Raw genomic sequence first — 97,032 nt, forward strand, 5'->3', positions numbered from 1 at the left:
CTGCGGGAATGCGGATGGTCAGTTCCGTCTGTGTCGGATGCACGAAGGTCACGAGCGCCAGCATTCCCGCATAGACGAGCCCGGCGAGAACCGCGAGGGTGATGATCAATCGGGTCAGTGTGGGCATCAAATCGACTTTGCAAGCTGGCTTTGCGTGTTCCATAATCCTGCAACGGAAACTCTTATGAATTGATGAAGGCCAGACATAAGGACAACCCCACACTTTGCTTGACGAAAGCCCGGTTTTCCTGTCGAAACGCATTTATGAACAGCATTGACGATATTCTTGGCACAGCCCAGGTTCCGGAGTTGGCCCGATCCATCCGGGAGCGCCTGGGGCACCGGTCTATTGTGCTCGTCGGTTTGATGGGCGCAGGCAAATCCACCGTGGGTAAAAAACTGGCTTCGCTGGTCGAACTGCCGTTTTTTGACGCCGACAATGAGATTGAAAAAGTCTCGACCATGACCATTCCCGAACTGTTCGAGGCCTATGGCGAAGCGGAATTCCGCGATCTGGAGCGCCGGGTTATCGCGCGCATGCTCGAAGACGGCCCCATCGTTCTGGCGACCGGCGGCGGCGCCTATATGAACGAGCAGACGCGCGGTGCCATCGCATCCGAAGGCATATCGATCTGGCTGAATGCGGAACTCGACGTGCTGATGAACCGCGTGGTGCGCAAGCAGAACCGGCCGCTCCTGAAAAGCGACAATCCGCGCGCCGTCATGGAACGGCTGATGAGCGAGCGCTATCCGGTCTACGCGCAGGCGGATCTGACCATTCTCTCACGCGAGGAAAAGAAAGAAATCATCGCGCTTGAAGCGATGCAGGCGGTATCGCAGCATCTGGACAACAAGGAATCCCCGCGATGAGCGCCCTGACGACAGTTCCGGTCAAACTTGGAGACCGTTCCTACGACATTCTCATCGGCGCTGGCCTGATCGAGCGTGCCGGGCAGGAGATTGCCGGGCGCACCGGCGCAGGGCGGGTGGCCATCGTCACGGACGAGAACGTTGCCGCGCTGCATCTGCAGCGCCTGGTGGACAGCCTGAAGGCCGCCGGCATCGAATCGACGCCGGTTCTTGTCGCGCCCGGTGAAAAGTCGAAAGGTTTTGCCACGCTCGAAACCGTCACCAACGCCATCCTGGCCGCCCGGCTGGAGCGGGGCGATATCGTCATCGCCTTCGGCGGCGGCGTGATCGGCGATCTCGCCGGCTTTGCCGCGAGCATCGCCCGGCGCGGCATGGGCTTCGTGCAGATACCGACTTCGCTGCTGGCCCAGGTGGATTCATCCGTTGGCGGCAAGACCGGTATCAACACCGCGCATGGCAAGAACCTCGTCGGTGCGTTCTACCAGCCGCAACTGGTGCTGGCCGACACGGATGTGCTCGACACGTTGAGCCCGCGCGAATTTCGCGCCGGCTATGCGGAAGTCGCCAAATACGGGCTGATCGACCGGCCGGATTTCTTCGCATGGCTGGAGACGAACTGGCAGGGCATTTTTGCCGGCGGGCCGGAGCGGACCCATGCCATCGCCGTGTCCTGCCAGTCAAAGGCCGATGTCGTGGCACGCGACGAGCGCGAAACCGGCGACCGGGCGCTGCTCAATCTCGGCCACACATTCGGCCACGCGCTGGAGACAGCCACGCAATACGATTCCGCCCGTCTCGTGCATGGCGAAGGCGTTGCCATCGGCATGGTCCTCGCGCACCAGTTTTCGGTTAAGATGAATCTGGCGAGCGCCGACGATGCCCGGCGGGTCGAAGCGCATTTGCGGCAGGTCGGGCTGCCGGTTTCCATCGGCGACATTCCCGGTGCCTTGCCGCCAGCGGAGAGGCTGATGGAGTATATTGCCCAGGATAAGAAGGTGACGCGAGGCACGCTGACCTTCATTCTCACCCGCGGTATCGGCCAGTCCTTCATCGCCCGGGATGTACCGCCATCCGCCGTTCTCAGCTTTTTGCAGGAGAAACACCCAAAATGAACCTGGAACTCTGGATCTTTTGCGGAATCATTTTCCTTCTGATCCTGATGTCTGGTCTTTTTTCAGGATCCGAAACCGCGCTGACCGCCGTGTCGCGCGCCCGGATGCACCGGCTCTCGAAGCGCGGCGATGACCGTGCAACGGTTGTCGAAGGTCTCATCGAAAAGCGCGACCGGCTGATCGGTGTCATGCTGATCGGCAACAATCTCATCAATATTCTTGCGTCATCCCTAACCACGAGCATGCTGCTCAACCTGTTCGGACAGGCGGGCGTTGCCTATGCCACCGCGATCATGACCGTGCTTCTGGTGATCTTCGCCGAGGTGCTGCCGAAATCCTGGGCGATCTCCAGCCCCGACCGCAATGCGCTGGCGCTGGTGCGGTTCGCACAGGTTGCCGTGTTCATCTTCGGCCCGCTGTCGGACCTCATCAACTGGATCGTGCGCCGTATCCTCGGCCTGTTCGGCATCGATCTCGGTTCGGTGAAATCGATGCTGTCGGCGCAGGAGGAACTGCGCGGCGCCGTCGATCTCCTGCACCGGGAGGGTTCGGTAGTGAAGCGCGACCGCGACCAGATCGGCGGTCTGCTCGATCTGCGCGAGCTCGAAGTCTATGACGTCATGATCCACAGGACGGATATGGATTCGATCAATGCCGATGATCCGATCGAGGAGATCATCGGCCAGATTCTGGCGAGCCACCATACCCGCATTCCGGTCTGGCGCGGCGACAACGACAATATTGTCGGTGTCGTGCATGCCAAGGACCTGGTGCGCGCCATCCGCGATTCCAACCGGGATTTCTCCAAGATCAACATCATGAAGGTGGCGACCAAGCCCTGGTTCGTGCCCGATACGACAACCCTGCAGGACCAGCTCAATGCCTTCCTGCGCCGCAAGGCGCATATCGCCATCGTTGTGGATGAATATGGCGACGTGCAGGGCCTGATCACGCTCGAAGACATTCTCGAGGAGATTGTCGGCGATATCGCCGACGAGCATGACATCGACGTTCAGGGCTGCCGCCCCCAGCCGGATGGTTCGGTGTTGGTTGATGGCTCGGTTCCGATCCGCGACCTCAACCGGGCGCTCGACTGGAACCTGCCGGATGCGGAGGCCACGACCATTGCCGGTCTCGTCATCCACGAAACCCAGAGCATCCCCACGGAAAAACAGGCATTCACCTTCCACGGCAAGCGCTTCACCGTGCTGAAGCGGGAAAAAAACCGCATTACCCGGCTTCGTATTCGACCTTTGGAGGATGACGAAAAGGGCAAAACCAGTTAAGCTGCCGCCACTGGTTCGATTATTTTAAGATATTGTTTTTTCAGACGCTTTCCTGCGCATAAGCTAGGGGCTGCATGCATATTGTTATTGCCATTTTAAGTGGAATTGCCGCGATTTTTTACTGGATGTTCCGGCTGCAATGGGCCGCTCGTTCCATTCGGGATCTGGACAGAAATACGCCTCGTCTGAGAAACAGGAGCAAGCGGGCATTCGACCGTCTCGTTGGCTCACGCCATAGCCGGATTCGTGATCCGCGGCTGGCGGCAACCGTGCTGATGATCCAGCTCGTGCGCACCGGTGCGCCGCTGACCCATGCTGAAAGACGGCAGATCATCGCGCTGTTGGCCGGTCCGCTGGGGATCGGCGATCCGGATGCGATGTTTCGCAAAGCCTGGCGCTATACCAGGCGCCGGGGTTCGTTCCCCTCGATGGCTGACGATATGGTGCCGATGCTGCGGGTGCGCCTGAGCGTGGACGAGCGTTTTCAGCTGATCGGCATGCTGCGGCAGACTGCCGCCGCCTATGGCGGGGAGAGCGAGTTGCAGGCGCAGATGATCGCCCGCCTGCAACGGCAACTGATGCAAAGCGGGGATGTTTAGGCAGGAAAGCCTCTAGCGGCGTGTCGCTTCGCCGGGAGCCGCCGGTTCCAGTGCGAGCGCGTGGAGGTTGCCGGCCAATTCGTCCTTCAGCACCTCGTTGATCGCCCTGTGCCGCGCGACGCGTGACAGGCCCGCAAAAGCTTCTGCGACAATGCGCACGCGAAAATGCGTTTCACCCGAACCGTCGAATGTGGCATGATGCCCGCTGTCTTCATGATGGTGGCCGGCATGAAGGTGGCTCTCGTTGATAACGGTCAATGAAACAGGATGAAAAGCCTGCGTCAGTTTGTTTTCGATCGCTGACTGAGTGGACATTTCGTTCTCCTGCGCCCATATGGTAGTTTCATTTGGCAAACCCGTACATGATCACAAATTTACCGCCATTTCAGGCGTTAGGTTGATCCATGGGCAATTGTCAATTCTTGTCTTGTAAACCAATCCGTTGATAATCGTACGCAATGACCTCAAATTCGAAATATTTTGACAGCATCCGCATCCGCCCGAAAAAGGTGGAAGAGGAGAAATCGCGCATTCCCGTGTGCCAGTGGGATGGCTGCGACAAGCCGGGTCCGCACCGTGCACCGGTTGGGCGCATGAAGGAAGGCGAGTTCTTTCATTTCTGCATCGATCATGTCCGTGAATACAACAAAGGCTACAACTATTTTTCCGGTCTCTCCGACGCGGAAGTCGCGCGTTATCAAAAGGAAGCCCTGACCGGCGACCGGCCGACCTGGACCGTCGCGGGCCTGCCGGGCAGCGGCGCTGGCGCCAGCGCGGCGGCTGCAGCGTCCGGCGGTGCCAAGACGTCGCCGGACTTTTCCAAGCTGCGCTCGGGCCGGGCCGCCTATCAGAACCGTTTCCGTGATCCGAACAGCGTGTTCGGTGATGCACGGCCGAGTGCGCGCCTGCGCAAGGCCAAGCCTTTGGAGGCAAAAGCGCTGGATACTCTCGGTCTTGATGTAAAAGCCACTGGCGAAGACATCAAGTCGCGCTATAAAGAACTGGTGAAGCGCCATCATCCCGATGCAAACGGCGGTGATCGGGCTTCCGAGGATCGTTTCCGCGACGTTATCCAGGCTTATCAATTGCTCAAACAGGCTGGTTTTTGCTAAGGACCATGTTTGGCTGAATTCGAAGCCTCCCGTCGAGGCTTCATGGGTGTGACTATCTTATTGCGTCTGCGCGTGCAGTCGCGCTGGAGGCATGATGAATAAGGTTGATCGCGATATTGCGAATTTGCCGGATACTACGGTTTCTGCCGCAAAGCTTTTCGGATTTGATACCGACATGATGGTCCCTGCCTACAAGGCAGGCGATGCTTACGTGCCGGAGACCGATCCGGATTATCTGTTCGACAAGCAGACCACGCTGGCCATTCTGGCCGGGTTTGCCTTCAACCGGCGCGTCATGGTGTCCGGCTACCACGGAACAGGCAAGTCGACCCACATCGAACAGGTCGCCGCCCGCCTCAACTGGCCGTGCGTGCGCGTCAATCTCGACAGCCATGTCAGCCGTATCGATCTCGTCGGCAAAGATGCCATCGTCGTCAAGGACGGCATGCAGATCACCGAATTCCGCGACGGTATCCTGCCATGGGCCTATCAGCACAATGTGGCGCTGGTGTTCGACGAGTATGATGCCGGCCGTCCGGACGTGATGTTCGTGATCCAGCGCGTGCTGGAATCGTCCGGCCGCCTGACCCTGCTCGACCAGAGCCGCGTGATCCGTCCGCATCCGGCCTTCCGCCTGTTCGCGACAGCCAACACCGTCGGTCTCGGCGATACAACTGGCCTCTACCACGGCACACAGCAGATCAACCAGGCGCAGATGGACCGCTGGTCCATCGTGACGACGCTCAACTACCTGCCGCATGACAACGAAGCCGCCATCGTTCTGGCCAAGGCCAAGCACTACCAGAACAAGGAAGGCAAGGAGATCGTCTCGAAGATGGTCCGCGTTGCCGACATGACCCGTGCCGCCTTCATCAATGGCGATCTCTCCACGGTGATGAGCCCGCGTACGGTCATCACCTGGGCTGAAAATGCCGATATCTTCAAGGATGTCGGCTTCGCCTTCCGCCTGACCTTCCTCAACAAGTGCGATGAACTGGAACGTCCGATCGTTGCCGAGTTCTATCAGCGTGCGTTCGGCAAGGAACTGCCGGAGTCGACGGCCAATGTGGTCATAGGCTGAGCGTCATCAGAGCATGGCGGGCCCGGGAGACAATTCACGCACAAATCCGAAAGGCCCGGTTGATTCCGAGCCCTTCAAGCGCGCGGTTACGGCCTGCATGCGGGCCATTGCCGGTGATCATGAAATGGAAGTCGGGTTTGGCAATGATCGCCCGGCCCTGACGGGGCATCGGGCGCGTCTGCCCGACCTGCCCAAGCGTCCGACGGCGAACGATATCGCGGTTACCCGCGGCATCGGCGATTCCATGGCGTTGCGCAAGGCATGCCACAACGACCGCATTCATGCGACGCTGGCGCCGGAAGGCAAGCAGGCGCGTGCCATTTTCGATGCGGTCGAACAGGCGCGCGTCGAGGCAATCGGTGCCCTGCGCATGGACGGCATGGCCGAGAATCTCAGTTCGATGCTGTCGGACAAATATTCCCGCGCCAATTTTCCGGCCATCACCGACAAGGCCGAAGCGCCGCTGGAAGAAGCGATTGCGCTTGTGGTGCGCGAGAAGCTGACGGGCCGCAAGGCGCCCGAGTCCGCCGGCAATGTCGTCGACCTCTGGCGTGACTGGATCGAGGAAAAGGCGGCGGCCGACCTCGAGCATCTCGGCGACAAGATCAACGACCAGAACGCCTTCGCCCGCGTCGTCCGCGAAATGCTGGCCTCCATGGAGATGGCCGAAGAGCTGTCGCAGGAAAGCGAGCAGGACGAGGACCAGGAAAACAACGAAGACACACCGGAGCCCGAAGAGAACAACGAGGGCGGTTCCGACGAAGACCAGGGCAGTGACGCATCCGAGGACGATGATTCGGAAAGCTCCAGCGACGACAGCCAGTCGGGCGAGACCGAGGCCGCTGATGCTTCCTCCGACGAGATTGACGACGATGCGGATACGGATGCGGAAATGCCCGGCGAGGCACGCCGTCCGAACCAGCCGTTTTCCAATCTCGGCAGCGAAAGCGGCTACAAGGTCTTCACCCAGGAATTCGACGAAACCACCGATGCGGAAGAACTGTGCGACGATGCGGAGCTGGAGCGCCTCCGGGCTTTCCTCGACAAGCAGCTCGCCAATCTTTCCGGTGTCGTGGGTCGTCTCGCCAACCGCCTGCAGCGGCGCCTGATGGCGCAGCAGAACCGTTCCTGGGATTTCGATCTGGAGGAGGGCTATCTCGATTCGGCGCGTCTCGTGCGCGTGGTCATCGATCCGACGCAGCCCCTGTCCTACAAGCAGGAACGCGATACGGATTTCCGCGATACGATCGTCACCCTGCTGATCGACAATTCCGGTTCCATGCGCGGCCGTCCTATTACGGTCGCGGCGACCTGCGCCGACATTCTGGCGCGCACGCTCGAGCGCTGCGGTGTGAAAGTCGAGATTCTCGGCTTCACCACCAAGGCATGGAAGGGCGGGCAGGCGCGCGAGGCCTGGCTGGAGCGCGGCAAGCCTGCCAATCCCGGCCGTCTCAACGATCTGCGCCATATCGTCTACAAGCGCGCCGATGCCCCGTGGCGCCGTTCCAGGCGCAATCTCGGGCTGATGATGCGCGAAGGGCTGCTGAAGGAAAACATCGATGGCGAAGCCCTGATCTGGGCACATCAGCGTCTGCTGGGCCGGCCGGAGCAGCGCAAGATCCTGATGATGATTTCCGACGGTGCGCCGGTCGACGATTCCACCCTGTCGGTCAACCCCGGCAATTATCTCGAACGGCACCTGCGCGCCGTGATCGAGGAGATCGAGACGCGCTCGCCGGTGGAACTGATCGCCATCGGCATCGGCCATGACGTGACACGCTATTACCGGCGCGCGGTGACCATCGTCGATGCGGAAGAGCTGGCGGGCGCGATGACCGAGCAGTTGGCATCGCTGTTTGAAGAGCAGGAACAGCGCCGCGCCGCGGGCAAATCTGCCGCCCGCAAACATTGAGATGAACCGTATGACGCTGCTTGGTCGGCGCATACGGTTCATTCTTCTTCCGATTCTGCCGCCTGCGGTCGTCGCGGCGGCCGTTCGATCCCGCAGAGAAATCTTTATCTGGAGTCCCGGTTGGCCGAATAGATCGCAGGCGCGAAGACGGCAAGAATGGCGCCGTAGGGCACCAGCATCACCACGGCCATGACAATCTTTACCAACATGTCGCCGAAGCCGAGCGACATCCACAGCGGGATATCCTTGCCGAGGAAAGGCACCAGCATGGCGAGCGATGAGTCGGCGCGTCCCGTCGCCAGGTCGATCCAGGCGAACTGGGCGGCAAAGGCGATGGAGAAAAACAGCAGCGTATCGAGCAGCGAACCGAACACGGCGGACGCGAACGGCGCTTTCCACCAGGTCAGCTGGCGCAGCTTGCTGAAAACGGTGACATCCAGCAGCTGGGCGCAGAGAAACGCCGAGCCCGAGGCGATGGCGATGCGCGGCGTTGCCAGCCAGACCGACAGAATCACCGCGATGACGAAACCGGCATAGACGACCTTGCGGGCGAATTGCGGTCCGAAACGGCGATTCGACAGGTCATTGACGAGGAAGGCAACGGGATAGGTAAAGGCGCCGTAGGTCAGGATTTCGCTCAATCCAAGATGATTGAACGGGTACTGCACCAGAATATTGGAGGCAGCCACGACCAGGCACATGGCGAGGACGGGGAAAATGAAATCCGACAGGGAATAGGCGCGCGAAAGCGGCATTTTTTTATCCTGGGTAATGGAACCAGCAACAATAAGGCCAGCATGCGCTGGCCTCAAGCGATTAGGATGTCAGAGCCGTGTTGGCCGATCAGGCAGCAACAGGCGCTTCAGCCGACTTCTTGGCAATCTGGCGCTTCAGGAGGCGGGCACGCTGTGACAGCTCCTTCTCGTCAGCCTTGTTCAAGAATGCATCCAGACCACCGCGATGTTCAACGGTGCGCAGGGCATGGGCCGAAACACGCAGACGGAAGCTCTGACCGAGAGCTTCGGAGATCAGCGTAACGTGGCAAAGGTTCGGCAGGAAGCGGCGGCGCGTTCTGTTGTTCGCGTGGCTCACATTGTTGCCGTACTGTACCGATTTAGCGGTCAATTCACATGTGCGGGACATTGGGTCTCACCTTCAAAATTCATTACCTATAGCCCGAATGTTCTTGTTACCATCACACGTCGCCGTGCAGCGGCGCGCATATCGGACAGGCGGCCTATTGGGAAGTCGCGTTTCTATAGTGATATGAGCCGCGCGCGTCAAGTGTGCTTCTGCTCCGGTTTTGTGTATTTAACGGACTTGTCGCAATGTTTAACACAACTTTGCCTGCTTTGTACGGTCTCACCACAGGCAATTCACACGTGCGTGATGCAATTTGAAGGAGCGGGACATGACTGGTCTCATTCGGCGGCCCGGCTGCGGATATGCTGCGATTGCCGCAGGGATACTGCTCGTTGCGGGGGCGCTCCCGGCGCGCGCCGAGGAAGTCTACAAATCCGATTACCGGGTTTCACTGCTCGGCCTGACGATTGCCAAGGCAAATTTCTCAACCAGTGTCTCGGGCGGCGCCTATACGGTATCGGGTGGCCTGAGAAGCTCGGGCCTCGTGACCGTCTTCGACGACACCAAGGGCAATATCGATGTCAAAGGCCAGTTTGGCAAAACCGGCCCGCTGCCGAACTCCTATCTGGTCAAGTACCGGCACGGCAAGAAGGACAAGAGCACGTCGATTGCCTTCGCCAATGGCAATGTGACGGAAACCACCAATGTCCCGCCGGTCAGGAAGAAGGACAAATGGGTGGAGCTTGAGCCCGCGGCGCTGCAGGGCGTGACCGATCCGATCTCCGGCGTCATGGTTGCTGCGGACAGCATCGGCCAGGTCTGCACCCAGACCCTGCATCTCTATGACGGACAGACGCGGGTGGATCTCCAGCTCTCGCCATCCGGGAGCCCGCAGCCGTTCTCCACCAAGGGTTTCAAGGGCGATACGGTCACCTGCTCGGTCAAGTTCATTCCGGTCGGCGGCTACCAGGCGGGGCGCGATGCGATCGAATATCTGAAAAACAAAAGCAAGATCAGTCTCACCTTTGCATCCCTCGGCAACTCCGGTATCTATTCGCCGGTGCAGGCGAAGATCGGCACGCAGATTGGAACGGTGACGGTTTACGCGACCCGTTTTGAAAAGATGCAATAGAAGCGGCAGGGGCGCCGCTCTTTTTAAATGGGGGCGGCGCGTGGCTACATCTGTCGGGTTTCTTGCGGTTATCATGTGGGCGATGCTCGCGCTGTTTACCGATGTCTCCGGCAAGGTGCCGCCGTTTCAGCTGACGGCCATGACCTTCGCCATCGGCGCCTGTCTTGGTCTGCTGTCCTGGCTCTGGCGGCCGGGCGCGGCACAGCACCTGCGCCAGCCGGCAAAGGTCTGGCTTCTCGGCGTTGTCGGCCTGTTCGGCTATCACTTCCTGTATTTCACCGCCCTGCGCAACGCGCCGGCGGTTGATGCCAGTCTCATCGCCTATCTCTGGCCGCTGTTCATCGTGGTCGGCTCGGCGCTGATGCCGGGCGAGCGCCTGCGCTGGTTCCATGTGCTGGGAACCCTTTTGGGACTGGCCGGCACGGTGCTGATCGTCACCAAGGGCGGCAGTGTCGGCTTCGAGGCGCAATATGCCTTCGGTTACGCCATGGCCGGGCTTTGCGCCCTGACCTGGTCCGCCTATTCGCTGCTGTCGCGGCGTTTTGCCAGCGTGCCGACCGATGCGGTGACCGGCTTTTGCGTCGCGACATCGGCTCTGTCGCTGATTTCGCATCTGGCGCTGGAGCAGACCGTCTGGCCCGAATCGCTGATGCAGTGGCTGGCCGTGCTGGGGCTCGGGCTTTTCCCGGTGGGCGCAGCCTTCTATGCCTGGGATTTCGGTGTCAAGCGCGGCAATATCCAGGTGCTGGGTGCATCGAGCTATGCGGCGCCGCTGCTGTCGACACTTGTCCTGATCGCGGCGGGGGCAGCCGAACCAACGGTGCGCGTCCTGCTCGCCTGCCTGCTGATCACCCTTGGCGCCGTGCTGGCCGCCAAGGAGATGATTTTCCGGAAACGGGTTTAGGTCCTGACCCTAGGGCTCCCAACCCGGCTCGGCCAGCTCGAACTGGGCGAAGTCGAAGCCCGGTGCAACCGTGCAGCCAACCAGCGTCCAGTCGCCAAGCGATTTGGCTGTCTGCCAGTGTCCGGCGGGGACAATGCCCTGCGGCCGCTCGCCTGCCATGATATCCATGCCGAGCCGGTGGACCTCATGCGGCGCGCCTTCGGTTGCAATGGTCAGTTGCAGCGGTGCCCCGCCATACCAGTGCCAGACCTCGGCCGCGTCTTTCACCCGGTGCCAGGCGGAAACCTCGCCCTTCTCGAGCAGGAAATAGATGGCGGTGGAATGGCCGCGCCCGCCCACCGGCCAGCCGTTCTGGTTGTCGCGAAACATCTGGATATAGGCGCCGCCCTCGGGGTGCGGCTGCAGCCCCAGCGCGGCGCGGATCTGTTCAGCGGTCAACGTCATCAGAAATTGTCCTTGCGCTTGCGGATTTCGGTGAAAACGGCCTCGTCGCTGGCGTTCTCCAGCTTCAGGTTGCGGCGGATCGCCGGGTCATGCCAGCGCAGGAACGGGTTGGTTGCCATTTCGCGCAGCAAAGTGGTGGGCAATGTCGGCAGGCCGGCCTCGCGCAGGGCAAAGATTTCCCTGGCGCGTTCCTTTAGCGCCGAATTGTCCGGATCGATCGACAGGGCAAACCGCGCATTGCTTTCGGTATATTCGTGCCCGCAATAGATCTGCGTGTCGACCGGCAGCTTGATGAGATGGTTGAGCGACCGGAACATGGTTGCCGGGGTTCCCTCGAACAGGCGCCCGCATCCGAGCGAGAACAGCGTGTCGCCGGTGAAAACAACCTTGGCTTCGGGGATATGATAGGAAATCTCGCCGGCGGTATGGCCGGGCGTGGAAATGACGAACACGTCGAAATTGCCGAAGCGGAAGCGGTCGCCATGTTTCAGCGTGCGGTCGATGCCGGGTATATTGGCCTTTTCCGCGTCCGGGCCGAGGATTTCGAGCTTGAACCGCTTTTTCAGCGCAAGGTTGGCGCCGACATGATCATTGTGGTGATGGGTCGAGAAGATATGGGTCAGCGTCCAGCCGCGGCGCTTGAGCGCGTCGAGCACGGGCTTTTCCTCCGGGGCATCGATGGAAGCGGTGAGATTGGCATCGGGGTCGTGGATCAGCACGCCGAAATTGTCGCTGAGCGCGGTGAACTGTTCTATCTGCAGATTTGACATGGGGCCTGTCCGGTTTGTGCGTTGCGATCAGGATAGCCAGCTGTCCGGCGGGCGCAACCCGTCTCCAAGCCATTTTCTTGATGTTATGATTTGCCGTGTTAGGTTGAATGTATGCATCTCGATATCATCGACCTCCGCGCCTTCTATGCTTCCACCCTCGGCCACCTGACCGAGCGGGCGATTACCATGGCCCTCGCGCCGATCTGGCCGAAACTGCCGGGCGAACGGCTTGTCGGTCTTGGCTATGTCGTGCCCTATCTCGACCGGTTTCGCGGCGATACGGAGCGGACATTCGCCTTCATGCCTGCCGGGCAGGGCGCGGCGAGCTGGCCGCCGGCGGAAGCGTCGTCGACAGCGCTGGTGTTCGAGGAAGACCTGCCGCTGCCGGATTCGGCGGTGGACCGTATTTTGATGGTGCATGCGCTGGAACATGCGGAAGACCCGCGCGAGACGCTCAAGGAAATGTGGCGGGCGTTGGCCCCGAACGGGCGGCTCGTCATCGTCGTTCCCAACCGGCGCGGCCTGTGGGCCCGCTTCGAGCACACACCCTTCGGCAGCGGACGGCCCTACAGCCGGGGGCAGTTGATCCGCCTTCTGCGGGAAACCAATTTCACGCCAGGTCCGTGGGCCGAAGCGCTGTTCTTCCCGCCATCGTCGCGGCGCTGGATCATGCGCCCGTCCAGCCTGTTCGAGCGCGTGGGACGGCGTTTCTGGCCGGTTTTCTCCGGCGTGCTCATCGTGGAGGCGCAAAAGCGCATCTATCAGGGCCTGCCGGTTGCCCAGCGGTCATCGCGGCGTGTCTTCGTGCCGGTGCTCTCGCCGCAAGGCACGGCCATGCGGCGGGACGGCCCGGACGAGAATTGAGCCGCCGGCGGATTGGTGCGTGGTTCGACAAGCTCACCATGAGGGACGTTGTTGATGACGAAGCCAGTCGGATATGTCGCAGAATATGACTCCCTGCAATCCACTCCCTCCCTCATGGTGAGCTTGTCGAACCACGCACTGTCTAACCATCTGCAATGAGAGGGTTCAGCGCCGCAGCAGGAACACCGCCTGCTGGCCGAAGAGGTTCCAGAAACCCCAGGGCATGTTGAAGCCGATTCTCTGGCCGAAGGCATTGAGCGCCACTGCCGTTTCCACCTGCGCGCCGATTTCCCTGGTCATGTCGACGAAGTCGTTGATGGTGCAGAAATGGATGTTGGGCGTATCGTACCAGCTGTAGGGCAGCTCTTCCGTCACCGGCATGCGGCCGTTGACGAGCAGCGAGGCGCGCATGCGCCAATGGCCGAAATTCGGGAAGGAGACGATGGCCTTCTCGCCGATGCGCAGCAGTTCGGTCAGGACATTCTTCGGGTTGCGCGTCGCCTGCAATGTCTGCGACAGGATCACATAGTCAAAACCCGCATCGGGATAGTATTTCAGGTCGCTGTCCGCATCGCCCTGGATGACCGAGAGACCGCGCGCCACGGATTCGTTGACGCCCTTCTGCGACAGCTCGACGCCGCGTCCGTCGACATTCTTGGTGTTCTGCAGGAGTTCCAGCAGTTCGCCGTCGCCGCAGCCGACGTCGAGCACCCGCGCACCGGGGTTGACCAGCGAGGCGATGACGTCGAAGTCGACGCGCGAAGTGGTGTTCACGCTCATGGCTGCAGGAGCCCCCTGGCACGCGCGGCGGAGCGGATGAAACCGTTGATGGCCGAGAACATTTCCGGCTCGTCGAGCAGGAAGGCGTCATGGCCGCGGTCCGTTTCGATCTCGACGAAGGAGACGGAAGCGCCGGCGGCATTCAGCGCATGGGCAACGGTGCGGCTTTCACTGGTTGGAAACAGCCAGTCGCTGGTGAAGGAGACGATGCAGAACCGTGTCTTCGATCCGGCGAAGGCATCGGCCAGCCGCCCCTCATGCTCCGCCGCCAGATCGAAATAATCCATGGCGCGGGTCATGTAGAGATAGGAGTTGGGGTCGAAGCGCTCGACGAACGACATGCCCTGATGGCGCAGGTAGCTTTCGATCTGGAAATCCGCGTCGAAGCCGAAGGTCACGTTCTGCCGGTCCTGCAGGTTGCGTCCGAATTTGCGGTGCAGGGCGGTTTCCGAGAGATAGGTGATATGCGCCGCCATGCGGGCCACGGACAGGCCCTTGCGCGGAATGGTACCTTCTTCCAGATAACGACCTTCCCGCCACTCCGGGTCCGCCATGACGGCCTGACGGCCCACTTCATGGAAGGCGATGTTCTGCGAGGAGTGGCGCGCGCCCGTGGCAATGGCGACGGCGGCAAAAACCCGGTCGGAATGGCTCGATGCCCATTCCAGAACCTGCATGCCGCCCATGGAGCCGCCGACCACGGCAAAAAGCTGTTTGATGCCGAAATGATCGACCAGCATGGCCTGCGCCCGCACCATGTCGGCGATGGTGATGATCGACAGGTCGAGCGCGTAGGGTTTGCCGGTTTCGGGATTGATCGAAGCCGGGCCGGTCGAACCGAGGCAGCCGCCGAGCACATTGGAGCACAGAACGAAGAAGCGGTCCGTATCGATGGGCTTGCCCGGGCCAACGAGGGTTTCCCACCAGCCGTTCTTGCCGGTCACGGGATGGACGTTGGCAACGTGCTGGTCGCCGGTCAGCGCATGGCAGATCAGGATGGCGTTGGACTTGTCGGCATTGAGCGTGCCGTAGCTCTGATAGGCGATGCGGAACGGGGAAAGCACGACGCCGCTGTCGAGATGCAACGGCTTGTCGGCGCCAAACTCCACCACGGGGCTGTGGGGATTTGTCGCTTCCTGGCTTCTCTGATCGGGACTGGCGGACGGGCTGCTGAATTTCGTCATTTTCGCGCGATTTTAGCTTTGTGGGCGGTAGCTATGGTCGCGCAACCGGCAAAGTCAATGGTTTCTTTGATTTTCCGGACTTGGCGCCGCAAGTTTGGCTCGACATCGCGCCTGTTGGCGGCTATGCCCCGTGGCTTGAGCCATTGCCTGCGATGACCATCGATTTCAACGATGTTACGGATCTTGTGAATCATGACAACGACATTGAAAGACACGCGCCCCACACCCAAACCCGGTGTTCTCGACATTGCCGCCTACGTCCCCGGCAAGGAATCGGCCCCCGGCGTTGCCAAGGTCTACAAGCTCTCTTCGAATGAAACCCCTCTGGGCGCGAGCAAGCACGCGACCGAGGCCTATCACGCCGCATCCGCGCGCCTCGAAATCTATCCCGACGGCCAGGCCACCCAGCTCAAGCAGGCGATTGCCGACGTGCATGGGCTGAATGCCGACAACCTGCTGTGCGGCAACGGCTCAGATGAACTGCTCGGCCTGTTGTGCCAGACTTACCTCTCGCCCGGCGATGAGGCTGTTTACACCGAGCACGGTTTCATGGTGTACAAGATCTACATCATGGCAGCCGGTGCGACGCCTGTCGTGGCCAGGGAAAAGAATGAGCAGGCGCACGTCGATGCCATTCTCGCCGTTGTCACGCCGCAGACCAAGATCGTGTTCCTGGCCAACCCGAACAATCCGACCGGCACCTACATTCCCTTCGAGGAAGTGCGCCGCCTGCATGCGGGTCTGCCGAAGAACGTCCTGCTTGTTCTCGATGCGGCCTATGCGGAATATGTGCGCCGCAACGATTACGAAGCGGGTATCGAGCTCGTCTCGTCGTTCGAGAACGTCGTGATGACCCGTACCTTCTCGAAAATCCATGGCCTTGCCGCCCTGCGGATCGGCTGGATGTTCGCGCCGGCGCATGTCATCGACGCGGTCAACCGCATCCGCGGGCCGTTCAACCTGAATTCCGCCGCCATTGCGGCCGGTGCTGCCGCTGTCCGCGACCGTGCGCATGTCGACAAGGCTGTCGCCTTCAACGATACATGGCTGCCATGGCTGACCGAACAGCTGTCGGGGCTGGGCCTGCGCGTCACGCCGTCGGTCGGCAATTTCCTGCTCGTGCATTTCCCGGATGATGCGGCGAAATCGGCCGACAAGGCAGACGCCTATCTGACCAGCAGGGGCTATATTTTGCGCCGTGTTGCGGGCTACGGATTCCCCAACGCGTTGCGCCTTACCATTGGATCCGAGGAAGCCAATCGCGGCGTAGTCGCTGCACTCTCCGAATTCTTGAAGTAAACAATGTCCAAAATCCATTTCGAAACCATTGCGCTGATCGGCATTGGCCTGATCGGTTCGTCGCTGGCGCGCGTCATCAAACGCGAGGGCCTGGCAGATCACATCGTCATCTCGACCCGCAGCGAAAGCACGCTGCAGCGCGCCGAAGCGCTGGGTCTGGGCGACAGCTATGTCCTCGACAGTGCGCAAGCGGTCAAAAACGCCGATCTGGTCATCATTTCCGTGCCCGTCGGCTCGTCCGGCGATGTTGCCCGGCACATTGCCGGATCGCTGAAGGCCGGCGCCATCGTCACCGATGTCGGCTCGACCAAGGGATCGGTCATCGCGCAGATGCAGCCGGAACTGCCGGCCCATGTGCATTTCATCCCCGGCCATCCGCTCGCCGGTACGGAATATTCCGGGCCCGATGCGGGGTTCGCCGAGCTCTTTGCCAACCGCTGGTGCATCCTGACGCCGCTGGAAGGCACCGATCCGGTTGCCCTCGACCGGCTGACAAAATTCTGGGAAGCCTGCGGCTCGCGGCTCGATACGATGGACCCGGTGCATCATGACCGGGTGCTGGCCATCGTCTCGCACCTGCCGCACATCATCGCCTACAACATCGTCGGCACGGCGAGCGACCTGGAAGAAGTGACCAATTCGGAAGTGATCAAATACTCCGCCTCCGGTTTTCGCGATTTCACCCGTCTTGCCGCGTCGGATCCGACCATGTGGCGTGACGTGTGCCTGCACAACAAGGATGCGATCCTTGAAATGCTGGCGCGGTTTTCCGAGGATCTCGCCTCGCTGCAGCGGTCAATCCGCTGGGGCGATGGCGATGCGCTGTTCGATCTCTTCACCCGCACCCGTGCCGTCCGGCGCGGCATCATCGATGCGGGTCAGGAAGTGGACGCCCCCGATTTCGGACGCCAGAAGGCGGGTGCCAAGAGCGCCTGACCGCACTGTACTGGCTATACTTGCCCTCACAGCGAGGGCAGGCGGCCGATGCTGATGAAGCCGACCGACATCTTGCCGTTCTTGACCGAGACGGGAAGTGTCGGCGCGCCGCTGGCATCCTTCGGCACGAAGGCCATGGCCTGCAGCACGGATGAAATGATCTTGTCCTGACCGGGGAAGATGCTCTTTGCCGTATTGGCAACGCTTTCCGGGTTGCGCAGGGTGATCTTGAAGTCGCCGCTGATGCGTCCGTCGTCCGCCACGGAGAAGGGCCCGGATATGGCGATGCCGCTGCCGTCGGGCAGGGCCAGGTCCACGCTGCGCAACAGGCCGGACTGTCCGCGCAGGATGCTCAGATCACGTTCCGTCTTGCCGATCAGGGCAAAGCCGTTTGCCATCTGGATATCGGCGGCGCCGGTCAGTTCGGGCAGCGGCTTGTCGTAGACCGTGTTGTCGGCAACCTTCAGGCTGCTGAAGGACAGGGCGATATCCATGACCGGCTCCATGGCGCGGAAATGCAGCTGGCCGTCCTTCAGGGTGGCAAACGGCGTGCCGGCACCCGACGGGTTGTGCTGGGTGACGACGATATTGCGGCCCTGCACCGACAGGCGTTGCGGAATGGGCTTGTCCAGCCGCACGCTGGATTTCAAATTGTCCCAGTTCAGGTCCAGCGGTGGCATGCCGGGAGCGCTGACGGCAGCCGGGCCGTCGATCTCGCTGACGATGTGGAAGGGTGCATAGACCTGCGCGGCGGAGCGGAAGGCACCGGCACTGACGGAAACATTTTTCGCCTGGTCGACCCATGACACCTTGGAGCAGTTGAGGCCGAGGCGGAACGGATAGCCGCTGGCCGCCGCATTGTCGCAGGCGGCGTTGATGCCCTTGGCCTGCAGCCCGGCGATATTGGCGGCAACCCGTGTTTCCAGCATGTTGGCCACGTAGTACCACCCGCCCGTATAGAGCAGGCCGACGAGGACGATACCTGCGGCCAGGAAGCGGATACGCCGTCCGGCATTGTAGGGTTTGTCGGCAGTGCTTGACGTCATGGTCCGGGTCTCGCTATCGGTCAGGGAAGAAGCTTCGCAATGAAGTACAGCTATCAGGACGGATATGGGCGATTTTTGGGTCTTTGGCTACGGTTCTCTGATGTGGAAGCCAGGCTTTGCACATGTTGAAACCATGCATGCGCGCCTGCACGGCTACCGGCGGGCGCTGTGCGTGCATTCCTACGTGCACCGCGGCACGCCGGAACGGCCGGGGCTTGTGCTCGGTCTCGATCATGGCGGTTCCTGCCTCGGCCTGGCCTTCCGGGTTCCCGGCGAGCTCGAAGACGAGGTCGTCGCCTATCTGCGCGAGCGGGAACTGGTCACCAATGTCTATCTGGAAAAACGGTTGGCCGTCCGTCTGAGGGATGGCCGCAGGGTCGAGGCGCTGACCTATGTGGTCGACCGCAGGCATGTGCAGTATGCGGGGGCGCTGACGGTTGAACAGGCCGCCGCCACGGTGCGCGGCTCGGTCGGCCAGTCCGGCCGCAACGAGGATTACGTGCACAATACGCTGGAGCACATGCGCAAGATGAATATCCGCGACCACTGGTTTGAAACCCTGGTCGCCGCCATCGACCGCAACTCCGGCTAGGGATCAGGTTGTAATTTTACCAGTTGCAGCAGCTGCCGTGCGTGGTTCGACAAGCTCACCATGAGGGAGGTGGTTTAGCTGCATTGCTATAATCACAAGCGTTGCAGAATGCAGCTCTCTGCAACCCTCACCCTCCCTCATGGTGAGCTTGTCGAACCACGCACCATGGGTGTTGCGGACCCCGGAAATCTCAGACCGTTACCCCGAGCTCCTTCAGCCGCTGCACTGCCGTCGGCGGCAGGGGCGGCGGGTTTTCGGAGCGCGCCGCCTCGATCAGCAGTTCATCACACGCGGCTTCCGTCACTTCCTGCAATTTTTTCAGGAAACTCTCGGCGTCGAGGCCCGGCTGGATCGGCGGCAGGATGCGGCAGCGGATCGTGCCGGGAAAGCGGCGGAACTTGCGGCGCGGCCAGTACAGACCGGCGACATGGGCGATCGGCAGGACCGGCACGCCAAGCTCGGTATAGATATGCGCCACGCCGTATTTGTAGGCGGGCGGTGCACCCGGTGCGGTGCGGGTGCCTTCCGGATAGATCATCAGCTGGCGGCCCTGGGAAACGGCGTCCCGCGCCCCCCGGATCGCCGTCTTCATGGCGACCGAGCGTTTGCCCCGGTCGATCGGCACCATCTTCATCTTGAGGATGTACCAGCCGAACAGGGGAATCCACATCAGCTCGCGTTTGAGAATATAGACGGGATCGGCGATCTGCGGCAGGAAGGCATAGGCATCCCAGAAGGATTGATGTTTGGGCGCGCAGATGTAGGGACCATCGGGTATGTTCTCGATACCCTCGATCACGTGATCCGTGCCGGCCAGAACCTTCTGCAACCAATGGTTGGACCTTGCCCAGTTCTTCGGCACACTCCAGGCATTCCTGCGGGAGCTGAGGAAGTAATAGGGCGTGAAGATGATCATCTGGATGATCAGGTTGAGATAGAAGGCGATATTGAAGACAATTGATCGGATGATCGTCATCGGGGTCCCGGTCATGGCGGTTGGTCAGGCCTTCGTTATACCAACTTGCCCGCGCCGTGAACTCCCAATCAGCCGCCCCTGATCCATCGAACGAAGGTTTGTGTCCCCGCCGACAGGCTGTCGGGCAGCGCTGAGCGTATGACAGCGCCGAGATATTTCACATATTCGACGACAAGCACGCGCACCACCTGACCGCGGGCCAGCCAGTCGCCATTGCGCAGATCACTGTTGACGATGGGGTAGGGGATGAACTCGATCTCCTGCGAGGCGCGCCGCAGCTCCACCAGTGTCCGGGGCATGTGGTAATTGTTGGTGACGACGATGATGCGCGTGTAATGGTTGGCCTTGGCCCACTTGATGCTTTCGGAGGCATTGCCGATGGTGTCGAGCGCCGAGCGGTCGATGTCGACACAGCATTCAAACAGCGTGGCATCGCCGCGCGTTACCCGCTGCAGCTCGCCGCGCTTGGTCGAAGGATGGACCCCGCTGATGAAAAGCCGCTTGCCACGCTTGTTCTTGAGCAGGTCAAGCGCGCCTTCAATGCGCGAATAGCCGCCCGTCAGGACAACGATGCCATCAGCCGGTTCAACCAGTTCAGGCGTCTGCATGGTGCTGACATGGTCGCTGAAGACAATGAACCCGCCAAGGAACAGGCCGAGCGCCAGAACGCCGAGCAGGAAAAACGGGCGGGCAACACGCTTGCGCAATGCAGACGCAAGTCCGCGCGGGCGGGCTTCGGCGCCTGCCGGCGGTTGGTTGCTGCTGTCGTCCGTGCCGTCCATTTTCTGATCACGCGTTGCCTTGTTCGAGAGTCGTGCCACCGGGAGTGTATAAGCCTTGCCGGCAAACCTCCCATGAATTTTATGTCGTCAAATTGAATCGAAATCGCTCAGGTATCGTGACTGTCGCCTGCGCGCCCGTCGACCTGGCGTAAATGCGCTATGACTGTCATTCGTGTTGTAATCATGGTCAAAACACTGACTGCGAGAATGATCAGCACGACGCCGGTATAGCCGCCTGACCCGATGGAAAAATTGCCGAACAGGGCTGTGGCCTGATCGGCTTCCGGCGTTGCCAGATTGCGGGACGACCACCAGCCGATGAGCAGAAAGATCAGGATGGCCAGCGCGCCGCCGCATAATGCGCCTTTCAGGGCGGTCCAGAAAAAGTGCCGCTCGAACTGCCGGGCGACGAATTTCTGTTCCGCGCCGATAAAATGCAGCACTTCGATGATGTGACCATTACCGGCCATGGCGCCGCGCGTGGCAAAAATCACCGTGAGAACCGTGGCGGCGATGACCAGCCCGAGCACCGTCATGCCGATCAGCACGGTGGAACGGGCCATGGACACGAGCCGGTCGACCCAGGTGCGGTGATCGTCGAAACTGGCACCCGGGATGTTCTTTACGAGTTCGCTGCGCAGCAAGGCGAAATCCGGCGGGGAGGCCTCGTCGAGCGTAACCACGACCAGCCGCGGAACGGGCAAATCATCGATGTTGAGCCCGGTGCCGAGCCATGGCTCCAGCAGACGGGCCGTGGCCGCCCGGTCGATGACGCGGGTGGATTTGACCCCGGAAAAGCCTTGTGCAAGCTTGCCGGCCTGAACCAGCAGGGCTTCCATGTCCTGGCCCTCGACCGGACGGATCTGGATGGTGGCTTCGGTCGAAATCTGGCTCTGCCATGTCGCCGCGGTCGACTGGACGAGACTGACCGCCCCGATGGTCAGGCAGGCGAGGAACGTCATGATGGCGATCACGATCATCAGGGCATGGCCGACGACATTGCCGGCGGGCACGATGGGCGCCTGGCCGTTCTTGCCGCGCACAAGCTGGATGGCGCGACTAGTCAGATCTGCGGCCAGCTCCCTGAGGCGGGCGGCGTCAATCATAGATATCGAGCCTCCCCTGATCGAGAATCATGCGGCGCGCATTGACCTGATCCATCAGGGTAAGATCGTGGGTGGCGATGACCACGGCGGTACCGGAACGGTTCAGCTCGCCGAACAGGCGCAGCAAGCGCCGGGCAAGGGGCGGATCGACATTGCCGGTCGGCTCGTCGGCCAGCAGGATTTCCGGCTGGTCGATCAGGGCGCGGGCAATCGCGGCACGCTGCTTCTCGCCGCCTGACAGCACCGGCGGCAGCACGTGCATGCGTTCGCCCAGCCCAACCCAGTGCAGCAATTCCTCGACTTCCGCGCGATAGGTGGCTTCCTCCTTGCCGCGCACCCGCAGCGGCAGGGCGACATTCTGGTAGGTTGTCATGTGATCAAGCAGCCGGAAATCCTGGAACACCACGCCGATACGGCGGCGCAACAAAGGCATTTCCTTGGAGGAGATGGTCGCGATGTCCTTGCCGAAGACGGTGATGAGACCGCGCGTCGGCTTCAGCGTCATGAACAGCAGGCGCAGCAGCGATGTCTTGCCCGCGCCCGACGGGCCGGTCAAAAACTGAAACGAGCGGGGTGAAATATGGAGGCTGACGTCACGCAGAACCTCCGGGCCCATCCCGTATCGCAAACCGACATTCTCAAAACGAATCAAGCTGACTTTCCAAGTTTCTTGTCCACGCGTGTTTTATTCAGCGCGGACGGATTTGACCACCCATCAATCGCTGCATCCGTTCGGCGAAACATTAATTATTGGGCGATAGGCTGCCACAATGATTCGGAGGATCATGACTGCAACATGGCAGAACGACCGGAAAACACGTGATTGCACGGTTTAAAACGATGAGCGGCGAAACTGTTTCGCATATTGTCCCGGCGCTCCACTTCGACAAGGGCGGGGCGGAAGACGCAATCTATGAATCCATGTCACCTCCTTCCTCCCGGCAAAGCCTGACCCCACACTTCCCCGTAAACGCACGCATGACAATTCTCCAAAAGTCGCAGGAGGCGCAGGGGCGCATGCCCGGCTTCGCCTATTGGCTGCTGGTGCTCCTGGTTGCGGCGTCGACGTTCTGGATCTGCGGCGGGCATGTGCTTTTCAGCCAGCGGCATGCCGCCGGTCCCCACATGCCGGGCACGAGCGTGTCCGCGCCCGCAGGCAACACGATCCGTTGACCGGCGCCGATTGACCGGTCGGGAAAACGCTGAGGTTTTGCTTTTCCGGCCGATATCGGGCTATAGAGCCTTTCAAACAGGAAAGGCTCAGGAGCCTTGCTTATCGGAAAATCAGGAAGAGTTGCATGCCGAAAGTTGGCGATAAGAATATCGATGTTCTGTTCAGCGCGCAGGAGATCGCCACGCGCAATCTGGAACTGGCGCAGGACATTGTGGCAAAACGGTTTGACAACCTGCTGGTGATCTCGATCCTCAAGGGATCGTTCATCTTCGCGGCGGACCTGATCCGCGCCATGCACGACGCGGGCGCCGAGCCTGATGTCGAGTTCATCACCGTGTCCAGCTATGGCAAGGGCACCGAGAGCAAGGAAGTGCGGCTGCTGCGCGACATCGACAGCGATGTGCACGGCCGCGACGTGCTGTTGATCGACGATATCCTGGAATCGGGCAGGACGCTGAAATTCACCCGCGAACTGATGCTGGAGCGCGGCGCGCGCAGCGTCTCCATCGCCGTATTGCTGGACAAGAGCGTGAAGCGGAAAACCGATATCGAGGCGGATTTCAAGGGCTTCGAATGCCCCGACTATTTCGTCGTCGGCTATGGCATGGATGTCGGGCATTCCTTCCGGCAGCTGCCCTATGTCGGTGTCGTCCGGGACTGAGGCCCTAGCGGAACGAATTTCACATCACGCGCAGCATGCGAATGTCAGAATCGGGCCACTAGCCTCAGTTGAATTTCAGCAGGCGTTCCAGATAATCCTTTTCCATCTGCGGGCTCAGCGCATTGCCGAGCCGTTCGCGGATGGCATCGAGGATTTGCCGGGCGCGCTGGATATCGGCCTGCCCCGGCAGCATGTTCCGGTCCGGCCCGAAATCGGTGCCGCTGTTGGATTTGGACGGCCGTCCCAGGGGGTCGCGGTCACTCTGCTGCGGACCGCCCGGCTTGCCCGCCCGGCCCATGGCCTGCATCTGCTTCATCATGTCCTGTCCGCCCTTGCGCAGGGAATCCAGCGCATTGCTCTGCTGGTCGAGCGCTTGTCCGCCATCAGCCTCCCCGAGGGATTTCTGGGCATCTCCCATGGATTTTCCGGCGTCGCCGAAATCCTTGTTGGGCGTAACGCCCTGGCCGTTCAGATCGTCCATCAGCTGCTGCAGGTCGGATTGCAGCTTGCCCTGGCCGTCCTGCAGACCCTTCAGCGCCTTGGCGATATCTTCCTCTGACATCTGGCCCTGCTGGCCGTCCTGTCCCATCTGGCCGCCGAACTGGCCATTGTCCTGCATCATGCCATTCTGGCGCTGCTGTTCCAGCCTGTGGGTCTCGTTCATCATTTTCTGCTGGCGCCGCATCAGGTCGCCGAGCTTGTCCATCTGCTGTTTCATCTGGTCGCCCTGGCCGTTCTTGCCCTGGGCCTGGCGCATCTGCAGATTGTTCAGCATGTCGTTGAGCTGCGAGAGCAACTGCTGGGCCTGCTCCTTCGAGCCCTGCTTGGCCAGTTCCTCGATCTGCTTGAGGATGCGGTCGATATCCTCCTGCCGCAATTCGCGGGCGTTGGGATCGGGCGTCTGCGCCATATTGGGATTGCGCTGGGCCTGCTGGGCAAGCTCGCGCATATATTTGTTCATGGCCTTGCGCAGGTCGGCCATGCGCTTGTCGATTTCTTCGGGGCTGGCATTCTGCTCGATCGCCTGCCGCAGCGCCTCCTGGGCTTCGCGCAGGCTGCGCTCGGCGTCGGACAGGGCGCCGTCTTCGATGCCACGCGCCACCTGCCACATATAGGCGACGACATCGCGCAGCTGGTCATCGCTCCTGGCAAGGTTGAGCCGGGAACGGATGCTGCGCAGACCCAGATAACGGGCGGGATTCCGGATGGTCTCCTCCGGCCACAGGGTAATGGCATCCAGCATGTTCAGCACATCCGGCTTGGCATTGGCGTTCAGCGCCAGCATGCGCCGCTGCTCCACCACCGCGCGCGCCAGCGGATTGGCAAAGGGACGTTCCGGCATGACAAGGGTCTTGGTCTCGCTCCTGCCTTCCTGCCCGGCATCGTCAACCGCGACAAGCGTCATGCGGATTTCCGATCCGGCCCAGACATGTTCGGTCAGGTCCCGCGTCGTTTTGGTCTCGCCGCCGTCCGCGCCGCGCTTCGGCAGGCTGAGGGGGATTTCCGGGGCCTCGAACAGCGGCCTTGCATCCTTTGCCGGCGGCTGGATCTGCTCGACCTTCGCCTGCGCGCTGGCCGCACCGTAATCGTCCCTGATTTCATAGGTCAGTTCCATCGTGCCATTGACGGCGCTCGATGGTTCCCTGGTGAAGCGGATGGTGGGCGGCTGGTCCGGCAACACGGCAAAGGCCCATTCGGAATGCACGGTGCCACTGTCGATCAGCCCGACCGTGGCGCTGGTATCGAGGGTCAGTTCGAAATTGCGCGGCTGGTCTTTCGCGGGGGCAGCGTCGGCCGCCTTCGCGTCCTGCTTGACCGGAATGTCGGCGGGCTTGCCGTCCGGCAGGGTCTGCGTCACCCGTTCGGTTCCGGTGCCGCCGATGATGCGGATGGTCAACGTACTGTTCTGCGGGACGGTGAACTGTTTTTCCTGGTCATTGGCCGCCGAGGTGAGGAAGACCGGCGGGCGGCCCGTATAGCGCGGCGGGGTGACCCAGGCGTCGATGCGGGGCGGCAGCGCATTGCTGCTGCTGTGACTCTGGAATGCATCGCCGAGACGCCCGCCGAGTGGACTGCCGGAAAAGGCGAAGGCGATGACAAGAAGCAGCCCGATCACGGCCCGCAGGCCCCAGGGGTCGATTTCCGGGATGTTTGTCCGGGGCAGGCCGGTTTTCAGGCCTCTGATGCGTTCGGCCATGCGCTTGCGGTGCTCGTCCCACAGGGCCTGGGCAAAGGGATCGTCCGTGCTGGTCGCCAAGATTTCCGACTGGACGGCAATCGGCTGGTGATCGAGCGTGTTGACGTCTTCGATGCGGCGGCTGACATCGGCATGGTCCGGCAGGCGAAATCTCAGCAGGGTGTAGAGGCACACCGGAAGCGACAGAACAAACAGTGTCAGCAGGCCGAGACGGACGAGATCCGGCATCATGCGGAACAGGCCGAACCAGGCGACGATCACGAACAGTGCAGCGACAAGCAGCAGCGGCAGGACCCGCGGCCACAACCGCTCGAAGGCCAGGGTCAGCCACGCGGACAAGCGGAGCCGATCGATACTCTTGAAAATATCGAACCTGACCCTTTCAGCGTCCCGCCCATCGGGGTGTTGACCGGTCATCCCTGCTCCATCTCGTCACCCTGCGATTCCATCGTGACCGCATTGACGCTGGTCAAGAATACCACTCATCGTGGCAAAGGCGAGGCCTTGGCGCAAAAAGCCGTTCACCGTTCTGTGTGCCGGCTGGTTTCAGAGCCAGTCCGGTATGGAATCGAGACCGATGAGTTCCTCATAGGTCGTCCGCGGGCGCACCACATGGAAGCGGTCGCCGCTGACAAGCACTTCCGGCACCAGCAGGCGGGTGTTGTAGGTCCCCGACTGAACCGCGCCATAGGCACCGGCCGTGCCGATGGCTATCAGGTCGCCGGGGGCTGGACGCGGCAGGTCGCGGTCAAGACCGAGATAGTCGCCGGTTTCGCAGACCGGACCGACGACGTCGCCGCGAATGCGCGGATGCGAGGCGGATGGCTCCTTGACCGGACGGATCGTGTGGAACGCGTCATAGAGCGTCGGGCGGATGAGGTCATTCATCGCCGCGTCGACGATGATGAAATTGCGCGCGTCGCCTTCCTTGACGAAGATCACTTCGCTGACCAGGATGCCGGCATTGCCGACGATCAGGCGGCCCGGCTCGAAAATGGTCTTGAGCCCGAGCGGCTTGATATGCCGGGCGACGATGGCCGCATAGGCGTCGGGCAGGGGCGGCGGATTGTTGTCGAAATGGTAGGGAATGCCGAGGCCGCCGCCGAGATCGACATGCTTGATATCGTGGCCGTCGGCCTTGAGGTCGCCGACGAGCTGGGCAAGCAGGGCAAAGGCATCGTCAAACGGCTCCAGATCGGTGATCTGGCTGCCGATATGCATGTCGATGCCGGACACCTTCAGGCCGGGCAGCCGCGCCGCATGGGCGTAGACGGACCGTGCCTTGGCCAGCGGAATGCCGAACTTGTTCTCGGACTTGCCCGTGGAAATCTTCTTATGGGTCTTGGCATCGACATCGGGATTGATGCGCAGGGACACCGGCGCAATCTTGCCCGCCGCCACGGCGCGGCTGGACAGGAGTTCCAGCTCCGGCTCGGATTCAACATTGAAGCAATGAATGCCCGCTGCCAGTGCAAAGTCCATCTCGCCCGGCTTCTTGCCCACGCCGGAAAAGACGATTTTGCTTGCGGGAATTCCCGCGGCCAGGGCACGGCGCATCTCGCCTTCCGATACCACGTCGGCACCGGAGCCGAGACGCGCCAGGGTCTTCAGGACGGCCTGATTGGAATTGGCTTTCAAGGCGTAGCAGACCAGCGCATCCATTTCGGCAAAGGCCGCGGCAAAGACCTTGTAATGCCGTTCGATGGTGGCCGTCGAATAGCAGTAGAAGGGGGTGCCGACCGCGCTGGCGATATCGGGAATGCTGACGTCCTCGGCATGGAGAACGCCGTCCTTGTAATCGAAATGATTCACGAAAAATCTGCCTAGATGATGGAGTCGAGGAAAAAGCGCTTGTCTTGAACGGGTGGCCTGGCCGGTTTCGGCTCGCCCGGTGCCGGTGCGGTCACCGATGCGGGCGGCAATTCGAGCGGGCCCTTGCGGCCGCAGGCCGACACCGCGCTGACGATTGCAACCGCCATCAGAATTGTCGTGAGGTAAGAACGGCTTGTCATCGATTTAGATCCTGTCGTCCGAAAGTATGTTGTCCTGTCTAACGCATGGAGGAACGCTTTGCATCCCCCATCGTCGGACTTACGATTTCGTGATGCGTTTTTGCCAGAACCTGATCTGCTTGCGCACCTGCTCCGGCGCCGTGCCGCCATAGGATTTGCGGCTGCGCACGGATTTGTCCACGGTGAGGTAGCCGAACACGGCCTCGGTGATGCCGGGGTGAATGCCCTTGAGGTCATCCAGCGTCAGCTTGCCGAGTTCGCTCTTCTTCTCTTCCGCCAGCGCGACGGCGCGGCCGGTGACATGGTGGGCCTCGCGGAAGGGCAGGCCAAGCTCGCGCACCAGCCAGTCCGCCAGGTCGGTGGCAGTGGAATAGCCGGAACCGGCGGCCTTCTTCATGGCCGCGGTGTTGATCGTCATGTCGCCGACCATGCCGGTCATGGCGGCCAGGGCGAGTTCAAGGGTTTCGGCCGCATCGAACACGGCTTCCTTGTCTTCCTGCATGTCCTTCGAATAGGTCAGCGGCAGGCCCTTCATGACGGTCAGCAGGCCGACAAGCGAGCCGGTGATGCGGCCGGTCTTGGCGCGCACCAGCTCGGCGGCATCGGGGTTCTTCTTCTGCGGCATGATCGACGAGCCGGTGGAGAAGGAATCCGACAGGCGCACAAAGCCGAACTGCGGCGTCGACCAGATGACGATTTCCTCGGCCAGCCGGGAGAGATGCGTGGCGGCAATGGCGGCCATCGACAGGAATTCCAGGGCGTAGTCGCGGTCGGAGACGCTGTCGAGCGAGTTGCGGGTGGGTTCGCGGAAGCCGAGTTCCTTCGCCGTCATGTGCCGGTCGATGGGAAAGCCGGTTCCCGCCAGCGCGGCGGCGCCGAGCGGCGATTCATCCATGCGCTCGATGGCGTCCTTCACCCGGCTGAGGTCGCGGCCGAACATTTCCACATAGGCCATGCAGTGATGGCCGAAGGTGACGGGCTGCGCGGTCTGCAGATGGGTAAAGCCGGGCATGAGGGTTGCCGCGTGTTCCTCGGCGCGCTTCAGGAAAGCCTCGATCAGCATTTTCAGCGCGGTTGCCGTGCGCTGGAATTCTTCCTTGACCCACAGGCGGAAATCGACGGCAACCTGATCGTTGCGCGACCGCGCCGTGTGCAGGCGGCCGGCCGGTGCGCCGATCAGTTCGGCAAGGCGGGACTCGACATTCATGTGAATGTCTTCAAGTTTGCGTGAGAAAACGAACTTTCCGCTTTCGATCTCTGACAATATCGTGTTCAGGCCCTTTGCGATCTTGTCGTGGTCGTCCGCCGCGATTATGCCGGTTTTCGCAAGCATGGCAGCATGGGCAAGTGAACCGCGAATGTCCTGGGCATAGAGTTTCTGGTCAAACCCGATGGAAGCGTTGATTTCTTCCATGATGGCGGCCGGACCTGAGGCGAAACGGCCTCCCCACATTTCGTTGCTGTTTTTCTTGTCGGACATTGTAAGCCTTGGGTAAACCGGGGTGGATAGACGGAAAGTGTAAGATATGGACAACGGCAACGAAACACAGAAAACCACTTCAGGCGGCAGCAGGAAAATTATTGTTCTTGCCGCGCTCGCAGGCATAGTCGCCGGTGCGGTTGGGGTATACGTGATGGAGCGGCCTTCTGGCAATATTGTTGCCGGAACAAACACGACCGATCAATGCACCGCCAAGACCGATACGGCAAGGAAGATCGATGCCGCCGCCACGGGCGCTGTCGCGGCCATGCGCGGGGCCGAGAAGCCGCAATCCATGTCCGCACTGTCCTTCACCGGACCCGACGGCAAGCCGATGCGGTTGGCGGATTTCAAGGGCAAGACCGTTCTTGTCAATCTCTGGGCCACCTGGTGCGCGCCCTGCCGCGAAGAGATGCCAGCGCTCGATGCGCTGCAGACCAAGAAGGGCGGCGACAATTTTCAGGTCGTGACCATTAATATCGATACGGGCGACGACCAGAAGCCGAAAGGTTTCCTGGCTGATATCGGCGTGAAATCACTGGCGCTCTACCGCGATCCGACCATGGGCGTGTTCAATGAGCTCAAGCGCAAGAACCTGGCGTTCGGCCTGCCGGTGACGATGATCGTCGACAAGGAGGGCTGCCAGATTGCCGCCATGAACGGTCCGGCGCCGTGGGAAAGCGATGACGCCGTGCGTCTGATCGATGCGGCCATAGCGGCGCAGTGATTGCTTGCAATGTGGCGGGCCGTTGCCACGCCCGCTTTCGCGTCTGGCTGTTGAGAAGGTGGGAAAGACGGGCGGTCCATCGGGAGCGCTGAAGTCTTTGGTTGGTGTTGCGGTTGTTGCGATCCCTTGGACCACCCGCCCCGGCAAACGGCCTTGCCCAACATCGCATGATTGGACTGAACCTCCCCGGCCTAGGGGTTCTCCCACAGGCCGAAGCGCCGATCCTTTCCCGACTTTCGAAAGTTTCCGGAAGCATTCCCGCCGGAAAGGACGAGGGGTAGGATAAGGGATGTTTTGGTGTGTTGGATAAGTCGGCAAGATTTTTTTGAATAGGTGGATGGAAGAGCCATTTCTGCGTGGTTCGACAAGCTCACCATGAGGGCGATGGAGGATTGCAGGGGGCCAATTTCTGCTAGATTGCCGCAAACTGCATGTTCCGACTAGCTTTGCAGCCAGCCCCTCTCCCTCATGGTGAGCTTGTCGAACCACGCACCATGCATGTGCAAAAAACCCGCCGGGATTTTCATCCGCGGCGGGTTCATTGTTCATTCAATCCGAAGATCTGATTATTCCGGCTGACCGGCAGCGGCCTTGCGGGCCTTCTTGGCCTTGTACTTGTCGAAGCCGGAGGGATCGCCGGGCTTGCGCTCCTTGGGCTTCTTCACCTTTTCGAGTTTTTCCGCGGTCCAGCCTTCCGGCTTGGCCTTGGCGGGCTTGGCTGCCCAGTCGGCTTTCGGCTTGTCGTCACGCGGGCGGTCATCGCGGGCGCGGGGCGGCTTACGGTCGTCCCATTCGCGCTTTTCGCCAAAGCTCTTCTTCGGCTTGAAATCGCTGCGCGGGGAGGAGAAGCCTGCGGCCTCGCTGCGGGTGATGTTCACGCCTTTTTCGCCGGTGCCGTACTGCTTGATGCGGGCCAGAAACGCGTCGGCCTTGCTTGCGGTGATTTCGAAGCGGGTTTCGGTCTCGAGAATCTTGATCGAACCGACGTCGGTCTTGGTGATGTCGCCGGCCTTGCAGATCAGCGGCAGCAGCCAGCGCGGCTCGGCGCGCTGCTTGCGGCCGACGCTGAGCGAGAACCAGGCACCGCTCTCGAACTGTTCGAAACGGTCCGAACGCGGCGCGCGCTCGGCGCGGTCACCCCGGTCGCCACGGCCGGGCCGGTCATCATAGCTGCCCTTGCGGATCGGCTCGAGAACGTGGGCCGGCGTGTTCGACAGCTCTTCGGGTGCAGGACGCGCGGCCATCTGCTGGCGCAGATAGGCGGCGGCAATCTGCTCGGCGGAATGCAGGCCGAGAAGCTCGCGGACATATTCGCCTTCCTCGTCGGTCATGACTTCGGTCAGCGACGGATCGTTGAGGATGCGGTCATGATTGCGCTTGTTGATGGCAGCGGCATCCGGCGGCGGCACCATCGTGGTGCTGAGCTTTGCCATCTGCAGCAGCCGCTCGGCCGAACGGCGGCGCGATGCCGGCACGATCAGCACGCAGATGCCCTTGCGGCCTGCGCGGCCGGTACGGCCGCTGCGGTGGAGCAGCGTGTCCGGGTTGGTCGGCAGGTCGGCATGGATGACGAGATCCAGATTGGGCAGGTCGATGCCGCGTGCGGCCACGTCGGTGGCCACGCAAACGCGGGCACGGCCGTCACGCATGGCCTGCAGCGCATTGGTGCGCTCGGCCTGGCTGAGTTCGCCGGAGAGCGAAACAACGGAAAAGCCGCGATTGGACAGGCGGCTGGTCAGATGCTTGACCGCTTCGCGGGTCGCACCGAACACGATGGTGTTCTGGGCATCGTAAAACAGCAGCGCATTGATGATCGCATTTTCGCGCTCACGCGGCGCCACCGGCATGATGTGGTATTCGATGTCGCTGTGCTGCGACTTTTCGCTGGTCGCGGTGATGCGCACCGCATCGTTCTGGAACTGTTTTGCCAGCTGGGCAATCGGTTTCGGCACCGTGGCTGAGAACATCAGCGTGCGGCGGTCCTTCGGCGCTTCGCCGAGGATGAATTCGAGGTCTTCGCGGAAACCGAGGTCGAGCATTTCATCGGCTTCGTCAAGCACCACGGCGCGCAGTTCGGTCATGTCGAGCGAGCCGCGGGTGATGTGGTCGCGCAGACGGCCGGGCGTGCCGACAACGATATGGGCGCCGCCCTGCAATGCGCGGCGTTCCTTGGTCATGTCCATGCCGCCGACGCAGGAAGCGATGCGGGCGCCGGTCTTCTCGTAGAGCCATTCCAGCTCGCGGCGCACCTGCAGGGCGAGCTCGCGGGTCGGGGCAATCACCAGCGCATAGGGTGCGCCGATGGAGGTGAAGCGGTCTTCGCCTTCGAGCAGTGTCGGTGCGATGGCAATGCCGAACGCAACGGTCTTGCCGGAACCGGTCTGGGCGGAGACGAGAAGGTCCGCACCGTCCGCTTCCGGAGCAAGCACAGCTGTCTGCACCGGCGTCAGGGTCTCGTAACCACGGGCTGCCAATGCACCGGACAGCGCCGGGGCGATAGAATCGAAAATAGTCATTAATGAACTTTCAAGTACGTGTTTGGGCTGGTGTTTTCGGCTCGGCATATGTTGGGGCACGAGCGGCACGCATATAGCTTTGTTGCGCTCTCGTAGAGGTTATCGCTCATTTCGTCAATGGCAGGGCATGGAGAGCCGATGCAGGGGAGCCCTGCAAATTCGTTGTGGGTAGGCCGGCTAACCACGCACCTCGCCCATGCCCAAACAATGTCAGACAGCAAATCCGGCCCGTTTCAGGCGGACGATGGCCAGATCCAGCGCGGAGAGAAAGCTGGAGCGGTCCTTGGGCGAAAACGGCCGCGGGCCGCCGGTGATCTGGCCGGCCGAGCGCAGTTCGTCCATCAGGTTGCGCGTGGCCAGCGTGTTGCCGATGGAGGCCTCGGTGAAAGCGCGGCCGGTCGGGGAGATGGCGTCGGCACCGGCCTTCACGCAGCGGCTGGCCAGCGGAATGTCGGCGGTCACCACCACATTGCCGCGCGAGACCCGTTCGGCGATCCAGTCATCGGCCGCATCGAAACCGTCACTGACGATGACGCGTTCGATCATCGGATCGCGCGGAATGGTCATGACGGAATTGGAAACAACATAGACCTTGACGCCGTAGCGCTCGGCAACGCGGTAAATCTCGGCTTTCACCGGACAGGCATCGGCGTCGACATAGATGGCGATGGTTTTCTGCTCGTTCATGCTCAACCGAAGATGTGGAGGGCGGCCAGGCCGACGGAGGCGGCCAGGCCAATGGCAAAGCCGATGGCGAGCGCGGCCACCAGAAAGCCGGTGCCGAGCCATGCGCCATCCTGTTCACCAAGGCCAATGCTGAGCAGGATGATGCTGAGCGCCGGCAACTGATTGATGAGCGGAACGGGCAGCACAACGATGAGCGCCATGACCAGCGCTGCAAGGCTGACGATCCGTTCCATGACGACCTGCGGCAGCAGCCAGTAGCGCGGGCGGGCCAGACGTTCGAAACGGATGAGCAGCGGTTCAAGCTTGCCGACAAAACGGCGATAGGTTTCCGTGCGCAGGGATTTCTTCCGCAGGAAGGCCGGGAACCACGGATTTTCCAGGCCGATCAGCATCTGCAGCGAAAGAAGGATCAGGGGAATGCCGAAGATCGTCGAAGACCCCGGCGGCAGCGGCACCAGATTGAGTGCGGCAAAGAGGATCAGCAGCGCGCCGAAGCTGCGTTCGGAAAGCGCGGACAGGATATCGTCAAACGAAACCCTGTCCGCGTCTGTTTCACCGATCTTGACCAGAATGCTGGACAGACGCCGTTCCGCAGGGTCACCCAAGGGGTCCCAATGATACGGTTTTCCGTCAGCGTTCATTCATCTTCTCCATCGATGCAATTATGCTTTCGTCGTTGTCTCGGCGATAGAGGGTGTCGAGGCAGGTTTTGCATCTATCGTTAATTCGGGTTCCGGCGCGTCGTTGCGTGTCTTCCAGAGCGAACTGAAAATGCCGGCGGCAAGGATGCCGAGCGTGATCGAGAGTGACCACATCGGCGGTATCTTTGCCAGCCCCAAAGCGTCAGCCACGAAAATCTTTCCGCCGATGAACACCAGCACGAGAGACAGTGCATATTTCAGATAGACGAAGCGATGGATAAGGCTTGCAAGGGCGAAATACAGCGCACGCAGGCCAAGGATCGCGAAGATGTTCGAGGTGAAGACGATATAGGGATCGGTGGTGATGGCAAAAATGGCCGGGATGGAATCCACCGCGAAGATCACATCCGCCAGTTCCACCATGACGAGTGCCAGAAGCAGCGGGGTAATCCATGTCTTTGACTTGCCCGTGTGCGGGTCGGTGCGCCGGATCATGAATTTCTGCCCGTGCAGCTCGTCGGTGACGCGGAAGCGTTTGCGCATGAACTTGAAGACCGGATTGGCCGAGACGTCGAACTCGTCGTCGCCAGCCATGAGCATGCGGATGCCGGTGATGATCAGGAACGCGGCAAAGAGATAGAGGACCCACTCATACTGTTCGACAATGGCCGCACCCGCCGCGATCATGATGCCGCGAAGGATGACAACACCGAGAATGCCGTAGACGAGCACCCGGTGCTGATATTGCTTGGGAATGGCGAAATAGCCGAAAATCATGGCGATGACGAAAATATTGTCCATCGCCAGGCTTTTCTCGACGACGAAGCCGGTGAGGTACTGCATGCCGGACTCGCTGCCCAGCTCCCACCAGATGAAGCCGCCGAAGGCGACGCCGAGACTGATGTAGAACGCCGAGAGCAAAAGGCTCTGGCGCATGCCTATATCGTGATTTTTTCGGTTGAGAACGCCCAGATCGAGGACGAGAAGCACAAGAACAAGGGCAAAAAAGCCAAGCCACATCCATAGGGGCTTGCCCATGGCATCAACAAACAGAAGCTCCATGTGAAAAATGATCCGCCGGCATCGGTTCCAGATTACAGCTCCGACATCACGAGAGAGCCGGTAACTCTCGCCAGAGGGGCCCGGTGCTGCAATTCTGCCTGAATTGGGGAGCGGCAGGGGTCAATGCAAGGGTTTGAATGAAATAAATAATCCGCGGCCGCCGGATTGAACGGCGTTTGGCGCCCTCAGCGGGTGGGAACGGGGTTCTCGCCGCGATAGTCGTAGAAGCCGCGCCCTGCCTTGCGTCCCAGCCAGCCGGCTTCGACATATTTGACCAGCAGCGGGCAGGGACGGTATTTCGAATCCGCGAGGCCGTCATGCAGTACCTGCATGATCGACAGGCAGGTGTCGAGGCCGATGAAATCGGCAAGCTGCAACGGGCCCATCGGGTGATTGGCGCCCAGTTTCATCGCCGTATCGATGGCTTCGACCGAGCCCACGCCCTCGTAGAGCACGTAGATGGCTTCGTTGATCATCGGCAGCAGGATGCGGTTGACGATGAAGGCCGGGAAATCTTCGGAGACCGTCAGCGTCTTGTCGAGGCTGGTAACGAATTCGCGCGCGATCTCGAACGTGACGTTTTCAGTGGCAATGCCGCGAATCAGCTCGACCAGCTTCATCACCGGAACGGGATTCATGAAGTGGATGCCGATGAAGCGCTCCGGACGGTCCGTGGTGGCGGCAAGCCGCGTGATCGAAATGGAGGAGGTGTTGGTTGCGAGGATCGCTTCCGGATTGAGGTTGGGGCAGAGCTGGGCAAAAATCTTGCGCTTGACGGTCTCGTCTTCCGTCGCCGCCTCGATGGCCAGATCGACACCGGCGAGGTCTTCAATGCGCAGGGCCGGGCGGATGCGCGACATGCCCTTGACACGTTCGGCTTCCTCGAGCTTGCCGTGGGAAACCTGCCGGGCCATGTTACCGTTGACGGTGGCGATGGCCTTTTCCAGCTGGTCGGCGGACTGGTCATGGATCAAAACATCATATCCGGCCAGTGCACAGACATGAGCGATTCCTCCGCCCATTTGTCCCGCGCCAACAATGCCTACAGTTTTGATCGAGCCAGCCATGTTTCCATCCGTTTCTTTTCTTTGTAGCACCAAACTAAATGGCCGGGGTAGCGTTCGTCTACCCCGGCCATGCAGATTCATTTCAATCTTGCGATGAAATTCAAAGCGCTTTTTCGAGTTCCGGCAGAATGACGAAAAGATCGCCGACCAGGCCGTAATCCGCGACCTGGAAAATCGGTGCTTCCTCGTCCTTGTTGATGGCAACGATGACCTTGGAGTCCTTCATGCCGGCCAGATGCTGGATCGCGCCCGAAATGCCGACGGCGATGTAGAGATCAGGGGCTACCACCTTGCCCGTCTGGCCGACCTGCCAGTCGTTGGGGGCGTAACCGGCATCGACGGCGGCGCGCGAGGCACCGACCGCCGCGCCGAGTTTGTCGGCCACGGGCAGGATGACTTCCTTGAACTTCTCGTTGGAGCCGAGGGCACGGCCGCCGGAGATGATGATCTTGGCCGAGGTCAGTTCCGGACGGTCGCCGCCGGACAGCTTGGCTTCGATGAAGGTGGACAGGCCCGGATTGGCGGCAGCCGCAACAGTCTCGACCGGAGCCGAACCGCCTTCGCCGGCGGCCGCAAAGGTGGCGGTGCGCACGGTGATGACGCGCTTGGCATCGGTTGCCTGGACGGTCTGCAGGGCGTTGCCCGCATAGATCGGACGCTTGAACGTATCGGGCGCGATGACCTCGATGATGTCGGAGATCTGCATGACGTCGAGCAGGGCGGCAACGCGCGGCAGGATGTTCTTGCCGTTGGTGGTTGCGGCGGCAATGATCGTGTCATAATTGCCGGCGATCGAAACGATCAGCGCCGCGGTGGCTTCTGCCAGGCGGTTGGCCAGATCGTCGCTGTCGGCGAGCAGGACCTTCTTGACACCGGCAAGCTTGGCGGCCTGATCGGCAACGCCCTTGGCGCCCTTGCCGGCAACCAGGACATGCACGTCGGAACCGATGGCGAGCGCTGCGGTCAATGCCTTGGCGGTCTGGTCGGAAAGGGTCTCGTTGTCGTGTTCGGCAAAAAGAAGAATAGCCATGGTAAATTCCTTTCCTGATCCTTAGAGAACGCCGGCTTCGTTCTTCAGCTTGCTGAGGAGCTCGGCAACGTCCTTGACCTTGACGCCTGCCTTGCGGCCGCCCGGCTCTTCGGTCTTCAGCACCTTGAGGCGCGGCTTGGTGTCGACGCCGTAATCGGCTGCGGTCTTTTCATCCAGCGGCTTCTTCTTCGCCTTCATGATGTTCGGCAGCGAAGCATAGCGCGGCTGGTTGAGGCGCAGGTCTGTCGTGACGATGGCCGGCAGCTTGATCTCGATGGTCTGCAGGCCGCCATCGACTTCGCGGGTAACCTTGGCGGTATCGCCGCCGAGTTCGACCTTGGAGGCAAAGGTGCCCTGGCTCCAGCCAAGCAAAGCGGACAGCATCTGGCCGGTCTGGTTGGCATCGTCGTCGATGGCCTGCTTGCCGAGAATGACCAGCTGCGGCTGTTCGGCTTCGACAATGCCCTTGAGGATCTTGGCAACGGCAAGCGGCTCGACGATGTCGTCGACCTTGACCAGAATGCCGCGGTCGGCACCCATGGCAAGCGCGGTGCGGATGGTTTCCTGCGCCTGTGCAGGTCCGATGGAGACAACGACCACTTCCTCGACCTTGCCGGCCTCTTTCAGGCGCAGCGCTTCCTCGACCGCGATTTCGTCGAACGGGTTCATCGACATCTTCACGTTGGCAAGCTCAACGCCCGAACCGTCGCCCTTAACCCTGATCTTCACATTGTAATCGACTACCCGCTTTACCGGTACGAGGACTTTCATGGGGACTCCCTCTCATAAGAACTGCAGACAGATTTAACTGCCGGGCAATGGCACCCGCTTGCCGGATGCCGACATTGAGGTGAAAAAAACGACACTGGGGCGTGTCAGGATCGTGCGGGACCGTAAATATGAGTAACGTAAAGGTCAATCATCGAGATTGGGCTTATCCGACTTAAACGATTGAAAGTTACGTGATCAACGGCGCCATCGGGGTGAAGGCGGTTCGGGTGGCGTTTGCGGTGGCTGCTTGTCGGCGATAACGGCGCGCGGCGAGACAATCGCCCGGTCAAACAGCGGCACGCTGCGGCGTTTGAACGGGATGAGGAGCAGGGCGCCGGCAATGATGCCGCCGACATGGCCGGACCAGGAAATGCGGTCTTCGCCATGGGTGACGAGCATCACGAACTGGAGCCCGATCCAGAGGACGAGCGGATAGAGCGCGGGGATGCGCAGGGGTATCCGGCCGAAAGCCAGCACCCAGATCCGCACACGCGGATGCAGCATCAGATAGGCGGTGATCACGCCGGCAATGGCGGCCGATGCCCCGATCAGCGGCCCCTCTGAAGACGGGTCGAGCGTCCCGTGCAGGAAAGCGCCGGCGGCAGCGCAGAGCAGGTAGAAAATCAGGAATCTGATATGGCCCATGGCATCTTCGACATTGTCGCCGAAAACCCAGAGGAACAGCATGTTGCCGCCCAAGTGGAAGATATCGGCATGGAGGAAGGCATAGGTGACATAGGTGAAAGCGGGCGGCACGTAATCATATCGCGGCGGCAGTACCGTCATATGGTGCGCCACCGACGGGATGTAGCCAAAGCCGATAGAGGCGGTCTTTGAATCTGCCCCGGCGAGGCTCGTCAGGCCGAAGATGATGACATTGAGGGCAATCAGCGCCAGGGTGACATATTGCAGTTTGATGTATTTGAGGCTGTTGGCGTCGTAGAGTGGAATGAACATCGGCGCCGTTCCCCCGTTCAGCGGTTCTTACCGGGCACCCATAACACGTCCTTCGCGCCATTGTCATTGACGGCCCGCGCGGCGACGAAGAGAAAATCCGAAACGCGGTTGATGTATTTGAGCGCGGCTGGTGTGACGGCCTCATCAGGCCTTTGCGCCAGCGCCACCATGTGCCGTTCGGCGCGCCTTGCCACCGTGCGCGCCAGATGCAGGGCAGCGGAGGCCGCCGATCCGCCCGGCAGAACGAAGGAGCGCAGCGGCGCCAGCTTTTCATTCAACAGATCGATATCCGCCTCGATGCGCGCGACCTGGGTGTCGATCATGCGCAATGGTTCGTATGCGAGCTTTTCCCCGGTATCGGGTGTAGCCAGATCGGCGCCGAGATCGAACAGATCGTTCTGGATGCGGGCGAGCATGGCGTCGATTTCCGGAAACTGCTCCGCCGTATGCAGCCGCGCCAGCCCCACGCAGGCGTTGGCTTCATCCACCGTGCCATAGGCTTCGACGCGCAGATCGTGCTTCAGACGGCGCTCGCCGCTGCCGAGCCCGGTGGTGCCGTCATCGCCGGTCCTGGTGTAGATCCTGTTGAGCTTGACCATGGCCTGTCCCGCGGTCAGCTGGCGGCGCGGTGGAAGTAAATCGCGCCGACGATGAGAATGATCGCCACTAGCTGCAGGAAAATGCGCAGCTGCATCATCTTGTTGGAAAAGTTGGCATCGCCGCCCTTCATCATGTTGCGCAGACCGATCAGAAGCACGACGGTGACGGCGGCAATGGCAACGACGGCCAGAAACTTGAAGATGATATCCATGGTTTTTCCTTTTCAGGCCGGAGCGCTTTCAGGACTGGCCGGCAAGCATGCGGTATAGCGCACGCGACGACAGAAATCTGCGGGCAAGAACCGCAAATTTCGCGGGGCGCGTGACGAGATAATGCGGTTTGGGACGTGGATTTTCCAGCGCGTCCTTCAGTACGGCGTAGACCGCTTCCGGGCCAAGCTTGGAGCGGGACTTGGTGCCGCCCTGCGACAGGCGGGCGATCTGCTTCTGATAATCCGCGCGATGCACCGAGTTCTCGACATCGATGTATTTCTCGATCTGCTGCAGCGCATTGTAGGTGAAGCGCGAGGCAATCGGTCCCGGCTCGATCAGGGAGACATGGATACCGGAGCCTTCAAGTTCCATGCGCTGGACCAGCATCAGGCCTTCCAGCGCGAATTTCGACGCGACATAAGCCCCGCGCCACTTCATCGGCACGAGCCCGAGAATCGACGAGCAATGCACGATCCGCCCATGGCCCTGACGGCGCATCACCGGGACGATGTATCGGGTCAGCTCATGCCAGCCGAAGAAATTGGCATCGAACTGTTCGCGCAAGCCTTCGATGGGCAGGTCTTCCACGGCGCCCGGCAACGCATAGGCGCCATTGTTGTAAAGCGCATCGAGTGTGCCGCCGGTCGCGGCGAGCACATCGTCCACGAGCGCCCTGATGGAATCCGGCTCGCGATAATCGAGATAATGGGCCGAAAGACCGTCGGCTTTCAGCGCTGCGATATCCTCGTTTCGCCGCGCCGTTGCAAAGACCTGCCAGCCATCCGCCTTGAGGGCGCGGGCGCAGTGGGCGCCGATGCCGCTGGAACATCCTGTGATCAAAATCGTTCTGGAACTGGTCATTCTTTTCCGATTGCTGCAAACCGAATGGTAAAATCAAAAAAAGACTTCACATATTCGCCCGCGCCTTGCAATGTCACGAGGGGCCGGACCCGCACTAAAGGGACAAACCATTTTCAATGCGTAGAGTATATGTTTTTCTCCGGCGGGTGACCTTCGACACATTGAGGCATTTCAGCACGGATGACGGCTGGGCTCTCGCCAGCCACGTGGCGCTGTCGGGTATCCTGGCGCTGTTTCCGTTTCTGATTTTCGCCACCTCGCTTGCCAGCTTTCTCGGCGCCAGCGCCTTTACCGATACGGCGGTGCATGTGGTGTTCGACACCTGGCCCGAGGTGATCGCCCGGCCGATTGCACAGGAGGTGCGCAATGTTCTCAACGTCCAGCGCGGCGGGCTTCTGACCATCAGCGTGATCGCCGCCGCCTATTTTGCCTCCAACGGCATCGAAGCGCTGCGCATCGCACTCAACCGCGCCTACCGGGTGGTCGATACACGCTCGATCATCTATTGCCGCCTGCAAAGCCTGGGCTATGTGATCGTAGCCACCGTCGGCATCATGGCCATCAGCTTTCTCCTGGTGCTGGCGCCGCTGGCGGTGCGCATCGCCAGCAAATGGATTCCCGAGCTTGACGTTCTGTCCGGCACCATCGGCTTCTGGCGCTACTGCATTGCCTCTGCCGTGCTGATCGTCGGGCTGCTGGTGGCGCATCTGTGGCTGCCGGCGGGGCGGCGCAAGCTCATCGATATCCTGCCGGGCATCCTTGTGACCCTGCTGGCGTGGATCGTCGGCGCATCGATTTTCGCGAGCTATCTCGAGACGTTCGCATCCTACGTGTCGACCTATGCGGGGCTGGCCTCGATCATGGCGGCAATCGTCTTCCTCTATATCATCGCCGCGATTTTCATCATCGGCGCAGAGGTCAATGCCGCCATCATCCACTATCGCGAGGGCAGGGTCGCCAAGCGCTTCTGACCGGTCGACAGCGCGACACCGAGGGTTGCCACCACCATGCCGCACAGCTGGAACAGCGTCAGTGTTTCGCCGAAAAGCACATAGGCCATCAGGGCGGTCACGCCGGGTACCAGATAGAACAGCGAAGCGACCTTCGACACGGCGCCCTGATTGATCAGGACCATCAGCAGCAGCACCGCGCCGATCGACAGCACGAAGACCAGCCAGAACAGCGCGAAGCCGAGAGGCGCGGCCCAGATCACCGCGTGGGTTTCGAACAGCAGCGAAAAGATGCCGGTGAGCACGGCCGCGCCGAGATATTGCAGCGTCGTGCCCGCCTTCAGGTCGATGGTACCGACAAAGCGTTTCTGCCAAACGGTTCCGGCACTGATGGCCAGCACCGAAAGGATGGATGCGCCGACGGTTGCGGGCGTGATGCCATCGGCGGAAATCGACAGTTTCGGCCAGAGCACCATGGCGACGCCGACAAAGCCGACCGCCAGTCCGGCCCAATGACGCGGCTGGATTTTCTCCCCGAGAACGGCTCCGGCAATCAGCGCCGTGATCAGCGGCTGCAGCCCGACCACCAGCGCCGACATGCCCGCGGGCAGGCCGCGGTGGATCGCCCAGAACACGGCGCCGAGATAGACGCCGTGGATCAGGCAGCCGGCGATGATCGCGTGCATGGCGCCGCGCCCGCTCGGCCAGCGGTTGCCGGCCATGACGACCCAGGTGCCGAGAATGGCCCCGGCAATAACAAACCGGATCGTCAGGAACAGGAACGGTTCCATGTAGGGCATGGCATAGCGGGCACCGATGAAGCCGGTGGCCCACAGGAGGACGAACAGGGCGGGAAAATAACGGACAGGCATGATGGGGACCGGATCACGGGAGGAGTTGTGATGCAGGTTTATACGAACGCCGGTCCTGCAGCCAGATGTTGTTTTACGGGCCAGGTCCTAAGGCTGTGGTGTCAATCCGGCCAGGCCGATGATGTCTTCCCGTGTCACCCCTGCCGCGCGCAAGGAGCGCAGCGAGGTATCCCTGCGGCTCTTGGACAGCTTTTGGCCGTCGTGATCGAGGATCAACCTGTGATGGTGATAGATCGGTGGTTGCAGTCCGAGGATGGTCTGCAGCAGGCGGTGGATGCCGGTGGCCTGGAACAGGTCCCTGCCGCGCACCACGTGGCTGACGCCTTGCAGCGCATCGTCGATGACGACGGAGAGGTGATAGCTGGTCGGCATGTCCTTGCGGGCGATGATGACATCGCCCCAATCCTGCGGCCGGGCTGCGATATCGGACCCGCCATCCGCCGTTTCATGCCAGAACAAAGGTTCCCCCACGTGCGCAAGCGCGCGGTCCATGTGGAGCCGCCATGAAAACGGTTGCCCCTCATCCATGCGCCGCTGACGCTCCCGTTTGGAAATCGTGCGGTCGATTGCGGGATAAAGCGCCGCGCCGTCCGGATCGTGCGGCCATACCAGCCCCTTGGCGGTGGCTTTCTGCATTTCCCGTTTGATGTCGCCTCGGCTGAGGAAGGCGGGGTATACCAGGTCCATGCGGATGAGGCGGTCGAGCACATCCCGGTAGACGCCGAAATGCTCGGACTGGCGGCGCACCGGCGTTTCCCAGTCGAGCCCCAGCCAGTGCAGATCCTCCTGCATGGCGGCTTCGAGTTCGGGCGTGCAGCGTTCGCGGTCGATATCTTCCATGCGCAGCAGAAGCCGCCCGCCCGCCGCCTGCGCCATTTGCCGGTTGAGCAGGGCGGAATAGGCATGGCCGAGATGCAGGTGGCCATTGGGACTGGGAGCAAAGCGGAAAACCGGGACAGTCATGAACTGGGATTCTTGCGTGAGGACCTTGTCGATTGATACGGTGTTTGTTCCAAGATGAAAAGTGAACGGTTCCATGCGCAGAATAGACACGCTTGACGATGTTGCGGAAGGGCTGACGGCCCTCCTGGCGGCACACCCCGAACTGGCGGCGATTGCCGAGCGGGCAGGGCCGTTGCCGCTGCGGCGGCGGGCGCCGGGTTTCGAGAGCCTCGCCTCGGTCATCGTCTCGCAGCAGGTATCGAAGGCCAGTGCCGATTCGATCTGGAAACGGCTGATCCAATATGTCGATCCGCTGACCCCGGAAAACTACATCAGGGCGGGAGAGGAGGCCTGGCGCCTGGCGGGTCTTTCGCGCGCCAAGCAGGCGACGCTCGCCCGGATCAGCGAAGCGATCATGGCCGGAGAGCTTGATCTGTTCGACCTGTGCGACCGCCCCGTCGACGAAGCCATGACCGTCATGACCAATGTGAAAGGCATCGGGCCGTGGACGGCGGAAGTCTATCTCCTGTTTTCGGCCGGGCATGCGGATGTTTTCCCGTCCGGCGACGTTGCCCTGCAGCACGCCTACGCCCATGCCTATGCCGAATCAGTGAAACCCGATTCGAAATCCCTGCGTCTTTTGGCGGAGCGCTGGTCGCCGTGGAGGGGTGTCGCAGCCCGGCTTTTCTGGGCTTATTACGCCGCAACCCGTGGCCGGGATGGCACACCGGTTGGATGAAGTTGAAATAACGGGGTTTTTCGCAGCCTGCGATGCAATGGCGCTTCACATTCCTGTCACCTCGAGCTTACAATAATGGGGCCTGATGGTTGGACTGGGAGGTGATTCCTTGACAATAGCCGTCTCGCCGGACGGGTTACCGGCCCTGGTACTCAATGCGGACTACCGTCCGCTCAGTTATTATCCCTTGTCGCTGTGGTCCTGGCAGGACGCGATCAAGGCGGTCTTCCTTGACCGTGTGAATATCGTTGCCGAATACGAGCATGAGGTTTCCTCCCCCTCGTTCGCAATGCGGGTACCGAGCGTCGTTTCCCTCAAAACCTATATCAAGCCGTCGCGCACGCCTGCCTTTACGCGATTCAATGTTTTCCTGCGCGACCGGTTCGAATGCCAGTATTGCGGGTCGGAGGATGATCTGACCTTCGATCACGTGACGCCCCGTTGCGCCGGCGGTGCCACGATCTGGGAAAATGTCGTTGCAGCCTGTTCGCCGTGCAATCTGCGCAAGGGCGGCTTGATGCCGGACAAAGCCAAGATGTGGCCGCGGCAGAAGCCCTATGCCCCGACGGTGCATGACCTGCACAACAATGGCCGGCTGTTCCCGCCGAACCATCTGCACGAAAGCTGGATGGATTATCTCTACTGGGATGTCGAACTGGAGCCATAGGACCCCAGTTCCATTGTATCCGGCAAAGGCGGCGTCAGGCCGCCTTTTTTGCACCGCGAAAGGCGATGAGCGCGAGGATCAGGCTGGCAATCGCATTCCAGCCGGCAAAGGACAGGCCAAGCACACGCAGGGCCGCCGTATCGCATGCGGGCGGATGGATCGCATTCATGTCATTCAGGAGGTTGCCGGCATTGGTGGTGATCGACATGCTGACCGCCGTGCAATCGGTCGGTCCCGGCCAGAACTTCCATTCGACACCGGAGTGGAACACCGCAAGGCCGAGCCCGATCAGCATCAGGATGCCGCCGAGCGCCAGAAGCGTGCGCGTGAGGGCCGCAGGCCAGCGAAGGGCCGCCGCAAGCACGGCGAGTGCCATCAGCGGAATGCCCGCATAGTAGGGAAAGCGCTGCTCAAGGCACAATTTGCAGGGGAGATAGCCGCCGATATACTGGAAGCCAAGCGCCGAGCCCACGGTGACGATCATGGCAAGGAGCAGGAAAACCGCTGTCTTGAGATGCGGCGAAGAGCGGGTCGTCGTCATGATGGGTCTGACATCCTCATTCAGGTTGGATCGTTCAGGAGCTGTAATAGTGCAGTATGGCGTAAAGCAGGATCAGCACGGCCGCCGCCGCCGCCGCGATCAGGCCCAGGCGCTTTTCGATGAAATGGCGGATCGGTTCGCCGTAACGGCGCAAAAGCCAGGCGAGAAAGAAGAAGCGGGCGCCGCGCGTGATCACTGCGGAAACGATGAACAGCCAGATGTTGACGTTGGCCGCGCCGGACAGGATCGTCACGATCTTCATCGGCGGCAAATGGGCAAGGCCGGATGTGATCAGCAGCAGGAGGATCATGTCGGCGCTGGTCGAGCCGCGCATCTGCTCGAAGGCGTCGAGCTTGCCGTAGAATTCGAGCACGGGCTTGGCCAGGGCTTCATAGGCGTAATGGCCGAGAAACCATCCGGCGATACCGCCCAGCACCGAGAAGATCGTGGCAACAAGCGCGTAGCGGTAGGCGCGTTCAGGCCGTGCCAGCGCCATGGGCAGGTAGAGCACGTCGGCAGGAACGACGAAGACCGAGCTTTCGACAAAGGCAATGAATGCGAGCCAGACCTCAGCCGATTTGCGCGCGGCCAGTGACATTGTCCAATCATAAAGTCTGCGCAGCATGGCGTGATTCCTGTGGGTGTCGGTTCGATAAAGCTGGCGATCCTTACCCCATGCCAGGGAAAAACGGAATCGTTTCTATGGAAATTGTGTGCGGTTGACGTTCTGGCATGCTGCGGCCGGGCTTTCCAGGCTGCAAATCGGCTGTAGCGGGCGGTGTCCGCCTTCGCAACACACAGAGATGTTATCCCGCCAGAAAACGTTGGAATGGTGTTGACCGGCGTGGGGTCTGCCTGTATTTGGCTTTGACGGCTGTGGTTCGCCCGCGGCCGGTGCACATTGCGGCCCCCTTGGCGGAATTGGTAGACGCGCCTGACTCAAAATCAGGTTCCGAGAGGAGTGCTGGTTCGATTCCGGCAGGGGGCACCATCCCAAAAATCATGCATTGTTTTTACTGTCTTCTTTAGTGGTTTTTGCCCCACTTTTTCCGCGTTTCCAAGTTGGACTTCCGGAAGCCGCGTTTTGCTCCGGTATAAGCTGTGCATCTGCTTTCCCACAAGCAAGGGTTGTTTGCCTAAATCCGTTGAGGCATGCAAACGAATTTCGATAGCAGGGCATAAGTAGTCGTACGCATAGAAAGCTCGTGATTTCCGTGGTTATCTTGACTGGATGCCTCATATTTTTTCATGCGGCTATGGCGATGACAAGGAGATGTATTCTTATGCGCGCGTTGACTGAAGCTGAAATGGAAATTGTTTACGGTGGCTGCGGCCCCGGCGGATCACCGACAAAAGATACTGCCGCGACCTGCCAAGGTGTTTATGGTGCAAGAGCGGGGTTCAGTGGTGCTACTAAAGGCGGCCCAATTCCGACCGCATACCCAGGGACACATAGTATCAGCCCACGTGAGGGTGTTGCGGCAATAGGAGTAGGTGCGGGAACGGCAGCATCCGTACTGGTTGGTTGGCCAAAAGCTGTGGCAACAGGGATCGCCTTAACAGCAGCGGCCGTTGCAGCAAACATGGGTAAAGGCGGCTGAATACCTTCTGGCTCTATCTGAAAGGTTCAGTTGATTGAAAATCATCGGACTTGATATGAAATTCAACGTCGTGAAAACAACCTGTGAGGCGGCGAGTATTATTTGCTATATTTTGTTAATATTTCTATTTGGCGGAACGTGGCAAACAATAATATTTAAGATAATCATGTTGCCGATATGCGTTATGTCAGGATTGTATTTACAGTATTTTAAAAACCTACCACATTATTCCAATATTTATTATGTGATAAAATCGATTTTAAATTCACTTTTAGCTACATGTGCACTTTGTATTTTTATATGGAATCCACGTATGTCTGTTAGTGATATTCTTATCATAACATCTATGTCACTCGCGATTTGTTTTACATTATCAATGATATTTCAAATTGACATGATGAAAAAGTGATCAGGCCGGCGATGGTTGTTCCAACGATTATCCATCCGTTGAAAGAAGCAGCCGGGACAATTGAAGGATATTGCATGCAGGAACCACCCGCTGAGAAAAGTGATAACGAGAAACAAAATCGTATAATCGATGGAATTGGCGGGGGTGCAGGCGCCCTGGTGGGCTGCTGCGTCGGTATCGTTCTTAACTGGGTATGGCGTAGATAGATAATGACAATGCGCGGGCTGACAGCGGTTCTTAACGCGTCAACCGAAACAAAAAGACGACTAATAGCTTCTGCAGGGGTAGGCATTGGTGCAGGGGCTGGGAACATCATGGGTAGCGTCGGTTACGGGTATCTCACCATCATGGTGGTCGCCGTCATAACTGCGGCCATTGCCTATTTCCTCCTGTCAGTATTGATCTCTCAAAAGTAGCACATACGTCTGCTCCGGTTCTGTAGATTGACCGGAGCCGACGATAAGTCTCATAGCCAAAATCACTGACGTGGCATGTCTGCGCCCCGCCGCTTCATTGACATAAATACAAAGTGAAGCGTCACGGAATTGTTGCACCCGGCGGAATATGGTTAGGTCCGCTGGCGTCGACCAGACGTTGAACTTTGGCTCGGCGTGCCATTTTTGATTGCTTTTTGAATCAAGGGAGAACGCTGATGACACAGACTCCGACAATCATTCTCGTGCATGGATTTTGGGGTGGGGCCGCCCACTGGAGCAAAGTCATTGTAGAATTGAAGCGGCTTGGCCATTCATCGCTGAAAGCCGTCGAATTGCCATTGACGTCCCTGGCGGATGATGCCGAGCGCACCCGCAAGATGATCGCGCAGGAAAGCGGTCCGGTGCTGCTGGTGGGCCATTCCTATGGCGGGGCCGTCATCACGGAAGCCGGCAACCATCCCAATGTGGCGGGCTTGGTCTATATCGCCGCCTTTGCGCCTGACGCCGGTGAGAGTCCGGGCGGGATCACCCAGAAGAATCCGCCGCTCGGCGCCGCCAATCTCGCACCCGACAGCGACGGCTATCTCTGGGTAAAGCAGGACAAATTCCACGAAAGCTTCTGCCAGGACCTGACGGCGGATGAGGGGCTTGTGATGGGTGTAACCCAGAAGGCGCCGCTCGCCAGCACCTTCGGCAATGAAATCACCAATCCGGCATGGAAGTCGAAGCACAGCTGGTACCAGATTTCGAGTGACGACCACATGATCCATCCCGCAAACCAGGCGTGGATGTCCGGCCGTCTCGGGGCGAAGAAGGTGATCACGCTGAAGGCAAGCCACGCATCGCTGGCCTCGAAGCCGGTCGAGGTCGCGGCCCTCATCGATGAGGCCGCAAGGTATCAATAGCCTGAACTGTCGCGCGTGCCAGCCTCCGCATCCCCGTCGGAATGCGGAGGCTTTTGCATTCTATGCACGGCGCTTGCAACCCCTTATAATCGAAGCAAGGACCAACCACATAAGCCTTGGCGTTCCGATCTGGCGGCCATGCCGTGGTGTCGTCATTCCAGGTCGTGTGCAGACGTGATCATGACGGGGTATTGCAATGCAATCTTTGGTGAATTTGAAGGTGACCTCGCCCGGTACGGGCGGCGGCACCTGGCCGGCTCAACGCAGTGAACTGCTCGACTGGCTGATGATCGAGACGCGCAATCAGCGCTTCATCGACAACATCCTGGTCGAGATGGGCGAACGGCTCGTGGATGCGGGCGTGCCCGTTGCCCGGATGTCGCTGCATCTGAGGATACAGCATCCGCAATGGCGTGGTGCCCGCATCCTGTGGAGGCGCGGTGCCGCAGAGGCGGAAATCCGCACATTCGAATATGGGGCCGAGCAGACTGCCGAATATCTGAACAGCCCGCTCAACGACATTTCCGAGGGAGCCGATGAGGTCCGGCTGCACTTTGACGCGGCCGGTGACACCGGGCAGGAATATTCGGTAGTGGGCGAACTGCGCGCCGAGGGGCTGACGGACTACGTGGCCTGGCCGCTGGAGCACACCCTTGGCAAGCGGCATGTGGTGACCTTCGCCACGGACCGGTCGGGCGGCTTCGGCGATGATCATATGGCTGTTCTGGCAGACCTGCTTCCCGCCCTGGCGCTGGTCAGCGAGATCCGGCTCAAGAACCGCTTCGCCCGCACGCTGCTCGAAACCTATGTCGGGCCGCATGCCAGCGAGCAGATTCTTGCCGGCGCCACCACCCGCGGCAGCGGCGTGACCGTGGGCGCGGCGATCCTGATCTGCGACCTGCGCGATTTCACCGCGATCTCGGACGCCTGGCCCCGCGACAATGTCATCGAGCTGCTCAACGGCTATTTCGATGCGATGTCGGAGCCCATCGAAAAATATGGCGGGGAAATCCTCAAATTCATGGGCGATGGCCTGCTGGCCATCTTCCCGCTGAGCAATCCGAAGGCCTGTACTGATCTGCTGCATGCCATCGCCGAGGCGCAGGCGGCCATGACCGCGTTGAATGCCGACCATATCAGGGAAGGACGCAAGCCGCTGGGTTACGGCATCGGCGTTCACGTCGGGGATGTCATGTACGGCAATATAGGCTCGCGCAAGCGGCTGGATTTTACCGTCATCGGACCCGCCGTGAACATTGCCTCGCGCCTGGAAAGCCTAACCAAGCAGGTCAAACGCCCGGTTCTGCTGTCGAAAGCCTTTGTCGATCTGGCCGGGGTCGAATGCAACATGGAGAATCTGGGCTCCTACGCGCTCCGCGGGCTTGATGAACCCATTGATGTCTTTGCGTTCTCCGGCGATTGCCTTACTGTGGCAGAGATTCCAGCCTGACGTGGTGATTGGACAAACGAGGAGAATTCACATGGCCAATCCCCCGCGCCGGCCGGTAAACCCGATGGCAGCCGCCGAAGCACTGTTCAAGCCGGTTGCCAAGAAAATTGTTCTCCCTGTGCGTGAGACACCGGCGGTGCCCCATGCCAAGGAGCTCGTTTCGATCCGGATCGATCGCGCCGTGCTGGAGCATTTCCAGGCGGATGGGCCCGGATGGCAGGATCGCATCAATGATGTCTTGCGGGCTGCCGTTCAAAAGAAGACCTGAAGCCGGCACGCGGTACGCGCCAAACTGCCAAACCGGATATGCCAAGGTGAGATGATGAATGACTTTTATATTGGCCAGAAGGTCGTTTGCATCGATGACAAGTTCAAGAATGTCAGCATCGATCAACTGATCCGCAAAGGCCAGATTTACACGGTACGCTGGGTCGGCATGTACAAACACTATGTCGATGGCGAGTTTGTCGGCATCAAGGTCGAGGAAATCCATCGCGGCAATGACGATGGCCCGGAGGGTTATGGCGCGGCCGACATGCCCTATCGCGCGACGCGCTTCCGTCCGCTGGTCAAGGACAAGATCGGTTCCCTGCGCAAGCTTCTGGCGCCCAAGCCGGATGCACCGGTCGAGCCGGAAAAGCCTGCGCCCGTGAAAAAGAAGGAAAAGGTGTAGGCCTTACGCAGGCCTGCATCATTTCCGGCCGGTCAGTCCGCGCAACCGTTCGCGGACGATACGGGCAATGTTCTGGGTGCGCCGGTAGAGATGGATCTGCGAGGCGGCCTGGCGGGCCGCGCGATCCGATGCCGGGGTCAGGCCGATCACCAGCGTACCGATGCTTTCGCGCTCCTGAAACAGGCGGGATGCGACGGGATGATCGGGAACGGCGCAGGAATCGGTGCGATCGATGTTCGGATCGTCCAGATGGTTCTTCAGCATCTCGATCATCAGGAGAACACCGGGCGAATAGGCGGCAAGGTTTTCATCATAGGCCGTTTTCCAGGTCCACGCCTGTCCGGCCTCGACGAAGACCACCAGAACGGCAATCGTCCGGCCATCCAGCTCGAGTGTGTGGATGCGGGCGAGATCGCGGCCCGCGAGATTGTTGACGGCTTCGCGGGCAAATGCCGCGCGGAACCGGTCGACCGCCATGGCTGAGCCGCGCTGGCCTTTCCAGCCGCTGGCTTCCACCGCGAGGAAATCCTCGAGCCGCGCGCGGATATCGTCTTCCGTGCGGCTGACCGTGTAGGTCAGCTTGCCCTGTTCCGCCAGACGCCGCCACAACCGCCTGTATTCCTTGGCGTGCCGTGTTCCCAGCGCTTCGCGCAGATAGGCGTCGCCTTCCTGCGTGCTTTCGAGAAATGGCCGCTCCACCATGCCAATGGTGGTCGTGGGCAGGTTGCGATCAAGCGCGACCGAACGGAAAAGCTGGGCGACGGGGCGGTTGAGGAGAAGATCGGGCAGCACCAGGACTTCCGGAAACTTGAGATGCTTGCGCGCAAGCATATCGAAGAGGTCGTTGAGGACGCCGACGGGATCGTCGCGGTCGATCAGCGGGGTGCCCTGCGGCCCGAACGGCGTGGCCCAGGCCCGCAGGATCGATGCGGAAAAGGTAAAGCCGGGACGCTCAATCGTGTAGGGCATCAGGAAGCGCAGGCGGCTCTTCACGTCATTCTCGTCGCGCACAACCATGAAGCGCACCTGACGGTCATCGAGGCGGGGCATGGCAGGCGCCAGGAAACGCGGATTGAAGAAGACGTTCGGTTCGATGGTCCGGTAAGCGAGGTGTTCCAGCTCCTCCGAAAGATCGAATCCGGCGGAAGCGGAATAGACGGACAATTTGCGCGGCACGCCGCGGCTTCCCAGGGTTTCCTCGATCTGCTTGGCCGCATCGCGCGATTCAAAGCCGGCCAACTGCGAAATGATCTGCGAGGACGGGCCGCCGGCCAGTTCTTCGAGAAGCGGTATTGCAGCCATCAGATCTCTTCCTTGGCAGGATTCCTGCCGGCGAAAACAAACATTGTGATGTTGAGACGGTTGTAAACGGTCAACGCCAGAACAAGCGCTTCAAACACCATCGAGGCGGCCGTGGCGCAGGCTGCGCCTGCAAGGCCGTATCGTGGTATCATAAAAATGCTGAGGCAAATATTAACGACCAGAGTAATCGCGTAAACGATGGCGCAGATTTTCTGCTTTCCCGCCATGTTCAAAAGACTTTCGGCCGGTCCGACCGAAGCGCGCGCCACCACGCCGATCACCATGATGAACAGCAGCGGATAACCTTCGGTGAACTGTGCACCGAAAAGCCACAGCAACGGCTCGCCCAGAACCAGCAGGACGATGGCCATGGCCAGCGACGGCCAGAACGTCCAGCGCGCCGTGTCGCGGGCAAACTGTTCGAGCCGGGTATGGTCGAAATTCTGCATCAACTCCGAGTAGCGCTGGGCCGCGCCCGCCTTCACCGAGAAGTAGACGAAATGCACCAGGGCAAGCAGCTTGACGGTGGCATAATAGGTGGCGACCTTGTCGGGATCCATGTAGCGCCCGACCATCAGGACGTCGGCATTGGTCAAAAGAAAAAAGAACCCCTCGACCAGAAAGATCGGCAAGGATACGGCGAGCCAGTCGCGGAAATGGATGGCGCGGGGGCCGGGCGGCACGACGCCGCCGAAGCGCTTGCGCACCGCAAAGAACTGCAGAACCGATGTCACATAGGTCGCAATAACGGCGGAGCCGAGAGCCGTCATGGCCGTCGGCGCCAGACCGCTGATATGGGCGATGCTCATGACCACGAGGGTCAGGACGGGACGGATGATATAGGTCGGGGTCAGGGCAACCAGCACCCACGAGCGCGAACGCGCCGTTCCATCAAGCGTATCGCCGAGGGCAATCATCGGCAGGCATATCAGCCCGACGAGGAACGGCGCGATGTAGTAGGTCTCGATCAGGTCGCGCAACGTGTAGATGAGAACGGCACCGGCCAGGGCAATGCCGGTGGTCATGCTGACCGCAAATGTCTTGCTGGTGAACAAAATTCCGCGCAAAAGGTCGTATTGCCTGCGCTCCAGATATTCCGGCACGAAGCGGATGACGGTGGTCTGGAAGCCGAGGCAGGACAGATTCCCGAGGATGACGACCGTCACCCACACGAGAACGAAGATGCCGTATTCGAACGGGCCCATCCAGCGGGCGAAGATCACCTGGGAAATCAGGGCAATGCCGGCGCTGATCACGCGGACGAGGAAGGCAATCAGGGAGACGCGCTGGGCAACGGCGTGTTCGTTCGAGCCGTCAAGCAACTGATCCAGGCGTGATAACCAGGGACGAAGACGCAGTGACAGCTTTTCCGGTAAAAATCGGTCTGCAGTCGTTACCGCAGAAAATCGCACGCGCAGCTCCACCTGTTGGCATTCCAAGGAGATATAGTCCGTAAACGTTTAAAAAACGTTCGGCCAGACCGACAGTCGCAACGGCTTCGAAAAAAGCAAAAGGCCGCGTCGTTGGACGCGGCCTTCTGTGGGTGTGTCAGGCGAACGAGCCGTGACAATGCTTGTATTTCTTACCCGATCCGCAGGGGCAGGCCTCGTTGCGGCCGATCTTGCCCCAGGTCTTCGGATTGTTCGGATCGCGTTCCTCCGGACTCACGACGCGCAGGTCTTCGAGCACGGCCGTATCGCCGAAATCATCCTCGCCGGTCAGGCCGTCAAAATGGTGAACTTCCATGGGCGGCAGTTCCGGCGACGGCGCTTCGGCGGCCTCGCGCACGATCTCAACGCGCATCAGCTGCGTCGTCACGTTCTGGCGAAGATTGGTCAGCATCGTCTGGAAGAGTTCAAAACCTTCGGTCTTGTACTCGTTGAGCGGATCGCGCTGCGCATAGCCGCGGAAACCGACGACCGAGCGCAGGTGGTCGAGATTGACCAGATGTTCGCGCCACAGCGCATCCATCGTCTGCAGGATGACCGATTTCTCGACATAGGCCATGATTTCCGGGCCGAAACGCTCGGCACGGTCGCCAGCAGCCTTTTCGACGGCTTCAAACAGCCGTTCACGCAGGTCTTCCGGGGCAATATTGTCTTCGTTCGCCCAGTCGGTGATCGGCAGGTCGAGATTGAGGATGGTACGGACATCCTCATCCAGCTGCTTCACGGTCCACTGTTCGGCATAGGCGCCTTCAGGGGCATGACGCTGGATCAGGTCATCGACCACGTCTTCGCGCATTTCCGCGGTGGTCTGGCTCAGATCCGTGCCGTCCATCAGTTCGAGACGCTGTTCGAAGATCACCTTGCGCTGATCATTCATCACGTCATCGTATTTCAGGAGGTTCTTGCGGATGTCAAAGTTGCGGGCTTCGACCTTCTTCTGCGCCTTTTCCAAGGCCTTGTTGATCCAGGGATGGACGATGGCCTCGTCTTCCTTCAGGCCCAGCTTCTGCAGCATGCCGTCCATGCGCTCGGAACCGAAAATGCGCATGAGATCGTCCTGCAGCGACAGGAAGAACTTTGACCGGCCCGGATCGCCCTGACGGCCAGAACGGCCGCGCAGCTGATTGTCGATACGGCGGCTTTCATGGCGCTCGGTGGCCAGCACGTAGAGACCGCCGGCGGCAAGCGCCTTCTCCTTCAGACGGGCGATATCATCGCGGATGGCGGCTTCCTTGGACTTGCGCTCTTCGCCCTCGGCCATATCCGCGAGCTCGTGCTTGACGCGCATCTCGAAATTGCCGCCGAGCTGAATGTCGGTACCGCGGCCAGCCATGTTGGTGGCAATGGTGATGGCGCCGGGGACACCGGCCTGGGCGACGATATAGGCTTCCTGCTCGTGATAGCGGGCGTTGAGGACCTGGAAGTCCTTGAAGCCTTCCTTGCGCAGGCGCTCGGCCAGCTGTTCCGATTTCTCGATCGACGTGGTGCCGACGAGAACCGGCTGGCCCTTGGCGCGCGCTTCGTGGATGTCGCGAACGATCGCCTTGTATTTTTCCTCGACCGTCCGGTAGACCTCGTCATCCTCGTCAATGCGCTTGACCGGATTGTTGGTCGGAATTTCGGTGACTTCCAGGCCGTAAATATTGCCGAATTCTTCGGCTTCCGTCGATGCCGTACCGGTCATGCCGGCCAGCTTGTTGTACATGCGGAAGTAGTTCTGGAAGGTGATCGAGGCCAGGGTCTGGTTTTCCGGCTGGATCGTCACATGTTCCTTGGCTTCCAGTGCCTGGTGCAGGCCTTCCGAGAAACGGCGGCCCGGCATCATGCGGCCGGTGAACTCGTCGATGATGACGATTTCGTCGTTGCGGACGATATAGTCCTTGTCGCGCTGGAACAGCTTGTGGGCGCGCAGGGCATTGTTGACGTGATGGACCACGGCAACGTTCTCGATGTCGTAGAGACCTTCGCCCTTCAGATGGCCGGCGGCCTTCAAAAGGTTTTCCAGCTTTTCCGTGCCTTCTTCGGTGAAGATCGCGGTCTTCTGCTTCTCGTCGATTTCGTAATCGGCCGGTTCAAGCGGCAGAATGAACGTGTCGATGAGATTGTAGAAATCCGAGCGGTCATCGAGCGGACCGGAAATGATCAGCGGCGTGCGGGCTTCGTCGACCAGGATCGAATCCACTTCGTCGACGATCGCGTAGTTGTGACCGCGCTGCACCATCTGCGCGCGCTCATATTTCATGTTGTCGCGCAGATAGTCGAAGCCGAGTTCGTTGTTGGTGGCGTAGGTGATGTCGGCGGCGTAGGCGGTGCTGCGCTCCTCGTCATCGAGGCCATGCACGATGATGCCGTAGCTGAGCCCGAGGAAGTTGTAGAGCTGGCCCATCCACTGCGCGTCGCGGCTGGCGAGATAGTCGTTGACCGTGACGACGTGAACGCCCTTGCCTTCCAGCGCATTGAGGTAGACCGGCAGGGTCGCAACCAGCGTCTTGCCTTCACCGGTGCGCATTTCCGAGATGCCGCCGCCGTGCAGGACCATGCCGCCGATGAGCTGCACGTCGAAGGGGCGCATGCCGAGCACACGCTTGGCCGCTTCACGCACAACGGCAAAGGCCGGCACGAGCAGATCGTCAAGCTTGGTTCCGCTGGCAAGGCTTGCACGGAATTCCACCGTCTTTGCCTTCAATTCCTCGTCAGTGAGTGACGACATTTCAGCTTCGAGCGCATTGATCTGTTCAACGCGCGGCTTGAAGCCTTTGACACGGCGCTCATTGGAAGAGCCGAAAATCTTGCGGGCGAGGCCGCCGAAACTGACCATCCCTGGTCCTCTCTTGTTCGTTTCGCTAGGAAAACCTAGCTTTTAGGGTCCGAAGCCCGGCATGGAGAATGCCTGATACAATACGGACACTGAGTCAAATGTATAAGCCTATCTGTTGCCAAGCTATCTGGACGCAAAGCCGATGGACAGATAAGAGGGGGCTCGAATGATGTCAATGTTGAAGCAGCACGCAGTTGATCGCTTCGTCAAGGCAAAATTCTGCCGTAATCATAGCCCGTACCGGTCCTCCTAAGGAGAAATTGACCTATGAACCAATTGCGTAAAACCCTTTCATTCATGACTGCTGCTGTGTTTTTGACCGGTGTTTCCTCCGTGGCCATGGCCCAGGATGCCGGTAAAGCCGGTGCTGCAAAACCGGATGCCGCCAAGGCGGATGCCGTCAAGGCCGATCCGAACAAGGTGCTGGCCACGATCAATGGCGACAAGATCACCTCCAAGGACGTCGACCAGATTTCCGCCGATCTCGATCCGCAGTTCGCCCGTCTTCCCGACGAGCAGCGTCGTTTGGCCGCTCTGGCCGCCATCATCGACATCAAGGCCCTGGCCGCCAAGGCGGAAGCCGAGAAGCTGGATGCCACGCCGGAATTCAAGGCACGCATGCAGTTCCTGAAGGATCGTGCCCTGCACAATGATTTCTTCAAGCAGCAGGTTGTCGACAAGATCACCGATGCCGATGTGCGCGCCCGCTATGACAAGGAAATGGCAGCAATGCCGCCGCAGAACGAAGTTCGCGCCCGTCATATCCTGGTCAAGACCAAGGAAGAAGCCGAAGCGATCATCAAGCAGCTCGACGGCGGCGCTTCCTTCGAAGACGTTGCCAAGGCAAAGTCGACCGACGGATCGGCAGCACAGGGCGGCGATCTCGGCTATTTCTCCGCCGGACAGATGGTCCCGGAATTCGAAAAGGCGGCCATGGCGCTTGATGTCGGCAAATACACCAAGGAACCGGTCCAGACACAGTTCGGCTTCCATGTCATCAAGCTGGAAGACAAGCGCGTGCAGCAGCCGCCGGCATTCGATCAGGTCAAGGATCAGGTGAAGTCGATCCTCATCCGTGAACGCTATGTCGAGCTGGTCAAGAAGGAACGCGCCGACCTGAAGATCCAGTACACCGATCCGGAAACCGAAAAGGCCATGAAGGCCGCTACGGACGCCCAGGAACAGTAATATCCCAGTGGTCCGATTCTGACATTTGCATCCCGTCGATACAGGCGTTCAGGCAAATGTCAGAATCAAAGGACCACTAGCAACGATAAGATTCTAGTGGAACTTTGAATTTGACATTCGCATGCTCCGCGTGATGTGAAATGGGGTGCGAATGTCAAATTCGTTCCACTAGCCCGGGATTTCGGTCCCGGGCCTTGACCCCTTTGAAAATGCCTCCGCACTGAACCTTGTCAAACACCTTTTCGAGGTAACCGATGTCCACGTCTGTCTCTCCCCTGGCTCCCAAACATGTCCCGGCCATGCCCGAAATTCGCGGCGTCCGGATCGCGACCGCCGAAGCGGGAATCAAATATAAGGGCCGAACGGACGTTCTCCTGATCGTATTCGACAAGCCGGTGGCGGTAGCCGGTGTGTTTACCCGGTCCAAATGCCCGTCAGCGGCGGTGGATTTCTGCCGTGACAGCCTGAGCGGCGGCAAGGCCCGCGCGGTTGTCGTCAATTCCGGCAATGCCAACGCCTTCACCGGCAAGAAGGGCCGCGAGTCGACCAAGGCGACGGCGGCCGCTGCCGCCAAGGCAATCGGCTGCAAGCCCGGCGAAGTGTTTCTCGCCTCCACCGGTGTCATCGGCGAACCGCTGGATGCCGGCAAGTTCAGCCACTTGCTCGAGGATATGGCCAGGAGCGCCACGTCCGAACGCTGGCAGGACGCGGCCAGCGCCATCATGACAACCGATACATTCCCTAAAGTTGCAACTGAAACCGTCCTGCTTGGCGGTGTGCCGGTGACCATCAATGGTATCGCCAAGGGCGCGGGAATGATCGCCCCCGACATGGCAACGATGCTGTCCTTCGTGGCGACGGATGCGCCGATCGCCTCCGATATCCTGCAGAAACTCCTGTCCAAGTCGGTGGGCAAGAGCTTCAACTCCGTAACGGTCGACAGCGACACCTCGACATCCGATACATTGCTGCTGTTCGCAACGGGCACCGCTGCCGAACGCGGGGCGGAACCGGTGACGAAGGAAAAGGACAAGCGCCTGAAAGCCTTTGCCAAGGCACTCGACCGCGTGTTGAAAAACCTGGCCCTGCAGGTCGTGCGCGACGGCGAGGGCGCGCGCAAGATGCTCGAGATCACCGTGACGGGCGCGACATCCTCGCGTTCGGCCAAGCGTATCGCCCTGTCGATCGCCAATTCACCGCTGGTCAAGACGGCTGCGGCCGGCGAAGACGCCAATTGGGGCCGCATCGTCATGGCGGTCGGCAAGGCCGGCGAGCCGGCGGACCGTGACCGTCTTGCCATCTGGTTCGGCGATATCCGCGTTGCCCGCCATGGCGAGCGCGATCCGGACTATTCGGAAGCCGCGACATCCGACTACATGAAAAACGAGGATATTGCCGTCAAGGTCGATATCGGGCTCGGCAAGGGCAAGGCCACGGTCTGGACCTGTGACCTCACCAAGGAATATGTGACGATCAACGGCGATTACCGCAGCTGATGGATTTGGATCGGAGCACGATGCCGCTGGCCCAGATCCGGCAGATCGAGGCTGTCGGGTTCAGGGCCTGGCCAGCCGCGTCGGTTCACTACGACGGCAGCTGGGCGATCCGCATGACGGCGTGCCACCCGTCCAAACGCCTGAACTCGGTCAATCCGCTCGATCCGGGCGACACGGACAATATGGAACAGCGTGTTGCCCGCGCAGTTCAACGTTTGCGCGCCTATGGCCGTCCGCCGGTGTTTCGCCTGTCGCCGCTCGCGCCTGCGGCGCTGGATGCCTATCTCGATGCGTCGGGCTGGTCGCGCTTTGATGAGTCCCTCGTCATGGTGGCGGATCTCGGAAACATCGATCTGTCCGATGCCATCGACCAGATTCCCCTGCGCGATACCGGCCGGTACGTCGATGCCGCGGTCGCAGTGCAGCAGGAAAATCCATCGGCCAAGCCCGGCCTGATCGAGGTGATCAATGCCATTCGTCCGGCCAAGGGCCTCTTTGTCGTCGAAGAGGACGGCGAGCCGGTTTCGACGGCGATCTGCGTGCAGGACGGTCTGCTGGCAGGGCTGTTCAACATCGGCACGCTGGCGGCGAGCCGCCGCAGGGGGCATGGGCGGATGATCGTCAAATCGGCCATCAAATGGGCCGTACAGCATGGCGCCAAGCGGGGCTGGCTGCAGGTGGAAGCCGACAACGCTGGTGCCATTGCACTTTATGAAAAGATCGGCTTTGCCGAGGCGTACCGTTACGCTTACCGGCAGGCGCCAGACGCATGAGCGATACACCCAAACACCCCATCCTGCTTGTAACGGCCTGTGCGCTCGTCGATGCCGACGGGCGGGTGTTGCTGACCCAGCGGCCAGAGGGCAAGTCGCTGGCTGGCCTGTGGGAGTTTCCCGGCGGCAAGGTGGAGCCGGGCGAAACACCAGAGGAAAGCTTGATCCGCGAACTGCGGGAAGAACTGGGAATCACAGTCAAGCCGGCATGCCTGGCGCCGCTGACCTTTGCCAGTTTCACCTATGAGACATTCCATCTGCTGATGCCGTTGTTCATCTGCCGCCGCTATGAGGGTATTCCGCGCTCCATGGAAGGCCAGGCGTTGAAATGGGTGCGGCCGAAAGACATGCGCGACTACCCGATGCCACCAGCCGATATCCCGCTGATCCCGTTCCTGATCGACCTTCTCTGACAGCAAATCGTGGTTAAGATTTCATCACCGTCAAATTAACCCAAATCGTTAATCGATCCTTCACGCGAATGGGCGACTTTTAATCAAGGACGGATCAATTTTTCCAGGTGGTGCATGGGGTATAAATTCGACAATCTCGACGAGGCTGCAGCGCAGACCAGGACATTCCTGGGTGCGGGAACTGGCATCTTGCGCATAACCCTTTTGTTCGGTTCTGCTGCAATCGCACTCGCACTGGTTGTTGCGCCGCTTGCCGACCGCAAGTCGAAATCCGTGGTGGACTACGCGTCCAGCCGATCCATCGACACGATGTCGACCGGCTCGATCAAGAAGGCGGCGCCGTCCGAATACACGATCCGCCGCAGCGTTTTGCAGAAATCTCCCGATTCCGTCTGCATCCTCAACAGCAACGGCAGCAAAAGCGGCGACTGCTGAGACTGCCGGCTATTTCTTTTCCAGGGTTTCGACGTCTTTGAGGAAATCGGCGAGCGACGCCTTGGCGGAGCCGGGCTTCAATGGTTTCTGCTGCGATTCATGCGCCGCCCAGCCCGACATCCAGATAAATGAGAAAGTTGCCCGGATCCGGCCATCCGGATCGCTGAAGCGTTCCGCATAGATTTCAGCCGCCCGCAGGAAGAAGCGGCGGGTCAGCGGCTTGCGCGACCGCCCGAAGAGAATGTTCTGCATGCCCATGGCTCGCAGATCGCGCATCAGCGCGAACAGAGAATCATAGCGTACCGTGTAGGTTTCGATATCGGTCACCGGCAGGGTGAAACCCGCGCGCTGCAACAGGCCGCCGACATCGCGCACATCGGCAAAGGGCGCAACGCGCGGCGACGCGCCGCCGCTGATTTCGCTTTCGGTCGCCAGCAGAACCTCACGCAGCTCCGACAGGGTGGCCTCGCCGGCCATGGCGCCGAGGAACAGGCCATCCGGCTTGAGCGCGCGCCTGATCTGCAGCAGCGTGCCGGGTGTATCGTTGGTCAGGTGCAGTGACAGCAGCGAAACGATCAGTCCGGCACCCGCCGGTTTCAGGGGCAGCATTTCCTCATCGGCAACGACGGAGGGAAACGCCGCATCGAGAAAACGGACATCCTGTTCGATGCGGATGATGCTGCCGGCCTTGCCGGAACGTTCGATTGCCTTGGCTGCCAGTCCGGTGTGACTGGCGAGATCGACGGCGACGTCGAAACTGCGTTCGACGGCGGACAGGCGCTCTTCCAGATCATCGGCCGCACGGGCAAGCAGGAAATCGCCCGTCATCCCGTGCTGGCGAAGCGCGCGCAGGCGCCTTTGCCGAAGCAAATTCCGATCGAAGATCCTGTGCTGATCCATTCCGAATTTCTCTGATCAATGTATAGTTCTTCCCGCTAAATGCGTCGCCCCGGATGGAATTGCAATGGAAACCGCCCGCGCTTTTGCGCGCATCGTGACAAATCGCCTGTTCATGCTGTTGTTTCCGCCGGTTTGTGCGGAATGCCAGAGCCTTGTCTGCGAGCCGGGCAGCCTTTGCGCGGCCTGCTGGTCAAAAGTCCGCTTTATCGAAAAGCCCTATTGTCCGGTGCTCGGCATTCCCTTCAGCCATGATCTCGGCGCGGAAATTCTCTCGGCCGAGGCAATCGCCGATCCGCCGCCGTTCCGCCGTGCGCGGTCGGTTGCCGTCCATGAGGGGGCGATCAGCACCATGGTGCGCCGGCTGAAATACAGCGACCGGACCGACCTTGGCCCCTGGATGGCCCGGTGGATGGCGCGGGCCGGCAGCGAACTGCTGGCCGAATGCGATGTCATCGTCCCGGTGCCCCTGCATGCGCGGCGGTTCTGGCTGCGCCGGTTCAACCAGTCCGCCGAACTTGCCCGCCATCTCAGCGGGATCAGCGGCAAGCCGTTCGAGCCCGGCGCCCTGAAACGGGTCAAGCCGACGCGGCAGCAGGTCGGGCTTGGCGCCGCGGAACGCGCGGTGAACGTCAGGGGTGCGTTCAAGGTGCCGGAAAACCGGGATATCAGGGTGCGCGGACGCAGGGTGCTCCTGATCGATGATGTCTATACGACCGGCGCAACGGTGAAGGCTGCAACCCGCGCTCTGCTGCGCGGCGGCGCTTCCAGCGTCGATGTCTTGACCTTTGCACGGGTTCTGTCGAAAGAATTATCTGTCTAACAGTTGTTTTGCGGAAAAAACGGGTCTTTGCGCTTTGATTGCGGACGCCTATATAGACTTTATAGTGGAGTATGATGATGGTTGATGTCACAATCTATACGCGCGATGGCTGCGGTTATTGCACGGCTGCCAAGGGCCTTCTGGACAAGAAGGGCGTGGCTTTTGTCGAACACAATGCAACGGCGCAACCCGATGCGCGGCAAGCCATGCTGGCGCGCGCCAATGGGCGCACGACCTTTCCGCAGATTTTCATTGGCGCCGTGCATGTCGGCGGTTGCGATGACCTTTATGCGCTTGAGCAGCAGGGGCGTCTTGACCCGCTGCTGAAGACCGGCGCACTGGCGTAAGGAACGGACAATGAGCTCATTTCGTGCAGCGGCCATCCAGATGCGCTCCGGCGTCGATCCCCAGCGCAATGCGAACGATCTTGCCGGTTATGTGGCCGATGCGGTCGGCCAAGGCGCCGTCTACGTGCAGACGCCTGAAATGACGGGCGCGCTGCAGCGCGACCGCAAGGCGCTCGCCGATGTGCTGCGCGCGGAAGAGGACGACGTCATCGTGCGCACCGCGTCGGAACTGGCGGCAGAACACGGCATTCACCTGCATATCGGCTCGACCGCCATTGCCCGCGAAGACGGCAAGATCGCCAACCGCGCCTTTCTGTTCGGGCCGGATGGCAAGATCATCACCCGCTATGACAAGATCCACATGTTCGACGTCGATCTCGACAATGGCGAGAGCTGGCGCGAGTCGGCCGTTTACGCACCGGGCGCGGATTCCGTCGTCGCCACGCTGCCCTTCGCGCGGCTGGGTTTTGCCATCTGCTATGATGTGCGCTTCCCGCAGCTGTTCCGCGCACAGGCCCTGGCCGGTGCTTCCGTTCTGACGGCTCCGGCGGCATTCACGCGCCAGACAGGCGAGGCGCACTGGCATGTCCTGCAGCGCGCCCGCGCCATCGAGAACGGCGCCTTTGTCATTTCGGCGGCGCAGGGCGGCGTGCATGAGGATGGCCGCGAAACCTTCGGTCATTCGATCATCGTTGCGCCGTGGGGCGAGGTTCTGGCGGAAGCCAGCCACGCGGACCCGGCCGTGATCGTCGCCGATATCGATCCCTCCCTGAGTGCAGCGGCCCGGTCGAAGGTCCCCAATCTTAAAAATGCCCGCCCGTTTGGTCTGGTCATTCAATCGGATGACGGCCAGAGCGAGAGGCAATCGGCCGCGTCATGATCCGCTTTTCCCTTCACTGCGCGCAGGACCACGAATTCGAAGGGTGGTTCCGCAGCAATGATGATTTCGACGACCAGTCGAAGAAGCGGCTGGTCACGTGTCCGGTCTGCGGTTCGCACAAGGTGGAAAAGGCATTGATGGCTCCTTCCGTGACCACGGCACGGCAGAAGGAGAAGATGGCCGTTGCCATGAGCAAAATGGTCAGCGAGCTGAAGGAAGTCGCGCGGAAGGTGCGTGAGAATGCCGATTATGTCGGCGCTGATTTTGCCGAGGAAGCGCGAAAGATCCATTTCGGCGAAGCGGAGCAGCGCGGGATTTACGGCGAAGCCTCAGGCGAGGAGGTGCAGTCGCTGCTGGAAGACGGCGTCGACATCATGCCGTTGCCGACCTTCCCTGAAGACCACAATTGACCTTGCCACTTTAACGCGAACGGCTAAGCTGCCGCAGTCTTCACAGTCCTGCCGGATGCATCCATGCCATTTCTGAATTCCGCTCCCGCGCTGCTCGTCCTGACCGGCGCCTTCCTCGGATTGACGCTGCCGTTCGGCAAGCTGGCCTTTGGCGCCGGAATAACCCCGGCGGTCTGGGCCTTCGTGATTTCGACGGGTGCTGGCGTCGTGCTCCTGCTGGCGTTTCTGGCCATGGGGAAGCGGCCGCTGCTCAACGGGCGCATGGCGCGGTATTATCTCGTGACGGCGCTGATTTCCTATGCCATTCCCAATCTGATGACGCTGTCGGCCATTCCGCATCTCGGGTCAGGCTTTACCGGCATCATGTATACGCTCTCGCCCGTCTTCACCCTGTTGCTGTCGATGCTCTTCAAGATCAAGCGGCCGAATATGCTGGGATTGCTCGGCATTCTCACGGGATTTGCCGGGGCGGTGCTCGTCGGCTTCACCAGGGGGCAGGTGGGACAGCCGGCCGAACCGTTCTGGGTTGTCGTCGGCCTGCTCATTCCGGTCCTGCTGGCGCTCGGCAACGTCTACCGTACCGTCGACTGGCCGCAAGGTGCCGATCCGACCGAGCTTGCGGCGGGCAGCCACCTGACGACAGCCCTGTTGCTGATTCCGGTTATTTTCTACGCCAGCGGCAGTTTTGCCGTCGGGCCGCTTGGCAATGTGCCGTGGCTGGTGGTGGCGCAGGTTCTCGCTTCCACCTGCATGTTTGCGCTGTATTTCCGTCTGCAGGCCGTCGGCGGCCCGGTTTACCTCAGCCAGATCGGCTATGTCGGCGCTGCGGTGGCGCTGATCGCCGGAACGCTGTTCCTCGGCGAAAGCTACCAGCTGGCGACGTGGGCCGGGGCGGTCATCATCACCATCGGCGTGCTGATGACGACCAAGGCGCAGCGGATGATGACGAAGGCTACGGCCTGATTGCCAGCACCATGTAGTTGACGTCGGTATCGGTCGAACGGTTCCAGCTGTCGGCGAGCGGATTGTAGGTGACGCCGACCTTCTCCGTGATTTCGAGCCCGGCCTGTGTCAGCGGCCCCTCAAGCTCTTCCGGACGCACCAGCTTTTCGTACTGGTGGGTGCCGCGCGGCAACCAGCGCAGGACATATTCGGCGCCGAAAATGGCAAGGCCGAGTGCTTTCAACGTGCGGTTGATGGTGGCGACAAAGGTCACGCCACCCGGCTTGACCATCTGTGCACAGGCGGTGAGGTAAAGCTCCACATCGGCGACATGCTCGACCACTTCCATGTTCAGGACGATATCGAATTGCTCCCCGGCCTCTGCCAGCGCTTCGGCTGTCGTGGCACGGTAATCGATATCCAGGCCGCTCTGGGCAGCATGAATTTTGGCCACTTCGATATTGGTCTCGCTGGCATCGGCGCCGACAACGGCGGCACCCAGCCGCGCCATCGGCTCGCACAGCAGGCCGCCGCCGCAGCCGATGTCGAGCAGGCGCAGGCCGGCAAACGGCCGTGGGCTGTTCGGATCGATACCGTAATGGGCACAGACCTTTTCCTTGATGTAGGCGAGGCGCGTCGGGTTGAACTTGTGCAGGGGGCGGAACTTGCCCTGTGGATTCCACCATTCGGCCGCCATGCGCGAAAAACGGTCTACTTCGGCGGCATCGATCGTGCTGCGTTGGGCTTCGGTCATGGCAACGTCCTTTTTGCTGCCTCTGGAGTGGCCCCTTCCGGCAAAAAATGTCAAGACGCAAATCGTCTCGCGTTCTTGCAGTTGCGTCATAATTTCGTTATGGGAAACCGCGCTCCGCTTTCGACAGGGCGGATCGTTTTCGATCCCATTTTCAAGCCTTTCCAGAACGGTATTTCCCATGGCACGCATTGTGATGAAATTCGGCGGCACTTCGGTGGCCGATATCGACCGCATCCGTAATGTGGCCCGGCATGTCAAACGTGAAGTTGATGCAGGGCACGAAGTCGCGGTCGTCGTTTCCGCAATGGCAGGGAAAACCAACGAGCTCGTCGCCTGGACCCGCCAGACATCGCCGATGCACGATGCCCGCGAATACGATGCCATTGTCGCCTCCGGCGAGCAGGTGACGGCGGGATTGCTTGCAGTTGCCCTGCAACACATGGGCGTGCACGCGCGGTCCTGGCAGGGCTGGCAGATTCCGATCAAGACGGACAATGCCCATGGCGCGGCGCGCATCATCGACATTGACGGCTCTTTCCTGATCGAGCGTTTCAAGGAAGGGCAGGTTGCCGTCATCGCCGGTTTCCAGGGCATCGGCCCGGACAACCGCATTTCGACGCTCGGCCGTGGCGGTTCGGATACGAGCGCCGTGGCGATTGCCGCCTCGGTCAAGGCGGACCGTTGCGACATTTACACGGATGTCGATGGTGTCTACACCACCGATCCGCGTGTCGAACCGAAGGCCCGCCGGCTGTCACGCATTTCGTTTGAAGAAATGCTCGAGATGGCGTCCCTTGGGGCGAAAGTTCTGCAGGTGCGGTCCGTCGAGCTTGCGATGGTGCACAAAGTGCGCACATTTGTGCGATCCAGTTTCGAAGACCCCGATGCGCCGGGCATGGGTGATCTGATCAATCCGCCCGGTACACTTATTTGCGACGAGGAAGAAATCGTGGAACAGCAGGTTGTAACAGGAATTGCCTACGCCAAGGACGAAGCTCAGATTTCCTTGCGCCGTGTTGCAGACCGTCCCGGTATTTCCGCCGGCATTTTCGGCCCGCTGGCCGAAGCGCACATCAATGTCGACATGATCGTGCAGAACATCTCCGAGGACGGATCGAAAACCGATATGACCTTTACGGTTCCCTCGGGCGATCTCGACAAGGCGCTGGCTGTTCTGGAAAAGGTCAAGGCAGAGATCGGTTGTGACATCATCCAGTCGGAAGCCGGCATGGTTAAGGTTTCGGTGATCGGCATCGGTATGCGAAGCCACGCGGGCGTTGCGGCAACGGCATTCCGCGCATTGGCGGACAAGGGCATCAACATTCGCGCCATCACCACCTCGGAAATCAAGATTTCCATTCTGATCGACGGTCCCTATGCGGAACTTGCGGTTCGGACTTTGCATTCTGTCTACGGTCTGGATAAGCATTAATTTACCGTCTAAGACAGAGATTCTGTTTGTCGGTGAACGTCTCGACTGACATGATGAATCAAAGAGTTGATTGGCAAGACCATTCCGGTCTTGCCAATAATAATATGGAGCAGATGGGTGCCCACGCGCGAGCAGATATCAGGTCCTCGTGTCATGCTGAAGCGTCTCCGCGAATTGATGGCGGAGGCTCTTGAGCCGCAGGAGAGGCTTGACCGGATCGTTCGCGAAATCGCGCAGAACATGGTTGCGGAAGTGTGCTCGTTCTACGTCCTGCGCTCGGACGGTGTTCTCGAACTCTATGCAACCGAAGGTCTGAATCCGTCCGCGGTTCACTTGGCGCAGTTGCGGCTTGGCCAGGGTCTTGTCGGTACGATCGCCTCGAGCGCCCGGCCGCTCAACCTGACGGACGCCCAGACGCATCCGGCCTTCGCCTACCTGCCGGAAACGGGCGAAGAAATCTACAATTCCTTCCTCGGCGTGCCGATCCTGCGGGCCGGGCGGACGCTCGGCGTTCTCGTCGTGCAGAACCGGACCAAGCGCGTCTACCGCGAGGACGAAGTCGAAGCGCTCGAAACCACGGCAATGGTCCTGGCGGAAATGGTCGCCGCGGGCAGCCTGACCCGACTGGCGCGACCGGGTGTCGAGCTGGATCTCGGCAAGCCCATGAGCTTTTCCGGCAGCGCCTTCAATGATGGCGTCGGTCTTGGCCATGTTGTGCTGCACGAGCCGCGCATCGTCGTCACCAATCTCTTCAACGAAAACATCGATACGGAAATCGACCGGCTTGAAACGTCGCTGGGTTCGCTGCGCATTTCCATCGACGACATGCTGTCGCGCCGCGATGTGGCGTTCGAGGGCGAACACCGCGAAGTGCTGGAAGCCTATCGCATGTTCGCGCATGACACCGGCTGGGTGCGGCGTCTCGAAGAGGCAATCCGCAATGGCCTGACGGCAGAGGCGGCCGTGGAGAAGGTCCAGAGTGACACCCGCGCGCGGATGATGCATCTGACCGACCCCTACATGCGCGAACGGCTCAGCGATTTCGATGATCTTGCCAACCGGTTGTTGCGCCAGCTGATGGGCCGCGACGTGAAGACCATGGCCGGTTCGCTGGCCAAGGATGCCATCATCATTGCCCGGTCGATGGGCGCTGCCGAACTCCTGGATTATCCGCGCGAACGCCTGCGCGGCCTGGTTCTGGAAGACGGTGCGGCGACCAGCCATGTGGTGATCGTCGCCCGCGCCATGGGTATTCCCGTCGCCGGCCAGGTCAAGGGCGTCGTCTCCATGGCTGAAAACAATGATGCGGTCATTGTTGATGGCGATGACGGCAGGGTGCATCTGCGCCCGCAGGCGGATGTCGAGGCGGCCTATTCGGAAAAGGTCAAGTTCCGCGCCAAGCGGCAGGCGCTCTACCGCGAATTGCGCGACAAGCCTTCGGTGACCAAGGACGGCGTGCCGATCGCGCTGCTGATGAATGCCGGGCTGCTCGTGGACTTGCCGCAGCTGACCGAAGCCGGGGCGGCAGGCATTGGCCTGTTCCGCACGGAGCTGCAATTCATGGTGGCGTCGACCTTCCCGCGGGCCGAGCAGCAGGAGCGGCTCTACCGTTCGGTGCTCGATGCGGCGGGCGACCGGCCGGTGACATTCCGCACGCTCGATATCGGCGGCGACAAGGTGCTTCCCTATTTCCGCAGCAATGTGAACGAGGAAAACCCGGCGATGGGGTGGCGCGCGATCCGCCTGACGCTCGATCGTCCGGGCCTACTGCGCACACAGGTGCGCGCCCTGCTGAAGGCAGCCGGCGGGCGTGAATTGCGCCTGATGATTCCGATGGTCACGGAAGTGGCTGAGGTGCGCAAGGCGAGCGAACTGATCAATCGTGAAGTGCAGCACCTCTCGCGCTTTGCCCACAACCTGCCGACGCGGGTGAAGATCGGTGCAATGGTCGAGGTGCCGTCGCTGCTCTGGCAGCTCGATGAACTGATGTCGGTGGTGGATTTCGTTTCGGTCGGCTCCAACGACCTGTTCCAGTTCGTCATGGCGGTTGATCGCGGCAACTCGATGATCACCGACCGGTTTGACAATCTGTCGGTGCCGTTCCTGCGGGTGCTGCGCCAGATCGCGCAGGCAGGCGTGCGCAACAATACGGACGTGACGCTGTGCGGGGAAATGGCAGGCAAGCCGCTTTCGGCCATGGCCCTGATCGCGCTGGGTTTCCGCTCCATTTCCATGTCGCCGGCGTCCATCGGTCCGATCAAGGCAATGCTGGGTACACTCGATGTCGGTGAATTGCATGCGCAGCTGACCGATGCCATCGACAATCACGGCGACACCGGTTCGCTGCGGCATGTCCTGAACAAATTCGCAGAGCGAACAGGCGTTGCGCTGTGAAATCTGCAGAGGTAATGAACTAAAATGATGTCCATTCCGCAGGATCGTATGGATCAGCTGCTGAAGCGGTTTTCCATGATTGAAACGCAGATGGCGAGCAATCCGGATTCCGACACCTATGTGAAGCTCGCATCGGAATATTCCGAGCTGGAACCGGTGGTTGCCAGGATTCGCGATCTGCTGGCATCGCGCAGCGAAGCCGACGATCTGAAATCCATGCTCAACGATGCGGCGACCGACAAGGATATGCGCGATCTCGCCGAGGCGGAACTGCCTGATATCAATGAACGTATCGAAGCGCTGGAACAGGACATTCAGGTTCTGCTCCTGCCGAAGGATGTCGCCGACGAGCGCAATGCCATTCTGGAAATCCGCGCGGGAACGGGCGGCTCGGAAGCCGCGCTGTTCGGCGGCGACCTGTTCCGCATGTATGAACGCTATGCGTCGGCCAACGGCTGGCGGGTCGAGCTGATTTCGGCCAGCGATGGTGAAGCCGGCGGCTACAAGGAAGTGATCGCCATGGTTTCGGGCAGAGGGGTTTTTGCCAAGCTGAAATTCGAGTCGGGCGTGCACCGGGTGCAGCGCGTGCCGGATACGGAAGCAAGCGGCCGCATCCACACCTCCGCCGCTACCGTTGCCGTTCTGCCGGAAGCCGAGGAAATCGATATCGATATTCGCGCCGAAGATATCCGCATCGACACGATGCGTGCGTCGGGTTCGGGCGGCCAGCACGTCAACACGACGGACTCGGCAGTGCGCATCACGCATATCCCCTCGGGCATCGTCGTGGTGCAGGCGGAAAAATCCCAGCACCAGAACCGTGCCCGCGCCATGCAGGTGCTGCGGTCCAGGCTGTTTGACATGCAGCGGCAGAAGGCGGACAGCGAGCGTTCGGAAGCGCGGCGCAGCCAGGTTGGCTCCGGCGACCGTTCGGAGCGCATCCGCACCTATAATTTTCCGCAGGGCCGCGTCACCGACCATCGCATCAACCTGACGCTGTACAAGCTCGACCGCATCATGGAAGGCGATCTGGACGAGCTGATCGGGGCGCTGATTTCCGACCATCAGACAGCGCTTCTCGCCCAGATGAATGACGGGTACTGACGGCATGATTGAAGGTGGTTCGCGCCTTGCTGACGTCCACATTCAGGCCCGTTCTGTCCTCATCAAAGCTGGCATTGAAAATGCGGAGCTTGATGCGCGCCTTCTGGTTGAATGGATCACCGGCTTTGACCGGCTTGAAACGATCCGCAATCCGCACAATGAGGTGGCGGCGGACGTCCTGACCCGGCTCGACGCGGTGCTTAACCGGCGAATCAACGGCGAATCAGTCCACCGGATCATTGGCCGGCGCGCCTTTTTCGGGCTGGAATTTTCATTGTCCGCCGATACGCTGGAGCCCCGGCCCGACACGGAAGCGCTGGTCGAACTTGCCCTGCCATTCCTGCAGCAACGCGTGGCGGAGAATGGCGTTGCCGATCTCATCGATCTTGGAACGGGCACAGGAGCCATCGCCATTGCCTTGCTGGGTCAGGTCCCGCATCTTCGGGCCATCGGCGTGGATATTGCGCCGGGCGCTCTTGTAACGGCGCGCGACAATGCCCATCTCAATGGTGTGTCCAATCGGTTCGCCGTGCTGCATTCCAACTGGTTTGCTGAGGTAACCGGCGGATTTGACATGATAATTTCCAATCCGCCCTATATCCGGTCGAAAGACATAATGGATTTGCAGCCCGAAGTGGCAATGCACGATCCGGTTCTGGCGCTGGATGGCGGAGCGGATGGCCTTAAGCCCTATCGCATCATTGCGGAACAGGCGGACAGGCATCTGCGCGTGAACGGCGCAATTGCCGTGGAAATCGGCTATGATCAGCGGATGGATGTCGAGGCGATTTTTGCAGGATCAGGCTTCGCCTTGAAGGGTCTGCAGACGGATATCGCCGGGCACGAAAGAGCAATGTTGTTCATGAAGCTGTAAAATTATTGAAAAAAGGCTTGGAATTTGTCGCGAAGGCGGCTAGTTTCCAGTCACCGCTCTAAACCGAACAAGTCTGGTTTTGCCTATCAAGAGATTGATACGGAATTTTCCGGGTGTTTGATTTCTCCTCGGAATTGTTCTTGGAGGGATGGTTTTAGCGGAAGCACAAAAGTTTTATGAACTTTGGATGCGATTGAAGCGCGGGGCGCGCTTCAGGTCGGCACTTGAGAAGCGAAGCTTTTTGACTCAAATGGTGAGCAAATGAGCGCCCCTGATTTTCTGAAAAGAGATAAGTATGAGGCCAGTACAGCAGAATAGGCGCATGCGCGGACGCGGTAACAACAACCGCAAAGGTCCCAACCCACTTTCCCGTAACTACGAGAGCAACGGTCCCGACGTTAAAATCCGGGGAAATGCTCAGCACGTCGCCGAAAAGTACACCACTCTGGCGCGTGACGCACAGAGCAGTGGTGATCGCGTGATGGCAGAAAACTATCTCCAGCACGCCGAACATTACAATCGAATCATTCTTGCTGCTCAGGCTCAGGCTCCCGTTCAGTATCAGCGCGATGACCGCGATGACCAGGACGATGATGGCGTCTACGATGATGACGGCAACGAACAGCAGCAGGACCGTCCGGTCCAGCACCAGCAGATCAATGGCAGCGGACCGCAGCCTGTGATCGAGGGAACGCCTGCGGAAGTTGCCTATGGCGAAGAGCCGGTCAGCCAGCGCCAGCCGCATCAGCAGCGCCGGCAGTATAACCAGGCTCCGGTTGCCGAAGAGAACACCGCCAGCGATGAAGGCGAAACGGAAGCGGAATCCGGAGAATCCCAGGAAACCGCCGAAGCAAAGCCGGCACGCCGGGCACCGCGTGGCCGCAGGCCGGCGCGTCCGCGTGAGCCGCGCGTAACCGAGGAAAATGCAGCACCTGCTGCCGCTGCTCCAGATACCGCCAATGATCTTTCCCCGGCCAGCATCGTGGCCGAAGTGAAGAAACGCCGGGCAGCTGTCGAATCCGACGTCTGACCCACGTAAAACACCTGATTTTGCAAACGGCGCGGAATAGTTTCCGCGCCGTTTTCTTTTTTCAAATTCCCGCTTTGGGAGTATCTTGCGGGCGCAGGAAAGCATTCCCATATGAGCCTTGATCGTATGGATCTGCCTCTTGCAGGGGATCCGTCACCAGAAGACTCCAGGATGCCGCTTCAGGGTTCTGGGGAAAAGGAGACAAAGAATGAATCTTGAAAAATACACTGAGCGCGTTCGCGGCTTCATCCAGTCTGCACAGACCTTCGCACTTTCTTCCAACAACCAGCAGTTTGCACCGGAGCATTTGCTCAAGGTTCTCGTCGATGACGAGGAAGGCCTTGCCGCATCGCTGATCGAGCGGGCGGGCGGGCGTATAGCCGATGTGCGCCTGGGGTTGCAGGCCGCGCTCAATGCGCTGCCGAAAGTCACCGGCGGCAACGAACAGCTGTATCTTGCCCAGCCGCTTGCCAAGGTTTTCGCCACGGCGGAAGAGCTTGCCAAGAAGGCCGGCGACAGTTTTGTCACGGTTGAACGGCTGCTGACGGCGCTTGCCATCGAGAAGTCGGCAAAGACATCGGAAATCCTGAGCCGCGCGGGCGTGACCGCTGCTGGCCTCAATGCGGTTATCAACGATATCCGCAAGGGCCGGACCGCCGATTCGGCTTCCGCTGAAAACACCTATGACGCGTTGAAGAAATATGCGCGCGACCTGACCGCCGATGCGCGGTCGGGCAAGCTCGACCCGGTTATCGGCCGCGATGACGAAATCCGCCGGACGATCCAGGTTCTGTCGCGCCGTACCAAGAACAATCCGGTTCTCATCGGTGAACCCGGCGTCGGCAAGACGGCGATCGCCGAAGGGCTGGCGCTGCGTATCGTCAATGGCGACGTGCCGGAGTCCTTGAAGGACAAGCAGCTGATGGCGCTCGACATGGGTGCGCTGATCGCCGGTGCGAAATATCGCGGCGAGTTTGAAGAGCGCCTGAAGGGTGTGCTTTCCGAAGTGCAGTCGGCCAATGGCAACATCATCCTGTTCATCGACGAGATGCACACGCTGGTTGGCGCCGGCAAGGGCGAAGGGTCGATGGATGCATCGAACCTGCTGAAGCCTGCCCTGGCACGCGGCGAACTGCATTGCGTTGGCGCGACGACACTCGACGAGTATCGCAAACACGTGGAAAAGGACCCTGCACTGGCCCGGCGGTTCCAGCCGGTGTTTGTTGACGAGCCGTCGGTCGAGGATACGATTTCGATCCTGCGCGGATTGAAGGAGAAATACGAACAGCACCACAAGGTTCGCATTTCCGATTCGGCCCTGGTTGCCGCCGCAACGTTGTCGAACCGCTATATCACCGACCGCTTCCTGCCGGACAAGGCGATCGACCTGATTGACGAAGGCGCGGCGCGCCTGCGGATGCAGGTGGATTCCAAGCCGGAAGAACTCGACGAAATCGACCGCCGCATCATGCAGCTGAAGATCGAACGCGAGGCCCTGAAGGTCGAGAAGGACGATGCATCGAAAGACCGTCTGGAGCGGCTGGAAAAGGAACTGATCGAACTTGAGGAGCAGTCCACGGCGCTGACCAACACCTGGCAGTCGGAAAAGCAGAAGCTCGGGCATGCGGCCGACCTGAAAGGTCAGCTGGATGAAGCGCGCAATGCCTTGGCAGCCGCACAGCGCAACGGTGAATTCCAGAAGGCGGGCGAGCTTGCCTATGGCACGATCCCGCAGCTGGAAAAGCAGCTGGCGCAGGCCGAGCAGCAGGATGGATCGACCTCGATGGTCGAGGAAATCGTCACGCCTGATCATATCGCGCAGGTTGTGTCCCGCTGGACCGGTATCCCGGTTGACCGGATGCTGGAAGGCGAGCGTGAAAAGCTGTTGCGCATGGAAGACGAACTGGCCAAGCGGGTCATCGGACAAGGTGAGGCGGTTCAGGCCGTTTCCAAAGCCGTGCGCCGTGCCCGTGCCGGTCTGCAGGATCCGAACCGGCCGATTGGCTCGTTCATTTTCCTCGGACCGACCGGTGTCGGCAAGACGGAGCTCACCAAGGCTCTGGCCGCGTTCCTGTTCAGCGACGAAACGGCCATGGTTCGCATCGACATGTCCGAATATATGGAGAAGCATTCGGTCGCGCGTCTGATCGGTGCGCCTCCCGGTTATGTCGGCTATGAGGAAGGCGGAGCGCTGACGGAAGCGGTCCGGCGCAGGCCTTATCAGGTTGTCCTGTTCGACGAGATCGAAAAGGCGCATCCGGATGTGTTCAATGTGCTGTTGCAGGTGCTCGATGATGGACGTCTGACGGATGGCCAGGGCCGGACGGTGGATTTCCGCAATACGCTGATCATCATGACGTCCAACCTCGGTGCGGAATATCTGACCGCGCTGCGCGAAGATCAGGATGTGGAAAGCGCCCGCGAGGACGTGATGAACGTGGTCAAGGCCTCGTTCAGGCCGGAATTCCTCAACCGCGTGGACGAGATCATCCTGTTCCACCGCCTGAAGCGGAACGAAATGGGGGCGATTGTGGCGATTCAGATGGAGCGTCTGCAGTCCTTGCTGGCGGATCGGAAGATCATCATCAAGATCGACGAGGATGCGACCCACTGGCTGGCGGACAAGGGCTATGATCCTGCCTATGGTGCACGGCCATTGAAGCGCGTGATCCAGAAGCAGGTGCAGGATCCGCTGGCAGAGAAGATTCTGCTCGGTGAGATTCTCGATGGTTCGACCGTCAAGATCACCGCGGGTTCCGACCGGCTCAATTTCAGGTCGGTCAAATCCGCGCCTGATCGGGACAAGAGCGAAGCCGCCTGAGCACTGCTCCGGCAAAGAAGCGAAGAATCGGAATGGCCGCCGCATGGCGGCCATTTTCATGTCTGCTTCATGCTGTAGATGCGACGATAAAAGCGCCGCATTAACCATAAAGACAGGAAAGTCGGTCATTTATGCTTAAGAGTGCGTTAGCGGAAACCGGAAGTTGAAAATATGGCGTTTCGTCATTTGATTGTGTTTGCATTGCTTTTTGCCGCTATTCCTGCGGTATCGGCGCCCATATCCCCCGCGCAGGCGGCAAGCCTTACGGCAAGCGCCGCGGCGAATCAGGCGCCCTTTGCCGTTGCGCAATTGTTCGAATCGGACCGGCGGCCGCGCCGCGGCGAATACCGCGTTTATTTCGATGAATATAACCGCCGGGTGACGGTGGATCGCCGTGGCCGGGTGGTTTCGGTCGAAGAGCCGCGCAATGATGCCAATGACGGCCGCGGCATCGACTATTTTCCCGATGCGCCGCAGGATCCCTACGATACCGGATCAATTCCCGAAGATCCCTATGCGAATCGCCCGAACGACCCGTATCGGGGGCAACCGTCGCAACCGTCCGAGCGCGACTATCGCACGGTCGAGCGTGCGCCGCTGCCGCCGGCCAACAATCAGCCGGATATGGCGCCGTCATCTCCCGGTCTGATCGATCCGGAAATGCCGGGCGAAAATCTGGCATCGCCACCATCGCAGGAAGCCATCCCGGCGCACCCCAATCCGGCGCCCACCGTGCAATTGCCCAAGGGGCAGGGTGCCAAGAGCAAGATTGCCGCCATTCAGGTGCTCCTCGACCGGGTCGGCGTTTCGCCCGGCGTCATCGACGGGCGCAAGGGCGGCAATGTCGATAAGGCCGTGGCAGCTTTCGAGGAAATGACCGGCCAGAAATTCGACCCGCTCAACGAAGCGGGAATCAATGCCTCGCTCGAACAGACGGGCGGTCCTGCCTTCGTTGCCTATACGATCACATCGGAAGATGCGGCCTATCCCTTCGTTGCCTCGATCCCCGAGGATTACAGCCACAAGGCCCAGCTGGAGCGGATGGCCTTTACCTCCGTTCCAGAGATGCTGGGCGAGCGCTTTCACATGGACGAGGCTTACCTGAAGGAAATCAATCCGGGTGCGGACTTCAATCGCCCCGGCACGGTGATTCAGGTTGCCAATCCCGGCCAGAATGTCGGCGGTTCGGTGACCAAGATCATCGCCGACAAAGGCCGCAAGCAGGTGCGCGGCTATAATGCCGAGGGGCGGCTCATCGTGGCCTATCCCGCGACCATCGGCTCGACCGATACGCCGTCGCCGTCGGGGATCGTGCAGGTGGAGCGCATCGCGATCAATCCCAACTACACCTACAATCCCAAGCTGAACTTCAAGCAGGGCGAAAACAACAAGGTTCTGACCATCCCGCCCGGTCCCAACGGGCCGGTGGGCACGGTCTGGATCGCGCTGTCGAAGCCGACCTATGGCATCCACGGCACGCCGGAACCGTCAAAGATCGGCAAGACCAACAGCCATGGCTGCGTCCGCCTGACCAATTGGGACGCGATGGAATTGTCGAAGCTGGTGCAGAAGGGTGTGACCGTGGAGTTTCAGGAATAAAACCCGGAGCAGTGGTCAGCCGCTGGCGGCAACCTTGGGTGCGTTGCCGTTATCGTCCTTCAGCAGCTGATCGATGCGCTCGCGCTCGCGCTTGAAGGCGGTGAGATCATCGCCGCCAAGCGCCCGTCCGCCGGGCAGGCGGATGCGCATCGGGTCCACTTTCGACCCGTTGACGATGACTTCATAGTGCAGATGCGGACCGGTCGACAGACCGGTCGAGCCGAGATAGCCGATCACCTGGCCCTGCCGGACCTTGGCACCCGGCGTCACACCGGCCGCAATGGCGTTCTGGTGCGAATAGCTGCTTTCATAACCGTTGGAATGCCGCAGGACCGTCTGGTTGCCATAGCCGTTGGTCCAGCCGGCGCGCTCGACCACGCCATTGCCGGCCGCGATGATCGGCGTGCCGCGCGGCGCGGACCAGTCGACGCCCGTATGCATGCGGGAATAGCCGAGAATGGGGTGGCGGCGCATGCCGAACGGCGAGCGGAACACACCATTGGGCACGGGATTGCGCAGCAGGAACTGTTTTGAGCTGCGGCCGTTCTCGTCATAATAATCGGTCGAGCCATCGGCCGAATGGAATCGGTAGAATTTGCGCAAATTGCCGCCGAAATTGGCGGCGACATAGAGTATTTCCGATTCATCGCCCGCCCTTTCCGAATCGGCCGGCAGCGAGAAGAACGCTTCCAGCTGGTCGGTCGGGGCAAGCTGCGCCTGGAAATCCACATCCGACGCCAGCATGCGGATCAGCTGCTGGATCATCGTGTCGGTCATGCCATAGGCGATGCCCGCACGATAAATGCCGTCATAGACCGTGGGAAGATCGCCGGGCTGGCGCGAGGCGGGCGGGTTGTCGTCAAAGGCAAGCTGCAGTCCCGGTGTCATCTCCGGTTCGTCGGCCGGCACATACTGGTCCTTGTCGTTGAGGGCGATGGTCAGAATGTGCGTGGTGCCGTTGTAGACGCTCGACCGCATGATCCGGTCGACACCGTCGTGCGACTCAATTCCCAGGCGCAGGACACTGCCGCCCTTGAGGCGCGGCGAGTTGAGAAGTTTCGCGATCGCTTCGGACATGCCGGTGGCATCCTCGTCCTCGTAGCCCGCTTCATTGAAGGCGCCAAGGATGTCCTTGTCGTTGCGGAACGGGATCAGCTCTTCCGAGTAGCCATGGCTTTCGGCATCTTCGCCCATCCGGGGCGAGACGCTGACATTTTCCTGGATGATCTTGACCGCAAGCGGATTGCGCAGGTTGAAAGGGTCCTCGTCGGCGCCGAAGCGCAGGGGATCCACGTAGTGCAGCGAGGCCACCTGAACCGCGCCGTCGGTCAGCAGTGCGCCGGTGTTGCGGACAACGTCTTCCACTTCGTCGGCGCTCAAATCGTCGGATGGATCGAATTGCGCGGTGGCGAGGGGAAAGTCCACGGTGCGCAGGCTGACTTCACTTTCCACCTTGGCGCCGTAGATCATGCCGGTCTTGGGGGTGGGGTCGGTTCCTTCGTTGGCCTCGGCAAACACGTCCAGCGGGTTGAAGCCGGGATATTTGCGGTTGCTGTTGTGGACAGAGGCGAGCGCGATGCGGACATATTCGAACGGTGTGGAGCGGATGACGTCGCGTTCGCCTTCTTTGAAGACCGTGGAGACATCGAGACGGCGGCGGTCGCGGTTGCGGCGGACAGGAGTGGTCGCGGCAACGCGCGTGCCCTTGGCCACGCTGCTGTTGTCCCTGGCGGTAGGGACGATGGTGCGGGCCATCAGTTCCGGCGGCGTCGCCAGCTGTTCGCGGCCATCGAGCGCGGCAAACAGGGCCACACCCATCAATACACTGGAGGTAATGCCGGTCAGAAAGGTCCCGGCCAGCCATCGTGCCGATATTTCACGGCGATCGGGCGGGCCGCGACGCCCGTCTGTAATCAACGGCGGTTCGTTGCCCGGATCGATGGATGAGTGCCCCTCGTACTCTTTCATGCTTCTCAGTGTCGATCCTGTCGCCGTTATTGATGCAGGCTTATTTGATTTTTCGGCGCGTGCCGACCAGCCATTTACTGGTACGAAGTCAACAAGGCCGCAGTTTTGCCCTCGCAGCTTCCATCTGTCAACGCGCCGATCGTGAAGAGTGCCTATATAGAGAGATACCCGTCATGATCCCCGGAAATGAACCCCGCGCACGGGAGCCAGCGCTAGGGTTTGAATCCGGCATGTTTGTGGCCGCAGCCATCACAATACGCTTCGGCGGCTTATTTGCCGGCGTTTCGTCCAGCAAATACGGGGCTGTGGATAAATCGTGTCACATTTTTGATAAAAAACGCAAAAGGCGTGTTGACAGTTTTGGTTGGTGGGGTCTATATACCGACACAACGAGGGCGGGGCGCCGCTGGCGGTTGCTGAATGCGCCCTAAAGGAAGCTCTCTGGTGGTTTTCGGATTGTTGCGCGAGTGACGATCCTTCGAGTAGGGCCTCGAAGGGATTGACGGTGTGGCCTTGTGGTCGTGCGGTTGGTTTTCGGGGTTGGACTTGGTGCCGGCTGGTTCCGGTTGACGGTGGTTTTTGCCATGGTCTGTTCTTTGACAATTTTATACAGAAGAAAGAGAAACGTGGGCGGCAGGGTCCTGCGGAACATCGGAAGATGTTCAACAGATACTTTGGCGGACACGTTTCGAGAGAAGATGTTACATGCGTCTGAGCAATCAGATGTAAGGTGTATATATGTTCTCGTCGATTCAACGGATTGAGGCTTCGGCTTTGATCCAAGCGTGACCAATATAGCCAATATCAAATTTTCAACTTGAGAGTTTGATCCTGGCTCAGAACGAACGCTGGCGGCAGGCTTAACACATGCAAGTCGAGCGCCCCGCAAGGGGAGCGGCAGACGGGTGAGTAACGCGTGGGAATCTACCCATCTCTACGGAATAACGCATGGAAACGTGTGCTAATACCGTATACGTCCTTCGGGAGAAAGATTTATCGGAGATGGATGAGCCCGCGTTGGATTAGCTAGTTGGTGGGGTAAAGGCCTACCAAGGCGACGATCCATAGCTGGTCTGAGAGGATGATCAGCCACACTGGGACTGAGACACGGCCCAGACTCCTACGGGAGGCAGCAGTGGGGAATATTGGACAATGGGCGCAAGCCTGATCCAGCCATGCCGCGTGAGTGATGAAGGCCCTAGGGTTGTAAAGCTCTTTCACCGGTGAAGATAATGACGGTAACCGGAGAAGAAGCCCCGGCTAACTTCGTGCCAGCAGCCGCGGTAATACGAAGGGGGCTAGCGTTGTTCGGATTTACTGGGCGTAAAGCGCACGTAGGCGGACTATTAAGTCAGGGGTGAAATCCCGGGGCTCAACCCCGGAACTGCCTTTGATACTGGTAGTCTTGAGTTCGAGAGAGGTGAGTGGAATTCCGAGTGTAGAGGTGAAATTCGTAGATATTCGGAGGAACACCAGTGGCGAAGGCGGCTCACTGGCTCGATACTGACGCTGAGGTGCGAAAGCGTGGGGAGCAAACAGGATTAGATACCCTGGTAGTCCACGCCGTAAACTATGAGAGCTAGCCGTCGGGCAGTATACTGTTCGGTGGCGCAGCAAACGCATTAAGCTCTCCGCCTGGGGAGTACGGTCGCAAGATTAAAACTCAAAGGAATTGACGGGGGCCCGCACAAGCGGTGGAGCATGTGGTTTAATTCGAAGCAACGCGCAGAACCTTACCAGCCCTTGACATCCCGATCGCGGTTACCAGAGATGGTTTCCTTCAGTTAGGCTGGATCGGTGACAGGTGCTGCATGGCTGTCGTCAGCTCGTGTCGTGAGATGTTGGGTTAAGTCCCGCAACGAGCGCAACCCTCGCCCTTAGTTGCCATCATTCAGTTGGGCACTCTAAGGGGACTGCCGGTGATAAGCCGAGAGGAAGGTGGGGATGACGTCAAGTCCTCATGGCCCTTACGGGCTGGGCTACACACGTGCTACAATGGTGGTGACAGTGGGCAGCGAGACCGCGAGGTCGAGCTAATCTCCAAAAGCCATCTCAGTTCGGATTGCACTCTGCAACTCGAGTGCATGAAGTTGGAATCGCTAGTAATCGTGGATCAGAATGCCACGGTGAATACGTTCCCGGGCCTTGTACACACCGCCCGTCACACCATGGGAGTTGGTTTTACCCGAAGGTGCTGTGCTAACCGCAAGGAGGCAGGCAACCACGGTAGGGTCAGCGACTGGGGTGAAGTCGTAACAAGGTAGCCGTAGGGGAACCTGCGGCTGGATCACCTCCTTTCTAAGGAGACGCGTGAACAGGTAACAGTTAGGCTGGTCTTTCACATGTCTATTAGAACAAAGGTTGCAAGCCAGTCAGCTTGACAACCGTGCATACAATGCAGGGACTGCCGCCTACGTTTCTCTTTCTTCCACATGATACGCGCTCGCGCGCCGTACCGCCCTTTTGGGCTGGCGCTCCGCGGGGGCGCGGCACGAGCCGCGACGCGCTAGCGCGCTGTACTGGCGCTTAACGCCGGTGTAGCTTTCGGGCTTGTAGCTCAGTTGGTTAGAGCGCGCGCTTGATAAGCGTGAGGTCGGAGGTTCAAGTCCTCCCAGGCCCACCATATTCCCATACCTTTACGGGGGCGTAGCTCAGCTGGGAGAGCACCTGCTTTGCAAGCAGGGGGTCGTCGGTTCGATCCCGTCCGCCTCCACCAAAGGTTTTGGAGATGGACGATGCGAAGGCACATGTCATGTGAGAGAAGAAGCAAGTTTGCAGCTTGTGAGGCTTTGAGCCTTTCGGTTGCCTGTTCTGTATGAAATCGTGAAGAGAAGATAAATTCGGATTGTTCCGGATGTTCAAGGGTTTGCACCTTCTGGTGCGGGTCCGCCGGCCTTTGGGCCATGAACGCCGGAAAATGTCGCAAGGGATGCTCATCAAAAGCCCTTGCAGAGGATTGGCCGCTTAACCGCAGAGCCATCGGATTTATCTCGAGAAGCTGGTCTTTTTTGTCAAATCGATTGTTGCTGAATGTTTGGTTGTCCATTGGTATCCCCCATGGAGACGAAATGTTCGTGAAGGCAAGGATGGATATTGGCAATGAGAATGATCAAGTGTCTTAAGGGCATTTGGTGGATGCCTTGGCATGCACAGGCGATGAAGGACGTGATACGCTGCGATAAGCGTCGGGGAGGTGCGAATACCCTTTGATCCGACGATTTCCGAATGGGGAAACCCACCTTAGATATCTAGAAAATTTGAACTGTTGGAACGATGAAGCGCTGTTTTGGTTTGTTTCTCAAAAGGAGGCACCCATACAGACCGCTCGGTCGTCGCGGCTTATGCCGCGCCCTCCCGGAGCACAGCCCTGAAAGGGCGGTACGTGCGTGAGGGAAGAACACTTCAACTTTCTAGATATCAAAATAAGGTATCTAACTTTCGAATACATAGGGGTTAGAAGCGAACCCGGGGAACTGAAACATCTAAGTACCCGGAGGAAAGGACATCAAACGAGACTCCGTAAGTAGTGGCGAGCGAACGCGGACCAGGCCAGTGGCTTTTATGAGACAAGTGGAACACCTTGGAAAGGGTGACCGAAGTGGGTGATAGTCCCGTACACGTAATGCGAATAAAAGTCCTTGAGTAGGGCGGGACACGTGAAATCCTGTCTGAACATGGGGAGACCACTCTCCAAGCCTAAGTACTCGTGCATGACCGATAGCGAACCAGTACCGTGAGGGAAAGGTGAAAAGCACCCCGACAAGGGGAGTGAAAGAGATCCTGAAACCGAATGCCTACAAACAGTTGGAGCCCAAGATTTGTTCTGGGTGACAGCGTACCTTTTGTATAATGGGTCAGCGACTTAGTCTGACGAGCAAGCTTAAACCGGTAGGTGTAGGCGCAGCGAAAGCGAGTCTGAACAGGGCGTTCAGTTCGTCGGATTAGACCCGAAACCAAGTGATCTAGCCATGAGCAGGTTGAAGGTAAGGTAACACTTACTGGAGGACCGAACCCGCATCTGTTGCAATAGATTGGGATGACTTGTGGCTAGGGGTGAAAGGCCAATCAAACTTGGAGATAGCTGGTTCTCCGCGAAATCTATTTAGGTAGAGCGTCGATCGAATACCTTCGGGGGTAGAGCACTGGATGGGCTAGGGGATCTCACCGATTTACCAAACCTAACCAAACTCCGAATACCGAAGAGTACTAATCGGCAGACACACGGCGGGTGCTAACGTCCGTCGTGAAGAGGGCAACAACCCTGACCACCATCTAAGGTCCCTAAGTTATGGCTAAGTGGGAAAGGATGTGAGGATCCCAAAACAACCAGGATGTTGGCTTAGAAGCAGCCATCATTTAAAGAAAGCGTAACAGCTCACTGGTCTAAATAAGGGTCTTTGCGCCGAAAATGTACCGGGGCTAAAGCCATACACCGAAGCTGTGGATTTGCACGTAAGTGCAAGTGGTAGCGGAGCGTTCTGTAAGCCGTTGAAGAGAGACCCGTGAGGGCTCTTGGAGGTATCAGAAGTGAGAATGCTGACATGAGTAACGATAAAGGGAGTGAGAGACTCCCTCGCCGAAAGTCCAAGGGTTCCTGCTTAAAGTTAATCTGAGCAGGGTTAGCCGGCCCCTAAGGCGAGGCCGAAAGGCGTAGTCGATGGGAACCACGTTAATATTCGTGGGCCTGCGGGTAGTGACGGATCGCGTATGTTGTTCTTCCTTATTGGATTGGAAGGGCTTCGAAGCGGTTCCAGGAAATAGCTCCCGCGTATAGACCGTACCCTAAACCGACACTGGTGGACTGGTAGAGAATACCAAGGCGCTTGAGAGAACTGCGTTGAAGGAACTCGGCAAATTGCACGCGTAACTTCGGAAGAAGCGTGACCCTTATGTACGCAAGTATGTGAGGGTGGCACAGACCAGGGGGTAGCGACTGTTTACCAAAAACACAGGGCTCTGCGAAGTCGCAAGACGACGTATAGGGTCTGACGCCTGCCCGGTGCTGGAAGGTTAAGAGGAGAGGTGCAAGCTTTGAATCGAAGCCCCAGTAAACGGCGGCCGTAACTATAACGGTCCTAAGGTAGCGAAATTCCTTGTCGGGTAAGTTCCGACCTGCACGAATGGCGTAACGACTTCCCCGCTGTCTCCAACGCAGACTCAGTGAAATTGAATTCCCCGTGAAGATGCGGGGTTCCTGCGGTTAGACGGAAAGACCCCGTGCACCTTTACTATAGCTTTACACTGGCATTCGTGTCGGCATGTGTAGGATAGGTGGTAGACTTTGAAGCGGGGGCGCCAGCCTTCGTGGAGTCATCCTTGAAATACCACCCTTACCTATATGGATGTCTAACCGCGGTCCGTTATCCGGATCCGGGACAGTGTATGGTGGGTAGTTTGACTGGGGCGGTCGCCTCCTAAAGAGTAACGGAGGCGCGCGATGGTGGGCTCAGACCGGTCGGAAATCGGTCGTCGAGTGCAATGGCATAAGCCCGCCTGACTGCGAGACTGACAAGTCGAGCAGAGACGAAAGTCGGTCATAGTGATCCGGTGGTCCCGCGTGGAAGGGCCATCGCTCAACGGATAAAAGGTACGCCGGGGATAACAGGCTGATGACCCCCAAGAGTCCATATCGACGGGGTTGTTTGGCACCTCGATGTCGACTCATCGCATCCTGGGGCTGGAGCAGGTCCCAAGGGTATGGCTGTTCGCCATTTAAAGCGGTACGTGAGTTGGGTTCAGAACGTCGTGAGACAGTTCGGTCCCTATCTGCCGTGGGTGTAGGAATATTGACAGGATCTGTCCCTAGTACGAGAGGACCGGGATGGACGTATCTCTGGTGGACCTGTTGTGGCGCCAGCCGCATAGCAGGGTAGCTATATACGGACGGGATAACCGCTGAAGGCATCTAAGCGGGAAACCCACCTGAAAACGAGTATTCCCTTGAGAGCCGTGGAAGACCACCACGTTGATAGGCCGGGTGTGGAAGTGCGGCAACGCATGAAGCTTACCGGTACTAATAGCTCGATTGGCTTGATCATTCTCATTACTTATATCCATCTAAAGCGCTCACGCATGAGCGGGTCTTCGACCCTATGCTCCGCGAAGGCGCCGGACGACCGGCGACGGTCAGTCGACCTTGCGGGCTAACGCCCGGAAAGCCGATAATCTCAATGTTGCAAGACATTGAAAACAGTCGAAACGACAACAAAACCAGCTTCTCTTTCATCGTTGCTTTTTGCTGACCTGGTGGTTACAGCGGAGCGGCTGCACCCGATCCCATTCCGAACTCGGCCGTGAAACGCTCCAGCGCCAATGGTACTTCGTCTCAAGACGCGGGAGAGTAGGTCGCTGCCAGGTCTGCCAAACGCAACATGAAATCATAATCTCTCCACATCCCATACTTTCCAATCAACAGGCCGCATCAAGCGGCCTTTTGCTTTTGCAAAACAGCAGGCACAAGTGCATAATTACACGCCGCTTCAAACGCGGTAGCCGGAAATACCGGCATGGTGGCAAGGGGTGCAGCAGCCCCGTCCGACCGCAGAAGCCTCAAAGCTTCCAGGTCGGACAAACGGAGAAATCCGGGCTGCACCGTCTGACCGCAGGGCAACGCCCGAGGACAGACACACGAAAACGGCAATCGCCGGATATGGTGGCGCGGGGTGGAGCAGCCCGGTAGCTCGTCAGGCTCATAACCTGAAGGTCACAGGTTCAAATCCTGTCCCCGCAACCAATCTCCCAAAAACATCTCAAAACAAGCTTCTCACAAAACACAAACATTAACCCCGCTCCCGCGGGGCTTTGTCGTTTGAGGAAGGCGCAAAAATACCAGCGCCCGAAGTCCCTTATGCAGCAATATATTCGTCGGCTTATAACGCTCCAAAAAGTTTGAAACGTTCATTCCGTTCAACCCGAATAACCATTGCGCGGGTTCGATGCCGAGGTAATCTAGCCGTGTCATTGTCCATGCTTGCAGCCAAAGGAATTTTCGGCAGATGAACGACGATGTCATCGAGATGCACGGTCTGCGCGTTCTTCTGTTCGCCGCGGAGGGTGACAAACTTGCCGCCGCGCGGGATGCCAATACGTTCCTCAGCGATACCTGGGCGCAGGACGCAACGCTCGCCGTGATTCCGGTTTCACGGCTTGGCGATGATTTTCTCGACCTCAAGACCCGAATCGCCGGAGAAGTCATCCAGAAATTCGTCAACTATCAGATTCACCTGACCATTCTCGGAGATATTTCCGCATGGGCGGACACAAGCAAGCCATTGCGCGATTTTGTCTATGAGACGAATCGCGGCCGCAGCCTGTGGTTCATTCGCGATCTGGCAGAACTAGAGCAACGGCTGGCAATTCACGCAGCCGGCTAACGCGGTTTTCCCGCGGGTGCCGTGGTGCCGCGCGTCACCAGTTCGAACCCGACATTGACCGCCGCCGCCGGTGCATATTCCCGAGCGGTGCTGCGATCGAGAACCTGCAGCAGAAGTTCGCCGGTCCTGCGGCCGATCTGTTCGGCATCGATGCGAATCGTTGTGATCGCGGGAACACATTGCCGGGCAATATCGAAATCGCCAAAGCCCATCAGCGAGAGATCGCCGGGCACCTTGATGCCGCGCCGGTGACATTCCATCAGCGCGCCGACGGCGGAAATGTCGGAAACGGCGAAGACCGCTTCCACGTTCGGGGCCTGTTCCAGCAATATGCCGAGTGTAAGGGCGCCATGATCGTAGGAAACCGGGGCTTGGCCGGCGCGAATCACCAGTTCATCACTCAGACCAGCTTCGCGCAGCACCGAGGTGAAGCCTGCGAGCCGTGATTCGCCGCGCAGATCCTTCGCATCGCTGTCCATCCTGGATCCAAGCGCGCCGATTCGCCGGTGCCCCAATGCCAGGAGATGCAGTGCCGCTGCCCGTCCGACTTCATAATTGGAAAAGCCGACCGCATGGTCGATCGGATGTTCCGGCGTATCCCAGATTTCGACGATCGGAATACCGGCCCGCAGCATCATTTCATTGGCCGCCTTGGTGTGGGTGGTACCCGCAACCACGATCGCATCGGGCCGCCGGGCGAGCATGGCGCGGATGATTCGCTCTTCCTCCTCCAGCCGGTACATGGTGTAACCGATGAGGAGCTGATAGTCGGCCGGCCGCATGGCCTCGGCAAGACCCTGCGCGGTATCGGCGAAATTGGAATTGGTCAGGGTCGGCAGAATCGCCGTGATAAAGTTGGTGCGCCGGGAGGAAAGGCTGCCCGCCACCCGGTCCGGCACGTAGCTCAGCTGCTCGATGGCCTTCATCACCCGGTTGCGGGTTGATTCGGAAACGAGATCAGGGTCCGCCAGCACCCGCGAGACAGTCATCTTCGACACGCCGGCGAGGCGGGAGACGTCGTGCATGGTGGCTTTGGGCGAAGATGGCGGCACGGTTCGGTCCTGTCTGTTCCGAATCAGTTACTTCGGGGCGATCCTGTTGTAAACCACGTGGTAGAAACGGCCATCGAACATGTGCATCATTTCATCGGTGATGGCCCGGCCTTCGAGGCGCACCGGCGAGGCAAGGGCTTCCTTCACGGCTTCCATCGAGGGATAGTCGACTTCCTGGACCATGGCGATGGGGGGCGAATCAGGGTCCGAATCAACCGTGCGCATGACGCGCACCGCCTGGGCGTTCGGCATGCGCTTCCAGACAGGCAGCAATCGTTCCTCCACCATCTGAAAGAAGGCGTCTTCCTGGCCTTTATGAATCGTTCCCTCGAAAATGGCCGACCGGGTGAACATGGATCCTCCTTGCGCGTTGATAGCGTGGCATTTTCGCCTTGCCACTTGTAATGATACCGATAACATGCTTGATTGGAAAAACAAGCAGCAAAATTGACAAGCCGTCAGGGAACGCTGCCGAATGGTTTGAATAGGCTGCAGCTTGATGCTCCTGGACGGAATAGTGTCGAAGACTCATAGCGCAGTATCGCGGAATCAACAGGCTGAATGGAAATGTTATCGAGAACAATTGATACACACTGAGACTGGCGGGTGATGCTCGGGAGGCATCGCCGGAATCATGGACAACACGACAAGTGGAGGAGACAAGAATGGGTATTTCAAAATCATTGCGTGTGATGGTCGCGGCCGTCGGCCTTGCCGCTGCAGGGCTGTTTTCGGCAGTCGATGCCAATGCGGTCACGCTGAACGACATCACCTCGCGCGGCACCGTCCGAATCGGCGTGCTCACCGGCGCGCCGCCGATGGGCATGGTCGACGAGAAGGGCAATCCGACGGGTTATGACGTCGATGTTGCCAACCTGATAGCCGGTTATCTCGGCGTGAAGGCAGAACTTGTGCCGCTGACGCCGCCATCGCGTATCCCGGCGCTGCAGACCGGCAAGGTCGACTTCCTCATTGCGACGCTTGCGCCAACGGGCGAACGCGCCAAGACGGTGATGTTCACCCAGCCCTACAGCGCTTTCAACATGGTGATCGTTTCCGGCAAGGACCAGAAATTCGCGGCCCTCGCTGAACTCGGCGGCAAGCGCGTCGCGGTCAATCGCGGTTCGTCACAGGAAGCAGCCTTGCGCAAAGTTGCCGTGCCGGGGCTCGAGCTCGTGGTCTACGAGGATGATTCGACCACGGCCCAGGCACTGATCGCCGGACAGGTCGATGCCGTCGCGCTGCCGTCGACGGTTGCCGACGCCGTGTTGAAGCAGCTGCCCGATGCCGGTCTGCAGGTTGGTTTCACCTTCTTCCGCCAGGGCAACTCCATGGCAACGGCGCTGCAGGATTTCGAGATGCGCCAGTGGCTCAATACGGCGATTTATCTGATGAAGAACTCCGGCGAGCTCGATGCCATTTCGGTCAAGTGGACCGGCCAGCCCATGCCGCAGCTGCCATCCTTCTGATCTGCCGCTCAATCGGTTCACCGGGCAAAGTCTGCCCGGTGCCATTTTCCAATGGAGACCGGAGATGTCCTACACCTTCCAGTTTGGCGTCATCGCCCAGTACCAGAATGAAATTCTGGCCGGCATCTGGATGACGATCAAGCTCTCCGTGGCGTCGATCATCCTTGGTTGTGCCGCCGGTATTATCCTTGCGTCGATCCGCTCGATGAAAACAGGCATCGGCCGCATTCTCGTCGATGCCTATGTCGAGATCATCCGCAACACGCCGTTTCTCGTGCAGCTCTTCATTGTCTATTTCGGCCTGCCGGGGCTTGGATTGCGCGTCAGCGCGGTGACGGCTGCCCTGATCGGCATGACGATCAATCTCGCCGCCTATTCCACCGAGATCATCCGTGCCGGCATCGAATCCATTCACAAATCGCAGATCGAGGCGGGCGAGGCACTGGGCTTCACGCGGCTGCAGATTTACCGCCATGTCATCATCATGCCGGCCATTGCCAAGGTCTATCCGGCGCTGTGCAGCCAGTTTGTCCTGATGATGCTGGCGTCGTCGGTGTGCTCGGCGATCTCGACGAAGGAACTTGCGGCATCGGCCGCCTTCATCGAATCGCAGAGTTTCCGTTCCTTCGAAGTCTATATCGTCGTCACGCTCATCTATCTGGCGCTGGCGCTCGCCCTGCGCGGTGTGCTTGCCGTTATCGGACTGTGGTTGTTCGGCCGCCGCGTGGCACGGCGAACGGCGGTCGCTCTTCCGGAGGTGCAGGCATGATTCTCCGTACCTTCGGTTTCAGTGAATTCGGCTTCCTTGTCTCGGCGCTCATGTGGACTGTTGTCCTGACCATCATCGCGCTCAGCGGCGGCGGTCTTGTCGGCTTCGTCATCGCGCTTGCCCGCACCTCCACGCACAAGTGGCTGCGGATCGTGGCCGCAACCTATATTCAGATCATCCAGGGCATCCCGGTGCTGATGATCCTGTTCCTGTCCTACTACGGGCTGAGCCTCGCAGGGCTGCAGCTGCCGCCTCTCGTGGCAGCGGGCGCTTCGATGACGATTTACGCATCGGGCTATCTCGCCGAGATCTGGCGGGGCTGCATCCAGTCTGTGCCCAAGCCGCAATGGGAGGCGTCCGAATCGCTCGCCATGACGCGCGTGCAGCAATATCGCTATGTGATCCTGCCGCAGGCGCTGCGCATCTCGCTGCCGTCAACCGTCGGCTTTGCCGTGCAGGTGGTCAAGAACACGTCGATCACCTCGATCATCGGTTTTGTCGAACTCGCCCGTGCGGGCCAACTCATCAACAATGCGACGTTCCAGCCCTTCCGCGTGTTTCTTGCGGTCGCGGCGCTGTACTTCGTCGTCTGTTATCCGCTGTCCCAGCTGTCGCGTTGGCTGGAAAGGAGACTCCATGCCAGAAGTCATCGTTGAAAATGTCCATAAAAGCTTCGGCTCGGTCGAGGTGCTCAAAGGTGTCTCGCTGACCGTCGAGCGCGGCGAGGTGATCGCGCTGATTGGCCGGTCGGGTTCCGGCAAGAGCACGCTTTTGCGGTGCATCAACGGCCTGGAAAAGATCAATTCCGGCCGCATCGAGATTGCCGGCCACACGGTGAGCAGCGATCCCAGGCAGCTGCGGGAACTGCGCCGGGATGTCGGCATTGTCTTCCAGAGCTACAATCTTTTCCCGCATCTGAGTGTCGGCGACAACATCATGCTGGCGCCGAAGATCGTCAAGAATGTCGCCAGGGCACAGAGCCGCGAAACCGCGGAAAACGTGCTGAAGCTCGTTGGTCTCTCGGAAAAATTCGATGCCTATCCGGATGAGCTGTCCGGCGGCCAGCAGCAGCGCGTCGCCATTGCCCGCTCCCTCGCCATGCAGCCGAAAGTGATGCTGTTCGACGAGGTGACGTCTGCGCTCGATCCGGAACTGACCGAGGAAGTGCTCAACGTCATGGAACAGCTGGCACGGGACGGCATGACGATGATCCTGGTGACGCATGAAATGGCTTTTGCCCGCCGGGTCGCGACCAGAACCATTTTCATGCACCAGGGCAAGATCTGGGAGGAGGGGCCGTCGAAACAGCTCTTCAGCGATCCCAAGACGCCGGAGCTGCGCCAGTTCGTCAAAGCCGATGTCAAGTAAATCCATCCATTAGGGAATTCCATGATCATGCCGATCGATATTCTGCAGCTATGCCCGCTGATGCCCGCACTCGAAGCGGATCTTGCCAGGCACTATACCGTGCATCGTTGGTTTGAGACGACGGACCAGCCGGGCTTCCTGAAATCCCATGCGGATCGAATCCGCGGTGTGGTGACGGGCGGGCATATCGGCATTCCGACCGAGCTTGCGGCTCAATTGCCCAAGCTGGAAATCGTTTCGATCAACGGTGTCGGTTACGACAAGATCGACCTGAACGCGGCGCGCCAGCGCGGCTATCGCGTCGCCAATACACCGGATGTTCTAACCGCCGACGTGGCCGACCTTGCGCTTGGGCTGATCATCAATCTGGCGCGGCAGCTTGTTCTGGCCGACAATCATGTTCGTGCAGGCAACTGGCCAAAGGGCGAGCTCGGCCTCGGGCACCGGGTAACGGGCCGGCGCTACGGCATTTTCGGGCTTGGCCGCATCGGCCAGGCCATCGCCAAACGCCTTGTCGCCTTTGACGGGCAGATTTTCTATTCGGGGCGCCGCAAGCTCGATGTTCCCTATACATTTTACCCGACGCTCGCGGAGCTTGCGGCCAATTGCGATGTGCTGATCATTGCGGCGGCCGCCTCCGCAGAAACAAAACATGTGGTCGATGCCGATGTGCTGAATGCCCTCGGGCCCAAAGGCAGCCTGATCAACATCGCCCGCGGTTCGCTTGTCGATGAAACCGCTCTCGTTGCAGCCTTGCAGCATGGTACCATTGCGGGAGCCGGGCTCGATGTGTTCGCGGACGAGCCGCGTGTACCGGAGGCGCTGTTCGCCATGAAGAATGTCGTGCTTTCGCCGCATGTGGCCAGTGCCACTCACGAGACACGCCGGGCGATGGCCGATCTTGTGCTTGCCAATCTGGAAGCGCAATTTGCCGGCAAGCCGCTGCCGGCAGCGGTTGTTTGACAGATATCGCGATAGACGGGGGAAGAGCCGCCATGGCCGATGCATCCACGATTGCTGTTATTGGCGCGGGGCTCATGGGCGCCGCGATTGCCACACGGCTCATCGAGACCGGCCATCCGGTCGCGGTGTTTGACGTCGATGCGCAGAAGGTGGCGGCACCTGTGGCCAAAGGCGCCGTGGCGGCACTTTCGGTTGCCGCGGCCACAGCGCAAAGCCGGTTCGTCATTCTGAGTCTCAACCATGCCGATATTGTCCGTACGGTCGTGTTCGGCGCGGATGGCGTGGCTGCGGCCGCCGGAGCGGGCAGACTGCTGATCGACATGTCGTCGATTGATCCGAAGGAAACCGCTGACATGGCGGCAGTGCTGGCGGAAACAACGGGAATGAAATGGCTGGATTGCCCGCTGTCCGGCGGTGTTCCCGGTGCGCTTGCCGGGCGATTGACCGTGATGGCTGGCGGCGATGCCGCCGATTTCGAACACGGCCGAATCGTCATGCAGCATCTCTGCGCCAACTATACGCTGATGGGGCCGAGCGGGGCGGGGCAGACGACGAAGCTGATCAACCAGCTGTTCTGCGCCGTGGCGTTCCAGGCGGTTGCCGAGGCGGTAAAGCTGGCGGAAGCGGGCGGCGTTGATCCGGCGCTGATACCGCAGGCGCTGGCGGGCGGGCGGGCCGACAACCGGATCATGCAGGAATTCATGGCGAAGTTTGCCGCGCGCGACTACACGCCGACCGGGCGCATCGACAACATGCTGAAGGATCTCGATTCGCTGCAGGCCTTTGCGCTGAAGACGAAGACGCCGTTGCCGATGACCGGTCAGGTCGTGGAAATTCACCGGCTGCTGTGTGCAGCCGGGTTGGGCGCACGCGATTCAGCCGAGATGATGCGGTTGCTCGATGGGTTTTCCAGCTAGAATCACAGTTCCTGCGCTCTCAGCCATGCCACACTGGCCTCGACAATCTGCGTGATCGGATGCGCGACATCCTGCGTGAACACGAGTGGTTCACCCGTTGGCGATTCCAGCGTCGCCAATTGGCTGTCGAGCATCGACAGCGGCATGAAATGGCCGGTGCGCTTACCCATGTGATCGCGCAAAACCGCCAGGCTGCCGTCGAGAAAGACAAAGGCGAGGGCCCCGCCCGCTTCCCGGCGCAGCCGGTCGCGATACATTGTCTTCAATGCGGAGCAGGATACGACCACGCCCTTTTCGGCCTTGGCGAGTTCCGCGCCGATCTTGTCGAGCCACGGCCAGCGGTCCTCGTCGGTCAGCGGGATACCCGCCGACATCTTCTTCACATTGCTTTCCGGATGCAGCACGTCGCCTTCGATGAACGGCAGGGACAGTGCTGCCGCGATGCCCTCTCCAACTGAAGATTTGCCGGAGCCGCTCACGCCCATGACGATCAGCCTGATCATAGGGACGCCGTGATGCCGCCATCAACATGGATGACCTGGCCGTTGACGAAGGATGATGCATCGCTGGCCAGAAACACCGCCGCACCGACCAGTTCCTCGACATTGCCCCATCGTCCCGCCGGGGTGCGCTTTTCCAGCCAGCCGGAGAATTCCGGATTGTCGATCAGCGCCTGATTGAGCGGCGTCTTGAAATAGCCGGGTGCGATGGCGTTGACCTGCAGGCCGTATTTGGCCCAGTCCGTGCACATGCCGCGCGTCAGGTTGCGGACGGCGCCCTTGGTTGCGGTGTACGGCGCGATGGAAGGCCGCGCCAGTTCGCTTTGCACGGAGGCGATATTGATGATTTTTCCGCGTCCACGCTTGATCATGTGCTTTGCCACGCTCTGTCCGGCATAAAAGACACTGGAAATATTGGTCTGCAGCAGCAGCTGCCACTTGTCTTCGGGAAAGTCCTCAAGCGGCGTGCGGAACTGCATGCCGGCATTGTTGAACAGAATGTCGATCGCGCCAATATTTGTCTCGATCGTGTCGACGCCGGCCTTGACGCTTTCCAGGCTGGTCACGTCGAACGCGGCCGCATGGGCTTTATGGCCCGCTGCCCTGAGTTCGGCAACGGCGGCATCGACCTTTGCCGCATCGCGGCCATTGATGATGATTTCCGCGCCGTGTTCAGCCAATCCCTTGGCCAGGGCAAAGCCGATTCCCTGGCTTGATCCCGTAACGAGGGCGCGTTTCCCCTCCAGGCTGAACAATGGATAGGCCATTCTTTGTTTCCTCCGGTTCTGCGGAATTCCGATTGCGGGTTGTCATCGCTTCCTTCTCCGCTTGACATAAATGTTATCGATAACATATGCAAGTATTCCGGTGTTATGGTGCTGAAATTGATCCCGGCCGTTGCGGCTGGAGGCTTGAAGCGCAAGGGGAGGAACGTATGAAGGCTGTTGTCATCCACGCGGCAAAGGATCTGCGCATCGAGGAACGCGATCCCGGCATTCCCGAAGCCGGGCAAGTGGATATTGCCGTTGAGGCCGGCGGCATATGCGGCTCGGACCTGCACTATTACAATCATGGCGGGTTCGGCACGATCCGGCTGCGCGAACCGATGATCCTCGGCCACGAGATTGCCGGAACCATCAGGGCATTGGGGGCGGGGGTGAGTGGTCTTGCCGTCGGTGACCGCGTGGCCGTATCGCCCAGCCGTCCCTGCAACCATTGCGATTATTGCCTGCAAGGGCTGCAGAATCATTGTCTCAACATGCGTTTTTATGGCAGCGCCATGCCCATGCCGCATATCCAGGGCGCATTCCGCCAGCGGCTGGTCGCCGAGGCCTGGCAATGCCACCGGGTGGCGGATGGCGTTTCGATGAACGAGGCGGCCTTTGCCGAACCCTTTGCTGTGACGCTGCATGCGGTCAAGCGCGCCGGTTCATTGCTTGGCAAGCGTGTCCTTATTACCGGCTGTGGTCCGATTGGAGCACTGACCATCCTGGCGGCGCGGGCGCATGGCGCCCGGGAGATTGTCGCGACCGATGTCATGGATGCGGTGCTGGTCAAGGCCCGGGAGATCGGGGCGGACCGGACCATCAATGTCGCCGACCATCCGGAGCAACTGGCAGCCTATTCCGCCAACAAGGGCTCGTTCGATGTGATGTTCGAGGCATCCGGCAACGAACGGGCGCTGCGCGCCGGGCTCGACGTCCTGCGTCCGCGCGGCATTCTCATGCAGCTCGGCCTTGGTGGGGACATCGCCATTCCGCAGAACCTGATCGTCTCCAAGGAAATCGATCTGCGCGGCTCCTTCCGCTTCCACGAAGAGTTCGGTCTGGCGGTTGATCTGATCAGCCGGAACATTGTCGATGTGAAGCCGCTACTCACCGGCATCTTCAGCCTTGACGATGCGGTGCAGGCTTTTGAGACCGCGGGTGATCGCAGCCGTTCGATGAAGGTGCAGCTCGCCTTTGCCTGACATTCGTGCCGGGAATGCGTCAAATGTCCATTGAAACCGCTTTTCCCTATGTTAAGGTCCGGCGCCGCTTCCCCTTTGACAGAGCGTTGATGCTTTCGGGTCTATCGCCGGGGGATTGTTCGGCATAAGCGTTTCGGGAGAAGGCCGGTCGACGGCTGCAGCGTGACGGCCCTTGTGCCGTCATCAGGAAGGACAGAACATATCATGACAGTGCACCAGAACCTGATCGACGGCGCGTGGATCGGTGGCGATGCGATCGCCAACATCAACCCCTCCAACACCAATGACGTCGTTGGTCAATATGCGCGGGCGACAGCCGAAGACACGCTGAACGCCATTGCCGCGGCAAAGGCGGCATTCCCGGCCTGGTCGCGCTCCGGCATTCTTGAGCGTCACGCCATCCTGCGCAAGACCGCCGATGAGATCACCGCCCGCAAGGACGAGATCGGCCGGCTGTTGTCACGCGAGGAAGGCAAGACCCTGGCCGAAGGCATCGGCGAGACCGTGCGCGCCGCCCAGATTTTTGATTTCTTCGCCGGGGAAGTCCTGCGCCTGGCCGGCGAGGTTCTCCCCAGTGCCCGCCCGAACATCGGTGTTGAAATCACCCGGGAAGCCGTGGGTGTCGTCGGCATCATCACGCCGTGGAATTTCCCCATCGCCATCCCCGCCTGGAAGATTGCGCCGGCATTGGCCTATGGCAATACGGTGGTTTTCAAGCCTGCGGATCTGGTTCCCGGCTGTTCCTGGGCGATTGTCGATATATTGCACCGCGCCGGCCTGCCGAAGGGCGTGCTCAACCTCGTCATGGGCAAGGGTTCGGTTGTCGGCCAGACCATTCTGGACAGCGCCGATGTCAATGCCATCACCTTCACCGGTTCGGTGGGGACGGGCAAGCGCGTTGCTGCCGCCTCCGTCGAACATATGCGCAAGTTCCAGCTGGAGATGGGCGGCAAGAACCCGTTTGTCGTGCTCGACGATGCGGATCTGACCGTGGCCGTCGAAGCCGCCGTCAACAGCGCCTTCTTCTCCACCGGCCAGCGCTGCACCGCGTCCTCGCGCATCATCGTCACCGAGGGCATCCACGACCGGTTCGTTGCGGCGGCAACCGAGCGCCTGAAGGGTGTCGTTGTCGATGACGCCCTGAAAGCCGGAACCCATATCGGGCCGGTGGTCGATCAGAGCCAGCTGAAGCAGGACGAGGACTATATCGCCATCGGCAAGTCCGAGGGTGCCAGGCTGGCCTTCGGCGGCGAGCGGCTGACCCGCGATAATCCCGGTTTCTACCTGCAGCCGGCACTGTTCACCGAGGCGACCAACCAGATGCGGATTTCCCGCGAGGAAATTTTCGGCCCCGTCGCCAGTGTTATCCGGGTCAAGGATTATGAGGAAGCGCTGCATACCGCGAACGACACGCCGTTCGGCCTGTCCTCGGGCATTGCGACAACCAGCCTGAAACACGCCACGCATTTCAAGCGCAATGCCGAAGCAGGCATGGTCATGGTCAACCTGCCGACGGCAGGGGTGGATTTCCACGTGCCGTTCGGCGGCCGCAAGGGCTCGAGCTATGGCCCGCGCGAGCAGGGCAAATACGCTGCTGAATTCTATACAACCGTGAAGACGGCCTACACGCTGGCCTGATGGGCGCTTTCTCTATTTTCATGACAGACCGGTTTTTGACGGGCGGTGCGGTTGCACCGCCCGTTTTCATTGGCTTCTTGGTGTGGTGTCGGTTGAGTTATCCCCAGGGTTGGTTGTGAGGATTTGAGAAAGTTTTGTTTTGTGCGTTTTTTTGG

92 protein-coding genes, 4 tRNA genes and 3 rRNA genes (1 of these 99 running past the window's edge) are annotated in these 97,032 nt (G+C 60.0%); 57 read left to right on the plus strand and 42 right to left on the minus strand.

All coding sequences use genetic code 11. The features are described 5' to 3' along the window. Nucleotides 1-127: the 5' portion of a histidine kinase gene (locus tag ACZ25R_RS23730; protein WP_223613573.1), read on the minus strand. The gene continues 35 nt to the left of window position 1, outside the view; only the first 127 of its 162 coding nucleotides appear in the window; it begins with the start codon at nt 125-127; its stop codon lies off the left edge, out of view. Nucleotides 128-264: 137 nt separating this feature from the next. Here ACZ25R_RS23730 and ACZ25R_RS23735 point away from each other — a divergent pair, with 137 nt between their 5' ends. From ACZ25R_RS23735 to ACZ25R_RS23750, 4 genes are all read left to right on the plus strand, one after another. Then, on the plus strand, nt 265-870 hold the full coding sequence (locus ACZ25R_RS23735; RefSeq protein ID WP_464661544.1) for a shikimate kinase: 606 nt from the start codon (nt 265-267) through the stop codon (nt 868-870). Next, a complete protein-coding gene (gene aroB / locus ACZ25R_RS23740) occupies nt 867-1,982 on the plus strand; it encodes a 3-dehydroquinate synthase (protein WP_472462405.1) in 1,116 nt (371 codons plus the stop codon). The genes ACZ25R_RS23735 and aroB overlap by 4 nt, the downstream gene beginning before the upstream one ends. Then, on the plus strand, nt 1,979-3,268 hold the full coding sequence (locus tag ACZ25R_RS23745) for an HlyC/CorC family transporter (protein ID WP_223613570.1): 1,290 nt from the start codon (nt 1,979-1,981) through the stop codon (nt 3,266-3,268). The genes aroB and ACZ25R_RS23745 overlap by 4 nt, the downstream gene beginning before the upstream one ends. Nucleotides 3,269-3,342: 74 nt before the next feature. Next, nucleotides 3,343-3,867, plus strand: coding sequence for a TerB family tellurite resistance protein (locus ACZ25R_RS23750; RefSeq protein WP_472462406.1), 525 nt, complete (start codon nt 3,343-3,345; stop codon nt 3,865-3,867). A gap of 12 nt (nt 3,868-3,879) precedes the next feature. Here the strand turns inward: ACZ25R_RS23750 and ACZ25R_RS23755 are convergent, their stop codons facing one another. Then, a complete protein-coding gene (locus tag ACZ25R_RS23755) occupies nt 3,880-4,182 on the minus strand; it encodes a BolA family protein (RefSeq protein WP_472462407.1) in 303 nt (100 codons plus the stop codon). Between the two features lie 143 nt (nt 4,183-4,325). Here ACZ25R_RS23755 and ACZ25R_RS23760 point away from each other — a divergent pair, with 143 nt between their 5' ends. The 3 genes from ACZ25R_RS23760 to cobT all read left to right on the plus strand — a co-directional run bounded on the left by ACZ25R_RS23760 (nt 4,326) and on the right by cobT (nt 7,972). After that, complete coding sequence (locus ACZ25R_RS23760) at nt 4,326-4,979, plus strand: J domain-containing protein (protein WP_105734507.1); 654 nt, start codon at nt 4,326-4,328, stop codon at nt 4,977-4,979. Between the two features lie 94 nt (nt 4,980-5,073). Beyond that, nucleotides 5,074-6,060: a cobaltochelatase subunit CobS gene (gene cobS, locus ACZ25R_RS23765; protein WP_223613566.1), complete on the plus strand. Its 987-nt coding sequence runs from the start codon at nt 5,074-5,076 to the stop codon at nt 6,058-6,060. Nucleotides 6,061-6,073: 13 nt separating this feature from the next. Beyond that, on the plus strand, nt 6,074-7,972 hold the full coding sequence (cobT, locus tag ACZ25R_RS23770) for a cobaltochelatase subunit CobT (protein ID WP_464661541.1): 1,899 nt from the start codon (nt 6,074-6,076) through the stop codon (nt 7,970-7,972). 104 nt (nt 7,973-8,076) lie between these two features. On the opposite strand, the gene ACZ25R_RS23775 is transcribed toward cobT, so the two are convergent. Beyond that, the gene (locus tag ACZ25R_RS23775) at nt 8,077-8,727 is read right to left on the minus strand and encodes a queuosine precursor transporter (protein WP_472462408.1); all 651 of its coding nucleotides are present in this window, start codon (nt 8,725-8,727) and stop codon (nt 8,077-8,079) included. Between the two features lie 88 nt (nt 8,728-8,815). Then, complete coding sequence (rpmB, locus tag ACZ25R_RS23780) at nt 8,816-9,115, minus strand: 50S ribosomal protein L28 (protein ID WP_091879976.1); 300 nt, start codon at nt 9,113-9,115, stop codon at nt 8,816-8,818. Between the two features lie 268 nt (nt 9,116-9,383). Here rpmB and ACZ25R_RS23785 point away from each other — a divergent pair, with 268 nt between their 5' ends. Beyond that, nucleotides 9,384-10,187, plus strand: a complete 804-nt coding sequence (locus ACZ25R_RS23785; RefSeq protein WP_472462409.1) for a DUF3108 domain-containing protein — start codon at nt 9,384-9,386, stop codon at nt 10,185-10,187. A gap of 73 nt (nt 10,188-10,260) precedes the next feature. Next, nucleotides 10,261-11,091: an aromatic amino acid exporter YddG gene (gene yddG / locus ACZ25R_RS23790; RefSeq protein WP_472462546.1), complete on the plus strand. Its 831-nt coding sequence runs from the start codon at nt 10,261-10,263 to the stop codon at nt 11,089-11,091. A gap of 9 nt (nt 11,092-11,100) precedes the next feature. Here the strand turns inward: yddG and ACZ25R_RS23795 are convergent, their stop codons facing one another. Beyond that, the gene (locus ACZ25R_RS23795; RefSeq protein ID WP_403180802.1) at nt 11,101-11,535 is read right to left on the minus strand and encodes a cupin domain-containing protein; all 435 of its coding nucleotides are present in this window, start codon (nt 11,533-11,535) and stop codon (nt 11,101-11,103) included. Next, entirely contained in the window at nt 11,535-12,305 is a 771-nt protein-coding gene (gene gloB / locus ACZ25R_RS23800; protein WP_472462410.1) for a hydroxyacylglutathione hydrolase, read from the minus strand. Before gloB ends, ACZ25R_RS23795 begins: the two co-directional genes overlap by 1 nt. 111 nt (nt 12,306-12,416) lie before the next feature. Between gloB and ACZ25R_RS23805 the strand changes: the two genes are divergently transcribed. Further along, nucleotides 12,417-13,169, plus strand: coding sequence for a class I SAM-dependent methyltransferase (locus ACZ25R_RS23805; RefSeq protein WP_346305791.1), 753 nt, complete (start codon nt 12,417-12,419; stop codon nt 13,167-13,169). Between the two features lie 165 nt (nt 13,170-13,334). On the opposite strand, the gene metW is transcribed toward ACZ25R_RS23805, so the two are convergent. Both metW and metX read right to left on the minus strand, forming a co-directional pair. Beyond that, nucleotides 13,335-13,949: a methionine biosynthesis protein MetW gene (metW, locus tag ACZ25R_RS23810; RefSeq protein WP_223613559.1), complete on the minus strand. Its 615-nt coding sequence runs from the start codon at nt 13,947-13,949 to the stop codon at nt 13,335-13,337. After that, on the minus strand, nt 13,946-15,133 hold the full coding sequence (gene metX, locus ACZ25R_RS23815; protein WP_464661535.1) for a homoserine O-acetyltransferase MetX: 1,188 nt from the start codon (nt 15,131-15,133) through the stop codon (nt 13,946-13,948). The genes metW and metX overlap by 4 nt, the downstream gene beginning before the upstream one ends. A 192-nt stretch (nt 15,134-15,325) precedes the next feature. Between metX and hisC the strand changes: the two genes are divergently transcribed. Together hisC and ACZ25R_RS23825 are read left to right on the plus strand one after the other, a co-directional pair. After that, nucleotides 15,326-16,432 carry a histidinol-phosphate transaminase gene (hisC, locus tag ACZ25R_RS23820; RefSeq protein ID WP_472462411.1) on the plus strand — a complete coding sequence of 369 codons (1,107 nt, stop codon included), beginning with the start codon at nt 15,326-15,328 and terminating at the stop codon, nt 16,430-16,432. Between the two features lie 3 nt (nt 16,433-16,435). Continuing rightward, on the plus strand, nt 16,436-17,368 hold the full coding sequence (locus tag ACZ25R_RS23825; RefSeq protein WP_472462412.1) for a prephenate/arogenate dehydrogenase family protein: 933 nt from the start codon (nt 16,436-16,438) through the stop codon (nt 17,366-17,368). Nucleotides 17,369-17,394: 26 nt separating this feature from the next. Here ACZ25R_RS23825 and ACZ25R_RS23830 read toward each other — a convergent pair whose 3' ends face one another. After that, nucleotides 17,395-18,414, minus strand: a complete 1,020-nt coding sequence (locus ACZ25R_RS23830) for a DUF2125 domain-containing protein (protein ID WP_472462413.1) — start codon at nt 18,412-18,414, stop codon at nt 17,395-17,397. A 64-nt stretch (nt 18,415-18,478) separates the two neighbouring features. Between ACZ25R_RS23830 and ACZ25R_RS23835 the strand changes: the two genes are divergently transcribed. After that, nucleotides 18,479-19,006 carry a gamma-glutamylcyclotransferase gene (locus ACZ25R_RS23835; RefSeq protein ID WP_472462414.1) on the plus strand — a complete coding sequence of 176 codons (528 nt, stop codon included), beginning with the start codon at nt 18,479-18,481 and terminating at the stop codon, nt 19,004-19,006. A 190-nt stretch (nt 19,007-19,196) separates the two neighbouring features. Here ACZ25R_RS23835 and ACZ25R_RS23840 read toward each other — a convergent pair whose 3' ends face one another. From ACZ25R_RS23840 to ftsE, 4 genes are all read right to left on the minus strand, one after another. Then, nucleotides 19,197-19,982, minus strand: a complete 786-nt coding sequence (locus ACZ25R_RS23840; RefSeq protein ID WP_346305833.1) for a lysophospholipid acyltransferase family protein — start codon at nt 19,980-19,982, stop codon at nt 19,197-19,199. 68 nt (nt 19,983-20,050) lie between these two features. Next, nucleotides 20,051-20,764 carry a YdcF family protein gene (locus tag ACZ25R_RS23845; protein WP_426136453.1) on the minus strand — a complete coding sequence of 238 codons (714 nt, stop codon included), beginning with the start codon at nt 20,762-20,764 and terminating at the stop codon, nt 20,051-20,053. Nucleotides 20,765-20,871: 107 nt separating this feature from the next. After that, complete coding sequence (locus ACZ25R_RS23850; RefSeq protein ID WP_464661530.1) at nt 20,872-21,870, minus strand: cell division protein FtsX; 999 nt, start codon at nt 21,868-21,870, stop codon at nt 20,872-20,874. Continuing rightward, nucleotides 21,863-22,486, minus strand: coding sequence for a cell division ATP-binding protein FtsE (gene ftsE / locus ACZ25R_RS23855; protein WP_245421113.1), 624 nt, complete (start codon nt 22,484-22,486; stop codon nt 21,863-21,865). The genes ACZ25R_RS23850 and ftsE overlap by 8 nt, the downstream gene beginning before the upstream one ends. 362 nt (nt 22,487-22,848) lie before the next feature. Between ftsE and ACZ25R_RS23860 the strand changes: the two genes are divergently transcribed. Together ACZ25R_RS23860 and hpt are read left to right on the plus strand one after the other, a co-directional pair. Next, on the plus strand, nt 22,849-23,043 hold the full coding sequence (locus tag ACZ25R_RS23860; protein ID WP_472462415.1) for a hypothetical protein: 195 nt from the start codon (nt 22,849-22,851) through the stop codon (nt 23,041-23,043). Between the two features lie 125 nt (nt 23,044-23,168). Next, nucleotides 23,169-23,705: a hypoxanthine phosphoribosyltransferase gene (gene hpt, locus ACZ25R_RS23865; protein ID WP_472462416.1), complete on the plus strand. Its 537-nt coding sequence runs from the start codon at nt 23,169-23,171 to the stop codon at nt 23,703-23,705. Nucleotides 23,706-23,769: 64 nt separating this feature from the next. On the opposite strand, the gene ACZ25R_RS23870 is transcribed toward hpt, so the two are convergent. The 4 genes from ACZ25R_RS23870 to argH all read right to left on the minus strand — a co-directional run bounded on the left by ACZ25R_RS23870 (nt 23,770) and on the right by argH (nt 29,394). After that, nucleotides 23,770-26,319 (minus strand): TIGR02302 family protein, encoded by a 2,550-nt coding sequence (locus ACZ25R_RS23870; RefSeq protein WP_472462417.1) that lies wholly within the window; start codon nt 26,317-26,319, stop codon nt 23,770-23,772. A 129-nt stretch (nt 26,320-26,448) separates the two neighbouring features. Further along, the gene (gene lysA / locus ACZ25R_RS23875; RefSeq protein ID WP_288193536.1) at nt 26,449-27,714 is read right to left on the minus strand and encodes a diaminopimelate decarboxylase; all 1,266 of its coding nucleotides are present in this window, start codon (nt 27,712-27,714) and stop codon (nt 26,449-26,451) included. Between the two features lie 11 nt (nt 27,715-27,725). Continuing rightward, complete coding sequence (lptM, locus tag ACZ25R_RS23880) at nt 27,726-27,914, minus strand: LPS translocon maturation chaperone LptM (protein ID WP_223613547.1); 189 nt, start codon at nt 27,912-27,914, stop codon at nt 27,726-27,728. A 79-nt stretch (nt 27,915-27,993) separates the two neighbouring features. Next, nucleotides 27,994-29,394 carry an argininosuccinate lyase gene (gene argH / locus ACZ25R_RS23885; RefSeq protein WP_472462418.1) on the minus strand — a complete coding sequence of 467 codons (1,401 nt, stop codon included), beginning with the start codon at nt 29,392-29,394 and terminating at the stop codon, nt 27,994-27,996. Between the two features lie 46 nt (nt 29,395-29,440). On the opposite strand from argH, the gene tlpA reads away from it, so the two are divergent. Continuing rightward, on the plus strand, nt 29,441-30,121 hold the full coding sequence (tlpA, locus tag ACZ25R_RS23890) for a thiol:disulfide interchange protein TlpA (protein WP_223613545.1): 681 nt from the start codon (nt 29,441-29,443) through the stop codon (nt 30,119-30,121). Nucleotides 30,122-30,687: 566 nt separating this feature from the next. Here tlpA and ACZ25R_RS23895 read toward each other — a convergent pair. The 11 genes from ACZ25R_RS23895 to ACZ25R_RS23945 form a co-directional block, all read right to left on the minus strand. Beyond that, complete coding sequence (locus ACZ25R_RS23895) at nt 30,688-32,637, minus strand: DEAD/DEAH box helicase (protein WP_472462419.1); 1,950 nt, start codon at nt 32,635-32,637, stop codon at nt 30,688-30,690. A gap of 210 nt (nt 32,638-32,847) precedes the next feature. Then, nucleotides 32,848-33,324 (minus strand): YaiI/YqxD family protein, encoded by a 477-nt coding sequence (locus tag ACZ25R_RS23900; RefSeq protein ID WP_472462420.1) that lies wholly within the window; start codon nt 33,322-33,324, stop codon nt 32,848-32,850. 2 nt (nt 33,325-33,326) lie between these two features. Beyond that, on the minus strand, nt 33,327-33,965 hold the full coding sequence (locus ACZ25R_RS23905) for an exopolysaccharide biosynthesis protein (RefSeq protein ID WP_223613542.1): 639 nt from the start codon (nt 33,963-33,965) through the stop codon (nt 33,327-33,329). Nucleotides 33,966-33,986: 21 nt separating this feature from the next. Continuing rightward, nucleotides 33,987-35,027, minus strand: a complete 1,041-nt coding sequence (locus ACZ25R_RS23910; protein WP_464661523.1) for a TerC family protein — start codon at nt 35,025-35,027, stop codon at nt 33,987-33,989. A 185-nt stretch (nt 35,028-35,212) separates the two neighbouring features. Beyond that, the gene (locus ACZ25R_RS23915; RefSeq protein ID WP_223613540.1) at nt 35,213-36,094 is read right to left on the minus strand and encodes a 3-hydroxybutyryl-CoA dehydrogenase; all 882 of its coding nucleotides are present in this window, start codon (nt 36,092-36,094) and stop codon (nt 35,213-35,215) included. Nucleotides 36,095-36,194: 100 nt separating this feature from the next. After that, the gene (locus ACZ25R_RS23920; RefSeq protein ID WP_463013763.1) at nt 36,195-37,124 is read right to left on the minus strand and encodes an electron transfer flavoprotein subunit alpha/FixB family protein; all 930 of its coding nucleotides are present in this window, start codon (nt 37,122-37,124) and stop codon (nt 36,195-36,197) included. A gap of 21 nt (nt 37,125-37,145) precedes the next feature. Beyond that, on the minus strand, nt 37,146-37,895 hold the full coding sequence (locus ACZ25R_RS23925) for an electron transfer flavoprotein subunit beta/FixA family protein (RefSeq protein ID WP_464661522.1): 750 nt from the start codon (nt 37,893-37,895) through the stop codon (nt 37,146-37,148). A 195-nt stretch (nt 37,896-38,090) separates the two neighbouring features. Beyond that, entirely contained in the window at nt 38,091-38,852 is a 762-nt protein-coding gene (locus ACZ25R_RS23930; protein ID WP_472462421.1) for a rhomboid family intramembrane serine protease, read from the minus strand. Nucleotides 38,853-38,869: 17 nt separating this feature from the next. Continuing rightward, nucleotides 38,870-39,451 carry a cob(I)yrinic acid a,c-diamide adenosyltransferase gene (locus ACZ25R_RS23935; RefSeq protein ID WP_403180861.1) on the minus strand — a complete coding sequence of 194 codons (582 nt, stop codon included), beginning with the start codon at nt 39,449-39,451 and terminating at the stop codon, nt 38,870-38,872. A gap of 14 nt (nt 39,452-39,465) precedes the next feature. Then, complete coding sequence (locus ACZ25R_RS23940) at nt 39,466-39,663, minus strand: twin transmembrane helix small protein (RefSeq protein ID WP_105734544.1); 198 nt, start codon at nt 39,661-39,663, stop codon at nt 39,466-39,468. Between the two features lie 28 nt (nt 39,664-39,691). Continuing rightward, nucleotides 39,692-40,525, minus strand: a complete 834-nt coding sequence (locus tag ACZ25R_RS23945) for an SDR family oxidoreductase (protein ID WP_472462422.1) — start codon at nt 40,523-40,525, stop codon at nt 39,692-39,694. Between the two features lie 116 nt (nt 40,526-40,641). Here ACZ25R_RS23945 and ACZ25R_RS23950 point away from each other — a divergent pair, with 116 nt between their 5' ends. After that, nucleotides 40,642-41,496, plus strand: a complete 855-nt coding sequence (locus ACZ25R_RS23950) for a YihY/virulence factor BrkB family protein (protein WP_472462423.1) — start codon at nt 40,642-40,644, stop codon at nt 41,494-41,496. Here the strand turns inward: ACZ25R_RS23950 and ACZ25R_RS23955 are convergent. Beyond that, nucleotides 41,463-42,347 carry a DMT family transporter gene (locus ACZ25R_RS23955; RefSeq protein ID WP_472462424.1) on the minus strand — a complete coding sequence of 295 codons (885 nt, stop codon included), beginning with the start codon at nt 42,345-42,347 and terminating at the stop codon, nt 41,463-41,465. The two genes, ACZ25R_RS23950 and ACZ25R_RS23955, sit on opposite strands and share 34 nt — an antisense overlap. A gap of 87 nt (nt 42,348-42,434) precedes the next feature. After that, the gene (gluQRS, locus tag ACZ25R_RS23960) at nt 42,435-43,310 is read right to left on the minus strand and encodes a tRNA glutamyl-Q(34) synthetase GluQRS (RefSeq protein WP_472462425.1); all 876 of its coding nucleotides are present in this window, start codon (nt 43,308-43,310) and stop codon (nt 42,435-42,437) included. Between the two features lie 73 nt (nt 43,311-43,383). Here gluQRS and ACZ25R_RS23965 point away from each other — a divergent pair, with 73 nt between their 5' ends. Together ACZ25R_RS23965 and ACZ25R_RS23970 are read left to right on the plus strand one after the other, a co-directional pair. Next, nucleotides 43,384-44,028: a DNA-3-methyladenine glycosylase family protein gene (locus ACZ25R_RS23965; RefSeq protein WP_472462426.1), complete on the plus strand. Its 645-nt coding sequence runs from the start codon at nt 43,384-43,386 to the stop codon at nt 44,026-44,028. A gap of 109 nt (nt 44,029-44,137) precedes the next feature. Next, complete coding sequence (locus ACZ25R_RS23970; protein WP_403180878.1) at nt 44,138-44,695, plus strand: HNH endonuclease; 558 nt, start codon at nt 44,138-44,140, stop codon at nt 44,693-44,695. 34 nt (nt 44,696-44,729) lie between these two features. Here the strand turns inward: ACZ25R_RS23970 and ACZ25R_RS23975 are convergent, their stop codons facing one another. Together ACZ25R_RS23975 and ACZ25R_RS23980 are read right to left on the minus strand one after the other, a co-directional pair. Continuing rightward, complete coding sequence (locus ACZ25R_RS23975; protein ID WP_288194183.1) at nt 44,730-45,236, minus strand: disulfide bond formation protein B; 507 nt, start codon at nt 45,234-45,236, stop codon at nt 44,730-44,732. A 34-nt stretch (nt 45,237-45,270) separates the two neighbouring features. Then, nucleotides 45,271-45,861, minus strand: a complete 591-nt coding sequence (locus ACZ25R_RS23980) for a YqaA family protein (protein WP_105734551.1) — start codon at nt 45,859-45,861, stop codon at nt 45,271-45,273. 281 nt (nt 45,862-46,142) lie between these two features. On the opposite strand from ACZ25R_RS23980, the gene ACZ25R_RS23985 reads away from it, so the two are divergent. The 5 genes from ACZ25R_RS23985 (at nt 46,143) to ACZ25R_RS24005 (ending at nt 50,711) form a co-directional block, all read left to right on the plus strand. Further along, nucleotides 46,143-46,227: transfer RNA gene (locus ACZ25R_RS23985), tRNA-Leu, on the plus strand. A 1,671-nt stretch (nt 46,228-47,898) separates the two neighbouring features. After that, complete coding sequence (locus ACZ25R_RS23990) at nt 47,899-48,588, plus strand: alpha/beta hydrolase (protein WP_472462427.1); 690 nt, start codon at nt 47,899-47,901, stop codon at nt 48,586-48,588. 196 nt (nt 48,589-48,784) lie between these two features. Continuing rightward, nucleotides 48,785-50,038, plus strand: coding sequence for an adenylate/guanylate cyclase domain-containing protein (locus ACZ25R_RS23995; RefSeq protein WP_472462428.1), 1,254 nt, complete (start codon nt 48,785-48,787; stop codon nt 50,036-50,038). A gap of 31 nt (nt 50,039-50,069) precedes the next feature. Further along, nucleotides 50,070-50,306, plus strand: a complete 237-nt coding sequence (locus ACZ25R_RS24000; RefSeq protein ID WP_105734555.1) for a BrnA antitoxin family protein — start codon at nt 50,070-50,072, stop codon at nt 50,304-50,306. 51 nt (nt 50,307-50,357) lie between these two features. Continuing rightward, the gene (locus tag ACZ25R_RS24005) at nt 50,358-50,711 is read left to right on the plus strand and encodes a CAP-Gly domain protein (RefSeq protein ID WP_105734556.1); all 354 of its coding nucleotides are present in this window, start codon (nt 50,358-50,360) and stop codon (nt 50,709-50,711) included. Nucleotides 50,712-50,729: 18 nt separating this feature from the next. Here the strand turns inward: ACZ25R_RS24005 and bspF are convergent, their stop codons facing one another. The 3 genes from bspF to secA form a co-directional block, all read right to left on the minus strand. Beyond that, nucleotides 50,730-52,013, minus strand: a complete 1,284-nt coding sequence (bspF, locus tag ACZ25R_RS24010; RefSeq protein ID WP_403180894.1) for a type IV secretion system effector crotonyl transferase BspF — start codon at nt 52,011-52,013, stop codon at nt 50,730-50,732. After that, complete coding sequence (locus ACZ25R_RS24015; protein WP_403180898.1) at nt 52,013-53,425, minus strand: lipopolysaccharide biosynthesis protein; 1,413 nt, start codon at nt 53,423-53,425, stop codon at nt 52,013-52,015. The genes bspF and ACZ25R_RS24015 overlap by 1 nt, the downstream gene beginning before the upstream one ends. A 136-nt stretch (nt 53,426-53,561) precedes the next feature. After that, nucleotides 53,562-56,279 (minus strand): preprotein translocase subunit SecA, encoded by a 2,718-nt coding sequence (gene secA / locus ACZ25R_RS24020; RefSeq protein WP_464661510.1) that lies wholly within the window; start codon nt 56,277-56,279, stop codon nt 53,562-53,564. 267 nt (nt 56,280-56,546) lie between these two features. Between secA and ACZ25R_RS24025 the strand changes: the two genes are divergently transcribed. The 5 genes from ACZ25R_RS24025 to ACZ25R_RS24045 all read left to right on the plus strand — a co-directional run bounded on the left by ACZ25R_RS24025 (nt 56,547) and on the right by ACZ25R_RS24045 (nt 60,584). Continuing rightward, nucleotides 56,547-57,467, plus strand: a complete 921-nt coding sequence (locus ACZ25R_RS24025; RefSeq protein ID WP_374042751.1) for a peptidylprolyl isomerase — start codon at nt 56,547-56,549, stop codon at nt 57,465-57,467. A gap of 254 nt (nt 57,468-57,721) precedes the next feature. Continuing rightward, nucleotides 57,722-58,963 carry a bifunctional glutamate N-acetyltransferase/amino-acid acetyltransferase ArgJ gene (gene argJ / locus ACZ25R_RS24030; RefSeq protein WP_464661509.1) on the plus strand — a complete coding sequence of 414 codons (1,242 nt, stop codon included), beginning with the start codon at nt 57,722-57,724 and terminating at the stop codon, nt 58,961-58,963. 20 nt (nt 58,964-58,983) lie between these two features. Next, on the plus strand, nt 58,984-59,736 hold the full coding sequence (locus ACZ25R_RS24035; protein ID WP_472462429.1) for a GNAT family N-acetyltransferase: 753 nt from the start codon (nt 58,984-58,986) through the stop codon (nt 59,734-59,736). After that, nucleotides 59,733-60,149, plus strand: coding sequence for a (deoxy)nucleoside triphosphate pyrophosphohydrolase (locus ACZ25R_RS24040; protein WP_464661507.1), 417 nt, complete (start codon nt 59,733-59,735; stop codon nt 60,147-60,149). Before ACZ25R_RS24035 ends, ACZ25R_RS24040 begins: the two co-directional genes overlap by 4 nt. Nucleotides 60,150-60,263: 114 nt before the next feature. Next, nucleotides 60,264-60,584, plus strand: coding sequence for a hypothetical protein (locus ACZ25R_RS24045; RefSeq protein ID WP_472462430.1), 321 nt, complete (start codon nt 60,264-60,266; stop codon nt 60,582-60,584). Between the two features lie 9 nt (nt 60,585-60,593). On the opposite strand, the gene ACZ25R_RS24050 is transcribed toward ACZ25R_RS24045, so the two are convergent. Beyond that, nucleotides 60,594-61,484 (minus strand): methyltransferase domain-containing protein, encoded by an 891-nt coding sequence (locus tag ACZ25R_RS24050; protein ID WP_472462431.1) that lies wholly within the window; start codon nt 61,482-61,484, stop codon nt 60,594-60,596. 64 nt (nt 61,485-61,548) lie between these two features. Here ACZ25R_RS24050 and ACZ25R_RS24055 point away from each other — a divergent pair, with 64 nt between their 5' ends. From ACZ25R_RS24055 to ACZ25R_RS24075, 5 genes are all read left to right on the plus strand, one after another. Further along, on the plus strand, nt 61,549-62,304 hold the full coding sequence (locus ACZ25R_RS24055; protein ID WP_472462432.1) for a ComF family protein: 756 nt from the start codon (nt 61,549-61,551) through the stop codon (nt 62,302-62,304). Nucleotides 62,305-62,381: 77 nt separating this feature from the next. After that, nucleotides 62,382-62,651, plus strand: a complete 270-nt coding sequence (grxC, locus tag ACZ25R_RS24060; RefSeq protein ID WP_346308196.1) for a glutaredoxin 3 — start codon at nt 62,382-62,384, stop codon at nt 62,649-62,651. Between the two features lie 10 nt (nt 62,652-62,661). Further along, nucleotides 62,662-63,531: a carbon-nitrogen hydrolase family protein gene (locus ACZ25R_RS24065; protein WP_223613514.1), complete on the plus strand. Its 870-nt coding sequence runs from the start codon at nt 62,662-62,664 to the stop codon at nt 63,529-63,531. Next, nucleotides 63,528-63,941, plus strand: a complete 414-nt coding sequence (locus ACZ25R_RS24070; RefSeq protein WP_472462433.1) for a DUF1178 family protein — start codon at nt 63,528-63,530, stop codon at nt 63,939-63,941. The genes ACZ25R_RS24065 and ACZ25R_RS24070 overlap by 4 nt, the downstream gene beginning before the upstream one ends. A 63-nt stretch (nt 63,942-64,004) precedes the next feature. Further along, entirely contained in the window at nt 64,005-64,904 is a 900-nt protein-coding gene (locus ACZ25R_RS24075; protein WP_288194171.1) for a DMT family transporter, read from the plus strand. Here the strand turns inward: ACZ25R_RS24075 and ubiG are convergent. After that, a complete protein-coding gene (gene ubiG, locus ACZ25R_RS24080) occupies nt 64,894-65,637 on the minus strand; it encodes a bifunctional 2-polyprenyl-6-hydroxyphenol methylase/3-demethylubiquinol 3-O-methyltransferase UbiG (RefSeq protein ID WP_426136476.1) in 744 nt (247 codons plus the stop codon). The genes ACZ25R_RS24075 and ubiG overlap by 11 nt on opposite strands. Nucleotides 65,638-65,815: 178 nt before the next feature. Between ubiG and ACZ25R_RS24085 the strand changes: the two genes are divergently transcribed. The 7 genes from ACZ25R_RS24085 (at nt 65,816) to ACZ25R_RS24115 (ending at nt 76,891) form a co-directional block, all read left to right on the plus strand. After that, nucleotides 65,816-67,069: an aspartate kinase gene (locus tag ACZ25R_RS24085; RefSeq protein WP_182552176.1), complete on the plus strand. Its 1,254-nt coding sequence runs from the start codon at nt 65,816-65,818 to the stop codon at nt 67,067-67,069. A 153-nt stretch (nt 67,070-67,222) separates the two neighbouring features. After that, a complete protein-coding gene (gene ptsP, locus ACZ25R_RS24090) occupies nt 67,223-69,463 on the plus strand; it encodes a phosphoenolpyruvate--protein phosphotransferase (RefSeq protein WP_472462434.1) in 2,241 nt (746 codons plus the stop codon). 24 nt (nt 69,464-69,487) lie between these two features. Continuing rightward, the gene (gene prfA, locus ACZ25R_RS24095; RefSeq protein WP_346308189.1) at nt 69,488-70,567 is read left to right on the plus strand and encodes a peptide chain release factor 1; all 1,080 of its coding nucleotides are present in this window, start codon (nt 69,488-69,490) and stop codon (nt 70,565-70,567) included. Between the two features lie 4 nt (nt 70,568-70,571). Next, complete coding sequence (gene prmC, locus ACZ25R_RS24100; protein WP_472462547.1) at nt 70,572-71,441, plus strand: peptide chain release factor N(5)-glutamine methyltransferase; 870 nt, start codon at nt 70,572-70,574, stop codon at nt 71,439-71,441. 295 nt (nt 71,442-71,736) lie between these two features. Then, nucleotides 71,737-72,471: a DUF4167 domain-containing protein gene (locus tag ACZ25R_RS24105; RefSeq protein ID WP_472462435.1), complete on the plus strand. Its 735-nt coding sequence runs from the start codon at nt 71,737-71,739 to the stop codon at nt 72,469-72,471. Nucleotides 72,472-72,679: 208 nt separating this feature from the next. Further along, nucleotides 72,680-75,292 (plus strand): ATP-dependent chaperone ClpB, encoded by a 2,613-nt coding sequence (gene clpB, locus ACZ25R_RS24110; protein WP_472462436.1) that lies wholly within the window; start codon nt 72,680-72,682, stop codon nt 75,290-75,292. A gap of 171 nt (nt 75,293-75,463) precedes the next feature. Next, on the plus strand, nt 75,464-76,891 hold the full coding sequence (locus tag ACZ25R_RS24115) for a L,D-transpeptidase family protein (RefSeq protein ID WP_472462437.1): 1,428 nt from the start codon (nt 75,464-75,466) through the stop codon (nt 76,889-76,891). Between the two features lie 15 nt (nt 76,892-76,906). Here ACZ25R_RS24115 and ACZ25R_RS24120 read toward each other — a convergent pair whose 3' ends face one another. Next, entirely contained in the window at nt 76,907-78,859 is a 1,953-nt protein-coding gene (locus tag ACZ25R_RS24120) for a M23 family metallopeptidase (RefSeq protein ID WP_403180946.1), read from the minus strand. On the opposite strand from ACZ25R_RS24120, the gene ACZ25R_RS24125 reads away from it, so the two are divergent. The 8 genes from ACZ25R_RS24125 (at nt 78,835) to ACZ25R_RS24160 (ending at nt 86,232) form a co-directional block, all read left to right on the plus strand. Further along, nucleotides 78,835-79,290, plus strand: coding sequence for a hypothetical protein (locus ACZ25R_RS24125; protein WP_472462438.1), 456 nt, complete (start codon nt 78,835-78,837; stop codon nt 79,288-79,290). The genes ACZ25R_RS24120 and ACZ25R_RS24125 overlap by 25 nt on opposite strands. Before the next feature lie 382 nt (nt 79,291-79,672). Then, nucleotides 79,673-81,157: ribosomal RNA gene (locus ACZ25R_RS24130) — 16S ribosomal RNA — on the plus strand. A gap of 248 nt (nt 81,158-81,405) precedes the next feature. Next, nucleotides 81,406-81,482: transfer RNA gene (locus ACZ25R_RS24135), tRNA-Ile, on the plus strand. A 17-nt stretch (nt 81,483-81,499) separates the two neighbouring features. Beyond that, nucleotides 81,500-81,575: transfer RNA gene (locus ACZ25R_RS24140), tRNA-Ala, on the plus strand. A gap of 391 nt (nt 81,576-81,966) precedes the next feature. Further along, nucleotides 81,967-84,897 (plus strand): 23S ribosomal RNA (locus tag ACZ25R_RS24145). 204 nt (nt 84,898-85,101) lie between these two features. Beyond that, nucleotides 85,102-85,216: ribosomal RNA gene (rrf, locus tag ACZ25R_RS24150) — 5S ribosomal RNA — on the plus strand. The 16S, 23S and 5S rRNA genes sit together here with 3 tRNA genes alongside, the layout of an rRNA operon. 299 nt (nt 85,217-85,515) lie before the next feature. Continuing rightward, nucleotides 85,516-85,592, plus strand: a tRNA-Met gene (locus ACZ25R_RS24155). Between the two features lie 262 nt (nt 85,593-85,854). Beyond that, nucleotides 85,855-86,232 carry a DUF4180 domain-containing protein gene (locus tag ACZ25R_RS24160; RefSeq protein WP_472462439.1) on the plus strand — a complete coding sequence of 126 codons (378 nt, stop codon included), beginning with the start codon at nt 85,855-85,857 and terminating at the stop codon, nt 86,230-86,232. Here the strand turns inward: ACZ25R_RS24160 and ACZ25R_RS24165 are convergent. Together ACZ25R_RS24165 and ACZ25R_RS24170 are read right to left on the minus strand one after the other, a co-directional pair. Further along, nucleotides 86,229-87,257, minus strand: coding sequence for a LacI family DNA-binding transcriptional regulator (locus tag ACZ25R_RS24165; protein ID WP_472462548.1), 1,029 nt, complete (start codon nt 87,255-87,257; stop codon nt 86,229-86,231). The genes ACZ25R_RS24160 and ACZ25R_RS24165 overlap by 4 nt on opposite strands. Before the next feature lie 54 nt (nt 87,258-87,311). Beyond that, nucleotides 87,312-87,638 carry an EthD domain-containing protein gene (locus ACZ25R_RS24170; RefSeq protein ID WP_472462440.1) on the minus strand — a complete coding sequence of 109 codons (327 nt, stop codon included), beginning with the start codon at nt 87,636-87,638 and terminating at the stop codon, nt 87,312-87,314. Nucleotides 87,639-87,949: 311 nt separating this feature from the next. Here ACZ25R_RS24170 and ACZ25R_RS24175 point away from each other — a divergent pair, with 311 nt between their 5' ends. The 6 genes from ACZ25R_RS24175 (at nt 87,950) to ACZ25R_RS24200 (ending at nt 92,770) form a co-directional block, all read left to right on the plus strand. Beyond that, the gene (locus ACZ25R_RS24175) at nt 87,950-88,753 is read left to right on the plus strand and encodes a transporter substrate-binding domain-containing protein (protein ID WP_472462441.1); all 804 of its coding nucleotides are present in this window, start codon (nt 87,950-87,952) and stop codon (nt 88,751-88,753) included. 64 nt (nt 88,754-88,817) lie between these two features. After that, nucleotides 88,818-89,522 (plus strand): amino acid ABC transporter permease, encoded by a 705-nt coding sequence (locus ACZ25R_RS24180; protein WP_464661494.1) that lies wholly within the window; start codon nt 88,818-88,820, stop codon nt 89,520-89,522. Beyond that, a complete protein-coding gene (locus tag ACZ25R_RS24185) occupies nt 89,519-90,178 on the plus strand; it encodes an amino acid ABC transporter permease (RefSeq protein WP_472462442.1) in 660 nt (219 codons plus the stop codon). Before ACZ25R_RS24180 ends, ACZ25R_RS24185 begins: the two co-directional genes overlap by 4 nt. After that, the gene (locus ACZ25R_RS24190) at nt 90,159-90,890 is read left to right on the plus strand and encodes an amino acid ABC transporter ATP-binding protein (protein WP_288195007.1); all 732 of its coding nucleotides are present in this window, start codon (nt 90,159-90,161) and stop codon (nt 90,888-90,890) included. Before ACZ25R_RS24185 ends, ACZ25R_RS24190 begins: the two co-directional genes overlap by 20 nt. Nucleotides 90,891-90,917: 27 nt before the next feature. After that, nucleotides 90,918-91,853, plus strand: a complete 936-nt coding sequence (locus ACZ25R_RS24195; RefSeq protein ID WP_472462443.1) for a 2-hydroxyacid dehydrogenase — start codon at nt 90,918-90,920, stop codon at nt 91,851-91,853. A gap of 32 nt (nt 91,854-91,885) precedes the next feature. Further along, nucleotides 91,886-92,770, plus strand: a complete 885-nt coding sequence (locus tag ACZ25R_RS24200; protein WP_472462444.1) for an NAD(P)-dependent oxidoreductase — start codon at nt 91,886-91,888, stop codon at nt 92,768-92,770. Nucleotides 92,771-92,772: 2 nt separating this feature from the next. On the opposite strand, the gene ACZ25R_RS24205 is transcribed toward ACZ25R_RS24200, so the two are convergent. Further along, a complete protein-coding gene (locus tag ACZ25R_RS24205) occupies nt 92,773-93,273 on the minus strand; it encodes a gluconokinase (protein ID WP_472462445.1) in 501 nt (166 codons plus the stop codon). After that, the gene (locus ACZ25R_RS24210; RefSeq protein ID WP_346304968.1) at nt 93,270-94,037 is read right to left on the minus strand and encodes an SDR family oxidoreductase; all 768 of its coding nucleotides are present in this window, start codon (nt 94,035-94,037) and stop codon (nt 93,270-93,272) included. The genes ACZ25R_RS24205 and ACZ25R_RS24210 overlap by 4 nt, the downstream gene beginning before the upstream one ends. A gap of 167 nt (nt 94,038-94,204) precedes the next feature. Here ACZ25R_RS24210 and ACZ25R_RS24215 point away from each other — a divergent pair, with 167 nt between their 5' ends. Then, nucleotides 94,205-95,239 carry an L-idonate 5-dehydrogenase gene (locus ACZ25R_RS24215; protein WP_472462446.1) on the plus strand — a complete coding sequence of 345 codons (1,035 nt, stop codon included), beginning with the start codon at nt 94,205-94,207 and terminating at the stop codon, nt 95,237-95,239. A gap of 204 nt (nt 95,240-95,443) precedes the next feature. Beyond that, nucleotides 95,444-96,877 carry an aldehyde dehydrogenase family protein gene (locus tag ACZ25R_RS24220; RefSeq protein WP_472462447.1) on the plus strand — a complete coding sequence of 478 codons (1,434 nt, stop codon included), beginning with the start codon at nt 95,444-95,446 and terminating at the stop codon, nt 96,875-96,877. The last annotated feature ends 155 nt before the right edge of the window (nt 96,878-97,032 follow it).

Source organism: Phyllobacterium sp. RCAM01083, assembly GCF_055685835.1.

Bases quoted from the DNA above. Each gene is read 5' to 3' on its own strand.
- ACZ25R_RS23735 (WP_464661544.1), top strand. From the start codon at position 265: ATGAACAGCATTGACGATATTCTTGGCACAGCCCAGGTTCCGGAGTTG.
- aroB (WP_472462405.1), top strand. From the start codon at position 867: ATGAGCGCCCTGACGACAGTTCCGGTCAAACTTGGAGACCGTTCCTAC.
- ACZ25R_RS23745 (WP_223613570.1), top strand. From the start codon at position 1,979: ATGAACCTGGAACTCTGGATCTTTTGCGGAATCATTTTCCTTCTGATC.
- ACZ25R_RS23750 (WP_472462406.1), top strand. From the start codon at position 3,343: ATGCATATTGTTATTGCCATTTTAAGTGGAATTGCCGCGATTTTTTAC.
- ACZ25R_RS23755 (WP_472462407.1), bottom strand. From the start codon at position 4,182: ATGTCCACTCAGTCAGCGATCGAAAACAAACTGACGCAGGCTTTTCAT.
- ACZ25R_RS23760 (WP_105734507.1), top strand. From the start codon at position 4,326: ATGACCTCAAATTCGAAATATTTTGACAGCATCCGCATCCGCCCGAAA.
- cobS (WP_223613566.1), top strand. From the start codon at position 5,074: ATGAATAAGGTTGATCGCGATATTGCGAATTTGCCGGATACTACGGTT.
- cobT (WP_464661541.1), top strand. From the start codon at position 6,074: ATGGCGGGCCCGGGAGACAATTCACGCACAAATCCGAAAGGCCCGGTT.
- ACZ25R_RS23775 (WP_472462408.1), bottom strand. From the start codon at position 8,727: ATGCCGCTTTCGCGCGCCTATTCCCTGTCGGATTTCATTTTCCCCGTC.
- rpmB (WP_091879976.1), bottom strand. From the start codon at position 9,115: ATGTCCCGCACATGTGAATTGACCGCTAAATCGGTACAGTACGGCAAC.
- ACZ25R_RS23785 (WP_472462409.1), top strand. From the start codon at position 9,384: ATGACTGGTCTCATTCGGCGGCCCGGCTGCGGATATGCTGCGATTGCC.
- yddG (WP_472462546.1), top strand. From the start codon at position 10,261: ATGTGGGCGATGCTCGCGCTGTTTACCGATGTCTCCGGCAAGGTGCCG.
- ACZ25R_RS23795 (WP_403180802.1), bottom strand. From the start codon at position 11,535: ATGACGTTGACCGCTGAACAGATCCGCGCCGCGCTGGGGCTGCAGCCG.
- gloB (WP_472462410.1), bottom strand. From the start codon at position 12,305: ATGTCAAATCTGCAGATAGAACAGTTCACCGCGCTCAGCGACAATTTC.
- ACZ25R_RS23805 (WP_346305791.1), top strand. From the start codon at position 12,417: ATGCATCTCGATATCATCGACCTCCGCGCCTTCTATGCTTCCACCCTC.
- metW (WP_223613559.1), bottom strand. From the start codon at position 13,949: ATGAGCGTGAACACCACTTCGCGCGTCGACTTCGACGTCATCGCCTCG.
- metX (WP_464661535.1), bottom strand. From the start codon at position 15,133: ATGACGAAATTCAGCAGCCCGTCCGCCAGTCCCGATCAGAGAAGCCAG.
- hisC (WP_472462411.1), top strand. From the start codon at position 15,326: ATGACAACGACATTGAAAGACACGCGCCCCACACCCAAACCCGGTGTT.
- ACZ25R_RS23825 (WP_472462412.1), top strand. From the start codon at position 16,436: ATGTCCAAAATCCATTTCGAAACCATTGCGCTGATCGGCATTGGCCTG.
- ACZ25R_RS23830 (WP_472462413.1), bottom strand. From the start codon at position 18,414: ATGACGTCAAGCACTGCCGACAAACCCTACAATGCCGGACGGCGTATC.
- ACZ25R_RS23835 (WP_472462414.1), top strand. From the start codon at position 18,479: ATGGGCGATTTTTGGGTCTTTGGCTACGGTTCTCTGATGTGGAAGCCA.
- ACZ25R_RS23840 (WP_346305833.1), bottom strand. From the start codon at position 19,982: ATGACGATCATCCGATCAATTGTCTTCAATATCGCCTTCTATCTCAAC.
- ACZ25R_RS23845 (WP_426136453.1), bottom strand. From the start codon at position 20,764: ATGGACGGCACGGACGACAGCAGCAACCAACCGCCGGCAGGCGCCGAA.
- ACZ25R_RS23850 (WP_464661530.1), bottom strand. From the start codon at position 21,870: ATGATTGACGCCGCCCGCCTCAGGGAGCTGGCCGCAGATCTGACTAGT.
- ftsE (WP_245421113.1), bottom strand. From the start codon at position 22,486: ATGGGCCCGGAGGTTCTGCGTGACGTCAGCCTCCATATTTCACCCCGC.
- ACZ25R_RS23860 (WP_472462415.1), top strand. From the start codon at position 22,849: ATGACAATTCTCCAAAAGTCGCAGGAGGCGCAGGGGCGCATGCCCGGC.
- hpt (WP_472462416.1), top strand. From the start codon at position 23,169: ATGCCGAAAGTTGGCGATAAGAATATCGATGTTCTGTTCAGCGCGCAG.
- ACZ25R_RS23870 (WP_472462417.1), bottom strand. From the start codon at position 26,319: ATGACCGGTCAACACCCCGATGGGCGGGACGCTGAAAGGGTCAGGTTC.
- lptM (WP_223613547.1), bottom strand. From the start codon at position 27,914: ATGACAAGCCGTTCTTACCTCACGACAATTCTGATGGCGGTTGCAATC.
- argH (WP_472462418.1), bottom strand. From the start codon at position 29,394: ATGTCCGACAAGAAAAACAGCAACGAAATGTGGGGAGGCCGTTTCGCC.
- tlpA (WP_223613545.1), top strand. From the start codon at position 29,441: ATGGACAACGGCAACGAAACACAGAAAACCACTTCAGGCGGCAGCAGG.
- ACZ25R_RS23895 (WP_472462419.1), bottom strand. From the start codon at position 32,637: ATGACTATTTTCGATTCTATCGCCCCGGCGCTGTCCGGTGCATTGGCA.
- ACZ25R_RS23900 (WP_472462420.1), bottom strand. From the start codon at position 33,324: ATGAACGAGCAGAAAACCATCGCCATCTATGTCGACGCCGATGCCTGT.
- ACZ25R_RS23905 (WP_223613542.1), bottom strand. From the start codon at position 33,965: ATGAACGCTGACGGAAAACCGTATCATTGGGACCCCTTGGGTGACCCT.
- ACZ25R_RS23910 (WP_464661523.1), bottom strand. From the start codon at position 35,027: ATGGAGCTTCTGTTTGTTGATGCCATGGGCAAGCCCCTATGGATGTGG.
- ACZ25R_RS23915 (WP_223613540.1), bottom strand. From the start codon at position 36,094: ATGGCTGGCTCGATCAAAACTGTAGGCATTGTTGGCGCGGGACAAATG.
- ACZ25R_RS23920 (WP_463013763.1), bottom strand. From the start codon at position 37,124: ATGGCTATTCTTCTTTTTGCCGAACACGACAACGAGACCCTTTCCGAC.
- ACZ25R_RS23925 (WP_464661522.1), bottom strand. From the start codon at position 37,895: ATGAAAGTCCTCGTACCGGTAAAGCGGGTAGTCGATTACAATGTGAAG.
- ACZ25R_RS23930 (WP_472462421.1), bottom strand. From the start codon at position 38,852: ATGTTCATTCCACTCTACGACGCCAACAGCCTCAAATACATCAAACTG.
- ACZ25R_RS23935 (WP_403180861.1), bottom strand. From the start codon at position 39,451: ATGGTCAAGCTCAACAGGATCTACACCAGGACCGGCGATGACGGCACC.
- ACZ25R_RS23940 (WP_105734544.1), bottom strand. From the start codon at position 39,663: ATGGATATCATCTTCAAGTTTCTGGCCGTCGTTGCCATTGCCGCCGTC.
- ACZ25R_RS23945 (WP_472462422.1), bottom strand. From the start codon at position 40,525: ATGACCAGTTCCAGAACGATTTTGATCACAGGATGTTCCAGCGGCATC.
- ACZ25R_RS23950 (WP_472462423.1), top strand. From the start codon at position 40,642: ATGCGTAGAGTATATGTTTTTCTCCGGCGGGTGACCTTCGACACATTG.
- ACZ25R_RS23955 (WP_472462424.1), bottom strand. From the start codon at position 42,347: ATGCCTGTCCGTTATTTTCCCGCCCTGTTCGTCCTCCTGTGGGCCACC.
- gluQRS (WP_472462425.1), bottom strand. From the start codon at position 43,310: ATGACTGTCCCGGTTTTCCGCTTTGCTCCCAGTCCCAATGGCCACCTG.
- ACZ25R_RS23965 (WP_472462426.1), top strand. From the start codon at position 43,384: ATGCGCAGAATAGACACGCTTGACGATGTTGCGGAAGGGCTGACGGCC.
- ACZ25R_RS23975 (WP_288194183.1), bottom strand. From the start codon at position 45,236: ATGACGACGACCCGCTCTTCGCCGCATCTCAAGACAGCGGTTTTCCTG.
- ACZ25R_RS23980 (WP_105734551.1), bottom strand. From the start codon at position 45,861: ATGCTGCGCAGACTTTATGATTGGACAATGTCACTGGCCGCGCGCAAA.
- ACZ25R_RS23990 (WP_472462427.1), top strand. From the start codon at position 47,899: ATGACACAGACTCCGACAATCATTCTCGTGCATGGATTTTGGGGTGGG.
- ACZ25R_RS23995 (WP_472462428.1), top strand. From the start codon at position 48,785: ATGCAATCTTTGGTGAATTTGAAGGTGACCTCGCCCGGTACGGGCGGC.
- ACZ25R_RS24000 (WP_105734555.1), top strand. From the start codon at position 50,070: ATGGCCAATCCCCCGCGCCGGCCGGTAAACCCGATGGCAGCCGCCGAA.
- ACZ25R_RS24005 (WP_105734556.1), top strand. From the start codon at position 50,358: ATGATGAATGACTTTTATATTGGCCAGAAGGTCGTTTGCATCGATGAC.
- bspF (WP_403180894.1), bottom strand. From the start codon at position 52,013: ATGGCTGCAATACCGCTTCTCGAAGAACTGGCCGGCGGCCCGTCCTCG.
- secA (WP_464661510.1), bottom strand. From the start codon at position 56,279: ATGGTCAGTTTCGGCGGCCTCGCCCGCAAGATTTTCGGCTCTTCCAAT.
- ACZ25R_RS24025 (WP_374042751.1), top strand. From the start codon at position 56,547: ATGAACCAATTGCGTAAAACCCTTTCATTCATGACTGCTGCTGTGTTT.
- argJ (WP_464661509.1), top strand. From the start codon at position 57,722: ATGTCCACGTCTGTCTCTCCCCTGGCTCCCAAACATGTCCCGGCCATG.
- ACZ25R_RS24035 (WP_472462429.1), top strand. From the start codon at position 58,984: ATGCCGCTGGCCCAGATCCGGCAGATCGAGGCTGTCGGGTTCAGGGCC.
- ACZ25R_RS24040 (WP_464661507.1), top strand. From the start codon at position 59,733: ATGAGCGATACACCCAAACACCCCATCCTGCTTGTAACGGCCTGTGCG.
- ACZ25R_RS24045 (WP_472462430.1), top strand. From the start codon at position 60,264: ATGGGGTATAAATTCGACAATCTCGACGAGGCTGCAGCGCAGACCAGG.
- ACZ25R_RS24050 (WP_472462431.1), bottom strand. From the start codon at position 61,484: ATGGATCAGCACAGGATCTTCGATCGGAATTTGCTTCGGCAAAGGCGC.
- ACZ25R_RS24055 (WP_472462432.1), top strand. From the start codon at position 61,549: ATGGAAACCGCCCGCGCTTTTGCGCGCATCGTGACAAATCGCCTGTTC.
- grxC (WP_346308196.1), top strand. From the start codon at position 62,382: ATGGTTGATGTCACAATCTATACGCGCGATGGCTGCGGTTATTGCACG.
- ACZ25R_RS24065 (WP_223613514.1), top strand. From the start codon at position 62,662: ATGAGCTCATTTCGTGCAGCGGCCATCCAGATGCGCTCCGGCGTCGAT.
- ACZ25R_RS24070 (WP_472462433.1), top strand. From the start codon at position 63,528: ATGATCCGCTTTTCCCTTCACTGCGCGCAGGACCACGAATTCGAAGGG.
- ACZ25R_RS24075 (WP_288194171.1), top strand. From the start codon at position 64,005: ATGCCATTTCTGAATTCCGCTCCCGCGCTGCTCGTCCTGACCGGCGCC.
- ubiG (WP_426136476.1), bottom strand. From the start codon at position 65,637: ATGACCGAAGCCCAACGCAGCACGATCGATGCCGCCGAAGTAGACCGT.
- ACZ25R_RS24085 (WP_182552176.1), top strand. From the start codon at position 65,816: ATGGCACGCATTGTGATGAAATTCGGCGGCACTTCGGTGGCCGATATC.
- ptsP (WP_472462434.1), top strand. From the start codon at position 67,223: ATGCTGAAGCGTCTCCGCGAATTGATGGCGGAGGCTCTTGAGCCGCAG.
- prfA (WP_346308189.1), top strand. From the start codon at position 69,488: ATGATGTCCATTCCGCAGGATCGTATGGATCAGCTGCTGAAGCGGTTT.
- prmC (WP_472462547.1), top strand. From the start codon at position 70,572: ATGATTGAAGGTGGTTCGCGCCTTGCTGACGTCCACATTCAGGCCCGT.
- ACZ25R_RS24105 (WP_472462435.1), top strand. From the start codon at position 71,737: ATGAGGCCAGTACAGCAGAATAGGCGCATGCGCGGACGCGGTAACAAC.
- clpB (WP_472462436.1), top strand. From the start codon at position 72,680: ATGAATCTTGAAAAATACACTGAGCGCGTTCGCGGCTTCATCCAGTCT.
- ACZ25R_RS24115 (WP_472462437.1), top strand. From the start codon at position 75,464: ATGGCGTTTCGTCATTTGATTGTGTTTGCATTGCTTTTTGCCGCTATT.
- ACZ25R_RS24125 (WP_472462438.1), top strand. From the start codon at position 78,835: ATGAGTGCCCCTCGTACTCTTTCATGCTTCTCAGTGTCGATCCTGTCG.
- ACZ25R_RS24120 (WP_403180946.1), bottom strand. From the start codon at position 78,859: ATGAAAGAGTACGAGGGGCACTCATCCATCGATCCGGGCAACGAACCG.
- ACZ25R_RS24160 (WP_472462439.1), top strand. From the start codon at position 85,855: ATGAACGACGATGTCATCGAGATGCACGGTCTGCGCGTTCTTCTGTTC.
- ACZ25R_RS24165 (WP_472462548.1), bottom strand. From the start codon at position 87,257: ATGCACGACGTCTCCCGCCTCGCCGGCGTGTCGAAGATGACTGTCTCG.
- ACZ25R_RS24170 (WP_472462440.1), bottom strand. From the start codon at position 87,638: ATGTTCACCCGGTCGGCCATTTTCGAGGGAACGATTCATAAAGGCCAG.
- ACZ25R_RS24175 (WP_472462441.1), top strand. From the start codon at position 87,950: ATGGGTATTTCAAAATCATTGCGTGTGATGGTCGCGGCCGTCGGCCTT.
- ACZ25R_RS24180 (WP_464661494.1), top strand. From the start codon at position 88,818: ATGTCCTACACCTTCCAGTTTGGCGTCATCGCCCAGTACCAGAATGAA.
- ACZ25R_RS24185 (WP_472462442.1), top strand. From the start codon at position 89,519: ATGATTCTCCGTACCTTCGGTTTCAGTGAATTCGGCTTCCTTGTCTCG.
- ACZ25R_RS24190 (WP_288195007.1), top strand. From the start codon at position 90,159: ATGCCAGAAGTCATCGTTGAAAATGTCCATAAAAGCTTCGGCTCGGTC.
- ACZ25R_RS24195 (WP_472462443.1), top strand. From the start codon at position 90,918: ATGCCGATCGATATTCTGCAGCTATGCCCGCTGATGCCCGCACTCGAA.
- ACZ25R_RS24200 (WP_472462444.1), top strand. From the start codon at position 91,886: ATGGCCGATGCATCCACGATTGCTGTTATTGGCGCGGGGCTCATGGGC.
- ACZ25R_RS24205 (WP_472462445.1), bottom strand. From the start codon at position 93,273: ATGATCAGGCTGATCGTCATGGGCGTGAGCGGCTCCGGCAAATCTTCA.
- ACZ25R_RS24210 (WP_346304968.1), bottom strand. From the start codon at position 94,037: ATGGCCTATCCATTGTTCAGCCTGGAGGGGAAACGCGCCCTCGTTACG.
- ACZ25R_RS24215 (WP_472462446.1), top strand. From the start codon at position 94,205: ATGAAGGCTGTTGTCATCCACGCGGCAAAGGATCTGCGCATCGAGGAA.
- ACZ25R_RS24220 (WP_472462447.1), top strand. From the start codon at position 95,444: ATGACAGTGCACCAGAACCTGATCGACGGCGCGTGGATCGGTGGCGAT.